Below are 111679 nucleotides of genomic sequence, written 5' to 3' on the forward strand. Positions count from 1 at the left end.
TGTGGATCGTGAAGATCGGCGGAAGCCTGAGCGCGAATCCGATGCTGCCCGCCTGGCTCGACCTGCTGGCCGAATGCGGCGGCGGCCGCGTGATCGTCGTCTGCGGTGGCGGCACCTTCGGCGACGAAGTGCGGCGCGCCCAGGCCCAGTGGCGTTTCAGCGACCTCAGCGCACACAACATGGCGATCCTCGCCATGGCGCAGACCGCCTACCTGATGCACGGGCTGAATCCCGCATTGCAACTCACGAGAACCAAATCGGACATCCAGCGTGTGCTGCACAAGGGGCAGACGGCGCTATGGCTGCCCTTCGAACTGCAACGGAACCGGTCGACCGCCCAGACGAACTGGGAGTTCACCTCCGACAGCATCGCGCTCGACCTCGCGCATCGCCTGAATGCGGAGCGCCTGGTGCTGGTCAAGTCGTGCGAGATCGACCCGAGGATGAGCCTGGCTCAACTCGGGGATGCGGGCGTCGTCGACCAGCGTTTCGGGACGCTGTCGGACGGTGCGGACTTTCCGATCGACATCGTCCACTTCAACGAGGTGGGCCGCGTTCGATCGCTCCTGCTGGGCCACGTCCGCTTCGACGATCAATGATGCGGCGCGCCGGATTCGACGCCGGCGCGTCCGTGCATCAGCGCGACCAGCGCGCGCAGGCGCTGGGGGTCGAGCGCCGAGCTTCGGTCGCCCACGCAGACTGCGGTGCGGAAGCCTGCGAAGTCGGGCGCGAGTGCGCGCAGCAGGGGTTCGTGCGCCATGCGCAGCGCGCCTGCCAGTCCGACCATCGTCCCGGCGGCGCGAGCGGTCGCGATGAACCGGCGCAGTTCGTCCATCCGCACCGCATCGAACAGGCTGCCCGCACGCTTGTCGTAGGTGTCGGCCATCACGCCGGCAAAGCCCGAGGCGCAGGCGTGTGCCACATCCGCCAGGTCCAGGCCCTTGTCCGCGATGAACACCGGCACGATGGGCCAGCCGCTCGCGGCCAGTGCGTCGAGCACCGACCGCGCCTGCGGCAAGCGCTCGATGCCGACCTTCACATAGTCCACGCCGCACGCACCGACCGCGTCGACGCACGCCGCGATGCGGCCCATCTCGTGCATCGGCACGTCGCCGATGGTGGCGCTGATGTCCAGGCCGCTGCCATGCCGGCGCAGCGCACCCGCGATCTCCTGGATGGCGGCGACCGGCAGGCCGCCCAAGGCGCCATGGCCCGGCTCCTTGAGGTCGATGAAGTCGGCTCCCCCGCCCGCCGCCAGCAAGGCTTCCTCGACACTCCTGACGCTCACGAGCAGTTTCATGACGATGGTCCCTGGGTGACATGGGCGATACCGGCCCGGTGGCGCCGTACGGCGTCGAGCAGCCAACCCCAGGCTTCGCGCTCCCCGGGGCCGGCCGTCTTGTCGATGGCGATCTGCAGATAGGCCATCTCGCTGTCCACCTTCTGCGGCGGCAGCATGTGCAGCCGGCTCACCAGCACCGCGCCCTCGATCACGGCCGCCTGCGCGCGGTTGAAGCCGGCGAAGCTCGAATGCACCGCCTCATGCACCCGCGCCATGTGAAGCACCGGGCGCTGTGCATCGTCGATACGCTCCTCCAGCCTCAACTCGACATGACTCAACGCGCACTCCAGCCGAACGCCCGCGGACTTCACCGCCGGCTGCGTCGGCCAGTCGCGGCGGCCGGTCACGCAGCCGGCGAAAACGCGGGTATCGGTCACGATGTTGAGCACCGCGCAATCGGTCGCGATGATGTTGTCGTACGTGGTCGAAGGCTTGAACGGCATCAGCACCACCTGCTCGCCGCGGTAGCGCACGCCCATCGGTGCGACATGCACCTTGCCGTCGGGTGCGACCGTGGTCACGACGGTTTCGAAGATCACATCGTTCATTTGAATGGCTCTTCGGTGGTCTTGCGCACGGACCTCGTGGTGCCCGGCGCGCACCACGCATCGGGGTCTTCGTCCGGGCGATCGGCCGCGCAGCCCCAGTCCAATGGCTGGTCCTGCACATAGCGCTTGCCGAGCTTGTGGGCGATCTCGGCATGCGCCAGCTCCACGCCCATGTAGAAGGCGTGCGCCGCATCGCCTTCGAGACCGAGTTGCGGCCACAGCTCGAACGCGCCCTGCCCCCGCCGCAGCCCGTCGCGGTTGTAGACGTGCAGGCCGCTCGCCGACACCTGCACGCGGAAGTTCGGATCACGCACCTGCGCGGCGGTGGCCGCGATCTCTTCCGGCGTGTCGAGGAACGGGCGCTTGGCGTGCACCGTCATCAGTGCATCGCTCAGGCCCTTGGGCAGCGTGCCGTGGTGGTGCGCCGCATGCATGATCCGGCGCGCCCAGTCGGCCTCCTTCACGGCGCGGCGGGCATGGTTGCTGACCTGCGTGGTCAAGACCGCGGCGACGTCGAGTTCGGCGCAGATGCCGAACATCAACGCGTTGATGCCGCTGGTGTCCGCCTCCGTCAGCTCGGTCAGGTTGCCGACGCCCATCATGATCGGCACCTCGGGAAAGCGCTCGCGCAGGCGGTGGTAGCGCACGATCGATCGGGTCAAGCCGAACGGGATCGGGTCGAGGATCGCATCGGCCAGGAACTCCCTGCCCCGCCGCTGCATGATCTCGACCGCCTCGTGCAACGACGCCTCGTCGCTCGGAACGCGGGGGATCAGGACGGGCGTGGACGCAACCTCGTCCGCCACCCACAGGGTGTCCAGCGTCAGGCTGAGCAGATAGTCGGCGCCTGCACGGCCGCCGCGCAGCAACTCGCCGGTATCGACCGAATCGACGCTGACCCGGTAGCCTCCGGCTTTCAGCGCCTCGACGCACTCCTCGAGATGGTCAAAGGGGGTCTCAGGCAGGCAGCCCAGATCGATGACGTTGGCCCCATCGGCGCGCAGGCGCCCGGCGCGCGCGACGACCTCCGGCACGCCCAGCCGAGGCGCGTCGACGATCTCGGCAAAGATCGCGACCTCGTACGCGTCCAGCGTGATCGCCTTGGCCGCACGATCGAAGAAGCGCGGCAGGTCCTTCACTTCCTCGGGGCCGCGCTGCACGGGGATACCGAAATGCAGCGACAGCGCATCCATGTCGCCGCGACAGCGCCCCGGCACGACGATGCGATCGACGCCCGTCGGCGGCGGCACCCGGCGGCGGATCATGTCCGCCGTCATCAGCCCCGCCACCTGCAGGCCCAGGTCCCGCACTTCCCAGGTGAAGGGCGCCGAATCGATGGCGGCCAGCACCCGCTCCAGACTCGGCTGCGCGAGGTGCCCGGTCAGGAAGAGGATGTGTTCCATGCGAGAGAGACTTCCTTCAGTCGGACATCGAGTGCGGCTTCGAGCTCTGCGGGCGAAGCGACCACCCGGCAGAAATCGATCTGGCGCAGGCGCTCCACGTTCGCCAGTTCGATGCCCCGTGGCCGCAGCGTGACCCAGTCGTGCGGCGAGCGGGTCACGACCACCGGCTCGGTATCGCATGCAAACACGATGCCCGGTATGCCCCGCTTGCCCGCCTGCGCGAACATGTTGGTAGGCAGCGAATCGCTGATGCCGCAGGCGCACTTGGCCACCGTGTTGCTGGTGGCCGGGGCGACGACGACGGTGTGATAGATGTCCTCGTACAGCATGCCCACGGGCACGCCGCTGGCCGTCTTGTCGCGAAAGATCCTGAAGCGCGTCTTCAGGTCGTCGAGATGCAGCCGGTAGATCTCCAGCACCTCCTCGCCGGCGGCCGAGAGGAACAGGTCGACCTTCGGCAGGCGCGCGGCCAGCGCCAGCGACTCGTCGAGAAAGTGACCGGAACCGGTCACGCACCAGGCAAAGCGCGAACGCAGCTCGCATTCTGGGGACAGCGCCTCGTCGCCGGGCGCGTCCTCGGCGGCGGCACTGCGCGCGGCGGCCTCAGGATTCTTGCTCGGGATGGGAAACCTCGATCTGGAGCTTGTGGATCTTGCGATAGAGGGTGTTGCGGCTGACATCCAGCGCCTTGGCGACGTTGCTCACGTTCCACCGGTGCTGTTCGAGCATCTGCAGCAGCAGTTGACGCTCGTTGGCCTGGATCAGGTTGAGCTTGGCGCAACCCGGTGCGTTGTCGCCGTGCGCGTCGCGTACCGATCCCGGCGCCGCGGCCGATGCCGCGGCCGGCGCCGTCGTGTCCACCCGCTCGCCGTTCATGCCGGACGCCGGTTGGAGGTTGACGGCCATCGCGGGCAGGTGGACGCGGGTGATCGGCTTGCCGTCGGCCAAGGCCGCCGCCGTGCGCAGCACGTGCCTCAGCTGGCGGATGTTGCCCGGCCAGGCGTGCGCCATGAGCAGGCGCTCGGCTTCGGGGCTCAGCGATGCATCGGGCCCGCCCTCTGCCGCCAGCAGGGCGCGAATCAGTTCGAGCCTGTCGCTGCGCTCGCGCAGCGGGGGCAATTGCACCTCGATGCCGGCGAGCCGGTAATACAGGTCTTCGCGGAACTTTCCCTCACGCACCAACGCCGGCAGATAGCGATGGCTGGCGCTGATCAACTGGAACTCGACCGCATGGCTTTCCTCGGTGCCCAGCGGTGTGACGCGGCGCTCGTCGAGCACGCGCAGGAGGCGCGATTGCAGCTCCAGCGGCATGTCCGCGATCTCATCGAGGAACAGCGTGCCCCCGTCCGCCTGCAGGACCTTGCCGCGGCGCCCGGAACGCTGGGCGCCGGTGAACGCACCGGCGCAATAGCCGAAGAGCTCGGATTCGATCAGGGCTTCAGGCAGGCTCGCGCAATTGATCGCCACGAAAGGGCCCGGGGCGCGCGGACTGCCGTCGTGCAGCGCACGAGCGAAGACCTCCTTGCCCGCGCCGGTTTCGCCGCAGACCAGCACCGGCGTCCCACGGGCGATCACCCGCCGGCCGATGGCCAACTGCTCCTCCAGCCGCGGATCCTCGAAGGTGCAAGCCGTTGCCCCGGCACGGACGGCGGCCGGCCGCGCCTTCGCGCGCGCCATCGGCGCCAACGACGAGCCGCCCGATGAGGACGATGACGACGAGATGGCCGACGACGAGCCGGCCATGGCATCCGCTGCCGAGGCCGGGCGCCGCGCGACCGCGAAGAAGCGCAGCGCGGCGTCGGTGCCGTAGGTCACGACCGGATGGAAGGACGACGATGCGCTGCGCTGCAGCATGTCGGCGAGCGAGGTCTGGAACAGGTCCTCGATGCGCCGCGAGCGGATCTGGTCCATCGACTGCAGGCCGAGCTGGAACATCGCGCTGCGATTGGCGGCAAGGATGCGGCCATCGTCGTCCACCGCCAGCTTGCCTTCATGCAGGGTGTAGACGAACTCCGGGCGGCTGTGGAAATGCAGCGGATGGGCGTTGCGGAACTGACGATCGATCAAGCGGTTCTCGATCATCCGCGCCGTCATGGACAGGAGCACCAGGAGGTGTTGCTGCATCAGGCTGGAGCGGCTCGTCACATCGAGCGCGGCGACGATGTTGCCGGTGGGGTCGAACACCGGGACGGCCGAACAGGTGAGCTGCGTGAACTGCGTGTAGAAGTGATCCTCGCGGCACACGGTCACCGGCCCGGCCGCCGCCAGGCAGGTGCCCATGCCGTTGGTGCCGGCCTCGGTCTCGCTCCAGATCCCGCCGGCACGCAGACCCAGCGGCCCGACTTCGGCGGCGAACTCCGGGGACGACACCATGTGCAGGATCACGCCGTCCGTGTCGGTCAACAGCACGGCCATCTCGCTGTCGGCCAGTTGCTGGTAGAGCGTGGTCATCTCGTAGCGCGCGGACTCGATCACCGCGGCATGGCGCTCGCGCCGCTCCTCGAGCGGTCCGCGACCGATCACGTTCGGATCGTGCGGCTTGTCCGGTCGCAGGTGGTAGTCGTTGAGGCAGCGGATCCAGGAACTCGTCACCACGTCGGTGATCTGGTCCTGAAGCCCGCCGCGCACGATGTCCAGCACACGATCCGCATGAGGATCGGCCGGCTTCTCGCCTTTTCGAAGGGTCAGCGCCATCGATGTCTCCATGTGTGGCCGGCCCGCGGGATGCGCAGTGCCTGGACCCACTGTGTGTATGGCCCGCATTTTGCAGCTTGAGTTGCACTGCGCGCAAAGGATACTTTTGCGCGCAGCACGCCGCCAGACACGAGCCACCCACGAAAGAACACGGTGACTGCCAGCCTTCCACTGCCGGGCTCCACGCCCTGGATCGCCCCGCCCTCGTTGGCGGATGTGCCCGCGCTCGACGTGATCTTCATCGAGGGTTTCGTCGGCGATACGGTCATCGGCATCCATGAGACGGAGTTGCACCGCGCGCAGCCGCTCGTCATCGACGTGCATGCAGGGCTGGCCCGCGCACGCGCCTGCGACACGGATCGCATCGCCGACACCATCGACTACGGCGCGGTCTGCGAGCGCCTGCGCGGCCTCATGGCGGACCACAAGCTGCAGTTGCTGGAGGCTTTCGCCGAGACCATCGCCGAGATCGTGATCCGCGAGTTCGGGGCAGCATGGGTTCGCGTCAAGGTCGCCAAGCCAAGGAAGTTCGGCGACGTGACGGCCGTTGGCGTGCAGATAGAGCGCCGCGCGCCGCCCGCCGAGACGCAACACGCCCACCCAGGCGCAGTCCTGCGCCTGATCGGTTCAGGCATGGTGCCGGAATAAGGCACACCCCCAGGTTCGCCCACTTCGTGTGGCCGCCCAACCCTTGCAGGGGCAACACCGGCGGGCCGGCGAAGCCGGTTCCGCGGTGTTCCTGGCATTCGGGTGCTGCCGCCGTTCAGCTGTGCGCGGCGAAGGGGTGGCTGGCGCTGCCCTTCTTGGCGACGACTTCGGCGGCAGTCGGCGAACCCGATACCGCACGCTGGATCGATTCCTTGACGGCCTGATAGTTGTAGTCCTGGATCTTCGTGTCGTCGTCGGCCAGCCAGTGGATGAAGACGCCGCAGCAGATGAACAGATTGTCGGCCTCATCCTTGGGTATCGTGCCGTCTTCGACGCAGTCCGCCACCGCCATCGCAACCGCACGTTGGGCCGGCCCGAACATCTGCACGGCCTGCTTGGCTCCCTTGATGGTGACCTTGTTGAAGAGCACGGTCGCGGGCTTGGTCAGCAGGTTGGGTGCCACCACGGCCAGCAGGCAGGTGAAGCCGTCCTTCTGATTGGTGAGAGCGTTCGCGAAGGCTGTTTCGGCAGGGCTGCCGCGCGGCCCGATGATCAGATCGATGTGAGCGACCTCGTTGCCCTCACCGACGAGTGACTCGCCGACCATCATGCGATCAATTTTTGCCATGGTTATTAGTCTCCTGAGTGCGTTCTGGGGCCATAGGGGACACTGGCCTGATGGCCAGCGCAAGTGGTCAGGTATCACGATCCGTGCCACCCGGCCCGGGCGGCCCGGCGGCGGACGGCGACGGGCTCCTCAGGCCCGCGATCAGCAACGCGGCCACCGTCAAATCGGCCGTGGTCCCCGGGTTGATGTGATCGGCCTTGAGCGAGGCGTCCCAGGCTGCGAAATCGGGATCGCCATCGAGCCCGCCATGACAGCGCTGGCGCACCCGCCATCCCTGCGCCGCAGTCATGACAATGTGTGCCACGGCCTCGCCATGAATTCGAACAATGTGTGAATCCGGAACGCTGCTGAGCAGCGCCAGGTAGAGCCGCTGGACCGCCGCGACGGTGCCGGCGTCCGGCGCCCCGGTCACCGGGGCAGCCATCAACGAGAACCTGGTCCCGAGCGTCGGCAGCCCCAGCTCGAACAGTTCGCCGTAGCCATCGCGGTACTGGCGCGCGATGCTGTCGCGATGTGCGGCGAGCGCCATCGCCGTGCGCAGGTCGACACTCGGCGCGTGCCTGACGTCCTGCGCCGGCGCAGCGCCCAGGCCACCCGGGCGGGCTCGTGCGATCGCGCGGAAGGCCGCCTGGGCATCGGCGAGGTCGAGCTCGCCCAGTACGATTTCGATGGCTCCCTGCAAGGCTTCCGGCGCACTGGCGTCGGGCCGCAACTCCACAGCCCGGGCGATGGGCGCGCACAGCAGCACGATGCCCAGATTGGTGTTGCAGTTGGCGACGGCCCAGGCTGCATCCACCGATGCTTCGATCCGCTCGCCCACCGATGCTCCCCGCTCGAAGAGCGGTCCGGCCACGGCCCCTGCGCTCGCGATGAAGTCATCGGCCGTCATCGCGTGCCCTGCCGATGCCCGGCTGACGTTGCCAGGCTTGCGCACGGCGACGTCGAGCTCGCAGGCGCGCAGGAAGCAGGCCTTGGCCCGCTCGGTCGCGCACTGGCGCATTTCTGTGACAGGCATGTTCATGCGCGGCGTGGCAGCTTCGGCTGCATGCCTGCGTCGGAGTCCGCGAGCTTGCGATCGAGCAAGTCGTCGACGATGCGGCGGGCGATGTCGAAGCCGGTCACGCGCTGCAAGCCCTGCCACGCCGCGACGCCGTTGACTTCGATCACCTGGATGCCGCGCTTCGAGCCCGACTTCGTGCGAGGCGCCGAGGGCATCAGGTCCACGCCCGCGTAGTCCATGCCGAGTGCGAGCGAGGCGCCTTCCGCCAGTTCGGCAAGCTCGGGCGTCAGTTCCGCAGGCTCGCAGCGTGCGCCTTGCGCGACGTTGTGGATCCAGTGGCCGCTCACCCGGCGCATGGCGGTCACGGCCCGCCCGCCGACGACCAGCACCCGCCAGTCGAAGCCGGGTGTCGTCATCGCCGGAACGAAGCGCTGCAAATAGGCGAGCGATCCGTAGGTGGCCTCGATGTTCGGCAGTGGATGGTGAACGCCATCCACCTGGCCCACCAGCTGCAAGCCCCTTCCCTGCGAGCCGAACAGCGGCTTGAGCACCAGCGCGTGGCCGGCAGCGCCCTCACGGATCGCGATGCGCTGCGCCTGCGCGAGCGATTCCGTGGCCCAGGTCGGCGGCGTGGGGATGCGCGCCGCGTGCAGCAGCAAGCTGGTCATCGACTTGTCGACGCTGCGCTCGATCGCGCGGGCGTCGTTGTAGACGGGCACGCCGAGTTCGCGCAGCGCATGCAGCACGCCGAGCCGCTTGGTGACCTGCTCGAAGGTCCCGCTCGCGATGCCGCGCACCAACGCCGCGTCCGGCAGATCGCGGCCGAACCCGGGGATGACCAGGCCATGCCAGGCCGCCGTCGTGTCGATGCGGCAGTCCGCCAGGTCGATGCATCGACCGACACAGCCCCGCGCCCGCAGCGCAGCCTGGAGCCGGCGCGTGTGCCAGCCCGTCTCGTCCGTCATGATGGCCACGGAAAGACCTTGGAGGCCGGGCATCACGCCTCCTTCCGCCACAGGCCCAGCAGCAACGACATGTCCAGGCCGCCGGCGTGCCAGGTGTTGCCGCTGTCGAGATTGCTGACCCACACCTCGGCGGGCGCGAACAACGCACCGTCGATCTTGTAGAAGTCGAATTCGGCCGCCTTGAAGATGTCGGCGAAGGAGCGGCCGTAGTCGCTGGAGTTGCCCGACGGCAACCGCGTTGCCAGTTCACGCGCGGCCGCGTCGTCGCCGCGCACGGCGAGGTGTACACGGCCGCCGTACAGGATCGCATCGTTGGTTCGTCCCATGGCTTCCACGCCGTCGCGGCTCGGCGCGGGCAATGGCGCCGTGCCCGCGCCGCCGACGATGTTGCCGAGGTCGAAGCCCAGCTGGTGCGCCTTGTGCAGCGCCACCTCCAACACGCGCGCCACCACTTGCGTGGTGCCGGCGAGGCTGGTCGTCGGCGTGAGGACCAGCGTCAGCCCTTTCGCGCTCAAGTGGCAGTCGCGCAGCAGCTTGTCGATGATCACCTGGGGCGGCGGGCGGTCGACCTCCAGCACGAGCACTCCCGCATCCGCGCGGTCGCGGTAGCCGAGTTCGTCGAAGAGGGTCTCCTTGGTCGCCAGCGCGCGCGCCGGGCCTGAGCCGAGCGAGAAGAACTTCTTGCCGCCCGTCTCCTCTTTGCTGGCCCCAAGGCTCCACCCTGCGTACTGGCTGCCCAGGCAGGCCAGTACCGGCTGCGCGCTGTGCACCTCGATCCAACTCGGCCAGCCTTCCAGTCCGTCGGGGCGCAAGGTGACCTGGCCGAGGCCACCCATGCAGATCTCGCCCACCAGCAGGCCTGCCGCAACGCTGCCGACTACGGCGATGCCCGCATCGACGATGCAAGGACCGGCTTCCCCGCCTTGGACCCGCACATCGAGGGCGTCGGCCGTGGCGAGCAGTCGCTCGACCAGCGGCCGGGCGAGCGCGTTCACGCTGAGTGTCGATGTGGCCAGGGGGAGCGCCGCGGTGCCGGTCATCCGAACGTCTCCAGGGATCGGTGGACCGCCTCGCGGCCGCGCCGCAGCAACTCGCGGACGTGCCCGGCGCTCGCACCGCGGGCACTCACGCTGCAGAGGGGATCGCCAGCCGCGAAGCCCGCGGCTGCCATCGGCAGGTCGTGGCAGCCCGGCCGTGCGGCAAGGTGTTGCACGGTGGATTCGTCCAGCCAAAGCTGGCGCGGCGCAAAGACGACTTCGGTGCCGCGAACCGGACCCTCCACGAGGTCGTTCGCCATCCGGGCAGGCCATTGCGTGAGTTCGCCCTGGAGACAGGCTCGCACATGCGCAGCCACCACGCCGTGACCGTAGAGCACCATGCTGGCCGGCGGACGAGGGTTGACTTCGAGCATCTCGGCGGCATCCCCATCGCGCATGAAGTCCAGACTGCCCAGACCGCGCAGCGAAAAGGCGGCCACCAGCCCGCGCAGCGCCGCCGTGACCCTGGCCCCCAACTCGATCGGCAGAGGCACCGGCCCCACCGCGCCGCAAAACACGAAGGGCCGTCCCGCCACCGGCCGCACGATGAGCTCGTTGAAGCCGAGCACCAAAGCATCGCGCCCATTGGCGATGAATGTCGCCGACATGGGCCTGCCCGAGGACTCGCGCTGGAAGTAGTGATGGGTGCCCAGACCCTCGGACGCCGCCCCGCCCCGCTGGGACACGGCCGGGCGGATGTGCCAGCCGCCACAGCCATGCGCGTCCTTGACGAGCCAGCCGCGTGCATCATCGGGCGCCGTCATCCGCACGGCCGGGTGCGGGATCCCTCGTGCATCGAGGAACCCGAAGAAGGCCCTCGGCTCCCGCACGCGCCGCATGGCGTCGGCCTGTGTTCCGATCAACGGCAGCAGCGCCGCGCCGCTCTCCAGCAGATCGGGCCGGCCCTCGAAGCCGGAGCCGGCAATCCACCCGATCACGCAGCGCCGCTGTGCGAGCGTCTCCAGCGCATGCAGCAATAGCGCGCCATCGATGCGCAAGCCCGCCGGATCGCCGATCGAATGCCACTCGGCGCAGGCACGGCGAGTGTCCGCATCGCCGAACAGATCGAGCGCCACGACTTCGAAGCCGTCGGCGACGGCCGATTCAGCCAACATTCGCGCGGAGATCGAAACAACGGCAAGCGCTGTCATGGCGGGCGGCTGGATCAATCAAGTCGCCTTTTCGGCAATGAAGGCGCGGGCGGTGGCAAACGCCTCGGGGAAGCTCAGCACCACCGGCGCCTCGGCCTCGTGCATCTGAACGAGCAGCCGTTGCTGGGTCTGGTACTTGACGTTCCCGATCGCCAACGCACCGATGCCCACCGCCGCGCTGCCGGGCAGCGTCTTGGCGTTGTCCATGACGCCGACCCCCGCAATGCCCTCCGGCGCGACCGCGTTGACGTCGGCGGCGACCCGGAGGCGCGTGGCCGAGGCCAGCGTCTCGGCCGACACGGCCTGGACACCGGCCGGCGCACAGGCGAGCAGCACGTCGGCGTCAGCGATCGATGCGCGCACTGCGGCCTGATCTCCACTGGATACGCTCGCCAGCTCGACGCCGAATCGCTTGCCTGTTTCCCGCGCAACGGCCCCGGCCGCGTCGGCGCCGCCGCGACTGGACAGAAAGACCTGGGCACCGGCCTGTGCGGCGATCACCCCCGCAATGCGGCCTACCGGTCCCGTGCCGCCGATGACGACGACGCGCTGGCCATCCAGGCCCTTGGCGTGGTGAGTGGACAGCGCAACCTCGACGCATGCCACCATCGCGGCCGCTGTCGTGTAGGCGCCGCTGGGATCGGCCATCAGCGACACGACGAAGGGCTTGAACATCGCACCTTTCGCGCGCTCGAGCATGTCGGCGGCCTCCAGGGGATCGCGCCCGCCGATGAAGATGCCAGTCCGCAGCAGGCCCTTCGGACTGCGCGAGAAGATCGTGTCCTGCGTGAGGCCTGCGACAGCGTCCGCGCCGACCTCGCAGTACGGCACGATGACCTGGTAGCCGGCGTCGGCCGCCATGTTGATGTCGAACGGGCTCATCTGCCGGCCCGGTGTGAACATGTGGAGGATGTAGGGACGTTCCATGTGAACCCTGCGTTGATCAAAGCGTCGAGGCGAGCGGGGGCGAGAGACGCCGGTCCAGCAGCGTGGCCCCGCTGTTGCGACCGGACACGACGCGCAGCGCCAACGACGGGCCAACGACGTTGGCGGCCAGCATGGCGTCGATCGCGGCTTCCGCCCGGACCTGCGACGGGAAGATCGCAAAGCCGGTCGGGCCCCAGGAACTCTGGCCGATGGCGGCGATGTGCTCCGTGTGCTGCTCCAGGACCCAGCCGAGCAAGCGACCCACCGCTTCGCTCGCGAAATGCCGTCCCCCCTGCGCGGGCGCGAAGTGCTCGCCCAGCACCTGCTGGATGCGCGTGACACCTGAGGCAAAGGGCGCGAAGTCGGTGGAGGCGGCGCCCGGCAGCACGCGCATCAGTACCTGGTGGCAGATGTCGGCGGCGAGCGCCCGAGGCAATGGCGGCAGGCCGGCGATACGCTGCTTCTCCTCGTCACCCGACAAGCCCTTCTGCGCGCTGTCCTGCACGATGAGCACACGCCAGGCCTCGGGCAACGGAATGCGCGACAACACCGCTGCGGGTGCGCCATTCGCACCCGGGCCACCATCGACGATCAGGCCCCCATGATCGAAGCCCGCAATGCCGATGCCGGACCGCAGCCCACGTCCGAGCCATTGCGCCAGCGTGGATGTGGGAACGCCGAACCCGTGCCACAACGCGAAAGCCCGCCCGATCGCCAGCGCCAACTGCGTGCCCGACCCGAATCCTGCATGCGCGGGCAATACCTGCTGCAGCCGCAGATGCAGCGGATCGCGGCGGCCGGTGTGGGCTTGCAGCACACGCAGGCAGGCAGCGGCGCGCTCGATCTCAGCCTGCGCGGCCGGTCCGTTCGCGGTGACCTGGTCGGAGCGAGAGGCGCTGATCTCGACCTCCGTTTCGAAGCCGCCAACCACGAGTCCGACGCTGCCGAAGCAACGGCCCAGCGAACCGGCAGGGTCGAGAAAACCCAGGTGCAGGCGCGCAGGCGCGCGCAGCGCCACGGTCGCCGGGTGGTCGACGAAGCTCGCTTCGGGAAAATTTCGAGGCCGATCCATCGTGCATCCGGGGGTTTTGACAGTCCGTGGTCGTACAGGGCTTGCAAAGCAAGGTCTGTTCCGCTGAGGTCTCTCCAAGGACCCCGCCCTGACCTGTATCGAGTTGAGGACACTGTGTCACCACGCAGCCTCCCCGGCGCCCGGACGAACGGTCAGTCGTACTTCAGGTACTTGAAGCGCGGATCGTCCGGGGTGCCTTCGAGCGGCGACCCATCCACGGCGCCGGGCTGCCACATCACGACTTCCTCGATCTTCTTCGCGAGTTCGAAGTCCTTCTCGGTGATGCCCTTGGCGGCGTGGTTCATCAGTTTCACCGTGACGAAGGCGTACGACACAGTGAGATCCGGGTGATGCCAGGCAGCCTCCGCGAGGTGCCCCACCGTGTTGACGACCATCAGCGTCCCCTTCCAGCCGCTGGTCTTGAACTTGCGTCGGATCCACCCGTCCTCGAAGTACCACTTCGGCAACTCTTCGGCGAGCCGCGCGGTGGTCTCTTCGGGGGTGAACACCTCGGATGCAGACTGCTTGCGCCATTTGGTCATGTCGGCCCCTTGCAAAGTGGCGATCATCGAATGCTATGGCGCCATCGGCCGCTGCGCTCGTCGACCTTGCGGATAGCCGCGACGCCAAGAGAGGAGTCCCCATGACCCGCATCCAACGTCTTGCGATCGCCACCCTGTACAGGATGGCCGCGCTGCTGGCGGCTGTCGGCGCCATGAATGCCACCGCGGCCGAGCTTTCCCTGGATCAGGTCAGGGACGCGCTCAGGAACGCCTCGCCAGCCAAGCCCGCCGACCTGTCCGGCAAGGACCTCTCGGACCTCGACCTGAGCAAGCTCGACTTTCGCAATGCCAACCTGCGCGGCGTCAGCTTGTTCGGCAGCAAGCTGGTGCTGTCGGACTTCCGCGGCGCGATGCTGGAGGGCGCCAACCTGAACGGCGCATGGTTGATGGGCACCGACTTCACCGGGGCCAACCTGACGCGTGCGAGCCTTCTCTCGGTTGTCATCCTGGGTGGCGAGGTCAAGAAGATGCCCGTCTTCAAGGGCGCCAACATGAGCGGCATCAAGATGATCGCGGACCTGCCGGGTGCCGACCTCTCCGGAGCGAACTTCAGCAACGCCGTCGTCGGGGTCAACATCAAGAACCAGGGGATGGGCCAGATGCGGACCGATCTTGCCGGCGCCAACCTGGCGGGCGCAACGCTGGCGGGCGCCGACTTCAACCGGTCGTTGATGGCCTTCTGCAACCTGCGGGGCGGCAATCTGCGCGGCGCCAACTTCTTTCGCGTCAAGCTCGCAGGCGCCGATCTCACAGGCGCCGACGTGACCGGTGCCGACTTCACCGAAGCCGATCTCGATGGCACGGTCTTTCGCGATGCGAAGGGCTTCGCCGAGGCCAAGGGGCTCGACCGCGCCTCGAACCTCGACAGGATCGTTCGCTGAACGCTCCGGTTGCACCCTGCGGCAGCGTCCACAATCGACGTCCGACGATCAATCCACGGAGGCTGCATGGATCTTCAACTGACCGGAAAGCATGTGCTGGTGACGGGCGGCAGCCGAGGCATCGGCCTGGCCTGCGCGCGCGCTTTCCTGCGCGAAGGCGCGCGGGTGAGCCTGGCCGGACGCACGCCGGCCCACCTCGACACCGCTGCCGCGCAAATGCTTGCCGAAGGCCACTCGGTCGGCGGCTACAGCGCAGACCTGAGCGACGCGCGTGCCGCACTGCACATGCTCGACGCCGTGCAGGCCGAGTCGGGTCCGATCGACATCCTCGTCAACTCCGCCGGGGCGGCGCGCCGCACCCCCTTCGACGAACTGCAGCCGCAGAACTGGCACGACGCCATGCAAGCCAAGTTCTTCAGCTACATCCACGTGATGGACCCGCTCATCAAGCGCATGGGCGAGCGGGGTTCGGGTGCCATCGTGAACATCATCGGCATGGGCGGCAAGGTGGCGTCACCGACCCATCTCGCCGGCGGAGCCGCCAATGCGGCGCTGATGCTGGCCACTGCCGGCCTCGCGGCCGCATACGGCCCGCGCGGCGTTCGCGTGAACGCGGTGAACCCTGCGATGACGCTGACCGATCGCATGGCCGAAGGCATCGCGGCCGATGCGCGTCTGCGCAAAGTGAGCGAGGAAGAGGTCCTCCGCGACGCGGAAGCGCGCATGCCCCTGGGGCGCCTTGCAAAGCCGGAAGACATCGCCAACGCGGTCGTCTTTCTGGCCTCGCCGATCGCCTGCTACATCTCGGGCGCCATCGTCTCGATGGATGGCGCGGCCGTGCCGATGGTGGTTTGAGCCCACCTGCCCGGTTCAACTGGCCGGGAACTGTTCCGGCATCGGCTCCGCGGGTTCGGAAGGCGAATCCTCCTTCGCCACCTTGTCGCGGCCGAGCTCCTCGATCATCTTCTCGCCGACTTCATCCTTGCCATCCGAGGGAATCGATTCCTCGAAGGCGATCTCGGGTTCTTCGTTGATCAGGGACTCCCTGTTGGAAGAGTCTGAGCGCGTGCTGTCGGTCATGCTGGGCTCCATGCAAAACCCCAGCCTTGCACTCGAAGCCCCCCCCGGCAACCCGGGCAAACTCGCCAACAGCTGTCGGCCGGCGCTGACGGTGCCACAGGCACCGTAGAATCCTGCTCCCGCACTCACTGCCCGTAGCTCAGTTGGATAGAGCACCTGCCTTCTAAGCAGGTTGTCGGGGGTTCGATCCCCTCCGGGCAGGCCAGTCGTCGAAGCATCGGCACAGGCGGCGCAAGGCGGCGCGGTGCTCAAGACCCCAACCGGAAGAAAAATGAAGCCTACTCCCGAGCAGAAGGTCTTGCGCATAGGCATCCTGGGGTGCGCGAACATCGCAAGACAGTTCACCCGTGATGTCGCGTCCAGCACCATGGTGCGCGTGGCCGCGGCGGCCAGTCGGAACGAAGAGACCGCGGCCGCATTCGCGAGGGCCAACGGGATCGGCCGTCACCACGGGAGCTACGAGGCCTTGCTCGCAGACCCGGATGTCGATGTGATCTACCTCCCGCTGCCCAACAGCCTGCACGCCGAATGGGCGATCAAGGCGGCGGAGGCCGGCAAGCACGTGCTGTGCGAAAAGCCGCTGGCTTTGGGGGTGGACGAAGCCAAGGCCATGTTCGATGCGGCGCGGCGTCACAAGGTGATGTTGCTCGAGGCCTATCCCTACTATTTCCAGCCGCAGACCGGCGCGATGCTCCAGCTCCTTCGAGATGGCGCGATCGGCAGCGTGCAATCCGTGCAAGCCTGCTTCGGATTTCGATTGGCCAATCCGCAGGCCAATATCCGCATGAAGCCCGAGCTCGGCGGGGGCGCCCTGCTGGACGCCGGCAGTTATGCGCTGAGTCTGATCCGACTCGTCATGGGATGCGCGCCCGTGCGCGTCCAGGCTCACGCGACCTGGGCGGAGAGCGGCGTGGACATCAGCATGATGGCGACCTTGCACTATGCCGACGGCAGGCGCGCGCAGCTGTCGTGTGCCATGGATGTCGCCAACATGCGAGGCGCCACCGTCGCGGGAACCGACGGCACGCTCGAAACCGAATTCCTGAATCACACGAGCGCGACTGCCGCCGGCGACGCGTTCGGGTATCTGCCCAGCCAATTGCGCGTACGCCGTGGCACGGCCAACACGATCCCGTTCGAAGACATTCGATCAGGCGTCGGCAGCGGGTTTCGGTTTGCGGCCGAAGCCTTTGCGGACGTCGTGGGCCGCCTGGATTTCGACGCCATCGAGCGAGCCGCCATGGCAAGCATCGACAACGCAGCGACGCTCGAGGCCTTGCTCGAGAGCGCTCGGGGCAACAAGGCAGTTGAGGTGCGCTGCGAGGAATGACGCTCTCCAGCGCCGCGACCGCCCGGACGTCCGTTCGAGCGCCCTCAGCACGAAATTAGGGTTTACCCTATAATCGGGGCAACACACTCATTCTGGAGTTCCCCATGTTCACGGTTTTTCTCTGCGTGGTTGCCCTCGCTGGCGTCGTTGCTTCCGGTTATGTGACCTCGAAAAAGCTGGACGAGCTTCGCTGACAGACAGATCCCAGTTGTCTCCTCCATCGTTCCTTCGATGGATTGGCCCCCGCGCAGCGATGCGAGGGGGCTTTTTTACGTGGGAGGGCTATTGCTTCAGCGCGAAAGGCCCCTCCCCGCCCAGTTGCTCCTGGAGGAACCCGACGCAAACGCGTACCTTGGCCGAGTGGCTCAGGCGCACGGTGCTCGCCGCCCAGATGTCAGCGGGCTGCGTGTACGCCGACAGGATGGGAATCAGGCGTCCCCCGGCCAGGTCGTCATGCAAGTCCCAGGTCGTTTGCAGCAGGATGCCGTGGCCGTCGTTGCCCCACCCACGGATGATTTCCGAGTTGTTGGATGACATCCGCCCGGTAACCTTGATTTTCTCGACGCCGTTCGGGCCCGTCAGCCGCCACACGCCGAACGCCTGATTGCGGTCACGCAGGACCAGGCAATCGTGCTGGCTGAGTTCGGCCATGCTGCCCGGCGTGCCTCGACGTTCGAGGTAGCCGGGCGCCGCGCAAAGGACCCGGGTGCTAGGTGCGATGCGATGAGCCACCAGGTGCGGCTCATCGACTTCGCCGACACGGATGTCGAGATCGATGTTCTCGCTGACCAGATCGACGCGCCGGTCCACGGCGTCGAGCGTGATGTCGAGCGCCGGATAACGCTTCGCCAGCAACGACAGGGCTGGCGCGATGTGCTTGCGCCCCAGGCGAAAACTGGTCGTGACCCGGAGCGTGCCGTGCGGATCGAGCCGCCCACCTGCGACCGTCTCGCCCATGTGATCGACGCCCTGGAAGATCTGCTGCGCCGAAGCGTAGACGCGCTCGCCGTCGTCAGTCACCGTCACGCGCCGCGCGGCGCGATGAAAGAGCGTCACGCCAAGCGACTTCTCCAGGATCGCAATCCGTTTGCTGACGTAGGCCGGAGAGGTGCCCAATTCGGTTGCAGTTGCAGCAAAGCTGGCCTTGCGAGCAGCCAGGCAGAACACACGCAAGTCGTCGAGCTGGAAGTTGAGATTCACGATTCGTGAATCATAGAGCCACATTTCGGCCGTTGTTGACGAGTTCTGTTTTCCTTAAATTCGCCTCATCGGACACCCCGCTGCACAAGACAGGAGACCACACATGGCACGCCCCATTTCGCTCGCCGCCCTCACCGTCCTCGAACTCACGCCTCCCGAGATGGTGATGTGCGCCGCCGAAGCCGGTTTCAGCCATGTCGGCATTCGACTGTTGCCCGCGACGCCGACCGAGCCCCAGTACGACATCGTGGGCGACACGCCGATGCTGCGCGAGGTCGAGGCCCGTCTCGCCGACACCGGCGTCAAGGTGCTCGATGCCGAGATCTTCCGCATGAAGCCCGAACTCAAGGTGGCCGACTACGAAGCGGTGATCGCTACCGCTGCCCGGCTCGGCGCCAGCGAATTGCTCGTGGCCGGCAACGACCCCGATGACGCAAGGCAGATCGAATCGTTCGCCGCCTTCTGCGAACTGGCGGACAGCTACGGCCTGGGCGCCATGCTCGAGTTCATGCCCTGGACCGAAGCGAAGGACCTGAGGCAAGCAGCGCGGATCGTCGAGCGCTGCGGACGCGAGAACGCGGGCGTTCTGATCGATCCGTTCCACTTCAGTCGTTCACGCAGCAGCATCGAGGACATCGCATCGATCCCGGCATCGCGGCTGCGCTACATGCAGTTCTGCGACGTGCCGGCCGAGATTCCGCCGACGATGGAAGCCATCCTCGACCAGGCCCGCGCCGAGCGCCTTTTTCCCGGCGAGGGCGGCGTCGACCTGGCCGGCCTGCTGCGCGCCGTGCCCCCCGACATTCCGCTGAGCCTCGAAGTGCCGACGCACACCCTGGCGCGCACCGTCGGCGCGACCGAGCGCGCACGCCGCGCGATGGCCGCAACGATGCGTGTGCTTGCGCAGCTCGAAGCTTGATGGACGCCACGATGTCCTCCATGAAGAGCCAAGTGCGCAGCATCGACTGCGACCTGCTTGTCGTCGGCTCCGGCGCCTCCGGCCTCGCGGCTGCAGTCACGGCCGCCTGGCACGGCCTCAAGGTCGTCGTCGTTGAAAAGGCGCCCGTGTTCGGCGGCGCTACCGCCTGGTCCGGTGGATGGATGTGGGCACCGGGCAATCCGCTCGCCAGGCGCGCGGGCATCCATGAGGACCCGCAGCAGCCGCGCACGTACCTGAAGAACGAATTGGGCGATCGATATGACGCGGAAAGGATCGATGCCTTTCTCGACAACGCGCCCGGGATGGTCTCGTTCTTCGAGCAGAACACGGCGCTCCAGTTCGTCGATGGCAATGCGATTCCGGATGTGCACGGCAAGGTGGCCGGCGCCGGAACCGAGGGCCACCAGGTGATCGCAGCGCCGTACGACGCCAGGGAGTTGGGTGCATTGAACACACGCCTGCGAAAGACGATGCGTGAGACGTCGTTCCTGGGCATGCCGATCATGGCGGGCTCGGATCTCGGCGCCTTCCTCAGCATGACGCGCTCACCGAGATCGTTCATTCACGTGACGAAGCGCTTCCTGCGTCACCTGCGCGATCTGGCAGTTCACGGGCGCGCGATGCACCTCGTCAACGGTGTCGCGCTGACCGGGCGCCTGGCCAAGTCCGCCGACGACCTCGCAGTGCAGATGATCGAGTCGGCGCCGGCGAAACGCTTGATACGCGAGAACGGCGTCGTGCGCGGCGCCATCGTCTCGACGCCCGAGGGCGACATCGAGATCCGTGCGGCGAAGGGTGTCGTCCTTGCGGCGGGTGGCTTTCCGAACGACGTGGCTCGTCGAAGGGAACTGTTTCCAAGGACGCCCACCGGCGATGAGCATCTCGCACTTCCGCCCGAAAGCTGCTCGGGTGACGGCATCACACTGGGCGAATCGGCAGGCGGCGCGCTGGACACCCGTGTCGCGTCGCCGGCAGCCTGGGCCCCGGTGTCCAGGGTGCACCACGCCGACGGCACCATCGGCCACTTCCCGCACATCATCGAGCGCGGCAAGCCCGGGCTGATCGGCGTGTTGTCCAATGGCAAGCGCTTCGTCAACGAAGCCGACGGCTACTACGACTATGTGGCCGCGATGGTGGCGCAGGCACCCCAGGGTGAGGAAGTTCATTCATGGCTCGTCTGCGACCACCGCTTCCAGCGGCTGTACGGGCTGGGCTATGCGCGCCCGTTCCCGATTCCCGTGGGGCGCTTCGTACGCAATGGCTACCTGAAGCGTGGCGACACCATCGAAGCACTCGCGACGGCATGCGGCATTCCAGCGGCGGCGCTCGCGGCAACCGTCAAGCGCTTCAACGAGCACGCCCGCCAAGGCAAGGACCCGGATTTCGGACGCGGCTCCACGCCGTACAACCGCAAGATGGGCGATCCCTTGCACAAGGGCCCCAACCCGTGCGTCGCGCCGATCGAGCAAGGCCCCTTCTACGCCGTGAAGGTACTGCCCGGCAGTTTCGGCACCTTTGCCGGCCTGAAGACGAACGGGAATGCGCAGGTGCTGGGCGCAGACGGCCGGCCGATTGCAGGCCTCTACGCAGTCGGCACCGACATGGCCAGCGTGATGGGCGGGTTCTACCCCTCGGGCGGCATCAACCTCGGCCCGGCCATGACCTTCGGCTTCATCGCGGGTCGCCACGCCGCAGGCGCATCGGATGCCGCGAGCGTGGACCGCAATACGGGCCCTTCCCGCAATCCTGAAGTCGCGCCAGGCAGCGACCTTCAGATGACGATGCGCCGAGACAGCTTGTAGATCTGCTTCTTGCTCGTCAGGTAAAACCTGAATCTGCCCTTGTTCAACAGATGACGCCACACCAAACGGCCGGCGATCGCTTCCGGCATGTTGCGCTGTTGCAAGATGGAAAGGCAGTCTTCAACCAACCAGTGAAAGCGCACTTCAGGAGAATAGTATTTCTCCCATTCTTTCCGTGCCTGCAAGCCGAGTTCTGCCGCTCTCGGCAGCTTGCTTTCCAGGATCTCGCCGAGTCGCGGGATGTCGGCTTCAGCCACGGTAATACTGCACGCGGGCCAATCGACACGCTGGGGATAGATCCACTCATCCGCAATGATGACCGGGCACCGTCCCATGCGCATTGCTTCGTACAGTCGAATACTGCCGGGCCCCCTTCCGCGTGGACAGAGCGCAAAAGCCGCGGAAGCCATGATGTCGGCGTAGTGTGGCCAGAAACCCCGCTGCTTCTCCTCCGGCGACATATAGAGCATCTGTTGCGCGAAGTCGGAAGTGTCTTCAATGAGGACCCTGTCGGATGCGACTTGCTTGAGTTGCACCCGGACCGGGTGGTTGACCAGCGAGCCGACGAAGCAGGCTAGATAGCGATATTCCTCAGGCGGTGGGCGAAAGTCTATATACGGGTTTTCGTCCAATCGCAAATAGTATCCAGTCCGGGTCCGACCCTCGTTGTGGAGGTCTTTCCGCAAAGATGCATACAACCCGGGCAGGAAAGGGAGGGTGTGATCTCCCACATCGAAAATGAAAGTCTTCTCGCGGTACTTCTTCACCCAAGGGTGATTCCGAACCCACTCGGAAAAAAGACCTTCGGCCCCCAGTTCGGCAAAAACAATCAGGTCAGCCTGTTCGGGATCATCGGTCAACGTGTGGGTTCCAAATGGATCGGACGCCGCGCTCTGAGCGAACAGCATCTGCGCTCCCTGCATGAATTTGCCGTCATGTGGATCGTCAGGATCAACTGGTTCACGACCCGGAAAATGCGGGTCTAAGGTGACGGAATGCAGCAATACCTTGGCCATCGAGCCTCCTTCAGGCGGCAAATATCACGGGACTTCTCTTCCAAGACTATCGCATGGAAGCCGGAAATGGTCATAGTTTTGACCTGATTGGCGTCGAGGCACCGCAGACTGTCATCCAGCCGGCCGAGCATTGCCTTCTCCAATACAAACGGCACCCGAAGGTGCCGCTTGCTGCCTGCAGATGGAACGCATGGTGCGGTGCTGTTCGTCTGGTCACTGGCGTGCCACGAGGGCGATGCAAACGCCCGGTCGCGCCGGGCGCGCAAGACGATATTAGTCCCAGTCGCTGGATCAGGCGCGCCGCGTCAGTTCGACGAGGGTCGAGCGAATGTCCTTCTTCAACACTTTGCCCACCTTGGAACGAGGCAGATCCGGCCAGATCTCGACCTGTTTGGGCGCCTTGACGCTGCCGATCCGCGCCTTCACGAAAGCCTGTATCTCCTGCGCGGTCCTGTCGATGTCGTTGCTCCGACCCGCGTGCAACTGCACGACCGCGACGACGCGCTCCCCCCACTTGTCGTCCGGCAGGCCAATCACCGCGCTGTCCTGCACGTCCGGGTGCTGCATCAGCGCCTGCTCGACCTCGACCGAGTAGACATTGAAACCTCCCGTGATGATCATGTCCTTCGCCCTGTCGACGATGTACAGGAAACCGTCGGCGTCGAGCCGCCCGATATCGCCGGTGTGATGCCAGCCGTGGCGCCCTGCCGCTTCGGTGGCTGCGGGGTCCTTGTAGTAGCCCATCATCACCAGCGAGCCGCGAATCACGATCTCGCCGGTTTCACCGATCGGCAGCAAGGCGCCGTCGGCATTCATCGTCGCCACCTGCACCAGGGGCCCGGGGCGCCCAGCGGATGCGAGCCGGCCGCGCGCGACCGATCCGTCGGCGTTGAAGTGATCGCGCGGCGGCATCATCGAGATCATCATCGGCGCCTCGGTCTGGCCGAAGAGTTGCGCCATGACGGGGCCGACCTTTTCGAGGGCCTCTTCGAGCCGGGATGCCGAGATGGGCGCCGCACCGTACCAGAAGCACTGCAGCGAATCGAGTCGGGTCGAAGCCAGGCGCTCATGCCGCAGCAGCATGTAGATCAGCGTCGGCGGCAGGAAAGTGTGCGTCACGCGGTGCCGCTCGATCAGCCCGAGGAACTCCCCCAGGTCGGGCGCGGGCATGATCACGACGCGCCCGCCGAGCGCCATCACCGGCAGGCACAGCACGCCGGCCGCGTGCGTCAACGGGGCCAGCGCCAGGTAGGTCGGACGGCCGTCGAACGGGTAGCCCATCAAGGTCAGCGCAGACATCGTCTCGAGGTTCCGGCCCGACAACATGACGCCCTTCGGTTGGCCCGTCGTGCCTCCCGTGCCGGCGATCATCGCGAGGTCATCCGGCGGCTCCACTTCAAGAGCCTCGTCGCTCACCCCGTCGACCCACTGCGCCCACGAGGGCGCATAAGACTGGGGCGCGTCGAGGCAGACCAGCGTCTTGAGCTTCGGGCATGCACCGCGAATCTGTTCGACCATCGCCGCGTACTTGCTGTGGAAGATCAGGCAGGCGCAGTCGAACGCGTCGAGCACGAAGCGGTTCTCGTTCGCCTCGTTGCGCGGATTGATGGGGCACCAGACCGCACCCGCACGTGAGATGCCGAACACGCAGGCGAAGGCGATCGCATCGTTGCTGGCGAGCACCGCGACCTTGTCGCCGGGGCCGATGCCGGACCGCTGCAGCGCGCGCCCCACCCGATGACTGATCCCCTGGACCTGGGCGTAGGACAGGTCTGCGTCGCCCATCGTGAAGCACGTCGCGCGCTCGCCCAGTTGGGCGCCCTTGTCGAGATAGTCGATCAGGCGCATGGCGGCGCGGGCGTGATCAACGCTGCACGGTCAGTACGGGCGCCTGCACCAGGCCGAAGCTGCGCAAGGCACCCAGCAACTCGTGATGCCCGAAGGCCTGGCAACCCGACGCGAAGCCCACGCGCCGCGGCGGCTGCTGCAGCAACGAAGCCGCGGCGTAGGCTTGCAGCATGCCGGTCTGCTTGTAGTTGCAGTTGCCGAAGATGACGCAGTGCGCGCGAGCCAGCGGCCCCGAGGCGTGCACCGAATCCACCGACTTGTTGATCCGCGGGTTCTCTCGCGGAGGCATGCTGCTCATGACACCAGCCGCCGTCTTGGCGAGCGCCGCGTAACGGTCGTCGGCATTCATGCCTTCGGTGGCCTTGACGGCGGCGGCAACGATCTGCGGAACACCGAGCATCAGCGGCTTGTTGAACACGCCGCCGAGCACCTTGACGTTGGAGACCCGCGGGTCCTTCTTGAACCACACCGGGTGCGAGGTGCCGCCCCATGGCAGCGCCAGCGCCGCCTCGTGCTGCCCCGGAATCGACAGGCTGTACAGGCCGGCGTCGGGCTGCCACTCGACGTAGCTGTTCTGCTCGAGGTAGTAGGCCTTGGCCATCGCCGCGTTGACGAGGATTGACTGCGTCGACGCGATCGTCGGGCTGCCGCCCCAGAACACGGCGATGTCGAGCGTGTCGAGGCCAGGCGTCTCCAGGCACAACTGCGCGGCAATCTCCCCGGTGGTGTACATCTGGGCGAGGCCTGGCGAAAGCAGCAGCCCGGCCGCGGCGAATCTGGCGCCGTACTCCTCGTCGAGCGTGATCAGCCAGTCCTGTTCTCCCGTGGTGTCGGTGTAGTGGCACTGGGCCGCAAGACACGCCTGAACGACCTCAGGGCCGAATTTCGCGAACGGGCCCACCGTGTTCAACACGACCGAGGAGCCCTTGAAAAGCTCCGTGAGCGCCTCGACCGTGTGGGGCACTTCGACCATCTCATAGCTGGCGGTCTCGATGCCCGGGACGTGAGACTTCATCGCGTCTTCGAGCTTTTCCTTGCTGCGGCCTGCCGCGATGAACGGCAGGTTGTATTCGCGCAGGTATTCGCAGATGAGTCGGCCGGTGTAACCGGACGCGCCATAGACCACCACGGGCTTCTTGCTCTTGCTCATCGTGTCGTCCTTTCACATGCCCATGCCGCCGTCTACCGGCAAGCCGGCACCGGTGATGAAGCGCGCAGCGTCCGAGCAGAGGAACACGACTGCATCGGCCATGTCGCCGACTTCACCCAGGCGCCCGGCGGGGGTCTGCTCGATGATCGAATTCACCGCCGCATCAGGCGATGCGAAGAGCCCGGCGGCGACCACGTCGCCCGCCAGCTTCATGCCCATCTCGGTGGGCACCAGGCCCGGGTAGATGCAGTTCACACGCACCCCGTACCCGAGCTTGCCGGCCTCCATCGCACCGACGCGGGTCAGGCGGTCGACCGCCGACTTGGTGGCCGAGTAGCCGGCGATCGCCGGGAAGGCAATGGTCGCCGCGACCGAAGAGATATTGACGACCGCGCCCCCTTTGCCCGCGGCACCCCGTGGGCGCATCGCGCGAAACGCGTGTTTCATGCCGAGGGCCGTGCCGACGATGTTGACGTCGAGCATGCGTCGCAGTTCGCCGGCGTCGATATCGGCCACCAGCGCGGTGATCTCGATGCCGGCGTTGTTGACGAGGATGTCGAAGCCGCCCAGCGTGTCAATGGTGGCCTGGACCGCGGCGTCCCAGTCCTCCTCCTTGGTGACGTCGAGTTGAACGAAGCCCACCTTGGCTCCGCCCGCCGAGAGCTTGCCGGCCGTTTCGCGACCGAGCGATGCGAGGACGTCGCCGATCATCACCGAAGCGCCGGCCGCGGCCAGCGCCTGCGCCATGCCTTCGCCGAGGCCGCGCGCCCCGCCCGTCACCAGGGCCTTGCGGCCGGACAAGTCGAACTTCTGCATGTTGTCTCCTGCATGTTTTGGACGATCGTCAAGGAACGCGCAGTGATGCTAGAAGTGGCCTTGACGACTGTCAAGATTTATCAGGACAGTTGTCAAGATGCACGGGTTTGCACTGATGAGTGGGCTCAAACGCCCACGGGGCTCTTTACAATCGGCGCATGTCGAAGATGCCCCGCCCCCCCGACGCCAAGTTCGCCGAGCGCCGCGCCGAACTCGGCGAAGCGGCGATGCAGACACTGGCCGAACTCGGCTACGCCCGCACCAGCCTGCGCGAGATCGCACAGAACTCCGCCTTCTCTCACGGCGTACTGCACTACTACTTCACCGACAAGCTCGACCTGATCCTGTGCAGCGTGCGCCAGTACAAGGCGCGCTGCGTGACCCGCTACGACGAGGTCACCGCCGAAGCGAGTTCATTCGACGAACTGCTGGAGGGGTTCACCGCCGGGCTGGCGGAGACCGTGCGCAAGGACGCGAACATGCATCGGCTGTGGTACGACCTGCGCGCGCAATCCCTGTTCGAGCCGGCATTCCGGGCCGATGTCGCCGAGATCGACAAGAGCCTGGAGCGGATGATCTGGCGAGTGCTGACCCGCTTTGCCGAACTCAGCGGCACGCCGGTGCGCGTTCCCAGCGGTGTCGCCTACGCGATGTTCGACGGCTTGTTCCAGCAATGCCTGATGAAGCACCTGGCGGGTGATCGCCGCGCCGTCGCCACGCTGCGATCGCAGGTGCGGTTGGTCGTCGGCCAACTGGTCGGGACGGTCGGGACCGTGGCCGGAGCACCGGTGCGTCAGTCCCGGCGCTCGCCGTCGGTGATCCCTGGTGCGACTCGACGCGGCGCAGCCGCAAGGCCCGCTGCCAGCGCGTCCCGATAGACCGAGGGTGCACTGCCCGTCGTCGCCTTGAAGAACCGGCTGAAGTAGCCGACATCGTCGAACCCGAGCCGCTCCGCCACATCCGCCACCGTCAGATCGAAGTGCGCGAGCATGCGCTTGGCTTCCAGCGCGACGCGCGCATGCAGCAGTTCCAACGCACTCGTACTGGTGGTCGCGCGGCATACGCGGCTCAGGTGATCCGCCGTCACACCCAGAGCGCGCGCATAGAAGCCCAGCGGTCGATGCTCGGCAAAATGCAGTTCGACCAACCCGCGATAGCGCTGCACGAGCGTATCGCGTGACGCCCGCAGCCGGCCGCTGCCGCTGATCGCTTCCTGGTGCCGCAGGAACCACAGTGCCAGCAGGATCACATGCGACTGAAGCGCCTCGGCCCGCCCGGCGCGCTGCGCCATGAACTCCTCGCCCAGCATCGCGAAGCGCTGCGCGCAATCGGCCAGGCCGGCGCCCAGGGCCGCTTCATCGAGGATCAGCTTCTGCGACAAGCGCTGCTGGATCGCGGGCGAATGCGCCGACAGCGACGCGAGCGCTTCACTCGGCACGGTCACTTGCGAGCCTGCGCTGTCGGGCTCGTACACGAAGCTGTGCACCACGCCCGGCGCCACCATGACCGCGGCCGGCGCCTTCAACACATGCCGCTCGCCATCGAGCATGCCGACCAGCCCGCCCTCGGTCAGCAACTGGAACTGGTGCAGGCCTTCGTGGCGATGTGCCGGAATCGTCCATTGGTGCTGGCTGGCACGAACGCGGATCGCCTCGAAGTACAAACTGTCCTCGGGCCCGAAGTGGCGGACTTCGCGGAACGGGACGACAAGAAGCGGCGTGGCGGGCATGGCGGTTCGATCGGGATGCCGGAAATCTACATGGCCCGGGCCTCTTCGTCCATGGCACGGACGCGGGGGACTGCCTAAGCTTCACCCACTACAAAACACCGGAGACAAACCATGTGGAATCGTCGTGAGGTGCTGCTGCGCAGCGCCGGGCTTTCGGCTCTTGCGACACTCGGCCTGCCGCGACTGGCGCTGGCCCAGCTCAACGGCAATGCAGCCATCGTGTCGGGCTTCCCGGCGGGCGGCATGGGCGACAACGTCGCGCGGCCGGTGGCCGAAAAGCTGCGCGGGCACTACGCGACCAGCCTGACGGTGGAAAGCCGCACCGGTGCGGGTGGCCGCATCGCGGTGGAGTACGTCAAGCGCGCCGCGCCGGACGGGCTGACCATCCTGCAGATCCCCAGTTCGCCGATGGTGCTGTACCCCCACACCTACAAGAAGCTCAACTACGACCCGCTGGTCGACTTCATTCCCGTGACCTCCACCGTCACCTATGCCTTCTCGTTCACGGCCGGCCCCGGCTTGCCGGCCGAGATCAAGACCGTTGCCGACTATGTGAAGTGGGCCAGGGCCAATCCCAAGCAGGCCACCTTCGGCGTGCCGGCGGCGGGTTCGGCGCTGCACTTCGCCGGGATGATGTTGCAGAAGGCTGCGGACATCGAGATGACCAGCGTGGCCTATCGCGGCGGCGCGCCACTGCTCAACGACGTGATGGGCGGCCAGGTGCCGGTGAGCTTCAACGTGGTGGGCGAGGTGATGCCGCATATCCGCTCGGGCAAGCTGCGCTCGCTCGGCGTGACCAGTGCACAGCGCTCGCCCTTCCTGCCCGAAGTGCCGACGCTCGTCGAGCAGGGCTACAAGGACATCGCGGTGCAGGAATGGCTGGGCTGGTTCCTGCCGGCAAAGACGCCCGAGGCCACCGTGCAGCGCCTCAACACGCTGGTACGCGAGGCCTTGCAGGCGCCTGATTTCATCGCCGCCCTGGCCACCTACGGGCTGGAGCCGGTGCACCAGTCGCCCGAGGAATTCGCACGCCGCGTCAAGGCGGACTACGACCGCTGGGGCCCGATCGTGCGCGCCACCGGTTTCACGGCGGAGGACTGAGCCCGTGCTTCGATTGACTGGCGCCCAGGCCCTGGTGCGCATCCTGGCGATGGAGCAGGTTCCGTTCGCCTTCGGCATCGTCGGCGGCAAGCTCGCCCCACTGATGCACGCGTTGTCGCAACAGCAAACGGTGCGCTTCGTCGGCGTGCGCCACGAGGCCACCGGTCCAATGATGGCAGCGGCGGTGCATGCCGGCTCCGGCCGCATGGCCGTTGCCATTGGCGAGATGGGGCCGGGCGGGCTCAACCTCGCGTCCGGCATGGGCGTCGCGCTCAACAACAACCTGCCGCTGCTGGCCATCACGACCAACCAGCACCGCGCCGCGGCCTATCCGCACAGCGGCATGTTCATGGACCTCGACACGCGGGCCGTGCTGGCGCCGCTGACCAAATGGAACGCCGTGGTCCACGACCCGAGGCGCATGCCGGAACTGGCACGGCGCGCGTTTCGCGAGGCGCTCTCGGGCCGGCCCGGGCCGGTGCATCTCGACGTGCCCCAGGACGTGCTGTCTGCCGTGGCCGAATTCGCAGACGACGAGTTCGATCTCACGCCGTCCCGCTACCGCGCCACAGCGCTGCCAAGGCCCTCGGCATCGACGGTCGAAGACGCGGCGCAGTTGCTTCGCCAGGCCAAGCGGCCGCTGGTCGTCGCCGGCGGCGGTGTCGTCACCAGCGGCGCGGTGGACCTCGTGCGCGAAATGGCGCGTCGCCTGGGCGCGCCGGTGGTGCCGACGCAGATGGCGCTCGGCGCGGCGGCGAGCGACGGCCCGCACTTCATCGGCCATGGCGGCCTGATCGCCGGCGACGCGGTTCGAGCGGCCTTCGACGGCGCCGATGTGGTGCTGAGCATCGGGTGCCGATACTCGTCCTGGATGTGGGACGACCGCGGCCCCTTCGCGCGGCGGCATCACCGCACCATCAACATCAACATCGATCCCTCTGCGCTCGGTCAACCCGCTCTGCATGAGGTCGCCATGCAGGCCGACGCCAGGCAGGCGCTGGAAGACCTGCTCGCCGCGCTGGACGACAAGCCCGCACCCGGCGCGGAAGCCGGATGGCTGGAGCGCGTCCGCGCGGTGCGTGCAGGCTACGAGTCCAGGCTCGCCGAGATGGCCAGCGAGACGACGGAACCGATGCATCCCGCAGCGCTCGCCAAGGCCATCGCGGATGCCCTCCCCGCCGATGCCCTCGCGGTGTTCGACGGCGGCCACACCACCTTCTGGAGCAACGACTTCACGCCGGTCAGCGAGGTGCGCACACGGTTGCACGAGCCCGGCATGAGCCACCTTGGCTTCGGCCTGCCCTACGCCATGGCCCTGCAGTTGCAACACCCTGCGCGGCCAGTGGTCCACATCACGGGCGACGGCTCCTTCGGCTTCACGCTGAACGAACTCGACACGGCAAGACGGGCCAGGCTGCCGGTGCTCACCATCGTTCACAACAACGCTTCGTGGGGCATCATCCGCGCCGGTCAGAAGTCGCAGCTGGACTTCGAGTTCGCCACCAGCCTGGAGGGCACGGACTACGCCGCCATCGCACACGGCTTCGGCTGCTTCGGCGAGGCGGTCACACGCGCGGAAGACGTGGCGCCCGCGATGGCCCGCGCGCTCGCATCGGGGCTGCCGGCGGTGCTGGACTGCCACACGCGTTTCGTACCGCACCCCGCGGGCCCCGCCTTCGGCAGCATGAACCGCTTCGGCTTCGACGCGTTGACGCGACCGGCGCCCGCAACCTGACAATCCATTCCCTACTCTTCACACGACCCGCACACCATGACCTCTCTCACACTCGACCAGGCCAACCAGATCATCGGCGCCGCCCTTGCCGCATCGAAGCAAGCCGGCTACCAGCCCATGGGGGTGGTGGTGCTCGACGACGCCGGGCATCTCAAGGCCTTCGCGCGCGAAGACGGCGCCAGCATGTTCCGTTTCGAAGTGGCGCAGGGCAAGGCCTGGGGCGCAGTCGGCATGGGCGTGTCGAGCCGCACGCTCGGCGAGCGCGCCAAGGGCAATCCGAACTTCTTCGTGTCGCTGGCGGCCACCTCGGGCGGCCGCTTCCTGCCGCAGACCGGCGCCGTGCTCATCAAGGATGCGCAGGGCGCGGTCCTCGGCGCGGTCGGCGCCAGTGGCGGCACCGGCGATGAAGACGAGGCCATCTGCATGGCCGGCGTCAAGGCGGCGGGATTCGTGCCCGGCTGAACGGCGTCGCAAGGCGGAGACTATTCGGGCAGCAAACCGATCTCCACGGCAATCAGCCCGAGACGGCGATGCTCCTCGCGCAGGAAGGCATCGAACTGCTGGGGCGACTGCGGCGGCGCCGCGATCGGCCCGATCGCGAGCAGCTTGTCGGCGAAGCCCGGGTTCGCGAGCATGCTGTTGATGCCCGCGTTCATTCGGGTGACGATGGCCGCGGGCGTGCCCGCCGGCGCGACGACCGCCAGCCATCCCACCATGTCGACGCCGGGCAAGGTCTCGGCCAGAGCGGGCACGTTGTCCCATCCCGCGATGCGCTTCGGCGAGGTCACCGCGAGCATGCGCAGCCGCCCCTGCCGCACCAGTTGCGCGGTCGACGCCACGTCCGCCACCAGCGCTTCCGAGTGGCCGCCCATGAGGTCCTGCACGCCAGTGCCGATCGAGCTGTAGGCCACCAGGTTGGCGCCGGCCTTGGCGCGTGCGTTGAACAGGCGCGCGATCATGCCGCCAAAGGTGCGCGGGCCTTCGTTGGCCAGCGACAGCTTGCCGGGCTCGGCCTTGCTTCGGGCGATGAGATCCGCGACCGACTTGATCGGTGAATCGGCGCTCACCAGCAGCGCGAACGGACTGTTCGCGACGAAGGCCACCGGCACGAAGTCCTTCAGCGGGTCGTAGGGCAGCGACCTGAACAGATAGCTGTTGGTCACCAGCGCGGCGGTCGTCGCAAAGTAGAAGGTGTAGCCGTCCGGCGCCGCCTGCTTGGCCGCCTGTGCGCCGATCACGTTCTGGCCGCCCGGCTTGTTGTCGATCACGAAGGGCTGGCCGATCGACTGCGCGAGCCCGTCGCCCAGCAGCCGCGCGATGTTGTCAGGGCCGGACCCCGCGGGCTGCGAGAGCACCACCTTGATGGGCTTGCTGGGCCACGGCTCCTGTGCGCACACCCATGCATGGGGCGCCAGCGCCGCCGCGGCGAGCGTCAGTTGAAAGCTTCTTCTGTTCATCACCTGGTCTCCGTTGTTTGAATGGATGAGCGTTCAGTCAGAAAGGCGGACCGCGAGCGCGTCCAGTTGCGCATTGAGTTCCGCGGCATTCGAGGCCACGCCGTACACGTAGCGGTCGGGCCGCACGATGGCAGCGCGGCAGCCGTGGCGGCGAAACCAGTCCGCAGCCACACCTTCGGTTTCGCGCAGTGCTTCACCGAGGCGCAGGCATGTCATGGAGGGCGCGCCGCTCGTCGGCGCCGCATCGATGGCGTCGAACGCCTCGTCGATCACCAGCCACCAGCCATTGCCGGCCAGCGTGTCGAAGCGCGCGCGCTCCCCGCCCCGCTCGATCCACGGCTGCGGAAAGATCGTGCCGTTGGCGCCATGCGGCAGGGGCGACAGCAATCCGGCCTCGAGCCCCGGAAGCACGTCCTGCCGCGGCATGTCGCGCACCACGCCGCCGCATTCGGCCAGCATGCGCGCGTCGCGCTCGCGCGCCTTGGCTTCGTCGCGCTCGCAGATCACTGCGCCGATCCCCTTGATGCGGCTGGTGAGCTGGCGCACGTGCTGCGCCCGCTCGATGCCGTAGCTGTCGAGCAATGCCTCGGCCGCCGCACCGCGCACCTCGCCGTGGCACACCGCCGCCAGCTTCCAGGCCAGGTTGGCGACGTCACGCACGCCCTGGCACATGCCCTGCCCCAGGAAGGGCGGCTGCTGGTGCGCCGCATCGCCGGCGACGAACACCCGGCCGCTGCGCCAGCGGTCGGCCACCAGCGCGTGAAAGCGGTAGCTCGCCTGGCGCCACAGCGCTCCATCCTCAGGCGACAGCCAGCGGGACAGCAGTTTCCACGTCTCGGCCGGCTCGACGACCTTCTGCGGGTCCTCTCCGGGCTTGAGCGAGATTTCCCAGCGCCGGTGGTTGCCCGGGCCGATCACCATCGTGCAGGGCCGGTCGGGCTCGCAGTACTGCACGCTGGTCGTGGGCAGCTTCGCCAGCCCGCGTTCGTTGGCCAGCACGTCCACCACGAGCCACGGCTCATCGAAGGACAGGTCTTCCAGCGCAATGCCCACCTGCTCGCGCACACGGCTCGACGCACCGTCGCACGCAACGACCCAGCGCGCACGCGTGCTGCCGTGCTCCCCGTCGTCGCGGCGCCAGTCGAGCGTGACCCCCTCCCCGTCCTGGTCCAGCGACGTCACCTGAGTGCCGAGCGCCACCGTGGCGTTGGGATGCCCCTGCACATGCGCGCGCAACGCGCCCTCGACCGGCGGTTGCGTGAAGACGTTCGACGGCGTGTAGCCCAGCGGGTACGGCGGCGCGACCATGGTCAGCCGCTTGATCAACTGGCCGTCCACGCCGAAATACTCCGAGGGCGTGAAGGGTTCCAGGTGCGGCGCTACCGCATCCATCACGCCGAGTTGCTGGAACACGCGAAGGATCTCGTGGTCCACCGCGATCGCACGCGGCTTGTCATACACCTCGCGCGACCGGTCGCAGACCCACACGCGCAAGCCCATGCCCGCGAGCAAGCCCGCCGCAACCGCCCCCGACGGGCCGAAGCCGACCACCGCGACGTCGAAGTCGACGCCGCGCTGCGTTGATGAAGCCATGCCTTCAGTCCTCGGCGCGGATCGGGTTCACGAGTGTGCCGATGCGCTCGATCTCGACCTCGAAGGTGTCGCCGGCCTTCATCCATACCGGGGGCGTGCGCGCCTGCCCCACGCCGGCCGGCGTGCCCATCACGATCACGTCGCCCGGCTCCAGCGTGAGCACGTCGCTCAGCAGGGAGATGGTCTCGGCAACGCCCCAGATCATGTCGGTGGTGTTGGCGCTCTGCATCACCTCACCGTTGAGGCGCCCCTGGATCTTCAGGCCGGCCGCCGCAGGCGGCAGCTCGTCGGCCGTGACCAGCACCGGCCCGAACCCGCCCGTGCCGTCGAAGTTCTTGCCGATGGTCCATTGCGGCGTGCGCTTCTGGTAGTCGCGCACCGACATGTCGTTGAAGCAGGTGTAGCCGAACACATAGCCCGGCGCATCCTCCTGCGACACATGGCGCGGAACGCGGCGGCCGATCACCAGCGCCAGCTCGGCCTCGTAGTCGAACTTGCCTGACACCCTGGGCAGGATGCCCGGCGCGCCGTGCGCCACCAGCGAGGTCGCGCCGCGGAAAAAGAACCATGGGTACTCGGGCTTTTCGCGCCCGCCTTCCTTGGCATGGTCGAAGTAGTTCAGGCCGAGGCAGATGATCTTGCCCGGCTCAGGCATCAGCGGCGCGAACTGCTGCCCGGCCAGCGGAAGGCGCGGCGCGGTCGATGCGATGGCGGCCTTGGCCGCGGCCACCAGATCGACGCCCGCCGCGAGTGCGGCGCGCAGATCCGGCGGCACTTGCGGCTGGGCCGATTGCAGGTCGATGAGCTGGTCGCCGTCGACCACGCCGAGGCGCGCGCCCCCGTCGTGCAGGAAGGTGGTGAGTTTCATGAATGCTCCGGAGTCGGGATGAAGAAAACCTGTCGCTGCGCCTCCTTGAGGCGCGCCGATGGCGGCTGCGAGATGCCCCACTGGTCGACGCGGCCCGGCGGCCACGTCCAGTCGGCCGGGCCGCCTGCCACGTAGCTGTCGTCGATCTGCTCGACCTCGGCCGTGTACTCGATCACTTCGCCGAAGGGGCCGATGAAGTAGTTGAAGGCGTTGTCGCCGGGGCCGTGCCGCCCGGGGCCCCACTCGATCGCGTGGCCGGCGTCCTTCATGCGCCCGCCGCCGCGCATCACCGACTCGAGGTCGGGCATCACGAAGGCGATGTGATTGAGAGCATCGTTGTCGGTGTCGCCCAGCGCCACGCTGTGGTGGTCTGCGTTGCAGTTGAGGAAGGCCATGATCCGCGTGCGATCGGCCAGCCGGAAGCCGAGGGCCTGTTCGAAGAAGGCTTGCGACGCGGCCACGTCGTGGCTGTTGAGCACCACGTGCGCGAGGCGCGTCGGCTGGTCCCTGGCCTCGTGCGCATCGGCGTGCAAGGCGTCGCCGTGCACCACCTGCAGCAGGCGGCCGTGTGGATCGCGCAACGTGAGTCCGATGCCGCCGCCGGGCTCTGCAATGGGCGCCAGCGCTCCGACGATCCGGCCGCCCGCGCGCACCGCCGCTTCGGCCACGGCCTGCAAAGCCTCGGCGCTGCGCGCACGCAAGGTCACATGCCGGATCGCGCACGCCGTGCCGCCGCGGTGCAGCGCCAGCAGATGATGGTCGGTGCCGGTCCCGCGCAGGTAGAGCGCATCGTCCGTACGCGCCGCGACCTTCAGGTGCCAGACGCGGGTATAGAAATCCTCGGCACGCACGAGGTCGGGCACGTCGAGCGCGACGCTGCGCAGGCCGCTGATCCAGGGTGAACTCATTCCTGCTCCTTCAATGCTTCGCCGACGCGAAGGCGCGCGCGAGAAAGCGCCGCGCATTGCCGTCGATCAAGTGGTCCGCCGCCTCGGCCCCGAAGCCGGCCGCTTCGATCCGCGCCAGCGGTGCGTGTTCGTGGAAATTGAACGGGTAGTCGGTGCCGACCATCAACTGCGTGCCACCGAACATTGCCGCCAGGTGCGCCAGCGTGGCGGCGTCGAACACCAGCGTGTCGTAGAAGAGGCGACGCGCCTGCTCGACCGGCGATGCCTGCACCTGTTCCTTGAGCGCCGGGAACACGCCCCACCCCTGCTGCAGGCGCGGCAGCAGCATCGCGAGCGTGCCGCCGCCGTGACTGAAGGCGATGCGCAACTTCGGCCGGCGCATCAACAGATTGCCGGTGATGACCGACGCGGCGGCCAGCCCGACATCGGTCGGATAGGCAAGCACCTGTTGCAGTGGGGCCGGGCCCACCAGCCGGTCCATGCCGGTCGGCTTGAGCGCATGCACGAACACTGCGGCATCGAGCGCCTCGCAAGCCTCGAAGAAGGGATCGAAGCGCGGGTCGCCGATGGGCGTGCCGTTGACGTTGCTGCCGATCTCGACACCCGCGAATCCGAGCGTCTCGACGGCATGCCGAAGCTCGGCGATGGCGAGGTCGGTGTCCTGCAGCGGCACGGCGCCCATCCCGATCAGCACACCGCCCGACTCCGCCACCATCGTCGAGATCTGCTCGTTGAGGTAGCGCAGAAGCTGTTGCGCATCGGCCGGCTCCATCCAGTACGACAGCAATTCCGGCATCGGCGAAATGGCCTGGTGCGCCAACCCCATCTCCGGCAGATCGGCCAGGCGACGCGTCACGCTCCAGCACTTCTCCGAGACTGTGCGGTAGTTGCTGCCGGCGATCATCACGTGGCGGTGGCACAGGCCCCCGGCATCGGGCGCCGCGGTGGTCGAGGGCCATTGCGCCGGCACCCTGTTGCCGAGGTACGCCGGAAATTCCGCCGGGACCATGTGCGCATGCACGTCGATGCCGCAGGCGCAGCGCAGGCGAGGTGTGCCTTCAGACATCCCCTGCACCCTGCCGAATCCGATGAACCATGTTGTCTCCTGTCAGCCGCATCGACCACGTCCACGGCCTGTTGGAGGCGAAGTCTAGGCACGGGCGGTCTATTGATGAAGTGGATTTGACGTATACATAGAATCCACCACATGGATATCAGGCAAGTCGACCTCAACCTTCTGGTGGCCTTCCACGCCATGTCGGAACACCGCAGCGTCACCCGCGCCGCGGAAGCCATCGGCCTGAGCCAGCCGGCCATGAGCGCGGCCGTGGCCCGGCTCCGGGTACTGTTCAACGACGCGTTGTTCGTGAAGACCGGTGCCGGCATGCAGCCGACTCCGCGGGCCGCCGAGCTGGATGGCGCGGTGCGGCGTGTCATCGAAACCATCAAGGCCGACATCCTGCCGGCGCCCGGCTTCGATCCGCTGCTGGCTGGCAAGGTGTTCACCCTCGTCACGCCGGACATCGCCGAAGTGCATTTCCTGCCGCGCATCCTGGCGGCCTTCGCCCAGGAGGCGCCGCATTGCGACCTGCGCACCTTCTCGATGCCGCGGCAGGCGGCGGCAGAGGCGCTGGAGACCGGTGCGGCCGAACTCGCCATCGGCTACCTGCCGGACCTGCAGAAGGCCGGCTTCTTCCTGCAGAAGCTGTTCCGCAACGACTATGTATGCATCGTGCGCGGCGACCATCCGACCATCGGCGAGCGTCTGACGCTCAAGACCTATCTGGCCGCCTCCCATGCGGTGGTGAGCCCCGACGGCCGCGAGCACCTGCTCGACCAGTTCCTGCAGCGCCGGGGATTGAAGCGGCGCGTGCTGGTCGGACTGTCGCACTTCATGAGCCTCCTGCCCATCATCGAGGCATCGGATCTGGTTGCGACCGTGCCGCGCGACCTGGCGAACATCTGCATGCGCTACGCCAGCATCCGCATCGTCGACCCGCCCTTCAAGGCGCCCGTGGTCGAAGTGCACCAGTTCTGGCACCGGCGTTTTCACCAGGACGCATCCAACATCTGGCTGCGCGGGCTGGTGCAGCGGCTGTTCGTTCCCTGATCGGGGGCTGCGCATCTTCGCGCCGCTTCGCTAGACTCCACGCGGTGTGCGCCTCTCGCGCATCCCCCCTGATCGCAGGAGCCAATGCCTTATGGCGGAGTCCCGGTCCCGGCCACTGTCGATGCACGCGCTGCGCGCCGATGCAGACCCGCGCGAGCCCTTCGAGCGGCTGGTGGACGCGGGCGTGCGGCTGAACGGGGTGCGCAGCGAAGGAGAGTTGCACGAATGCCTGGTCCGCGAGACAGCCGATCTCGGCGGCGCGCAGCGGGTGCTGCTGGTGCTCGACGCCGACGACGGCTTGCGGATTGCCGGCTCGACGCTGCCGCGCGGCGAGGATGCCGCCACCCTGCTGCGCGCCATCGAACCCTGGCTTGCCGAATCCCGCCGCACGCGCACGTCGAGCCTGCGGCATGGACCCGCCGGCGCCAAGCCGGCGGCGCAACGCTCCTGCCTGATCGCACCGCTGAAGGCGCAGGATGAACCGCTCGGCTTCCTCTATGCCGACATCGAGGGCGCCGTCGGGCGGTTCCATGACACCGACCGCGACCTGCTGGCCGCGCTGGCGAGCCAGGCCGCGGTGGCCTTGTCCAACATCCGCTCCCGCGACGACATGGAACGCCGGCTCGCCCAGCGCACTGCCGAACTCGCGCAGCGCGCCGGTGCGCTCACCCTCATCGACAGCATCCAGGAGGGCATCGCGGCCCGGCTGCCGTTCGACGCCATCATCCACATGGTGGGCGACAAGCTGCGCGAGGTGTTCGACTCCGGCGACGTCAACATCCTGTGGTGGGACGACAAGGCCAACCTCGTCCAGGCGCTGTACCGCTACGAGCACAACCTGCCGCTGCCCTTGCCGCCCGCACGCCCGGTGAGGCCGGGCGAAGTGCTGGAACAGATCCTCCATGACCGCCATGTGCGCGTAGCGAACACGCGCGAGGAGCAGACCCGGGCCGGCCTCCACCCGGCGCCCGGAACCGACTGGGCGCACTCGATCGCCGCCGTTCCCATCATCGGCAGCGACCGCGTCCTGGGCGCCATCGGGCTGCAGAACCACGAGCGCGAATACGCATTCGGGGCCGATGAGATCCAACTCCTCGAAACCGTGGCGGCCAGCATGGGCGTCGCGCTGGAGAACGCCCGATTGTTCGACGAAACACAGGAGACGCTGGCGCACCAGACCGCGACGGCCGAGGTGCTGCGGGTGATCGGCAGTTCCGTCGCCGACCCGGGCCCGGTGTTCGACAAGATCCTCGAATGCTGCGAACGGCTGTTCGACGTCAGTTCCTTCGCGCTGATGATGGTCGACGACGACGGCCGGCTCGCGCTCAAGCGCTGGATGATGACGCCCGCCGGCCGTGCGGCGATCGGCGAGGCCCGCGCCGCCCAGCTCCAGCCCGTGATGCAGGCGAGCTACCCGGCGGCGCCCGGCGACACCTCCGCCGAACTGGCGTTCCGCACCGGCGACCTGGTGGAATTCGCCGACGTCCTGAACGACGCCTCGGCACCGCCCGTGTTGCGCCGCAATGCCCTTCAGCTTGGAAGGAGCTTCGCGAACGTGGCTGCGCCGCTGATGTGGCAAGGCCGCGGCATCGGCCTGCTGAGCATGCAGCGCAGCGAGATCGGCCCTTTCCGCCGCAGCGAGCGGGCGTTGCTCAAGACCTTCGCCGACCAGGCAGTGATCGCGATCCAGAACGCGCGCCTCTTCAACGAGACGCAGGAGGCGCTGCACAAGGTCGAGGAACGCACCGCCGAGTTGAGCGAGTCGCTCGACTACCAGACCGCGATCAGCGATGTGCTGCGCGTCATCAGCGAGTCGCCGACCGACGTGACGCCGGTGTTCGAGGCCATCCTGGACTGCGCGACACGGCTGTTCGGCAGCCCGACCTCGGCCATCTTCAGCTACGACGGCCGGCTGGTTCACCTGGCCGCGACCCGCAACTGGTCCGAATCGGCGCTGGCGTCGGCACGCGCCATATGGCCGGCGCCCCCCACCCTGCAGCAACTGACCGGCCGCGTCATCCAGGAACGAAAGGCGCTCAGCATCCAGGACACGTGGTCGGAGCCGAACTACGACCGCCAGCTGGCGAATACCGGGAACTGGCGCCGGATCATTTCCGCGCCGATGCTCAAGGACGGAGAGCCGATCGGCGTGATCTCCACCGCCTGGCCGGAGCCGGGCGTGACGCCGCAACGCCAGATCGATCTGCTCAAGCTCTTCGCCGACCAGGCCGTGATCGCGATCGAGAACATGCGGCTCATCAACGAGACCCGCGAGGCGCTGGAGCGCCAGACCGCCACGTCCGAAGTGCTGAAGGTCATCAGCGGCTCGCCCACGGATGTTCAGCCGGTGCTCAATACGGTGGCCGAGCGCGCCGGCATCCTGTGCCGCGCCGAGGGCAGCCGGGTGTGGCTCGCGGTCGACGGCAAGCTGCGCGCGATGACGAGCTACGGCCCGGCGTACCAGGCCGGCGCGATGGGAGTGGAACTGCCGCTGCGCGCCGGGTCGATCGCGGGCCGCGCATTCCTGGAGCGCCGTTGCGTGCATGTCGAGGACGTGGTGCCCCTCATGGACACCGAATACCCGGACGTGCGCGAACTCCAGGCGCGCAACGGCTTTCGCACGGTGCTGGCCGTGCCGATGCTTCGCGACGGCCAATCGATCGGCGTGATCGCCCTGCTGCGCAACCAGGTGCGGCCTTTCGCGCCGGTGGAGATCGGCCTGGTGCAGACCTTCGCCGACCAGGCCGTGATGGCGATCGAGAACGTGCGGCTCATCAACGAGACCCGCGAGGCACTGGAGCAGCAGACCGCCATCGCCGAGATCCTGCGTGTCATCAGCAGTTCGCCGACAGAGACGCAACCGGTCTTCGATGCCATCGTTCAGGCCTGCCAGCGCTTGTTCGAAGGCCGCGCGGTCGCGTTCTGCATGCCGCGCGACGGCACGATCGAGACCGTGGCCTTTGCCGACGACGGCACGCGTGGCGAGCGCCAGGGCGGATTCCTGAATCCCTGGCCGCTCGATCGCGGCAGCGGCGCCGGTGCCTGCATGATCGATGCGCGCATCATCAATGTGGCGGACACGCAGGCGAGTACCGGGGAGTTCCCGCGCATGAAGGATCTCGCGGTGGCGCTGGGCTATCGCTCGGGCCTCTTCGTTCCGCTGATGAAGGAGCACAAGGCCATCGGATCGATCGTCGTCCTCCGGGACACGACAGGCGCCTTCAGCGACCAGGAAACCAAGCTCGCGCGCACCTTCGCCGACCAGGCCGTGATCGCCATCGAGAACACGCGCCAGTCCAACGAGACGCGCGAGGCGCTGGAGCAGCAGACCGCGACGTCGGAAGTGCTGCAGGTCATCAGCGGCTCCATGGAGGATGCGCAGCCCGTGTTCGAGAAGATCCTGGAGAGCTGCCAACGCCTGTTCTCCGGCCGCCAGATGGGCATCTCGCTGCTCGGGGCGGACGGACTGGTGCATCTGGGCGCCCACCGCGGGTCCGCGCGCGACATCCTGGAGCAGTTCTATCCCCGCCCCATGGACCGCCCGCCGCCCGGCGGCCTGTCCATGGGCGGCCCCGACGTCTTCCATGTTCCGGACGCGCTCGCCGAACCGCACGTCCCGCCGTTCATGCGCGAGATCGCCAGGATCATCGGCACCTACGCGATCATGATCGCGCCGCTCCTGTGGGAAGGCCGCTACATCGGCTCGATCCATGTCACGCGCCAGCCGCCCGGGCCGTTCGCCGACAAGGAAATCAGGCTGCTGAAGACCTTCGCGGACCAGGCCGTGATCGCGATCCAGAACGCCCGCCTGTTCAACGAGACGCGGGAAGCGCGCGCCGCGGCCGAAGCCGCCAACGACGCGAAGAGCGCCTTCCTGGCGATGATGAGCCACGAGATCCGCACGCCGATGAATGCGGTCATCGGCATGAGCGGCTTGCTGCTCGACACGACGCTCGACACCGAGCAGCAGGACTATGCCGCGACCATCCGCGATTCGGGCGATGCGCTGCTGACCATCATCAACGACATCCTCGACTACTCGAAGATCGAGGCCGGCCGGATGGACATCGAGCAGCACCCCTTCGACCTGCGCGACTGCGTGGAGTCGGCGCTCGACCTGGTCAGCACGCGCGCGACCGAAAAGAACCTCGATATCGCCTACGTCTTCGAGGGCGACGTGCCGCTCGCGGTGAACGGGGACCTCACACGGCTGCGGCAGATCCTGCTGAACCTGCTGAGCAACGCGGTGAAGTTCACCGAGACCGGGGAAGTCGTGCTGACGGTGAGCGCGGAGCCCGCCTCGGGCGCCAGGGCCGCGCTGACCTTCGCCGTGCGCGACACCGGCATCGGCCTGTCGGCGGAAGGCAAGGGCCGGCTGTTCCAGTCCTTCTCGCAGGCCGACTCCAGCACCACGCGCAAGTACGGCGGCACCGGCCTGGGCCTGGCCATCAGCAAGCGGCTCGCCGAACTGATGGGCGGGACGATGTGGGTCGAGAGCGATGGCCCCGGCACCGGCTCGACCTTCTTCTTCACCATCGAGGCGCCGATCGCACACCTGCCGCCGAGCGCCCGGCGCGAGTTCATCGGCGTGCAGTTGGAACTGAAGGGCAAGCGCGTGCTGGTCGTCGACGACAACGCCACCAACCGCCGCGTGCTTGCGCTGCAGACAGGCAAGTGGGGGATGGACCCGCGCCATACGGATTCGCCGGCCGAAGCGCTGCGTTGGCTCGACAGAGGCGAGCGCTTCGACGTTGCGATCCTGGACATGCACATGCCGGAGATGGACGGCGTCGATCTGGCGCGGCGCATCCGCGCGAACCATGCAGCGCTGCCGCTCGTGCTGTTCAGCTCGATGGGCCGGCGCGAAGCCGGCGACACCGCATCGCTGTTCAATGCCTACTTGTCGAAGCCCATCCACCAGTCGCAACTGTTCGACACGCTGGTGAGCCTGCTCGCGCACGACGCGCCCGCCAAGCCTGCAACCAGTGCCACGGCCAAGCCGCAGATCGACCCATCCATGGCCGCGCGCCATCCGCTGCGCATCCTGCTGGCCGAGGACAACGCGGTGAACCAGAAACTCGCGTTGCGCCTGCTGCAGCAGATGGGCTACCGCGCAGACCTGGCCTCCAACGGCATCGAGGCCGTCGAGTCGGTCCAGCGCCAGGCCTACGATGTGGTGCTGATGGACGTGCAGATGCCCGAGTTGGATGGGCTGGATGCGACCCGGCAGATCTGCACCTTGCTCGATGGGCCGCTGAGGCCGCGCATCGTGGCCATGACGGCCAATGCCATGCAAGGCGATCGGGAGATGTGCATGGAGGCCGGAATGGACGACTACCTGACCAAGCCGATTCGCGTCGACCGGCTGGTCGAAGCACTGAACAGCGTGCCCGCACGAAAGGACCGATGAGATGAGCACTGCCGGACCGCTCCAAACAAGGGTGGGAATCACATGAGCAATTCGACGGTAGACCTTGCGACGTTTTCGGAGTTGCAAGACGCTGCGGGCGCCGATTTCGTGAAGGAACTGGTGCAGACCTTTCTCGAAGAGGCACCCGCGATGCTTCAGGAACTCCGCGATGCACTCGCCGCGGGCGACGCCGACACCTTTCGCCGCGCTGCGCATTCGCTCAAGTCGAACAGCCTCACCTTCGGTGCCCTCACGCTCGGCGCCATGGCGCGCGAGCAGGAACTGGGCGGCCTCGCCGCCGCGCAGTCATCCGACGCGCTCGATGCGCTGGCGCAGGAGTACGACCGCGTCGCGACGGCCCTGCAGGAGCTGACCCATGGTTGACCTGCGCCACGCGCCAGCCCGGCTGCTGGTGGCGGACGACAACAAGGTCAACCGCCTGCTGATGACCCGCAGCCTCGAACTGCAAGGCCACAGCGTCCAGTGCGCCGAGAACGGCCGGATCGCCCTGGAGATGCTGCGGCGCGACGCCTTCGACCTGATGCTGCTCGACATGGAAATGCCCGAGATGACCGGCTTCGAGGTGCTCGAACACCTGACCGCCGACGTCAAGCTGCGCGACCTGCCGGTGATCGTCACCTCCTCGCTCGAAGGCGTGGCCGACATCGCGCGCTGCATCGAGTTGGGCGCCGAGGACTACCTGCACAAGCCGGTCAACGCCGTGCTGCTGAAGGCACGCATCGGCGCCAGCCTCGAGAAGAAGCGCCTGCGCGACCAGCAGAAGGAGATGGTGCGCCGCTTCGCGACCTCCGAGGTCGCGCAGGACCTGCAGCAGTCCGGCTTCGCGCTGGGCGGTCGCCGCGTCCACGCCACGGTGATGTTCTGCGACATCCGCGGCTTCACCTCGCTGGTCGAGTCGCAGCCGCCGGAAGAGACCATCGAACTGCTGAACACTTACTACACGCTGATGTTCGATGCGATCAACGGCCATGGCGGCGTTGTGAACCAGATGATCGGCGACGGGCTGATGGCGATCTTCGGAGCGCCGCTGCCGCTGCCCGACCATGGTGCTGCCGCGGTGCGCGCAGCGCTCGACATGGTCGAGATGGTCGACCTTTTGAACGTCGAACGCACGGCAGCGAAAAAGCCCGCGATCCGCATCGGCGTCGGCGTCGCCTCGGGCGAGATGGTGGCCGGCTATACCGGCACGCACCAGCGCGCGACCTACACCTGCATCGGCGACACGGTGAACCTTGCCGCGCGGCTGGAGGAACACACCAAGCTCGCGAAGCGGACGATCCTGATCGATCCGGCGACGCACCTGGCCCTCGATGGCCGTATCCCTGCGGACTCCCTGGGGCCGGCCTCGTTCAGGGGCAAGGCTGCACCGGTCGAGGTGTACGCGGTCGAGGCCGCGGCCGCAGCCAGCGCCTAGATCCGCGGCCCCGTGTCGCATAGGTGATAGCGGCTCCGGGTTACTCCGCAACGGCGCCCACACAGGCGCCCCCTACGCTCCGACCGCCGGCGCCGCGCTGTCCAGGCAGCGCGGCGCCGGTTCGTGTGTTCCCCGAGCTTGAAGTTCAACCACAAGAAATCCCGGAGACAAAACCCATGCAAAAGAATCGCGTCCAGCTCCTGGCGCTGGCAACCACTCTCAGCCTTGCCGCGTGCGGCGGTGGCGGCAACGGAGGGGCCTTCCTTCCGATCGCTGCTGCCCCGGCCCCTGCACCCGCACCCGCACCCGCGCCTGCGCCTGCGCCGGAAGAAAAGCGCGCGCAGGACGATCGCAGCTTCGCGCCTGCGGCCCCGGCCGACACCACCTTCGCCGCGCTGGCAGCCGATGCCGGCGATACGGTCGACAACGCCACGACCAGCCGCTGGGCGGGCGTGCTCGGCGGCGCGGCCTATCGCGTCGAGGTGCCGGCCAACTGGAACGGCAAGCTCGTGATGTACGCCCATGGCTACGCCGGCACGGGCAACGCGCTGGGCGTCAGCAATCCGTCGATCCGCCGTTACCTGATCCAGAACGGCTACGCCTGGGCTGCATCAAGCTACAGCAAGAACTACTACGACGTGCGCGTGGGCGTCGAGGACACCAACGCACTGGCCCTGGAGTTCAACAAGATCGCTGCCGCCGCCGGCCGCACGCTGGCGGCGCCGAGCAGGATCTACATCACCGGCCACTCGATGGGCGGCCACATCACGGCCGCGGCCATCGAGGACGAGGCCTTCGCCACGGCCAAGCACAAGGTCAAGTACAACGGCGCAGTGCCGATGTGCGGCGTGGTCGGCGACACCGAGCTGTTCGACTATTTCGCCGCCGCGCAAGTGACGGCGCAAGCCATGGCGGGCGTACCGAAGTACCCGTTCACAAGCTGGGCGGACATCGCGGCGCAGGTCACGGGAACCTTGTTCTCGAGCTTCCCTTCTGCCGCAGCCCCCGCAGCGGCCGTCACGCCCACGGCGACGGGCGCGAAATACGCATCGGTGGTCAAGAACCTCACGGGCGGCGAGCGGCCCTTGTTCAACCTGGGCTTTGCGAACGGCGGGACCTTCCCGCTGGTCTGGGGCGTGTTCGGCGGGGACGGCACGGTCAACGGCATCCTCAACAAGAGCGGCGTCGACACCAACCGATTCATCTACACCATCGACGGCGACGCGGCCGGTTCCGCCGCCCTCAACGCGGCCGCCCTCAAGCTCACCGCGGAGGCGGACGCCAATCGCGTGCGCACCGACGGGCTGCGCTGGATCCCCAAGGCCAATGGCGAGTTCAAGATCCCGGTCGTGACCCTGCACACGCTGGGCGACATGTACGTGCCCTTCAGCATGGAACAGATCTACCAGAAGCGCGTGGCCGCCAAGGGCAACAGCGCATGGCTGGTGCAGCGCGCGATCCGCGGCGCCTCGCATTGCGACTTCACCGTGGCGGAGCAGGTCACCGCCTTCGACGACATGATCAAGTGGGAGCGTGACGGCGTGGTGCCGAGCGGCGACGATGTCGTGACGCCGGCGACCGTGGCGCAGCCGAGCTACGGCTGCACCTACACGAAGAACGTCTTCGGTCCGGACGACCTCACGCAATCGACGAAGAGCCTGCGTGCCGCGATCGCGGCTACCACGCCTGCCTGCCCGTCCTGACCGGTCGACCTTTGCCGCACACACTCCGGTCATCCACGTAAGTGGCGTTGCGTGGCCGCCCGGATGGTGTGACTCCAGGCATTCGAGAGAATGGCGAGCCTTCCTCCTCCCTTGGAGGTCCGAATGCAACCCAGGCTCTCTTCCGCCCTCGGCATCGCGATGGCCTGCGCCTGTGCCTTCCCGCAGGGGCCGTCGCGTGCGCAGACCATCCCGGCGATGCAGGGCAAGAAGAAGTCGGAAAGCGTGACGCTGGGCGGAGGCCCGAAGTCCATCGACTTCAGGTTCTAGCCGGGACTACCAGGACGCCGGCAGCTTCTTCAGGATCACCATCCGCCCGTCGCGCTGGCCGACGTAGCCACCGGCAGTGAGTTCCTTCATCACCCGGTTGACCATCTCGCGAGAGGAGCCGACCCGGTCGGCAATGTCCTTTTGCGTCAGCTTGTGGCGCAGCACGCGCTCGTCTCCCACCGGTTCGGACAGCTCGGTCAGCACTCGCACCATGCGACCGTAGACGTCCTGCAGCGCGATGCTGCGCACCTGTTCGGTCAGCCGCCGCACCATGCGGATAAGCTTGCGGGTGAGGTGAAACGCGAAGTCGGGGCTTTCCGCGAGGAACTGGCGCAGTTCCGACCCCTGGACCACCCGGCAGGTGCACGCCTCGATGGCCTTGATCGACGCCGAACGCCTTTCGCCGTCGATGGACAACTCGCCGAAGTAGCCGCCGGGACCGTATTCGGTGAGCACCAGTTCGCGGCCGTCGTCCGAGCTGGCATAGACCTTCACCCGTCCGCTGAGCACGATGTAGAGCGAATCGGTCGTGTCCCCCTCGTTGATGAGGATCGCGTGGGCCGGAAACGAACGCGTGTGCCCGTGCGGCGCGATGGCGTCGAGCAGGGACTGCGGCAGGCGATCGTCAGGGCCGTCGACGGCGGAGCTCATCGAACGATTATGGGACGACACGGAAGGTTGTGACCCATGTCACTTGCGCACTGCGCACTGTTTCCTCGCGGAAACGACGGGCATTGAATAGATTCCGTCCTACAACCAGGGAAGAAACGATCCGACATTCCGCAACGTCCGAGCCCGCCATGAAGACCCCCCTCAAATGCTGCCCCATGCTGACCGCCCACAGCATCGGCATGCGCCTGATGGAGATCGGCCTCGCACAGGCCCGGGCCGGTGTGGCGCTCCTCGTCTTCGCGGTGGTGCTGCTGGGCATGCTGACGGGTTGCGCCAGCCTGCCGGACAACGCCCACCGGCCCGCCTCGCAGACGATCACGGACGTAGCCGACACCCGCCTGGCCGCCGTGGCGGCGGCTTCGATGCCCGCCGGCAACGCGCATCTCTCGGGCATGCGCCTGCTGCCTGCCGGCGACCAGGCCTTCGAGGCACGCATCGCGCTGGCCCGCGCCGCCGAGAAGTCGATCGACGCACAGTACTACCAGATCGCCGACGACACCTCGGGCCGGCAGTTCCTGCGCGAGCTCAGCGACGCCGCCGCCCGCGGCGTGCGCGTTCGCATCCTGCTGGATGACCTGCATGCCACCGGGGAGGACGCGCTGCTGGCCGGCCTCGCCGCCCGGCCCAACGTCGAGCTTCGCATGTTCAACCCGCTGCCCGCGCGCGACGGCAGCGTCCGCGCGCGCGTGCTGCTCTCGATGCACGAGTTCTCGCGCATCAACCGCCGCATGCACAACAAGCTGTTCATCGCGGACAACGCCTTTGCCATCAGCGGGGGCCGGAACATCGCAGACGAGTATTTCGGCCGCAGCGAGCCCGCCAACTTCATCGACATGGACCTCCTCTCCACGGGGCCGGTGGTGCCGGAGATGGCGGCCGTGTTCGACGCGTACTGGAACAGCCGGCACGCCTACCCGATCGGGAGGCTCGCCGGGCCGGACCTCGACATCGCGGCCGCACGGCTTCGTTTCGAGCAGTCCGTGCGTGACGCCGGAGCGGTGGCGATGCCGGTCGCGGCGCGCGATTCGCTGGGCCAGGGCAGCGTCGCCACGCAGTTGGACGATGGCCGCGTGGCGCTGCACATGGCGTCGGTGCGCGTGGTGGCCGATGCACCGCACAAGGCCGATGCGGACAACGAATCGCGAGCCGACGGCGTCGTCATGAACGGCAACCTGGACCTGCTGCAATCGGCGCGCTCGGAAGTGCTCGTGGCGTCGCCCTACTTCATCCCGGGCAGGCGCACGATGGAAGTCCTCCAGAAGGCTGCCGACAGCGACGTCAGCGTGTCCGTCATGACCAACTCCCTCGCGACGACGGACGAGCCGCTGGCGCACTTCGGCTACGCGCGCTACCGCGTGGCGCTGCTGAAGATGCGCGTCGCGCTCTACGAGCTGATGCCCGAGGACGAAGACGAGCGCGCATCCATCGCCGATGGTCCGCACGGCTCGCTCGGCCGCCTGCACGCCAAGCTGGCGGTGGTGGACCAGCGCTGGCTCTCCATCGGGTCGATGAACATGGACCGCCGCTCCGCGCATTCCAATACCGAGATGAGCCTCATCGTCGACAGCCTGGCGCTGGCCGGCCAGATCACGAGGCTCCTGCGCACCGAGCGGATGCCGCAGAGCTATCAGGTCCGCTACACGGATGACACGCGCCGGCGCCTGGAGTGGATCGAGCCGAACGGCTCGAACCCGGTCGTGTATGCCGGCGAGCCGGACTCGACCTGGGGCCGGCGGCTGCGGCTGTCGGTGCTGGCGAGCCTGGTCGACGAAGATCTTCTTTGATCCGGATCTGCGGCGCCGGCACTTCGATGGTGACCACGATCGGGCCGGGCACGCCGAACGCCTCCGCGCCGACATCGAGCTTGCCGAGGACTTGGCACGCGCCGCTGATCGTCTGGCCGTCGTGTCGATAGAAGACCGCCAAGTCGGGTCCGGGCGTCCAGCAGACCAGGTCGCCCACCTCGTACGAGCGGGTGTGCGTGCCGCGGCCCGAAATGGCGCCGGGGAGCGGGCCGAACTTCTCTCGCCTGAAGAGGTCGTGCATCGTGATCGTCAGCGGCAGCATGGCGATGAACTCGTGCGCCGTCGAGTTGTCTTCCAGGGTGGCCGGAAACACCCGGCCATTCAGTCTGAGATGAATCTTCATGAGGGACTTTCAGGTGCTCGCCCGGCCCAGTTGAAGCTCGCGCAGGCGCTTGACATCGCGTGCGGGAGGCAGGCCGAAGAAGCGGCTGTATTCGCGATTGAACTGTGACTGGCTCTCGTAGCCGACGCGATGGCCGGCGGTGGCGGCATCCACGTGCTCGCTGATCATGATGCGGCGCGACTCCTGCAGGCGCAGCTGCTTCTGGAACTGCAGCGGGCTCATCGCGGTGACGGCCTTGAAGTGCTGGTGCAGCGACGACACGCTCATGTGGACTTCGCCGGCCAGGTCCTCGACCCGGAGCGGCTCCTGGAAACGCTGCGACAGCATGCTGATGGCCTGGGCAATGCGCTGGCTGTGGCTGTCCACCACGGCCATCTGTGCCAGCCGCCAGCCATCGGCGGACCTCAGCAGGCGGTACAGGATCTCGCGGGTGATCAGCGGCGCCAGGGCCGGCACGTCCTCGGGCGAGTCCAGCAGCCTGACCAGCCGCAGCACGGGATCGAGCAGCGTCGTGGACAACTCGCCGGTGAAGATGCCACGCTGCGATGCACGCATCGGGAGCGTTTCGCCAAGCTGCAGGTCCAGCGCGAGGGCCGCGATGTCCTTGACGTCGAAGCTCAGCCGCAGGCCCAGGTACGGTGCCTCCGGCGACGCGTCGATCACTTGTCCCGACACGGGCAGGTTCTGCGACACCACCAGGTACTGGCTGCTGTCGTAGATATAGACCTCGTCGCCGAGAAGCACCCGCTTGCTGCCCTGTGCCAACAGGCAGAAGGCGGGTTCGTGGATCGCATGCACCGGATGCTGCATGTGCGACGCGCGGGCCAGGGCCAGGCGCGGAATCGCCGTCGGGTGGGCGCCGTCGGTGACGGTCATGCGGTCGATGACCGCGGCGAGTTCGGCCCGCATCACGGTGGTCTGCAGTTGATCGACGGGGCGGTCGCCGCGCAGTGCATGGGGGGTGGATGTCAGCATGGAGCCAAGCTTAGGCATCTCGCCGACGCTTGTCTCGGCTCCGGCGGGTCAGCCGGAGGATCGTGCAAAGATCTTCAACGATCCTGCAAGGGACGTGATCAGATGGTGACCAGGTCCACGATGCCGTACCCGATGATCGCCAGCAATCCGAGGATGCCGGCCATCATGAGCGGCGTTCCCCAGCGCGTCTCCCGTGCGGCAAAACCGAGGGTCATGACGCCCGCCGCGATGCAGGTCGTGATCGCGGCAGTCTGGAGCGTGAATTCAGGCATTCATCGATGCTACCCGCAAGGCGCCACGGCGCGGTCGCACCCGGGCCCCGCCGTGTGAAAAGAGCTTCGCGCAGGCATTCAGGCCCCTCACAATGCGGGCTCCGTCGCTGCAGCCCATGCCGTGCGCATCCTCCTCGTTTCCGACCTGCACTACACGCTGCCCCAACTCGACTGGGTGGTCCGCGTGGCGCCGTCCTTCGATCTCGTGGTGCTCGCCGGCGATCACCTCGACGTGAGTTCGCCGGTGTCGCTCGATGCGCAGTCGGTCGTCCTGCTGCGCTACTTCTCGCTGATGAATCCGGGCACGTCGCTCGTGCTGGCCTCAGGCAACCACGACCTGACGGGGCCGGACCGGCACGGTGAACGAGCGGCGCTGTGGCTGCCGGAGAGCCGCCGCACCGGGGTCTTCACGGACGGCGATTCGCTCACGGTCGGCGACACGCTGATCACGGTCTGCCCCTGGTGGGACGGCCCCGCCGGCCGGGCCGCCCTCGAAAGGCAACTGGCCGCGGATGCCGATCGACGCCCTGCCCGCTGGGTCTGGATCTATCACTGGCCCCCACTCGGTTCGCCCACTTGCTGGACCGGCAGGCGCCACTATGGTGACGCCGATGTCGCCGGCTGGATTGCCGCCTACCGCCCCGAATTGGTGCTGACCGGGCATGTGCACGAGCCGCCTTTCAAGCCCGCCGGCGCCTGGGCCGACCGCATCGGCCCCACCTGGGTGTTCAACGCCGGCAGGCAGATCGGGCCGGTGCCAGCGCACATCGTGATCGACCTCGCAGCGGACACCGCGTCATGGCGCTCGATGATGGGCGAGGAAGCCCTGGAGCTCGGCGCCGAAAGCGCGCCTGCGCGATCGGTCTTCTGAGCGTTCAGTAGTCGGGATTCGGCTCGCGCGCGGAGCCGGGGCGCGCTGACGGTCCCTGGCGGTGTGCCAACTGATCCAGCACTTCCGACACCATCGCCAGGCCGGGCGAATCGCCGTACTGGTGCTTGAGGTCGACCAGATAGGTCGTTGCGAAATCCAGGCGCTCCGCCAGGCCCGCGGCGATCCATCGCGTGATGGCCGGATCGCTCGCCAGCAGCGCGCGACCGTCGGCCGCGTAGCGAACGATGCTCGCTGCGCTCGCGACGACCGTCGCCGTGTAGGGTGAGTTCAGCAGGAGCGAGATTTCGCCGATCGCCGCACCCGGCCGACTGATCGACGTGATCGCCATGCCGGACTTGCTGATCTGCAGCGCGCCCGACACGAGGATCCACAGACCGTCGCCGGACTCGCCTTCGCGCACGAGCGTGTCCCCGACCGCCAATGTGAATTCAGGCAGGCCTGCGGTGCGTTGCAACAGTTCGTCCATGTTCGCCTCAAGGCCAGAGCGGCGACGCACGGTCGAGCGACGCCCTGTCCCATCGTCCGAGATCGGCAGCCGCGTCGTAGGTCGACTGAAGGAACAACAGGAGCGCGGCGTCCGGGTCCGGCGCAACGCGGACGGCCTCGTACGGCAGGATGAATTCGCGCATCTGCGGGTCGTACCGCGCGGCAGCCGGCTGGACTTCGCGGTCCGCATAGCCGGGCGGCTCCGGATACGCATAGGCGTAGAACGAAGCCTCGGCCACAGGACCTCCGCCCGGCCAGAAGCCGCAACTGCTGCACTCATGCGAGTAGGCCTCGACCATCACATGGTCCGGACAGTTGGGAACGCCGCCCGGATGGCGCGGCGCAGGCCGGCCCGAGAAGCGCGTGGCCGCCAGGTCGAAGGCGCCCCAGAAAAAGTGCGCCGGGCTCTGCTTGCCGCCGAAGCGCCCCCGGAAGCGCTTCAACACGCGATCGGCCTGGGCGACGATGCGCCACCACCGGTGCGCAGCGTCCGGATCGTAGGACGCGTGGGTCCGGTCCTCGGCGAAGGGAATGGCCGTCTCGACTTCCACCGGCGAGGGCATGAGCTTGGGCTCGACGCCCAGCGCCTGCAATGCCGCCTGGTACTCGGCAAACCAGTCGGCGACGGACTTGGGCGCAAGGGCGAAGCCGCGCTCCGCACCGTCGCTGCATTTCAGCGCCAGTGCATGCGAGATGAAGTCGAATTCGACAGAGAGGGTTCGGTCGCCGCAGGGCATTGGCGAGGTCGTCAGCCCGCGCGGCGTGACATAGAAAGCGACCTGCCACCAGTGGTTCTCCATCGGGGCCAGCGCAAGGCGCGTCTTGCCGACGATCTGCGTCCACATGTGCAGCGTGGCATAGGTGTCGCGCCATTCGGAGAGCGAAAGCGCGGGCCAGGCCGGGGGTGTCTGCGCTGCGTTCATGGCGTCGGGCCTTTCAGGCGTCTACTTCCTGTCGCGGTTCTGCGGCAGTTCCTTGACCGCCGCGAGCATCTTCTCGACGTGCTTGTCCGGATTGAGGTTCTGGTAGTGGGCCGCCACCGTTCCGTTGGGCGCGATCACATAGGAGATGCGGTTGGCGTAGTCCGGGCGCGTCTGCATCAGCGCGTCGAAGGACTGGCTGATGGACTTGGTCGTGTCGGAGGCGACCGGGAACTTGCCTTGGCACGCCTGGTTGGAGAACTTGGTCAGCGTCTCGATGTCATCGGTCGACACACCGATCACCGTGGTGCCCAGCGCGGCGAACTTGTCGACCGCCTCGGCGAATGCGTGAGCCTCGAGCGAACAGCCGACGGTGAAGGCAGCGGGGAAGAAATACAGGACGACCGGCCCCTTGGCCAAAGCCGCGGACAGGGAGTAGGTGAAGGGCTTGCCGGCGAGCGCGGCCGGCGCACTGAAGGCCGGCGCGGGCTGCCCGACGTCGAGCGCCGCACTGGCAGGCGCGGCGACGACGAAAGCAAGCGCCATGACTGTCGTTGCAACTGCGCTCCGTACCAATGACTTCATGTCCTGGGTCCCGATGGGTCGATAAGGTGCATGTTATTCCGAGGAGGTCGAGGGCGAGTACATCCCCGGACCGCCATCAGTGACGCCGAAGGAAGCCGCGGGCAGGCGCCAGCCACTCCACCTCACCGGCATCGAATCCGGAAGATGCATCGGCATCGCCGGTAAAGAGCATCTTTTCTTCCTCTAGCAGGAAGCATGCGAGGGTGGGCCCCTGGCCAGCCTGCTGCAGCACGCGCAAGGTGCAGCCTCCCAGATCGATGCGCTCTCCATGCCGCAACGGCGAGCCCTGCGTTGCCAAGGTCCATCGCACCGGACCGGGCGCGGACGCCCGCAGCGCAGCCGCATGCGTCTCGTCATCCTGGCCCGCGTCGATCAGCGCCCACTCGTTGCGGGTCCCGCCGACGAAGTAACAGTTGACCAGAGCATCGCCGCACAAGGCCGTGACGCGCAGCACACGAGGCGACAACTGCATCGCCAGACCCGAAGCGAGTTCGTACCTGCAATGCCCGAGGCCCTCGGGGTCGATGCGGGACAGTTCGTCATAGGCCGGCTCGCCCGGATTCACCGGCCGTCGGCCGCCCGGGCCGTCCGCGATGCGTGGCATGACGAGCGGAATCTCCCGTGCGCCGCGCGCGTAGCCCATGCACGCCTCGGCGGTCTCGAAGGTCGCGAGTTGCTCGAGAATGCGCCGCTGCACATTCATCAGCTTGAGCCCGCGCGAGGGGTCGATCGCGTCGGCCGGGCGCAGCCACATGTGCTCGACTGTTTCGCGTCCGTCCGGACAGGCACTCTGCCGCTGCGGCGCCAGCGCCACGAAGAAGCGGGTGTCGAAGCGACGCGGCATGCCCAGCGGCGTCAGCCAGTGGCTGAAGTAAGCGAGCCTGTCGGCGGCGAGACGCCATCCGCGGTCGGCGCACAGCTTGCGCAGTGCATCGCCGCCCTCTTCCACCGCCAGGCGCAGCGCCACGAGGTCCCGGGGCGCCATGTCATCGAGTTCCACTGGCCGGCCATCGGCATCGCGCGCGAAAAGCAACCCGGCCTCCTCGAAGCATTCGCGAACCGCCGCGACGTAATAGTCGAGGCCATTCGCGGGGATGCCCAGCCGAAAGGAAGCCGCCGCATCGTCGACGCCATCGCACAGCGGGTGAAGCGTCCGGTCCTGCGCATCGAGCGTGCCGCCGGGGAAGACGCTGGCGCCGCTGTTCTGGTCGGCCTCTTTCTCGGCCCGCCGAAGCATCAGCACCTCCATGCCGGAGGCGCCGTCGCGCAGGACGATCAGGGTCGCGGCGACGCGCACGGGGCGCGTCGTTGCGGGTGATGGGGATGGGATGGGCGTTGTCATGGGAGCGCCGCATGTTTTACCAGCAAGCGCCACCGCAAACCGTCGCGCTCACGACGCCGGCACCTCGTCAATTTTGGGGAGGCGGGCCCACGCAGGCTGCACCACACTTCCTATCCTCGACGGAGGTGTCGTGGTCAAGAAGATTCAGCTTAACGAAGAACAGTGGAAAACGCTCGAGGCCTTGCGCGAGGCCCATGCCCGGGGCTGCCCGACCGATTCGATCAAGGTCTCGGAGCGGCTCCGCTCGAACGGGCTGGTCGCGTCGGACCGGCACGGCTACAAGTTCCTGACCGAACAGGGCCTGCAGCGCCTGAGCCAGGGCCGCTGAGCACGCGGCCCACGGCATTCGCCGACCCTCAGTCCGCGAGACGCAAGCCCCTCTGATTGACGCTCTCGACGATCTCCCTCAGCGAATTGCGGCCCAGCCGCGAAAGTGCGAAGAGTTTCCTGGCGGGCACACGCGTGACGTCCCGAACCGTGTGAAGCTGATTCACGCGCAGGACGTTGGTCGTGCGAAGCGACAGTTCCAGGACGGCAATGTCAGCGTCCAGGACCGGGTCGGCGGCAGTTCGTGCGGTGGGGGGATTTGGGCGAAGATCCATGGCGAGACTCCTGAAAACGATGACTGGAACTTGCACAGTTCGTGCCATCGGGCCAGCGTCATGAAACGCGGGCGTTTCATTGGAGAACTCATCGGCATCGCCTGAAACCGGAACACTGCGATTGCCCGGGTATCAGACAACTGCATGTTTTTCATGCAGGGTTTTCCAGACCTTCGGGGCTGCCTGGAAAGTCGTGAATTCGCGCCTCGATGGCACGTATCGTGCACCGTCATGCCGATGCTTCCTTCCGCAGTCGACTCGCTCCGGCACCGGCTCCGTGAACTGGCCAGCCGGGCCCAGGCCTTCCGAGTGCTTCTCACCCTTGGAAGCCTGATCGCGATCTGCGGCCTGACAGGCCACCCGGAGGCGGTGACGCCGCTGTTCCTCGGCGCCATCGCGAGCGCGCTGGCCGAAACCGATGACAGCGGACGCGGCCGCTTCCGCGCCCAGATGGTCACGCTGGTGTGCTTTGCGGCGGCAGCGCTTGCCGTCGTGGCCTCGATCCAGGCGCCCTTCCTGTTCATCGCCGGGCTGGCGCTGGCGGCGTTCTGGCTGACGATGCTGGGCGCGGTCGAGGCCCGCTACAAGGCCATCGGCTACGCCACTCTGATCCTGGCGATGTACACCACCCTCGGCATCGAGAACCAGCCCGCCACCCAGGAAGTCCGCGAGCGCGAGGTTGTGCTCCTGATGCTCGGCGCGGCGTGGTATGGGGTGTTCTCCGTGGCGTGGAGCGCGGCCTTTCCGGCGCAGCCGGTGCAGGCAATTCTCGTGAGGCTGTTCTCGGTGCTCGGCCACTATGTGCGCTTCAAGGCATCGCTCTTCGAGCCGCTGCGCGGCATCGACATCGAGCGCAAGCGACTGTCGCTCGCGCAACTCAATGCGGAGGTGGTCAGCGAGCTCAACGCCGCCAAGGAAAGCATCTTCCGGCGAATCGGCAAGCGCGCGCCGACCGGCCGCATCGCGCGCTACCGGGGCCTCTACCTGATCGCCCAGGACGTGCACGAACGCGCCAGCTCGTCGCACGACGACTACAACGCGCTGGCCGACGCCTTCTTCCACAGCGATCTGCTCTACCGCTGTCAGCGCGTGCTGGATCTTCAGGGCCAGGCGTGCCTGCGGCTCGCGCAATCGATCGCGCGGCGGGAGCCCTTCGCCGTCGACAACGCGACGGTGCAGGCGCTGGCGGACCTGCGCAGCGCGATCGACTACGAGCATGCGCATGCACGCGATCCGCGACGCCAGGCCTTGCTAGCTTCCATCGAGGCCCTGGCGCGCAACCTGGCGCAGCTCGACGGCCAACTCGCCGGCGCGAGCCAGCCCTCTGCCAAGGCGGGGCGCGACGACATGGGTCTGTTCGATCGCTCGCCGCGCTCGTGGCGCGATGCGGTCGACCGCGTCCGGCGCCAGCTCAGCCCCAAGTCGGCCCTGTTCCGCCACGCGCTGCGGCTGGCCATCGCGCTCGTGGCCGGCTGGGGGATCATGCGGCTGATCCACCCCGTGCAAGGCTACTGGATTCTCCTCACCACCCTCTTCGTCTGCCAGCAGACGTGGGGCGACACCGTCTCCCGAATGGGCCAGCGCATGGCGGGCACGGCGGCCGGAGTCGTCGCCGGCTGGGCCTTGCTGGACCTGTTTCCCCAGCATCTGATCCAGTCGCTGCTTGCCGTGGCCGCGGGGGTGCTCTTCTTCGCGACGCGCACGACGCGCTATCTGCTCGCCACCGCCTGCATGACCGTCCTCGTGTTGATGTGCTTCAACCTGGTGGGTGACGGCGGCGTGCTGATCGTGCCACGGCTGATCGACACCGCCATCGGTAGCGTCATCGCGGGGCTCGCGATGCTGCTGGTGCTGCCTCACTGGCAGGCGCGGCGCTTCAGCGACCTGGCCGCCACGGCGATGCGCAACCACGGCAGCTACCTGCGAGAGATTGCCGGGCAATACCGGTCGGGTGCACGCGACGACCTGGCGTACCGGTTGGCCCGGCGCAATGCCCATAACGCCGATGCCGCGCTCGCCGCCGCGGTGTCGGAGATGTTTCGCGAGCCCGGTTTCGTGCGCCCGCGCGCGGGGGTCGCCCTGCGATTCCTGATCCAGTCGCACACGCTGCTGAGCTATCTCTCGGCGCTCGGTGCGCACCGCACGGCGCTGCAGGACCCAGCGGATGCCCATGCGATGCGCGCTGCGGCGGAAGGCGCCGCAGCGATGCTCGACGCGCTGGCCGAAGGGCTGGACAGGGCCGCCGTGCACCCCGCGGAAGCGGACGCCAGGCTTGCCGCGCTCGATGCGATCGCGCCTTCGCGCGACGCCGAGGGCGAGATCGACCACGACGTGCATCTCGTTCGCACGGAACTCGCGCTCATCGGGTTGCAGATCGAGGCGCTTCGCGGATTCGCGCGCAAGTGGCTGCAACTCGAGGAGGACGCGCCCTCAGCCTCCGTCCCGGCGACGCAACTCCGGCTGCCCGAGCCTTTCGCCGATGAAGTCAAGGAAGCAGGTGATCCGCGCCGATAGCTGCGTGTTGCGGTAATACACCGCGCTGATCGGCTGGCGCACTTCCACCGTCTCCCGTGCCAGCACCTGCACCAGGTCACCGCGCAACGTGTCGGCAGCCGTCATGTAGTCGGCGAGGCAAACGATGCCCGCGCCCTCCAAGGCCAGTTGGCGCAGCGTCTCGCCGCTCGATGCCGTGAGCGCCGGCGCGATGGGCCACTCGTCGCCGTGTTCGCCGCGCAATGGCCAGCGATTGAGCGATTCCGGCTGCGTGAAACCCAGCAAGGTGTGACGTTCCAGACTCTCCACGCTTCCCGGGCGGCCCTGCGCTGCGAGATACGCCGGACTGGCCAGCACGCGCAGGCGGCTGGTCGCGATCGGGCGTGCATGCAGCGTCGAATCACGCAACTCGCCGATGCGGATCGCGACGTCGGTCCGCCGCTCGAGGAGGTCGATGTTGAGGTCGTCCGTGTCGAGCTCCAGGCTGATCTGCGGGTAGGCCTGCCGGAACTCCGCCACCAGCGGCACGATGGCATGCAGCATGAAAGGCGATGCGGCATTCACTCGCAGCCGTCCCGCCGGCTGCTGCCGGCGCGCGGCCATCTGCTCCTCGGCCTCGTCGATCGAGGCCAGGATGGCACGGGCGTGTGCCAGGAAGGCATGCCCCTCCTCGGTGAGTTCGAGCCGGCGCGTGGTGCGGCGCAGCAGCGTGGTTTCGAGCTTGCGTTCGAGTCGCCCGAGCGCCCGGCTGACGCCCGAGACGGTCTGGCCCAGCCGCTCGGCGGCTGCCGTGATAGAGGCCCCGTCGACTACGGCGGTGAAGGCTTGCAGTTCCTCGACAGTGGTTTTCATGTTCGGGTCGACGCGCTGATTGTTGACTAGAAGTCAACTATATTGTGCGAAGAACACTGTTTTTCTGCAAAGGACAACGCGCGACACTTCCTCCCAGATTCACCCATCCAAAGCACATTCATGACCAGCATTCCTCAATTCGGCCTCGGCACCTTCCGCCTCACGGGCCAGGCGGCCGTCGACTCGGTCAAGACGGCGCTCGATCTTGGCTACCGCCTGGTCGACACCGCACAGATCTACGGCAACGAGGCCGATGTCGGCCAGGCCATTGCCGAGAGCGGGGTGCCGCGCGACGCCCTGTTCCTGACCACCAAGATCTGGACGGCCAACTACGCCAGGGGCCTGCTCATCCCCAGCCTGAAGGACAGCCTGACCAAGCTGCGCACCGACCACGCGGACCTGACGCTGATCCACTGGCCCTCGCCGGGCAATGCGGTCCCGGTCGCTGAGTTCATGGGCGCGCTGGCGGAAGCCAAGGCGCAGGGCCTCACGAAGCGGATCGGGGTCTCGAACTTCACCGTCGACCTGATGCGCCAGGCGATCGCCGCCGTCGGCGCCGGCGAAATCGCGACCAACCAGATCGAACTGCACCCCTACCTCCAGAACCGCAAGGTCGTCGACTTTGCAAGGAGCCAAGGAATCCCGATCACTTCATATATGACACTGGGCTACGGCGCGGTGCTGAAGGACCCCGTGATCCAGGACATCGCAGCGGCCCACAAGGCGACGCCGGCCCAAATCAGCCTGGCGTGGGCGATGCAACTCGGCCACGCGGTGATCCCCTCATCGACCCGTCGGGCGAATCTGGAAACCAACATGAGGGCGCAGCAACTTCACCTTACCGACCAGGAGATGGCGCGGATGGCCTCACTGGAGCGCAACGGACGCATCACCAGCCCCGAGGGTTTGGCTCCCGTCTGGGACTGAGCGGCTCAACCGGGACCGACGACCAACTGGTTGTCGACCGTCGTGACGCCGTTGACCGTCCTGGCGATGTCGCCGGCCCGCGCCTTGGCGGCCGCGTTCGGTGCCGGCCCCGCCAGCCGCACCGTTCCGCCCCTGGTTTCGACATCGATACGGGTCGCGCTCAGTTCGGCATCCTTGGCGAGCGCGGAAGAGACCGCCAGCGTGATCGCCGCATCATCCGTGGTTGAAACCACCGCCGTGCCCATGTTCTTCAAAGCGTTCTTGACTGCGGCCGCGTCCTCCTTCACCTCGGGCGAAGTGACGTAGGCCCTGGTCTTGTCCCGCGCCACTTCGGCCAGCTCGGCGGCCTTTCGCGCGGCAGCGACCGCCGCCTGTTCGGTCTTGTCGGCGGCCGAATCGAGTTGCCTGTTGGCGGATTCGTTGCCGGCACGGTCGGTGCATGCGATCAGGGCAAGGGCGCAGAGCGCCGCCGTCAGCACCGTCCGTGTGTGCATCGGCGCTTCGACAGCCCGGTTCGATTGGCTCATCCGAGATCTCCTTCGGCCGGAAACCTTAGGCCTTTGCACCAAATCGGGGTGCCAGCGGCATCGGAAACCCGTGTAGGCCAACGGCGCGGCCAGGGCTGTCGGGAGGCACCTGCCCGCACGCCCAAACCGACCCCTCCAGCACCACTTCGCCAGATGAAAGCAGTTGAAATTGTGTTGCCGACGGTTACATGCAAATCTTTCAATTAGGCAAGAAGTTCGCCAAATAGTCGTCACCGTCTACAACTGATGTAACAGCGCCCTTGAGAACAAATACACATTAAGAAAGGATTTGAAAGAACGCTTGCCGCGTAGGAACCATCCCACGTACAAACCGTCATCTTTTAAAAACTTGAGGTTTTTTGTTTGAAATCAATAGATAAAAGTTCTCTACTGCTTCTTATTGCAGCGGGAACCTTGGCAGGTTGTGGGGGTGGGAGCAGCAACGACAGCGGCTTGGGTGCCGCTGGCTTGAACGCAAGCGCTGCAACCGTCGCTGGTTCGGATGTGAATGGCACGCTGGTCGCCGATTCGACCGAGGCCTCGGCAACGGGTACCAAATCGTCCGGCAAGTCCCAGAAGGTCACTCAACTCGCCAAAGAGGGCGAGATCTTCACAGTTCCGGTGTACACCGATGTGCGCTTCGGCAGCGGCACCAGCTGGAGAAGCTCCGGCATCCCCGCCAACATGGCAGTCATGTGCCACGTCGACATCTTCGGCAATCCCGGCGTGCCGGCTCCCCGCGTGTGCGTCACGGGCACTGACGATGCGGCCGCTCCGGCGCCTGCCCCGGCTCCCGCTCCCGCTCCCGCTCCGGCTCCGGCACCGGCACCTGCGCCCGCTCCGGCTCCGTCCGGTTACGTCCGCGTGGCGAACGAGGGTCAGATTTTCACCCTGCCCAAGTACACGGAAGTGCGCTTCGGCAGCGGCAACAACTGGAGAACCATGGGCGTCCCGGCCAACATGGGCGTCATGTGCCACGTCGACATCTTCGGCAATCCGGGCGTGCCCGCACCCCGAGTTTGCGAAGCGCCCGCGACGGCCGGCGCTCCGGCTCCGGCTCCCGCTCCGGCACCCGCACCGGCTCCGGCTCCGGCGCCTTCTCCGGCTCCGGCTCCGGCCCCGGCCCCGGCACCTGCACCCGCACCCGCGCCGACCCCGATCGTCGGCGACGTCGTCGACTCTTCCTTCAACGTGATCGCCAGTTCGTACCGCAACACGGCTGCGCAACTGAGCAAGGCGGACGGCATCGAGTACCGCTATGGCCCCAGCGCCGCCGCCTATGGCGTGGGCAACGGCGGCCTGCCGACGCTGTATGCGCGGGATGCCGCAACGCGGCTCGCGTCGCCGGCGCCCACCCATCCGTTCTACTGGCAGGTCGGTGGCCCGCCGTCCGCGAACCCGGGCGCCTACTCGACCAACCAGGCCAACATGGTCTTCGTGGCCGACAACCCGACGCAACGCATCGGGGTGGCTGACTTCCAGGTGTCGGGCTACATGTTCAACACCTTCGCGCAACTGCCGCAGCTGGGCTGGACGCGCGCCGCCGTCTCCGGTGGCGGCATCGACAGCATCAACGCGCTCAGCTACAAGGCCTCGGGCCTGGCGACGAGCGATCCGATCGCCGTGGGACGCTGCACGGGCCGCTCCGGTTTCTGCAACGAGAGCCTGGTGGCCTACCAGAACGGCGTGATCGCCACCGCGGGCAGCAACACGGCCACCAACCAGGCCTCGGTGAAACTGCCGGCCAACAAGGTGCCGACCGCGATCGCGATGACGAACCAGAGCGAATTCGCGCTGGTCACCGTCTGGGACACGACCGCGCTGAAGGGCCAGGTTGCCGTCATTGCGCTGGCTGGCCTGTGCGATGGCTGCGACCCGTACAACTCCTCGTCGCACACCGTCGGGAACGTCAAGTACGAGGCCTACTACAAGTGGTGGAACGAGTGGATGGCGCCCTACCCCGGCCTGCCGAACATGGGCAGCATCGTGTTCATGAAGATCCTCGGCTACATCGATCTGCCGGGCATGAATGCGCCGACCGAAATCGCGGCCACCACGGGTCTTGACCAGTTCCAGACGTTCAGTGGCGCGGACTTTGTCGGCTACGACAACACGCCGCTGTCGAGCAACTGGAGCAAGTTCGCCGGCTCTGGCGTGCATTCCGGCCGCTACGCCAAGGGCGGTGTGGCGGTGGTGATCTCCAAGTCGGAGCAGAAGGCCGCTTTCATCGACCTCAAGCCGCTCTTCAACCAGGTCAACGGCGTCTACTTCAGCGCCAACGTGACGCAGACGAGCAACCTGGGACAGGGCGACAGCCAATGGCCGTACACCTTCGCCAACACGCCGTCGCAGGTTCCGACGGTGGTGAAGACGGTGTCGCTGGGGGCCAAGCCGACGGCGGTGAAGACCACCATTTTCGGCAACCCGCAACGCGCCTGGATCGCGACGCAGGATGGCACGCTGCACATCTACAGCCTCGACGGCTATGCGCCAGGCGGCCGGGCGGCCTCGCCCGCTCCGACGGCGAGCGCCATTGCCGAGGTGGGCACCGTGACGGGCATCGGCCGCAATCCGACCTCGCTGGGTACCTCCAAGGGTGAGCCCAGTGCGAGCATCGAGCCGCTGAACCAGCAGATCCTGGTGGCGTCGCGCGGCGACCGCAAGGTCTCGTGGGTTCGCTTCGCCAGCAACGGCAACAGCGGCACGATCGTGCGGACCCTGCAGGACACGCGCCTGGTCGACCCGATCGCGGTGGAAGATGCGGACAACTTCGCCAACGCCGGCTACCTGACCAGCGTGGTCGACCATGCCGGCAAGGCGGTGCGCAACTACCGCTACGGACCGGTGATCTTCTCGGACGGCGGCGCATGTCCGCGGCCCAATGGCTGCGCGGTCACGCCGACCACGGCCGGTGGTGTCACGCACAACATCGAGTACGGCGGAGCGATGGACATGTCGGCCCACGGCAAGCCCTTCCAGATGACGACGACCAACGTCCCCTGACGCGCGCACTGCCATCGCGTATCGAAACGGCCCGCCTCGAGCGGGCCGTTTTTTTTGCACCGTGCAGAATCGCGGCATGAAAAGCAGACGTCTTGTTCTTGCGGCAGGCCTGGCGATCCTGGCCGCCCTTGCCGCCTACTGGTACTGGTCTCCGTTCATGGCCGTGCGGCAGTTGCAGACGGCAGCGCAGAACGGTGACGCCGACACCTTCAACGCCCATGTGGACTATCCCAAGGTGCGAGAGAGCCTGAAGGGCCAGTTCTCCGCCCTGGTGGCACAGAAGCTGGGCACGCAGGAGTCGAGCAATCCCTTTGCCTCGTTGGGAAGCCTGATCGGGCTGGGCGTGGTGAATCAGCTGGTGGACGCGATGGTGCGCCCCGAGACCGTCATGGCCGCCATGAAGAACGGGCACCTGGCCAAGTCCGGTCCTGTGCCTCCAACTGAAAACAGGGTGCCCCCGGCCGATGGAGAGACCCGGCCATCGAGCCCGCCGGCCCCTGAAAAGAAGGCCCGCTGGGTGATCGACCGCCAGGGCGCCAGCAAGATGACCGCCTACGCCGTGGACCCCGCCAAAACTGACGAGCCCAATTCGGAGCGCCTCGGACTGGTCTTCGAGCGCAGCGGATTCGTCGACTGGAAGCTCACCGAGATCCGGATGCCGGCATCGACTTTCAGGAAGTAATCAGTACTTGATCGTCACGCCGGCCTTGACGCCCGCGTTGTTCTTTCCGTCCGAGAAGGCGCCTGCGGAGTAGGAGCGCTTGCCGCCCGTGCTGGCGCCCAGGGAATACGTGGGGCGCTCCTTCGAGGTGTCGACGCCGCCGGACACGCCGCTTCCGTCAGGCCGTTCCACCCCCAGGGTCGCGCCCTTGGCATTGACCGCCGTCTCCGTCGGCGACAGGTTGGGATTGACGTAGACCGTTCCCTTCTCGTCGCTGTCCAGAGGCAGCTTCAGCTCCTCCGCGAAAACCCCGGCGTAACACGCGGCCGCACCCACGAAAGCAATGATGGCTTTGCTCATGGACATGAAGCGTAGGCAGCGCAGCTTCGCTGCCCGGTGAGCGCTGTCCGTCAAGCGTTGTAGGCGCTTTGCCCACCCCGGACTGGCATTCCGGGAAACGAAACTAAGATGCGCGATTCAGCGGCAGGTCTCGAGAAAGGATGGTTCATGGACGGATCTGCTTCGGACACCCTCTTCGCCGGCTCGATCCCCGAGCTCTACGACAACTCCCTCGTGCCGCTGATCTTCGAACCCTATGCCGAAGATCTCGCGAAACGCGCGGTCGCGCTCGCACCGTCACGCGTCCTGGAGACCGCCGCCGGCACCGGCGTGGTCACCCGCGCCCTGGCCCGCGCCTTGCCCGCCCATGTGGAGCTGGTGGCGACCGACCTGAACCAGCCCATGCTCGATCGCGCCGCGGCCGTCGGTACGCAGCGCCCGGTCACGTGGCAGCAGGCCGACGCCCTGCAATTGCCCTATGCCGACGCAAGCTTCGACCTCGTCGTCTGCCAGTTCGGAGTGATGTTCTTTCCGGACAAGGTGCGTGCCTTTTCCGAGGCCCGGCGCGTGCTGCGTCCCGGAGGCACCCTGTTGTTCAACGTGTGGGACTGCATCGAGGAGAACGAGTTCGCCGATGTCGTCACGCAGGCGCTCGGGGCGCTGTTTCCCGACGACCCGCCCCTTTTCATGGCCCGAACGCCCCACGGCTATTCCGACCGGATCGCGATCTCGCGCGACCTCGCAGGCGCGGGGTTCGCCGTCATACCCGCCTTCGAGACGATAGCGGCGCGAAGCCGCGCGGCGTCGGCGCGCGATGCGGCCACCGCCTATTGCCAGGGGACACCGCTGCGCAACGAGATCAAGGCTCGCGCGGGCGCCGACCTGCTTGCGGCGACGTCGGCATGCGCGGAAGCCATCGCCCAGCGATTCGGCGCCGGGCCGGTCGATGGAAAGATCCAGGCTCACATCGTCACGGTCGCGTACTGACAGGCGCCTGCGCAAGAAGGTGCTCCAGCATGCGGCGTGCATTCAACGGCAGCGCATCGACTTCGCGCACACAGGCCAGCAGGCAGCGCGCAGCCCACGCCTCCGCGATGGCGATGCGGCGGAAGTGCATCAACGAAGGTGATCGGTCCGCCGCCGCTCGCGGCACGATGCCCACGCCGATCCCCTGTCCGACCATGCGGCATACGGCTTCGAAGCTGCTCACGCGCACGCGATAGTTCAGCCTCTTTCCCAGCCGCCTGGCATGGAGCGCGACATGCTCCTGCAGCGGGCTTCCCTCCGCCAGCCCGATGAACCGGCCATCGACCACTTCGGCCAGTGCGACCCTTCGCCTGCGCGCCAGTGCATGGCCGCGCGGCACGATGAGCACAAGGTCGTCGCGTCGAAAGACAAAGCCCTGCAGGCCCTCGACGTCGACCGCGTCCGACACGATGCCGATGTCGCACAGCCCTGCGCGAACGGCATCGACGATGTCGGTGCTGCCCTGCTCTTCCAACTCCACCGACACGCGCGGATGCTGCGCCAGGAAGGAGCCGAGCGCCTCGGGCAGATGCTCCGTCATTGCAGAGGTGTTGCACAGCAGGCGGACGTGGCCCTGCAGGCCGCCGCCGTATTCGCCCAGTTCGCCGCGCAGGCGCTCCATCTGCTCCAGCACGAGCCGCGCGTGATGAACCAGCGTGTGCCCGGCCTCGGTCGGCCGCACGCCCTGCCTGGAGCGCAACAGCAGCGGCGTGCCGAGGTCGCCCTCCATGCCGAGCACGCGCTGGCTGGCCGATGCCAGGGTCATGTGCGTCTGCGCAGCGCCGTTGGTGATGGTGCCGGCATCGACGATGTGCACGAACAGCCGCAGATCGGTGAGGTCGAATCGCATGGCGACGACAGTAGCACGGCATCCTCAGGCTGGGACTGAGGCAAGGTACGCGACTTCCGCATTTTCGGACGTCGGCCTTTTCGCGAAACTGGGGCCCATGTCGAATACGGAGCTTGTCGCATTCTCGGGTCAAGGCATCGCGGTATGGGCCTTCGTCGCCGCAGTCTTCACGCTGGCGGGCACCGTCAAGGGCGTCATCGGCCTGGGGCTTCCCACGCTGTCGATGGCGCTGCTGGCGGTGTGGATGCCGCCCGCCGCTGCGGCTGCACTGCTGATCGTGCCCTCCCTCGTGACGAACGTCTGGCAGTTGCAGCCCTGGGCGACGCTGCGGCGGCTCACGCGCCGCCTCGGGCTCATGCAGGCCGGCATCGTCGCCGGCACGCTCGTGGGGGCGTGGTGCCTTGGCGCGCCCGCAGGCGCGGAGGCCTCGGTCGCGCTGGGCGTGTGCTTGATCTGCTATGCGACCTGGGGGCTGCTGGGACGGCCCCTCAAGATTCCAGCGTCGCATGAACGGTGGCTCGGCCCGCTCGCAGGCCTCGTGACGGGAGGCATCACCGCAGTGACCGGCGTGTTCGTGCTGCCCGCCGTGGTCTACCTGCAGTCGCTGGAGCTGTCGCGCGATGAATTGATCCAGGCGATGGGTCTTTCATTCACCACCTCGACCGTCGCCTTGGGCCTTGCCCTGGCCGGGCAGGACAGCTATTCAACGCCCCTGCTCGGCGCTTCTCTCGTCATGCTGGTCCCCGCGATCGCCGGGATGGCGCTCGGCCAGTGGGTGCGGATGCGGCTTCCGGTGCCTGTCTTCAGGCACTTCTTCTTCGCCGGCCTGGCGCTGCTGGGCGCCTACATGGTGCTGCGCGAACTCCGCCTCTGAAGCGTCGGCGCCTCACTGCTCGTCGCGCTGATCCCGTTCCCGGCTCGCTGAAGCATCGGCTGATTCAAGGTAAAGCGCCGGGTCGACCGCATTGCCGTTCTTGCGCAACTCGAAATGCAGCTTGACGCGGCTGGCCTCCGTGTCGCCCATGCGGGCAATCACCTGGCCCCGCTTGACGGATTGCCCTTCCTTCACAAGCAACTGGCTGTTGTGCGCGTAGGCGGTCACATAGGCTGAATCGTGCTTGATCATGACGAGTTGTCCATAACCGCGCGGTCCGACTGCCGAATAGACGACCTTGCCGTCGCGCGCGGCGCGCACGGGATCGCCCTTCGATCCAGCGAAGTCCACGCCCTTGTTGCCGCGTCCGTCGAAGCGTGCGATGACCGCCCCGCCCGCAGGCCGGAGGAAGGTGCGATCCGCCTTTGACACTGCTGTCGGCTGAGGCTCGGCTGGCTTGGCGCGGGAGTCGCTCTTTGCGGATTTCTTCGTTGTCGAGGCCTTCGTCGCGGTCTTCGGTTCGACCGGTGTGCCTGCCTTCGATGAAGCCGGCGTCGACGCCTTGGACGGGCCGGACGACGCCGGAGCCGGCTGGGTCGCGCAACCGACGAGCGCGATGGTCAGTGCACAGCAGGCAAGGCCCAGCGTTGCATGGCGAATGGGATGCGAGCCGGACGGCTGCCGATGCATGGATTCGGATGTTTTGGGTCGATGAAAACGCATGCCTCGACTGTATGCGGTCGCGCTCCCCCCGCACGCCTACTCGTACTTCCGGCCCGTGCGCATCAGCTCCGGCGTGCCGATGACCTCGTTCAGCGCGTCGAAGTCGAGCATCTGCGATCGCCACGGCTGCGTGGTGCGGTGCCGGTGAAGACTAGCGTAGTAGCCCTGCAGCGTGTGCACCACCGCGCGTGCGGTGCCGCCCGGGAAGATGGCGATTCGGAAGCCGTGGGCCTGCAACGCATCGGCGTCCTGTACCGGTGTCTTGCCGCCCTCGACCATGTTCGCGAGCAAGGGCACGCGGTGCGCGAAGCGGCGGCACGCCGCGTCCATCTGCTCGGGCGAACGCAGGGCCTCGATGAACAGCGCGTCCACGCCGCAGTCCAGATAGGCCTCCGCCCGGTCGAGCGCGGCATCGAGCCCTTCGACCGCGACGGCGTCTGTGCGCGCGAGGATCAGCGTTTCGTGCGACGTGCGCGCGTCCAGTGCGGCCTTGAGCTTGCCGACCATCTCGCGCCCCGGCACCACCGCCTTGCCGTCGAGGTGGCCGCATCGCTTGGGAAAGGTCTGGTCCTCGATCTGCACCATCGCCGCGCCGGCGCGCTCCAGGCCGCGCACAGTGCGCTGCGTGTTCAGCGCGTTGCCGAAGCCGGTGTCGGCATCGACGATCACCGGCAGGCTCACGCGCTCGGTGATGCGTGCGAGGGTGTCGGCCACTTCAGAGAAGGTGGTCAGGCCGATGTCCGACCGACCGAGGCGCGTGTACGCGATCGAAGCGCCGGACAGGTACAGCGCTTCGAATCCGGCCTGTTCGGCCACCAGCGCGCTCAGCGCGTCATAGACGCCCGGCGCCAGCACGATGTCGGTCGACGACAGGCGGGCCGTCAAAGTCTCATTGGGCATGGGGTGCCTTCATCGGATGGATCAGTGCGGCCGCCGTGCGGGCCGCGATGTAGCCGCCGGCCACCGCGCTCAACAGCCCGTTGCCCGAGAGATAGCCCCACACGGCATTGCCCGACACGCCGCCTGCCGCGCCACCGGCCGCGAGCAGGTTGGCGAAGGGCTTGCCGTCCTCTCGAAGAACGCGCATGTCGGAGTTGGTGTCGAGCCCGCCCTGCGTGTGGAACAGCGCACCCGTGACTTTCACGGCGAAGTACGGCGCATCCAGTCCGCGAGCGAACACGCGTCCATCGGCTTGCCGTGTGCCGTCGCGCAAGCCCTCCAGCGTGCGGCGCAGCTCCGCCTCTTCGCAACCGATGCACGCGGCCATGTCGGACACCGTGTCGCACTGGCGAAGCGCGCCGGCCGCCTCTGCCTCGCAGAAATCCGGAAAGCCCCGTGCCAGCGCGAGCAGCGGCGCATCGAACACATTCCACGCGATGCCGCCGGGTTGCGCCAGCACCTGCACGGCCGCCTCGGAGTAGCCCTGCGTCTCGTCGTGGAAACGCCGCCCTTCGCGGTTGATCTGCACACCGCCTTCCATCATCACGGCCCACGACATCAACGCCCCCTGCGGCGTGACCCAGGAGCCATGCCCCTGGTAGCCCCCCAGGTCGCGCAGGCGGGCACCCAGCGCCTCGCCCCAGAGGATGGCGCTGCCGTCGTTGCCGACGTGGCCGCCGAAGGCCGCGTCCGCCATGTCGGGCAACAGCGCACGCACCATCGCTGCGTTGCCCCCGAAGCCGTTGCAGGCCAAAAGCAGCGCATCGCATTCCAGCGTCTCGCGCTGGCCGTCCGGCCGCTCGTAGTCGATGCCGATCACACGATCCGCGGCGTCGAGCACCAGCGTGTCGACCACCGCCTGCGTCAACACCGGGATGCCCGCGGCCTCCACGGCTGCCTGAAGGCTTGCCATCAGGGCCGCACCCGTCTTCGGCGCCAGCGCATGCATGCGGCGGACGCTGTGGCCCGGGTAGAGAAAGCCGTCGAGAAGAATCCAATCCAGCCCATGCCGTGCCTGCAGCGTATCGAGCGCCGGCCCGATCGATGCGGCATACGCCGCTGCCAATGCCGGCGGCGCCCGCCCGTGTGCCTTGGTCTGGATATCGGCGGCGAAGCGCGCGGGGCTGTCGTCGGTCACGCCGTATGCGTGCTGCACGCGCGTGCCCGGTGCGGGGATGAAGCCCGAGGACAGCGCGGTCGAGCCGCCCGGCACGGCATCGCGTTCAAGCACCACGCACTCGACGCCAGCGTCGTTCAGCATCAGTGCGGCCGTGAGTCCGCACGCGCCGCCGCCGACGATCGCGACGCCCACGTGCACTTCGGCGTTCACGTGCGATGCCCGGCGGATCCCGCGCCGCAGCCCGTTCGCCTTCAGGGTTGTCGCTTTCGTCATGCCAGCGTCTCGATGAAGTCCTCGCAGTCCGTGACCTCGGCCACGTTCCGCATGTCGGCGAGCGATATCCGATGCCGTTCCTCGCCGAAGGCTGCACAGCCATCAGCCAGCACCAGCGTGCGGTAGTCGCGCATGTGCGCATCGCGCACCGTGCTGGCGACACCGCCGTTGGTGACGATGCCGCACACGGCTACCGTGTCGATGCCGGCGCGCCGCAGCACCCAGTCGAGCTGCGTGTTGAAGAAAGCCGAGTACGCGACCTTGCTGACCGCCACGTCGATCAGGCCCGCCAGTTCGTCGACGTTCGCCTGGCCCCAGCTTCCGGGCGCGAAGTCGCCCTTTGCCAGATAGGGCCGCAGCGCCTTGAGATGCGGCGACACCATCGGCTCGCCGGCCGCGTCCGGCCACAGCGTGAACTGGCTCGCGACCACCATGCCGCCGGCGCTCTTGAGCGCCCGCGCGACGGCGGCTGCGCGGGACGGCAGCAAGAGCGCGGGCGGATTGCTGTCGCCGCCGCGGGCATAGGCACCGTCGGAATGGAGAAAGTCGTTCTGCAGGTCGATGATGAGCAACGCCGTCCTGTGGCCCGCGGTGTGCACGCTGTTGCTCATGACAGCCTCACCAGCAAGTTGCCGTGGGGATCGACCTCGGCATGGAAACCCGGCTCCAGCCATACCGTCGTGTCCGCCTGCTCAAGGATCGCGGGTCCATCGATCCGCGTCGCGACCGGGAGTTCGAGACGCGCGTAGCGCATCGCTTCATGCCACCGCCGATCGTGGAACACGCGCTGCGTGCCGAGCGGTGCGATGCTGCCGGCACCTTCGGGCGCGAGCACGGCCAGGTCGAACTTCGGCCGCACGCCGATGCGTGCGTAGCGCAGATTCATGACGCGGATGGGGATGCCATCGAGCACCCTTCCGAATGCAGCCGTGTAGCTCGCCTCGAACGCGCTGCGGATGGAATCGCTTGTCAGCGGCGCGCCGTGTGCATTGGGCAGCAGTACCGGCAAGGTGTGCGTCTGGCCTGCATAGAGCATGTCGAGCGCGACGACTTCGCGCACCTCGTCGAAACGCACCCCCGATGAGTCCAGGCGCTGCTGGCAACTGGCGGCGAGTTCGTCGATGCGCCGCTGCAGGTCGGCCACGTCGAGATCGGTCAGCGGCCGGTTGAGGGTCTGCACCGCGTCGTGGCGCATGTCGGCGATCACGCAGCCGAGCGCGGAGGTCACGCCCGGATAGCGCGGAACGATACCCGTCGCCACGCCGACCTCGCGCATCATCGCGCACACATGCAGCGCGCCGCCGCCGCCGAAGGGCATGTAGGCGAAACGGCGCGGATCGTGGCCGCGCTCGATCGACACGAGGCGGATGGCGCCCGCCATGCGTGCATTGGCGACGGTCAGGATGGCCTCGGCCGCGGCATGCGCGTCCAGGCCGAGCGGCCGCGCCACGTGTTCCTCGATGGCCTGGCGCGACTTGTCCGCATCCAGCGCGGCGAGCAGTCCCCCACCCAAGGGCCGGTCGGCGGCGATGCGGCCGAGCAGCACGTTCGCGTCCGTCACGGTGGGCCGCATGTTGCCGCGTCCGTAGCACGCAGGCCCCGGCACGCTGCCGGCCGATTCGGGCCCGACCTGGAGCATGCCGCTCGCGTCCACCGAGGCGATCGAGCCCCCGCCCGCGCCGATGGTCTCGATCTGGATCATCGGCGAACGGATCACCATGCCGAACTCGATCGCGGTCTGCGCTGCCAGTGCGGCCTCGCCATTCGCGACCAGCGACACGTCGAAGGAGGTGCCGCCCATGTCACCCGTGATCGCGTTGGGAAAGCCCGCCGCGCGGGCGATGGCCGCGCAAGCGATCACGCCCGCCGCCGGACCCGACAGCGCGGTGCGCACCGGCAGCTCGCTCGCGGTCTGGCGCGACATCACGCCGCCGTTGCTCTGCACCACCAGCAGCTCGCCGTGGAAGCCCTGCCCGCGCAAGTCGGCTTCGAGCCGCTCGAGATAGCCACCCACCACGGGCTGCAACGCTGCGTTGAGCGTGGCCGTGGAGCAGCGCTCGAACTCGCGGATCTCGGGCAACACCTCGCTCGCGGACGTGACGTGCGTGTTGGGCCAGACCTCGCGCACCGCCGCGACTGCGAGCCGCTCGTTCTCGGCGTTGGCATAGGTGTTGATGAAGAACACGCACAACGCCTCGCAGCCCGCCGCCAGCAGCGCGCGCGCTTCGGCCCGCACCTGGTCGAGGTCCACCGGCGTGTGCAGCGTGCCGTCGGCCAGGACGCGCTCGTCCACCTCGCGGCGCAGGTTGCGCGGCACGACCGGGACGAAGCTGCCGCGCAGGCCCCAGGTCTGCGGCCGGTCGCGGCGGCGCATCTCCAACACGTCGCGAAAGCCGCGCGTAGTGATGATCCCGGTGCGTGCCACCTTGCGTTCGAGCAGCGCGTTGGTACCGACCGTGGTGCCGTGCACGATGGTCGCGATCGCCGCGGCAGAGTCCGCCACGCGTGCCACGCCGTTCATGAAGCCGCGCGCTTCCTCGCCGCGAGTGGACGGCACCTTGACGATGCGCGCCGTGCCGCTCGCCTCGTCGAGCACGAACAGGTCGGTGAAGGTGCCGCCGACGTCGACGCCCACGACAAGGGATTCGAGTGATTGACCAGCGGATGTCATGCGGCCGCCTTCTTCTTCGGGTCGGTGCCGGCCGTCACATAGCCCATGGCACGGTCCTGTTCCCGCTCCTTGGAATGGCGCTCTGCGGCGCTGCCCCAGCCCCCTCCGCCGGGGGTTTCGAGCCGCACACGTTCGCCGCGCGCCAGACGGATGCCACGCATCTTCGAGACCATCGGCGGTTCATGCCAGGCGCCGTCGTTCTCGTAGCGAAAGACATTGACCGCGCCCGCGCCGCCGCCCGCGATGCCCTTGGGCGGCGAGGTTCCGCGCTCGCCGAAGACGAACACCTCGGCGTCCTTCTCCAGCAGTTCGATTTCATAGACGGCGCCCAGCCCGCCGCGAAACTGCCCGTCGCCCCCTGAGTCGGCGCGCAGCGACCATTCGGTGAAGCGAACGGGATACGCGGCCTCGAGGATCTCGAGCGGCGGAATCGTGGCGGTGGAGATCGGTGCGTTGCCGTGCGAGAGACCGTCGCCGCCCGAGTGCCCGCCATGGCCGCCGCCGAAGAAGCTGAACATCACCCAGCGCTGGCCTTCGCGGCCCTTGTCGCTGCGGTGGCCCGCAATCGACAGCGCGTTGATGGTGCCGTAGGCCTGTGCGACCGCACGCGTCGGGTCGGCCTTGGCGGCGGCGCTGAAGATCACGTCGATCATGCGCAGGATGGTTTCGGTGTAGCCGCCGACAGGGCGCGGACGCTCGCAACTGATCACGAGCCGGTCGGGGATCTCGAAGTCGACCGCATCGAGCACGCCGGCATTGGCGGGCACGTCGGGAAACAGGTGCTTGAGCGCGACGTAGCAGGCGGCTACGGCCGTGGCGCGCGAGATGTTGACCGGGCCCGCGCACTGCGGCGAGGTGCGAGAGAAATCCAGTAGCAGGCGATCGCCGGCGACGGTCATGTCGAGCGCGATGATCAGCGGCTCGTTGGTGATGCCGTCGTTGTCGAGCACGTCCTCGAAGCTGTAGCGCCCGTCAGGGAGCGACGCGATGTGCGACCGCATCAGGCGCAGAGCCCGGCTGCGCAATTCGCCCAGCGCTTGCAGCACCAGGTCGTCGCCGTATTCGTCGAGCAGTCCATTCAACCGCCTCGCACCCAGTTCGAGCGCGGCCAACTGGCCGTTGAGGTCGCCCCAGAGGCTGTCGGGCAGCCGCGTGTTCGCCTGCAGGATGGCGAGCACGTCGGGATCGAGCACACCGTCGCGCACGATGCGCACGGGCGGAATCTGCACGGCCTCCTGCCAGCATTCGGTCGCGGCGGGGTTGTAGTTGCCGGGCACCGCGCCGCCGACGTCGTGCCAGTGCGCGGCAGATGCCATGTGGCAGTAGAGCTTGCCGCTGCGGAAGAAGGGCCGCACCAGCTTGAAGTCATTGGCGTGTGTGCCGCCGTCGTAGGGGTCGTTGCTGATCCAGATGTCGCCGTCGCGCATGCCGCCGCGGGGTTCGGCTGCCATCACGGTTGCGCGCACCGCGAAAGCCATGGCGCCCACGAACACCGGCAGGCCGGACTTGCCCTGGACCAGCGTGTCGCCGGTCGCAGCGTCGTAGAGGCCGTGGCAGGCATCGTGCGCCTCGGCAATGATGGGATTGAAGGCGCTGCGGTAGAGCGTCGCATCCATCTCGTCGGCCACCTGTTCGAGCCGGCCGCGCAGCACGGCCAGGGTGACGGCATCGATCGCGGTCCCGCTCGGGGTAGAAGGGTCAGGCATTGGTGGGTTCCTTGCCAGCGCGCTGGCGTAGCTGATTCATCAGGCCGCCGGCGCGGACCATGTCCATGAGAAAGACGGGCACCGACTCGCAAGCCAGGCGCATGCCATCGGGCGCAATCACCGCGGGGGTTGCGATGTCGATGGCGATGCGGTCGCCTTCGCCGAGCGCCTCGGCTTCGGCACAAGTCAACAGCAGCAAGCCCAGGTTGAACGCATTGCGGAAATACAGCCCGCCGAAGGCCGGCGCGATGACGGCGGCGATGCCCATCTTCACCAGCACGGCCGCCGCCTGCTCGCGCGAGGAGCCAATGCCGAAGTTCGGCCCCGCCACGATGACGTCGCCCGGACGCACCTCGTGCGCGAACTCGGGCCGGACGGCCTCGAGGCAGTGCTGCGCGATGCGGTCGATGCCGTGCTTCATCGCGTGGCCGGGAGCGAGCAAGTCGGTGTCGATGTCAGGGCCGAGGCGCCAGACGCGGTGCGTTGCCGGGACCGTCATGCGAGCACCTCGCGCGGATCGGTCACGCGGCCGCGCAATGCAGCGGCGGCCACGGTGTACGGCGAGCCCAGATACACCTGCGCGGTGGCCGAGCCCATGCGGCCCTTGAAGTTGCGCGCGGTGGTGGAGATGACGGTGATGCCGTCGCCCATCGGGTCGCCATAGCCCGAGCAGGCGCCGCACGCCGTGGGGAAGAGTTCGGCCCCGGCATCGATCAGCGCCTGCAGCACGCCCTCCTCGCGCGCCTGCTCCTGGTCTCGCAGGCTGGCCGGCGCGACGATCAAGCGCACGCCGCTGGCCACCTTGTGGCCGCGCAGCACCTGGGCGGCTGCCCGCAGGTCGTCGAGCTTGGCGCCGGTACACGCGCCGATGTAGGCAACGTCGACATGCGTACCGAGGCACTGGCTCACGCCATGCGCGTTGGCCGGGCTGTGCGGCGCCGCGACCTGGGGCTCCAGCGTGGCCGCGTCGAAAACATGGCGCGTGAAGTCTGCGTCGGTGTCGGTGAACCAGAGCGACATGTCGACCTCGGGCACCCCGGCATCCGCCAGGAAAGCGGCCGTGGTGGCGTCGGGCGCGATCAGTCCGGCCTGCGCGCCGAGCTCGGCGCTCATGTTCGACAGGGTCATGCGCTCCTGCATCGACAGCGCCACCACCCCCGGGCCGCAAAACTCGACCGCCTGGTAGCGGCCGCCGTTCATGCCGAAGCGGCCGATCATGTGCAGCATCATGTCCTTGGCGGTCAGGCCGGCCGGCAGCGCACCGTCCCACCACATCCGGATCGTCTCGGGCACGCGCAGCCAGATTTCGCCGGTGACCATCACGCCGAGCATCTCGGTGCTGCCGATGCCGAACATGTACGCCCCGAAGGCCCCGCCGGTCGGTGAATGCGAGTCGCCGCCCACGCACAGCATGCCGGGCCGGATGTGGCCGTGCTGCGGCACCACCACGTGGCAGATGCCCTGGCTGTCATAGACGTGCGGCAGCTGCTGGTCCCGCGCCCAGTCGCGGGCGATGCGGACGATTCGACGCGAGTCGTCGTCGCGCTCGGGCACGTAGTGGTCCATCACGAGCACGACGCGTGAGCGGTCCCAGATCTGCGCGCCCAGTTCCTCGAGCATCGGCTTCAGGCGCCGAGGACCGGAGGAGTCGTGGAACATCGCCATGTCGACCCGGCAGGTCACGATCTCGCCCACCGACACGCTGTCGCGCCCGCTCGCACGCGCGATCAGCTTCTGCGCCAGCGTCTGGGCCGGGTTGGTGCGGACGAGGGCCATGGCGGTCATTCCGGCTTGGCTCCCGAGAACCTCACGACCTGCGCCCATCGCTTGATCTCGGCCTGCACGAAGGCCGAGAACTCCTTCGGCGAATTGCCGACCGGAATGGCGCCCTCGGTCTCCAGCCGCTTCTGCATCTCGGGCTGCCGGATCGCTTGGCGTGCCGCATCGCTGATCTTTCGCGTCAGCTCCGGCGACATGCGGGCTGGACCGAAAAGGCCGAACCACGCGCTCGATTCATAACCCGGCAGCACCTCTGCGATGGCCTGCACGTCCGGGAACGCGGGCAACCGCTGGGCGGTCGTCACCCCCAGCGCCTTCAGCTTGCCGGCCTGGATATGGGCCTGCACGTTGCCCACGGCAGCGAACATGAGCTGCACCTGCCCTGCGAGCACGTCCTGCACCGCCGGTGCGGTGCCGCGATAGGGAATGTTCACGATATTGACCCCCGACTGCATCTTGAACGCTTCGCCCGCCATGTGCAGCGACGAGCCCACCGAGCCGATCGCGAAGTTGAGTTCTCCCGGCCTGGCCTTGGCGAGCGCGATCAGGTCGCGAATATGGGTGGCGGGCACTGACGGATGCGCGACGAGGATCGATGGCGAGGTCGCGACAGCGGTGAGTGCGGTGAAGTCCTTCACCGGGTCGAAGGGCAGCGAGGGGTAGAGGGTCGCGTTGATGGCATGGCTGGTGAAGCTCATCAGCAGTGTGTTGCCATCGGGCCCGGCCTTGGCGACCGCATCGGCAGCGATGTTGCCGCCCGCGCCGGGGCGGTTCTCGACGATCACCGTCCTTCCGAGGGCGGGGCTCATGCTGGCCGCGAGCGTGCGCGCCAGCGTGTCGGTGGAGCCGCCGGCCGGCGCACCGACCAGGATGCGCACGGGCGCCCCCATCTGCGCGCCGGCCCAGCCCGACAGCGCCGAGGCCACGGACGAAACGAGGATGTGACGGCGTTTCACGATGTCTCCTTTTCTTTTCAAGTCTCGAGGGCTCAAAGGCCCAGGTACGCGCGTCGCAGTTCGTCGCTGCCCAGCAGTTCCTGCGGCAGGCCGGAGAAGCGCACGCTGCCGTTCTCGAGCACGTAGGCGCGGTCGGCGACTTCCAGCGACTGGCCGACGTTCTGCTCCACCAGCAGCACCGCGAGTCCGCCGTCGCGCAACTGGCGGATCAGCGTGAACATCTCCTCGACCAGCAGCGGCGACAGGCCGAGCGAAGGCTCGTCGAGGATCAGCAGCACGGGTTCGGCCATCAGGCCGCGGCCGATGGCGAGCATCTGCTGCTCGCCGCCGCTCATGGTGCCGGCGTTCTGGCGGATGCGCTCCTTCAGCCGCGGGAAGATGCCGAACACCTTGTCGAGATTGGCCGCGCGGCGCTCCCGGGCGCGCGTGAAGGAGCCGAGCTCGAGGTTCTCCAGCACGCTGAGGTTGGGGAATACCTTGCGGCCTTCGGGCACCTGGATCAGGCCGGCCTTGACCACCTCACGGTAGTGCGCGCCGCTCAGGTCCTCGCCGTCGAAGCGCACCGTGCCGCTCCAGGAGGGGCACAGGCCGCAGACCATCTTGTTCAAGGTCGATTTCCCGGCGCCGTTGCTGCCCAGGAGCGCCACCATCTCGCCGGCGTGGACCTGCAGGTCCACGCCGCGCAGCACTTCGACCCGACCGTAGCCGCCGCGCAGCGCACGAATATCGAGCAATGCAGTCATGCCGGAACTCCCTGCGCCGCGCCGGCAGCGGCCTTGCGCAATCTTGCGGCCGTGCCATGGCCGAGATAGGCCTCGACCACCTTGTCGTTCGAGGTGACCTGCGCCGGATTGCCCTCGGCGATCAGTTGTCCCTGCGCCAGCACCCAGACGTGCTCGGCCAGGTGCATCACGGCCTGCATGACGTGCTCGATCATCAGCACGGTCACGCCGCCGTCGGCGATGCCGCGCACCACCGGCATCATCTCGGCGATCTCCTGCGGGTTGAGGCCCGCGAGCACTTCGTCGAGCAGCAGGAGGCGCGGCTCGGTCGCGAGTGCACGGGCCAGTTCCAGCCGCTTGCGCCCGGCCACCGTGAGGTCGGATGCCGGCTTGTCGAGCTGGGTCGCGAGGCCGACCCGCGCCGCCACTTCCTCCGCGCGCAGCAACGCGGCGCCGCGGCCCCGCACGTGCAGGTGCGCGCCGACTGCAATGTTCTCGCGCACCGTCTGCGCCGCGAAGGGCTTGACGATCTGGAAGGTGCGCGTCATGCCCAGCAGCGCGTTGCGATGCGGCTCCCGGCCGGTGATGTCCTGCCCGGCGAAGCGCACGGTGCCGGTGTCGGGCTTGAGAAAGCCGGACATCAGCGCGAACAGCGTCGTCTTGCCCGCGCCGTTGGGGCCGATCAGCGCGCTCAGGCTGCCTTCGTTGACGGCGAGGCTCACGTTCTGCACGGCCTTCAGTCCGCCAAAGGAGCGCGAGATGCAACTCAGCGCGAGAAGCGGCTCAGCCATGGCGCCCCCCCTTCCCTGCCCACCACTGGCGGACCGAGAGGCCCAGACCCGCGATGCCGCGAGGCAGGAAGATCACGATCAGCACCAGCACCACCCCATAGATCACCATGTTGATGCCCGGCAGTTCGCCAAACAGATTGCGCGTGAGATCCGACAGCACGTGCAGCACCGTCGCGCCCAGCAGCGGGCCCCACAGCGTGCCCATGCCGCCGACGATGGCCGCCACCAGCGCCTCGACCGAGGTGCCTGCGCCATAGGCGATGCCCGGATCGATGTACTGGAACACCTGCACGTAGAACGCGCCGGCCGCACCCATGAAGGCGCCCGAGATGCCGATCGCCGCCAGCTTGACGCGGAACGGGTTCACGCCGACGGCGCGCGCCGCATCCTCGTTGTCGCGCACCGCCTGCAGGTAGGCGCCGAAGCGGCCGTTGCGCAGCCACCAGGTCACGAGCAAGGCGGCCGTGACGAAGGCCAGCACGACCCACATGTAGCCGGCGCGCGAAGCGAACTGAAGATTGCCGGCGGATTCACGCAGCGGCACCATGAGCCCGACCCCGCCGCCCGTGAAGGGCACCGACAGCGCGACGATGCGGAACACCTCCGCAAACGCCAGCGTGACCAGTGCGAAGTACGAGCCCTTGAGCCCATAGCGAAAGGTGAGCGCGCCCACGAACAACCCGACGACCGCACTGCCCGCCACCGCCATCGGCAGCGCCACCCACGCATTGATGCCGCCCTGCAGTTGCGCGATGGCCTGGATGTACGCCCCCGTGCCGAAGAACAGCGCGTGGCCGAAGGAGAACTGCCCGCCGAAGCCGCCGAGGATGTTCCAGGCCTGCGCGATCAGCGTCGCGTACAAGGCCATCATCACGAAGTTGAGCGCCACGCCCGACGCGGTCGCGAGCGGCAGGCATGCCACCAGCACCGCGAAGACCGCGATGCCGCCCAGGTGCCGAAGCCCGCTGCCGGAAATCCTGCCCGCGCTCATGCCTTGGCTCCGAACATGCCTTCGGGCCGGAACAGCACGACGCCGATGAAGATCGCGAAGATGCCGATCTGCCCCAGCGACTCGCCCAGGTAGAGCCCGCCCAGCGACTCGACCACGCCCACCAGGAAGCCCCCGAGCAGTGCGCCCACGAAGCTGCCCATGCCGCCGAGCACCACGATGGTGAAGGCCACCAGCACGAAGCCGCCACCCACCTGCGGGTTCACGTAGTACGCGGGCAGCAGGAAGCAGGCCGCTGCACCGAGGCAGGCCAGGCCGATGCCGAAGCTCATTGCGTAGACGTGGTCGACGTCGATCCCCATGAGCTTGGCGCCCTCCTTCTCCTTGGCCACGGCGCGGATGGCGCGGCCCAGGTCGGTGCGGCCCATGATCCAGAACAATGCCGCCGACACCGCCAGCGCGCCCGCGAAGGCCACCAGCTTGGGCACGGCGATCATCGCCGGGCCAATGGCGACCGTGCTCAGCGAATAGGCGGTGTCGATGTTGCGCGTGTCGGACTTGAAGAAGAGCAGCGCGAGGTTCTCCATCACGATTGCGATGCCCAGCGTGGCGAGCAGGATGTTCTCGTCCTTGCCGTGGCCCGCGCGGTTGATCACGATGCGCTGCAAGCCGTAGCCCAGCGCGAACATGCCGGGGATCACGATGGGCAGCGCCAGGTAGGGGTCGATGCCCCAGCGCTCCTTGAGAAAGTACACCGCGTACAGCGCCAGCATCAGGCTGGCGCCATGCGCGAAGTTGATGATGTGCAGGACGCCGTAGATCAGCGTAAGTCCCAGCGCGATCAGCGCGTAGACCGCGCCGGTCGTCAGGCCGTTGAGCACCGACGGGAAAAGAATGCTGAAGTCGAACATCCTGCGTGCCTGTCCGGCTCAGGCGGCGCGCAGCGGGAAGACAGGCTCCACTTCTCGGAAGTCACGCGGGATGATCACCTTGATGTCGTTCTTCACGACCTGGGTCATCAGCGGCTGCGCGCCTTCGTTCTGGCCGTTGACGAACTTCGTCGGCCCGTACGGCATGATGTGATTCGAGAAGGTGCTCTTCTCCAGCGCATCGATGATGGCGGCGCGTTCGCTCGACTTCGCCCGCTCCAGCGCATCCGCCAGCAGCGCCATGGCCGTGTAGGTCATGAAGACCTCGTAGCTGAAGAACTGGCCCTTGGCCTCGACCCGCTTGCGCAGTTCCTGGGAGCGCTTGTCCTTCGGGTTGAACCAGTGGTTGCAGTCAATGATGCCGTTGGCCGCGTCAGGAAACTCCTTGACGAACTTGTAGCTCGACGCGGCGCCACCCAGCACCGAGAAGATGGCCTTGGGCTGCACCTTCTGCTGCTGCATCGTGCGCACCAGCAGCGCGTATTCGTTGTAGTAGTTGGCTGGGATCACGATGTCCGGGTTGATGGACTTCATGCGCAGCACGATGTTGTTGAAGTCGCGCGTGGGGTTCGCGTGCTTCACCACTTCCTTGACGTCGAAGCCGTAGCCCGGCAACTCGCGCGACAGCAGTTGTGCCGTGCCGGAGCCGAACAGCGACTCCTCGTGAATGATCATCACCGTCTTGGCGGGGTTGCCCGCGGCCTTGTTGAGCACGAGCAGGTTGGCCATCGCGACTTCGGTCGACTTCTTGTAGCCAGGGCCGAAGCGGAAGGTGTTCTTCAAGCCGCGCTCCACGATCTGGTCGGCCACGCCGACATCGACCACGTGCGGCAGGTTGTACTTGGCCGCCGCCTGCGTGGTCGCGAGGCAGATCGCAGAAGCGAAGGCGCCCACGATCGCCGAGACGCCGGCCTCGTTCATCTTCTCGACCTCGGCCGCGCCGGCCTGCGGCTGCGACTGCGCATCGCCCAGCAGGGCTTCGAGCTTGGCGCCGCCCATGGACTTGATGCCGCCCGCCTGGTTGATGTCGTCGATCGCCATCTGCGCGCCAAGCCGGCACTGCTGCCCCGAGTACGCGAGCGCACCGGTGACGGGATGCAGCACGCCGACCCGCACCGGCTTGGGCTGCGCGCCCCCGACCAGCGGAAAGGCGATCGACGTACCGATGACGGCGGTCTGCGACAGGAAGCGGCGGCGATTCTCCATGGGGACTCCTCGGGGGTTGCTATTGATCAGATGAACTGGGCGGAAAGCTCTTTGCTGACCCACACCTTGGCGTCGATGCCGCCCACGCGGGACAACTGCATCTCGTAGGCGTAGCGGTCCGGCCTGTACAAGCCGTGCAGCCATTGCACCGGGCGCTCGTTGGCGTCGTAGACCAGGCGCCGCACTGCCAGCAGCGCCGAGCCGACCGAAACGTCCAGGTGCTGCGCCAGCGTGGCATCGGCCAAGCGCGCGGTGATGGTCTGGTGCGCGCGGCCGACCTGCACGCCGGCTTCTTCTAGCAGCACGAGGATGGGCTTGCGGGCCAGTTCGCGCCGGCCGAACTTGTGGGCGACGTCGCCCGGGACGTAGGTGGTGATGTGGGAGAGCGGCCCTTCGCGGGTCGAGCGCACGCGCACGGCCTTCTGCACCGGGTCGCCCGGCTGCAGTTGCAGCGCGCTGGCGACGCTGGCCGATGCGGTGATGGTCTTCACGTCGATCACCTTGACCGAGGTGCGAAGGCCCATGCTCACGAGGTTTTCGAGCAGGCCGCCGAGATGGGCGCGCTGCACGCCGGGGGCGCCCTGCGCGATGGACGCCGCCATGGGCGCGCCGATGGGCCGGGTCCCGCGGCCAGGTTCCCGCGAGATCAGGCCATCGGCAGCCATTTTCTCGAGCGCGCGCCGTACGGTGACGCGGGCGACGCCGAACTCCTCCATCAGTGCGAATTCGCCGGGCAAGCCGTCGACGAAGCGCCCTTCAGCCAATTGCTCGCACAACAGCAGATAGATCTGGTGGTACTTCGGCAGCGGCATCTGGGACATGGGGACCGATGGTCACGGCGTTCGGTTGTCCCGTCAATAGGACATTTACGGCTGGGTTCTTGCGCCCCGCAATGGCGCGGAGGCGCCCCGTTCAGGGGCGCGCATCCATCGCGCTATTTGAGGGGGAATCGCCGGAGCATGCTGCGCCCGAGCGAGGTGATCTCGGTGACCGTGGCCGGCGGCTGCTCGTAGCCGTCCAGGGTCCGCACGGGCCTGGGAATCTCCGCCTTCACATGGCCGGCCAGGTTGAGCACGCGCACGGCGTCAACCTGCGAACCGCCGGTGACGGCGACGGGCAGCACCTGCGCTGCCAAGCGATGGAGTAGGTACATGGGCACCTCGGGAGTATGGCGCTCGCTGCCTTACGGCCTGCTTAAACTCGCCCGACCCACTTCGAGCCAGCCCATGCACATCCAGGAAGCCGTCGCCAGCCGCCATTCCATTCGAGCCTTCCTGCCGACGCCGGTCGATGGAGAGACGATCCGCAAGATCCTGACGATGGCGGCACGGGCGCCCTCGGGAGGCAACCTGCAGCCTTGGCATATCGACGTGCTCGCGGGCGACGCGCTTGCCAGTCTGAGGGCGACCATGCGCCAGCGCCTTGCCGACGGTGAGCCGGAGCCCGCCGAGTACGACATCTACCCGCCCAGCCTGCGGGCACCCTGGCGCGACCGCCGCTTCCAGGTCGGCGAGGCGATGTATGCACGCCTGGGCATCCCGCGTGACGACAAGGCGGCGCGCCGCCGCTGGTTCGCGAACAACTACGACTTCTTCGGTGCACCGATGGCGCTCTTCTGCTCCGTCGATCGCACGATGGGGCCGCCGCAGTGGTCGGACCTCGGCATGTACCTGCAGACGGTGATGCTGCTGCTGCGCGCGGAAGGCCTCGACAGTTGCCCGCAGGAGTGCTGGGCCGTGTACCCAACCACCGTCGGCAAGGCGATCGAGATGCCGGCCGAGCGCATGTTGTTCTGCGGCATGGCGATCGGCTACCGCGACGCGGAGCATCCGGTGAACGCGCTCGTGAGCGACCGGGCCCCGACGGAAGAGTGGCTGAACTTTCGCGGCGCCTGATGCCAGCGCCCGGCGCGCGGGCTACCGAGGATTGCCGAACTGCGGCGGACGCTTCTCGATGTTGGCGCGTACGGCCTCGGTCTGGTTCGCGCTCCCGATCAGCGCCTTCTGCTCGACCGACTCCGCCAGCAGCAGGTCTGCCGCGCTCTGCCCCATGGCCGCATTCAGCAGGCGCTTGCCGGCACGGATCGCATCGGGACTCTTCCGTGCGATCTCGCGCGCCATCTCCAGCGCCTCGGCCAACGGGTCGATCGCCAGGCGCGTGGCGAAGCCGATCGCCACAGCCTCCTCGCCCGAGAAAATCCGGCCTGTGAAGGTGAGTTCGCGCACCACGTCGTTGCGCGCCAGTTCGCGCATCAGGACCATGCCGGCCATGTCGGGCACCAGGCCCCATTTGATCTCCATCACGGACAGCTTCGTTCCGGGCGCGACGAGCCTGACGTCCGCACCCAGCGCCACCTGCAGTCCGCCGCCGAAGGCGACACCGTGGACCGCGGCGATCACCGGAACCGGCACTTCGCGCCACACCATTGCCACCTGCTGTGCGGCATTGGCGATGCCATGGGTACGTTCAAGCAGGTCCTTGCCGACCGAGCCCGAGCCGACCACCCCACCACCGCTGCCCTGCCCCATGCGCTCGAAGGACTGCATGTCGAGTCCCGCGCAGAACGCCTTGCCGCGCCCCGCAAGCACCACGGCGCGCACGCTGGCGTCGTTGCACAGGCGGGTGCCGGCGTCGATGAGGGCATCGAACATGGCGGGGTCCAGCGCGTTCATCTTGTCGGCGCGTGCGAGGTGGAGTTCGACCACGCCGTCGGCGTGGCGGATCGATTCGATGCGGTCGTTCATTGAGTGTCTCCAGGGCTTTCGGGCAAGTATCGATGCTCGGCGATGATCGCGCTGTCGCTTAGCCAACAACCACGATGCCACTTGCCCGCCGCCATTTCCTCCAGTCCGGTGCCGCTGCCGCGGTCGTTGCCTTCCTCGGCGAAGGGTGCGCCCTGCCCCGTGCCGTCGACGGTCGGCTCGGCTTCACCGCCGTGCCGGCCACGCTGCGCGACGCCGTCACGGTGCCTCCCGAATACGAGGCGCAGGTGCTCTACCCGTGGGGCACGCCGACCGGCATCGCCTCGTCCATGCCGGCCTTCGCGCCCGACGCCTCGAACAGCGCGGCCGACCAGGCGGTGCAGGCGGGCATGCACCACGACGGGATGCACTTCTTCGCGCTGGACGGGCGCACCGATCGCGGCCTGCTCGTGATGAACCACGAATACACCGACGAGCGCCTGCTCCACGCGGAAGGCTTGACGCCGTGGACCGAAGAGAAGACCCGCAAGTCGCTGCATGCGATGGGCGTGTCCGTGATCGAAGTCGAGCTGACGAGCGCCGGTTGGCGCCAGGTGTTGCCGTCCCGCTACGCCCGCCGCATTCATGGCACCACCGCGATGCGCATCGCCGGCCCGGCGGCCGGCACGCCGTTGATGCGCACGGCAGCCAACCCGGGCGGCGACCGCGTTTTCGGCACCTTCGCCAATTGCGCGATGGGCGTCACGCCCTGGGGCACCTACCTGAGCTGCGAGGAGAACTTCCATGGCTATTTCGGTGGCCCGAAGGAAGCCGCATCGCGCGCCACGCCGGCGCAACGCCGCTACGGCACGGTGAGCGGATCGCAGTGGCTGGACTACTGGCGCTTCGACGAACGCTTCGACCTCTCGCGGCATCCCAACGAGGCCCATCGCTTCGGCTGGGTGGTCGAGATCGATCCCTTCGATCCCGGCTCCACGCCCGTCAAGCGCACCGCCCTCGGTCGCAAGCGCCAGGAAAGCGCCACCTGCACGCGGACCCGGGACGGACGTCTTGCCGTGTACATGGGCGACGACTCCGCCTTCGAATACATCTACAAGTTCGTGAGCCGCGACAAGGTCCTCCCCGGAAGCGATGCTGCCGCCCGGGCAGCCAATCGCCACCTGCTCGACGAGGGGACCCTGTACGTCGCGCGCTACGACGCGGACGGCCGCGGCCAATGGCTCGAACTCAGGCATGGGCACCATGGCGTCGACACCGCCAGCGGCTTCGCGGACCAGGCCGAGGTGCTGGTCCACGCGCGCCTGGCCGGCGACATCGTCGGCGGCACGAAGATGGACCGGCCCGAATGGATCGCCGTCCACCCCGAAAGCGGCGAGGTCTACGTCACGCTCACCCACAACACCCGCCGCGGCGCGCCCGGCATGCCCGGTGCCGACGCGGCGAATCCGAGGGCGAACAATCTTTTCGGCGGCATCCTCCGCTGGCGCGAGGACGGGCAGGACGCCGCCAGCACCACCTTCGCCTGGGACCACTTCGCGCTGGCCGGCGACCCGAAATGGCCAGACGCCGGCGTGCGCTACCCGAGCGACGACGCCGACGCCTTCGGCAATCCCGACGGCCTGCGCTTCGACAGCGGCGGCCTGCTGTGGGTCCAGACCGACATGGCCGGCCCAGCCATCGGCAAGGGGCCGATGGCTGCGCTCGGCAACAACCAGATGCTCTGCGCCGACCCGGCAACCGGGCGCATCAAGCGCTTCCTGGTCGGCCCCAATGGCTGCGAGATCACCGGCTGCACGGTGACGCTGGATCGCCGGAGCCTGTTCGTCAACATCCAGCATCCGGGCGAGACACGCGAGGACGGCAGCGGCACGCCCAACAGCGCATGGCCGGACGGAGGCGCAGTCGGCAGCGCGCGCCCGCGATCCTCCACCGTGGCCGTGCGGCGACGCGATGGCGGTATCGTCGGAAGCTGATCAGGCCCACAAGGAGGAAGCATCCATGTCCATCCGCATCGTCCGCCTCGGCAGCGAGCGCGCCCCCGGCGAGGGTTTGCGCATCGGCACCGTGCGCCGTCCGCCGCGCGGCGTGCCCAAAGCCGAGTTCGCCTCGCGGAACTGGTACGACGTCTGGTACCCGAACCTCGCGCCGTCGGTGGAAACGATGAAGATGGCCCAGGACGCGCAGGCGTCCGGCGTCCCCGCCGAATGGACAGCTTTCGGCCGCAAGTACCGCAGCGAGATGGCCGAGGCCGACGCCAGCCGCAGCCTGGACCTGCTGGCGGCGCTGTCGCATCAGAGCGCGTTGTCTGTGGGCTGCTACTGCGAGGACGAATCGCGCTGCCACCGGTCCTTCCTGCGCGCGCTGCTGGCCGAACGCGGCGCGGACATCGTCGCGTGAGCGTCGCCTGGATCAGCGCATCGCCCGGGCGATGCCCTGCGCGGCGGTGCGCAGCTTGTCGAGTTGCTGCAACGCATCGGGCAAGGGCATGCGCACCGCAGGCGCCTGCAGTGCGACCGCGCAGCGCACCGGGCCGTGCGGCTCGTCGCGAACCGGGACCGCGACACACACGAGGCCTTCGATGAATTCCTCGGCGTCGACCGAATAGCCCTCGTGCTGGATGCGCTCGATCTCGGCCTCCAGTGCTTCCCGTGAGCACAGCGTGTGGTGCGTGTGGCGCTCGTAGCGGATGCCGTCGAGCAGCAGCTCGCGCTGGGCACGCGGCAGATGCGCCAGGAACAGCTTGCCGCTGGCCGAGCAATGCAGCGGCACGCGCGAGCCGGGTCCCAATTCCAGCCGCAGCGGAAACGCCGTCTCGACCCGGTCGAGGTAAATGACCTCGGCACCCGACAGCGCCGTGAGATTGCAGGTTTCGCCCACGTCCGCGACCAGTTGGCGCAGCACGGCATGGCGCACGCCAGTCGCGGTGCTTCCGCGCAGCACCGTTTCCGCGAACTGCATGAGCCGCGGCGTGGTCGCGTAGCGACGTCCGTCCCCGCCGCGCGCCAAAAGACCGCCGGCCTCCAGTTGCTGGAGCATCCGGTGCACCGATGGCTTGGGCTGGCCGCTGGTCCGCACGATCTCGACGAGCGTCTGAGGCTCGGGCGCAGCGACCACGTGCTCCAGCAAATGGAAGAGGCGCAGGCCGGGCGTCAAGGCCGAATCGGCGTCTTCCTGCAGTCCTGGAGTGGGATAATCCATAGGAAATCTCTGAAATCGAGACTAATAAGAGAATATTTTCGAGATTTTGCCGCGATTTCGCTAAGCTGCACACCCCAAACAAACGATTCCATGACTTTTCGTCTCGACAACCTCGTCATCACCGGCGCCTGCGGCGGCCTGGGCCGCGCCTTGGCGGCAGAGGCGCTGGCGCGCGGTGCGAAGGTTGCGCTGGTCGGGCTGGACACTGCGGCGCTCGACGCCCTGGCCACGTCGGCACCGGGGCGCACGGCGATCTACACGCCGGACGTGAGCGACGCGCCCGCGATGCAATCGATGGCGCAGGACTGGATGTCGCGCTTCGGCGTGCCCGACGCGGTGATCGCCAACGCGGGCGTGGCAGGCGGATTCGACACGGCCGAAGCCGCGGACCTGGCGGTGTTCCGCCGCATCCTCGAAATCAACCTGCTGGGCGTTGCCGCCACCTTCCAGCCCTTCGTCGCATCGATGTGCGTTCGCGGCCAGGGAACGCTCGCCGGCATCGCCAGTCTGGCCGGCCGGCGCGGATTGCCCGGCAATGGCGCCTACTGCGCGAGCAAGGGCGGCCTGATTCGCTATCTCGAAAGCCTGCGCGCCGAACTGCGCCCGAGCGGTGTGCACGTCTGCACCGTCAGTCCGGGCTACCTGCGAACGCCGCTGACGGCGGGCAACCGTTTCGCCATGCCCGGACTGATGGCGCCGGAAGACGCTGCCATCGCCATCCTTCATGCGCTCGCCCGAGGCCGCGAGCAACTCGTGCTGCCGCGCCGCCTCGGCTGGCTGTCGAATGTGCTCGGCCTGCTGCCGGCCGCGTGGCATGACGCCCTGCTGCTTCGGCAACCGCGCAAGCCGCGCGCCGGCGAACCGGGCGCCACGCCCATCCCCGGGCTGCCGGCGACGGAGGCCACCGGCCCCGGCCCCGACGCCCCCGCCCCCATCCCCGAAGCCGCCACGCGCTGAGCGGCGGTTCCCCCTGTGAGTCGGAGTTTCCTTTCGTGAGCCAACCTGTGCCTGCCCCCGTGCCTACCCATCAGCAGATCGCCCTGATCGGCGCCGGCCCCTCGGGGCTTGCCGGCGCCCGCAACCTCCAGAAGCTCGGCATCCCGTTCCAGGGCTTCGAGGCGTACGAAGACGTCGGAGGGTTGTGGAACATCGGCAATCCGCGCAGCACGGTGTACCAGTCGGCCCACCTGATCTCGTCCAAGCGGACGACGGAGTTCGCCGAGTTTCCGATGGCCGACGACGTGGCCGACTACCCGAGCCACGCCGAGTTGCGCCGCTATTTCAGCGACTTCGCGGATCATTTCGATCTGCGCCGGCACTTCCGCTTCGGCACGAAGGTGCTTCGCGTGGAGCCTGTGACGGAAACCGCTTCGACCCTGTGGCGGGTAAGCGTCGACGCCGGCGGCGGCCGCATCGAGACGGCCGACTACAAAGGCGTGGTCATCGCCAATGGCACCCTGTCCGAACCGAGCATGCCGCGTTTCGAGGGCCACTTCAACGGCGAGCTGCTGCACACCTCCGCCTACAAGCATGCGAACCTGTTCCAGGACAAGCGCGTGCTCGTGGTGGGCGCCGGCAACAGCGGCTGCGACATTGCGGTCGATGCCGTGCACTACGCGAAGAGCGTCGATCTCTCGGTGCGCCGCGGCTACTACTTCGTGCCCAAGTACATCTTCGGCAAGCCGGCCGACACGCTGGGCGGCAAGCGGCCGCTGCCGGCCTGGATCAAGCAGCGGCTCGACGCCAAGGTGCTGCAGTGGTTCACCGGCGACCCGGTGCGCTTCGGCTTCCCCAAGCCGGACTACCGCATGTACGAATCACACCCCGTCGTGAATTCGCTGGTGCTGCACCACATCGGCCATGGCGACATCGGGGTGCGCGCCGACATCGCGCGGCTCGACGGCGACACGGTGCACTTCAAGGACGGTTCCTCTCGCGACTACGACCTCATCCTGTGCGCGACGGGCTACAAGCTGCACTACCCCTTCATCGACCGTACCTGGCTCAACTGGCAGGGCATGGCACCGAAGCTCTACCTGAACATCTTCGCGCCGGGCTTCGACAACCTCGCGGTGCTCGGCATGATCGAGGCGAGCGGCATCGGCTGGCAGGGACGCTACGAGCAGGCGGAGCTGGTGGCGCGCTACTTCAAGGCCCAGTCCCAAGGTCGACCGCAGGCCGCCGCGCTCAAGGAAGCCAAGGCCGGGCCCACGCCCGATCTCTCCGGCGGCTACAAGTACCTGAAGCTGGAGCGCATGGCCTACTACGTCAACAAGGACAGCTACCGCCGCGCCATTCGTGACGCATCCGCCGCGCTCGCCTGAACAACGCAGCCACCGAGAAAACGTCTCATGCTCCCGCTTCCCGTCGACGAGGTGCGCCTCAATTTCAATCCGGCCTCGCTGGTCCTGCTCAATGCGGTGCTCGGTTTCCTGATGTTCGGCATCGCGCTGGACACGCGGGTCGAGGATTTCAAGCGCGTGATGCGAATGCCTTTGGCCATGGCGGTCGGCATTGCCGCGCAGTTCATCGTGCTGCCTGCCGTCACCTTCGGGCTCACGCTGGCGCTGCAGCCGGCGCCGAGCATTGCGCTGGGAATGATCCTCGTCGCGTGCTGCCCGCCGGGCAATGTGTCGAACATCCTCACGCACCGTGCGGGGGGCAATGTCGCGCTGTCGGTGTCGATGACGGCGATCTCGAACCTGATTTCGATCGTCGTGATGCCGCTCAACTTCGCCTTCTGGGGCGGCATTCATCCGACGGCGGCGCCGTTGCTCAAGACGATCGCGCTCAATCCGGGCGAGATGGTGATGCACATCGTCGCGATCATCGGCGCGCCCTTCGTCATCGGGCTGGCCTTCTCGCACTACCTGCCGACGCTCACGAGCCGCATCAAGAAGCCGGCGCGCATCCTGAGCTTCGTCTGCCTGATCGGATTCATCCTGGCCGCGATCGCCGGCAACTGGCGCTACTTCCTCGACTACGTGGGACTCGTGCTGCTCGCCGTGGTGCTGCACGACGCCCTGGCCTTTGCCACCGGCTATGCCTGCGCGACGGCCACCGGCCTGGCGGAGTACGACAGGCGCGCGGTCAGCTTCGAGGTCGGCGTCCGCAACGCGGGGCTCGGGCTGGTGCTGATCTTCAGTTTCTTCGGCGGCCTCGGCGGCATGGCGGTCGTCGCCGGCGTCTGGGGCTTCTGGGACATCGTCGCGGGCCTCGGGCTCGCCGCATGGTGGGCGCGTCGCCCGCTTTCTTCAACGGCTGCCCGATCGGCCTGAATCATGGATGTTTTCCTGCCCTTGGCGGCACGCCGGGTGCTCGTCACCGGCGCCGACGGTTTTCTCGGCCGCACGGTGGTGGCCGCTCTGGGCCAGTTGCCCGATCTCGATTGCGTAGTCGCGTTGGACGTCCGTGACGTGCCCGCCACCCGCCGCGTCCCCGGGGTGACCTATGCCGTGCAGGACGTGCGCGCGCCGGAACTGCGCGCCACGCTGGCCGAGCACGCCATCGACTCGGTCGTGCACCTCGCCTCCATCGTGACGCCGGGGCCGGGCAGCACGCGCGACTTCGAATATTCGGTCGACGTCCTCGGCACGCGCAACGTGCTGGAGGCCTGCGTGGCGCAAGGCGTGCAGCACATCGTGGTGTCGTCGAGCGGCGCGGCCTACGGCTACCACGCCGACAACCCGCCTTGGATCGACGAGAACGATGCCTTGCGCGGCAACCAGGCCTTTGCCTACGCACATCACAAGCGGCTCGTCGAGGAGATGCTCACGGACTACCGCGCTTCGCATCCCGCGCTGCGCCAGACGGTGCTGCGCATCGGCACCATTCTGGGCACCAACGTCCACAACCAGATCACCGCGCTCTTCGACAAGCCGCGCATCCTGGCGATCCGCGGAAGCGACAGCCCCTTCGTCTTCATCTGGGACGAGGACGTGACGGGATGCGTCGTGCACGCGATCACCACCGGCCGCGAAGGCTGCTTCAACGTTGCCGGCGATGGCGCTTTGACGCTCTCGCAGATCGCCGCGATCCTTCGCAAGCCGATGCTGGTACTGCCGGCATCGCTCCTGAGGCTGGCGCTCGCGATCGGTTCGCGCCTGGGTGTCAGCCGCTACGGGCCCGAGCAGCTCGACTTCCTTCGCTACCGGCCGGTGCTGTCCAACGCCCGCCTGAAGTCGGAGTTCGGCTACGTGCCGCGCAAGACCAGCCTCGAAGCCTTCCTCGCCTTCAAGGCGGCGCGCTGCGGCCGTGTTTCGCGACCCGGCCAGGTTTCCGCATGACAGCGCCGACCAGCCTCAGCCGAGCCGACTTCGGCCGCGCCATGGGCGTGGTGCTGATCTGGGGCCTGAACTTCGTCGTGATGAAGCTGGGCCTGCGCGACTTGAGCCCCATGCTGCTCGGCGCCCTGCGCTTCGCTGCGGCCGCCTTGCCGTTGATCCTCTTCGTGCGCCGGCCGGCGCTGCCCTGGCGCTTTCTCGCGGCCTACGGGCTCGCACAGGGGCTGGGGCAATTCGGCCTGCTCTTCCTTGGATTGCAGTTGGGCATGACGGCTGGCATGGCCTCGGTCGTGATGCAGACCCAGGCCTTCTTCACCCTGCTGCTGGCGGCGCCGCTTCTGGGCGAGCGGGCGCGCCCGAGCCAATGGCTCGGCCTCTCCGTGGCGCTCGCAGGACTGGTCGTGATCGCCATGGCGCACGGCGACGGGCCGGGGCAGATGACGCTGATCGGCTTCGTACTCACGCTGTCGGCCGCCTTCATGTGGGCCTCGTCCAACATCGTGGTGCGCTTCGCGGTGCGTACCGCGCCGGGGTACGACCCCTTCGGGTTCATCGTGTGGAGCAGCCTCTTTCCGATCCTGCCCTTCGCCCTGCTTGCCCTGGCGCTGGACGGCCCCGCAACGGTGATGCATCAACTCGCCGGGCTGGATCTGGGGGCCGTGCTGGCCGTGCTCTTCCTCGCGTGGTTCGCCACGCTGCTTGCCTACACGCTGTGGACTCGCCTGCTGCAGCGGCATCCCGCGGGTCGCGTCGTGCCCTTCTCGCTGCTCGTGCCGGTCGTCGGGCTGGCCGCGGCGGCCGTGTGCTTCGGCGAGCGGCCGAGCCCGGCGCAGTGGCTCGGCACCGCGGCGGTGCTGCTCGGGCTGGTGATCAACCAGGGCCTGGCGACGCGCGCGCTGACGTGGATGCGGGCGCCGCAGCGCGCCTGAGGCCTTCGCGAGGCGCTAGCGCTGCGCCTTGTCCTTCTGGTTCTGTGCCTCGATGCGTTCGCGCGCGGCCAGCCAGTCCGCGTCGCTCCACTGTCGCAACTCGTAGAAGTTGCCGCCGGTCGCGAGCGCGCTGCCGCCGTCCATCATGATGCTCTGGCCCGTGAGCCAGTCGCACTGGCCGCGCGCCATCAGGAAGGCCGCGAGGTTCTGCAACTCGCTCATCATTCCGGTGCGCGCCATCGGGTTCAACGCCTTGCTGCGCGCGCCGGGCTCCTCGCCGGGGTTCAGGCGCTTGCTCATGCCTTCGGTCGGAATCTCGCCGGGACCGACAGCGTTGAGCCGGATGCCATAGCGCGCCCACTCGACCGCGAGCGACTTGGTCATCACCTCGATGCCCGCCTTGCTCATGGCGGAAGGCACCACGTACGGACTGCCGTTGTCGACCCAGGTCACGATGATGCTCATCACGCTCCGATACGGGTCACCGGCCTTCCACTTGCCCTCCTTGGCCTCGGCCACCCAGCGCTTGCCGACCGCCTGCGTGACGTAGAAGCTGCCGTGGAAGACGATGTTCGCCACCGCATCGAAGGCTCGCGGCGACAAGGCCTCGGTGGGTGAGACGAAGTTGCCCGCCGCGTTGTTGATGAGCCCCGTCAGCCCGCCCGACTGCCAGAGGCTTTCGACCATTTCGTCTACCGCCTGCGCATTGCGGATATCGACACCGAAGGTGTCGATGCGTCGCCCGGGAAACTGCTTGCGCCATTCGGCTGCGGTGTCGTCGCAGACACTTTGCCGGCGCCCGCAGATCGCGACGTCGGCGCCCAGGCCGAGGAAGCGCTCGGACATCGCGCGGCCGAGGCCGGTGCCGCCGCCCGTCACGAGGATGCGCTGGCCGGCCATGAGATCGGTTTGGAACATGAGGGGTCTCCTTGTCTTCGGTGTGGAACAGGCTCTGCAGGCCGCATCGTAGAGCGCCGGGCGCAAGCCGGTAAGCTCCCGATGTGACACCGACAAGGATCCGCCCCATGCCGAACTCCGCCCCTTCCGCTTCCGCCGCCTCCTTCGAGCCGCTGGCCGGCGTGCGCGTGCTCAGCCTCGCGCTCAACCTGCCCGGACCTGCCGCGCTGATGCGCTGCCGGGCCATGGGGGCCGCGTGCACCAAGCTCGAGCCGCCCACGGGCGACCCGATGAGCCACTACAACCCCACCGCCTACGGCGCGCTGCACGAGGGCGTGAAGGTCGAGGTCGCCGACCTCAAGACCGAGGCCGGGCAGCAGCATCTGCATCGCCTGCTCCAGGAAACCGAGGTCCTGCTGACCTCCTTCCGCCCGTCGGCACTCGCCAAGCTGGGGCTGGACCGGGACGCGCTGCAGGCACGCCATCCGAAGCTGTCGCAGGTCGCGATCGTCGGCGCGCCGGGCGAGCGCGCCGAGGAGCCAGGCCACGACCTCACCTACCTTGCCGAAAGCGGCCTGGTTCCCGGGACCGCGCTGCCGCCCACGCTGTATGCCGACATGGGCGGCGCGCTGCTCGCGAGCGAGGCGGTGCTGAAAGCGGCGCTGCATTCGGCCAAGGCCGACACCTGCGGCATCTACCTCGAGGTGGCGCTCAATGCCGCCGCCGACTGGCTGGCGCTGCCGAGAACCTGGGGCCTGACGACGCCCACGGGCGCGGTCGGCGGCGCCCACGCCGGCTACCGCGTCTACCCATGTGTCGATGGCCGAGTCGCCGTCGCCGCCCTGGAGCCTCACTTCGCGACTCGCCTGTGCGAAGCGGCCGGATTTGCGTCGGCAAGCATGTTCGCGTCCGGCACGCACGAGGCAATCGCCCGCTGGATCGGCACGCGCACACGCGCCCAGCTCGACGCCATGGCGCGCGAGCGCGATGTGCCCCTGCTCACCCTCGAAGCCTGACGAACGGGCAAGCGCACGGCCAAGGTCGGTGGCCGTTTGCACGCCTTGCGTGCGAACACCCGACCACCTACGCGGTTCCCCGTACGCGCCTCAGTGGCAGCACCTAGTGGCGCTGGGACTCGCCTTGATTGTGGCAATCCCGGGCGATTCCTACGATGATTCGACACTCAGGAGTTGCCATGAAACGCGTTGCGTGCCTTGCCCTCGTTCTTTCCTGCCTCGTCGCGGCCTGTGCGACGGGGCCCAAGGGAGGCGCGACGGGAGACGGCAACTCGATCATGCCGACGCTGACCCCGGCGCAGGCCGCCTCGAAGAAGGCGAGCATCCTCGCCATGCGCGACCGGACGCTCGCCCAGCTGTACGCGCAGAAGCCCGAGGCACGGGAAGAAGTCCGCCTGGCTGCCGGCTACGCGGTCTTCGATTCGACCCAGTACAACGTGGTGATGCTGGTCGAGTCGAACGGCACGGGCGTGCTGTTCGAGAACGGCAACGCGACGCCGACGTACATGATCGAGGCCAGGGCCGGCACCGGGCCGGGCGTCGGCTACAAGGATTTCCGCCAGGTGATCATCTTCAAGAGCAAGGACGTCCTGGACCAGTTCCGCAGGGCGGGCGCTGACGTCTCGGCCTCCGCCGACGCCACGATGAAGGTCAGGCCCGGCGGTTCGTCCGTGTCGCTCGCCACGTCCTTCGATCCATTCATCACGACCTATAACTTCACCGACGCAGGAATGCTGCTCCAGGCCAACTGGGGCGGGTCTGCTTTCCTGCCCTACGCGCAACTCAACCAGCCGTAAGGAGACTGTCTTGAAGGCACAGCCACCCCTGGCGTCCGCGACACGCGTGCCCCCCCGCGCCGCCAAGGAGCAGCGCGCCGACATGATGCGCCTCGTCATGAGCCTGGTCAGGCCCTATTCCGGCTGGCTCGTGATCGTCTTCGTCGCGATGATGGTGGAGATCCTGATGAGCCTCGCGGCACCCTGGCCGCTGAAACTGGTGCTCGACGACGCGCTCGGCACCCACCATCTGCCGCGCTGGCTGGAATGGGCGCACAACCTCGGCATCGGCCGCCACACGCTCGGCGTGGCACTGTTCGCGGGTATCGCCACCGTCATGATCGCGGTGATCGGCGGCATCGCGACCTACATCGACAACTACTACACCGCCAGCATCGGCCAATGGGTGGCGAACGACCTGCGCATTCGCATCTACGAGCACCTGCATCGGCTGTCACTCGCGTTCTACGACGGCGCCAAGACCGGCACCCTGATGTCGACCATCACGAGCGACGTGGCGACAGTGCAGAACTTCGCGTCGTCATCGACGCTCGGCATCATCGTGGACGTTGTCACGATCGTCTTCATGCTCGGGCTGATGGTCTGGCTGGACTGGGACTTCACGCTGATCGCGGTCGCCGTCATGCCCTTCCTCCTGATCTTCATCTTCCGCTTCAAGCAGGTGGTCAAGGAGGTTACCCGCGATGTACGGGCGCGGCAAAGCGAGATCGTAGCCGTCGTGCAGGAAGGCCTGGGCCAGGTGCGCGCCGTGAAGGCCTTCGGCCGCCAGGACCTCGAGGTGTCGCACATGGAAGCCGCGAGCCATGCAAGCACCGAGGCCGCCTTGCGGGCGCGGCGGGTCAAGTCCCTGCTGTCGCCTGTCGTCGCGGTCGTCGTCGCGCTGTGCACCGGCATCGTCCTCTGGAAGGGCACTGCCCTCATCGTCTCCGGCGCGATGACTGCCGGCGCCTTGACGGTGTACCTCGCCTACCTCAGCAAGTTCTTCAAGCCGGTGAAGGATCTCGCCGGCATGGCAAGCACCATCGCTCAGACCACCGTGGCGCTGGAGCGCATCCAGAAGATCCTGGGCGCCGACGAGATCATCCGCGACCGCCCGGACGCGATCGACCCCGGACGTGCCAAGGGAGAGATCACCTTCGAGCACGTGGCCTTCGGCTACGGCCACGAGCCTCCGGTCCTGCGCGACGTGAGCTTCACCATCCGGCCCGGCCAGGTCGTCGGCATCGTCGGGCCGACCGGCAGCGGCAAGTCGACCGTGGTGAGCCTGATGCCGCGCTTCTACGACCCCACCGGGGGCCGCGTCCTGCTCGATGGAACGGACATCAGCCGATGCAAGCTGGCAGCGGTGCGTTCGCAGATCGGATTCGTGCTGCAGGAGACCGTCCTGTTCCGGGGCAGCATCGGCGAGAACATCGCCTACGGGAAGCCGGGGGCAAGCCAGGAGGAAATCGTCGCTGCGGCCCGGCTCGCGAACGCCGACGAATTCATCAGCCGCATGCCTCACGGGTACGACTCGCAGGTCGGCGAACGCGGCGACACGCTCTCGGGCGGCCAGAGGCAGCGCATCGGCATCGCGCGCGCCATCATTCGCAACAGCCCGATCATGATCCTCGATGAGCCGACCGCGGCGCTCGACACCGAATCCGAACGCCTCGTGATCGAGGGCCTGGAGCGGCTGATGCAGGGGCGCACTGTCATCATGATCGCCCACCGCCTCAGCACCCTGCGCAATGCGGACAAGATCATCGTGCTGAAGGACGGCATCGTCGTCGAGGAAGGCACGAACGACGAGTTGGTCGCACTCGGCGGCGTGTATGCCGATCTGCACAGGATCCAGTACGAAACCCAGCCGGCCGCCGTGGCCGAATCTTCCGAATCTGCGTGAGGCCGCCATGTCGCACCACCTGATCGTCCTGCCCGACGACACCGCCCAGCCCATCCTCGACGCGATCAACGGGGCGAAGAGCGCGTTGAACATCCGGATGTTCCTTTTCACCGATGAAGCGCTGCTCAAGGCCGTCATTGCCGCGAAGCAGCGCGGCGTGAAGGTGCGCGTGATGCTGAATCCGGCACGCCGGAGCGGCGAGAGCGAGAACGAGGAATCGCGCAAGACGCTGGAGGCCGCCGGCGTGGAGGTGCGCGACAGCAATCCGAAGTTCGACCTCACCCACCAGAAGTCCATGGTCGTCGATGGCCAGATAGGGTTCGTCGAGTCGCTGAACTGGGAGCCGAAGGATCTCACCGAGACCCGTGACTACGCCATCGTCACCACGCACAAGCTCGAAACCCAGCAGATGGTCGATTGCTTCGATGCCGACTGGGAGCACGAGGACTTCAGTCCGCATCCCGAGTCGCGCCTGCTCTGGTGCCCGGACAACGGCCGTCCCCGCATGGCCGCCTTCATCGATGCGGCCAAGCACTCGCTGTGGGTGCAGAACGAGCGCTACCAGGACACGGTGATCATCGAACGACTGGTGCGCGCGGCCAGTCGTGGCGTAAAGATCCACATCCTCGCGAAGCCGCCCCATTCGCTCAAGGCGGAGAAACTCATCGAGGGCGTCGGCGGCCTGCGCATCCTGCAGGACGTCGGTGCCAAGGTGCACACGATGAAGCACCTGAAGCTGCACGCCAAGATGATGCTGGCGGATGGCAAGCACGCGATCGTAGGGTCGATCAACCTGGCGCCGGGCAGCTTCGACGGCCGACGCGAACTCGCGATCGAAACCGACCATGCCGCGACGATCAAGCGCCTGGAGAAGATCGCGCGCTCGGACTGGGAGCTGTCGCACCGGCTCGACCTGAGCGACGAGGGGCTGCTGAAGGACCTCCAGAAGCGCGAGCTCAGTCCGGACAAGCTGGTGCTCGACGGCAGCGCGCCTGCAGGCAAGAAGCACAAGGACAAGGGTTAGGGAAGGCTCTGGCCGGGGAATCCCCCTGATGCCGAACGCAACCTTTACCAGGGCGTTGGCAAGGAAGCTGCTGGCCGCGGCGGCATGCGTGTCGCTTTCGTCGACGGTGCTGGCGCGCAGCGCCGCGGAATACGCGATTCGCTGGGACCCCGCCGAAAGCGGGCCCCGGAGCATCGCGGAGGTCCAGGCCGCGTTGAAGCTGCCGGGAGCGGGCAAGCAGAAGCGGTTCGAGGTCCGCTATTTCGTCGTCACGCCGCCTCCCGGGACACCTCAGGACGCCAGCGTCATCGCCCGCGAACGCTCGACCGGCGGGAAGACCGAGTCGATGTACAAGCTGCGCAGCCCCACCCCGCTCGCCGCCACCGGGCCCCAAGCGCAGTGGCAATGCCCCTTCGCGCGCAAGACCCGACCCAAGAGCAAGGACGAAGTGGATATCGGCTGGACTGCCGAGGGGGTGCCGAGGAAGAACTATTCGCTCAGTTGCGATGCCGATGGCTTCCTCAAGGCGCTTCTCCCTGCGCGCTTCGAGGCCAGGCCGGTCGGCTGCGCCAACGACGTCCTGCGCCAGGAAGTCGACCACATCACCATCGAACGCTGGCACCTCCCAGGGGACAGGATGGCCTTCGAAGTGTCCTGGAAGGCGAGCGACTCGGACGCCGACCTTGAGCAGTTCACCAGGCGGGTCGTTCGCCCGCTCCGGGAGGCGGGTGCGAAGGCCCTCCAGGAAAGCAAGACCGGCCTGGGCAGCCACTGCTAGCCATCCTGCGCCAGGACGACAACCGACAGCCCGTGCCGCTTCAATCCGCTCGCTGGATCGTCTCCCCCTTCAAGGGGCCCATGTCGCGGATGTTGAAGCGGTGCCGCTTCCAGCCTGCGAACGTGCGGCGCCAGTTCAGCAGCGACACGAAGTAGTACACCACCTTGAACATGAAGAGCGAGCGCCGATAGGCCGGCCCGTGGTGGATGTCCGCCGCCAGCAGCGACATCAGGCCCTGCTTGACGTTGAAGGCGTTGTTCGGATGCATGAACATGTCGCGGATCGTCGGGTTGGTCACCCGGTAGATGAACCACGAGTAGTCGCGCGGGCCCACCCGCATGCGCTGCTCGAGCGCGACGCGTGCGGGTGCGAGTTCGTCCGGACGGTCGAGGGCGGTGGCCACCAGCTTCGCGCCGTCGAAGGCGCTCTGCATCGCCAGGAACACGCCGGAGGAGAACATCGGGTCGATGAAGGTGTAGGCGTCGCCCACCATGAGGTAGCGCTCGCCGGTGGCGTGCGTGCTGGAATACGAGAAGTTGCCCGTGGCGTGAACCATGTCGTCGACCAGCGTGGCGTCCTTCAGCCGGTCCTTCAGCTCCGGGCACAGCGCGATGGTGTCGTAGAAGTACTCCTTCAGCGGCTTGTCGCGCGCCTTGAGGTAGTAGGCCCAGCAGACCGCGCCGACGCTGGTCGTCCCGTCGGCCAGCGGGATGAACCAGAACCAGCCGTGCTCGAACCAGCAGATGCTGATGTTGCCCTCGCGCCGGCCCTCCAGCCGACGCGCATTGCGGAAGTGGCCGAACAGCGCGGTGCTGTTGTGGTCGGGGTTCTTCTGCTTGCACCTGAACTTGTTGGCCAGCAAGGTGTCGCGCCCGCTGGCGTCGACCACGAAGCGCGCGCGCCATTCGCGCACCGCGCCGTCATCGAGCTGCGCGCGAACGTTGGCCCCTTCGGCATCGAAATCCACTTGCCGAACCTTTGCGCCTTCCAGCGTCAGTGCGCCCTTTTCCTCCGCGTTGCGGAACAGCAGCATGTCCAGTTCGGAGCGGCGCACCTGCCAGGCGGAATCCTTCGATGGATCCCAGCCTTCGGAAAAGTCCACGTAGCTGCAGTAGTCGAGGTCCGGCGGCACGAACTCGATGCCGAACTTCGGCATCCCGATCTTCGCGACCTGCTCGCGCACGCCCAGCTTCTCGAACAGTTCGACATTGCCGGGCAGCAGCGACTCGCCGATATGGAAGCGTGGGTGATGGTCCTTTTCGAGCAGCACGACCCTGCGGCCTTCCTGCGCGAGCAATGTCGCGATCGTGGAGCCGGCCGGCCCGCCGCCGATCACCAGAACATCGCACTCCTGCCTTTTGTCCATGAAGGAACTCTCTTTCGAATCGAAGGGGCGGCGCGAATGTCGCCGCCGTTGAAGGATGCCCCGGACGAGCCGGGGATCTAGGTACGCTTGACCCGGTCGACGGGTTCGGGATTCTGCCGGCCGATCAGCGACAGCAGAGGTCCGGTCGCGGCCGTCGTGACCAGCGCCATCACCAGAAGCATTGTGAACAGCTCGGCGCCGATCAGTCCGGCGTCAAGGCCGACCTTGATGACGATGAGCTCCATGAGCCCGCGCGAATTCATGAGCGCGCCGGTCGCCAGGCTTTCACGCCATCCGTAGCCGCACACGCGCGCGCCGGCTGCGCCGCCGATGATCTTGCCCGCGCACGCCACCAGCAGGATCAGGCCGAGCGCGCCCAGTCCCGCATTGGCGAACGCACCGGACGAAGTGCCCAGGCCTGCCAGCGCGAAGAAGATCGGCATCAGCACGACGATCGACAGCGGCTCGATCCGGTCTTCGAGCGCGCGCAGCAGGCGGTCGTCGCGCGGCAGCGCGATGCCAAACAGGAAAGCGCCGAACACCGCATGCAGGTGCAGCCATTCGGTAAGCATCGCGCAGACGAACAGGCCGACGAGCAGCGCGGCCAGCACCATCGGCGAAGGCACGCCGTCGGGCGCATGCCGGCGAAGGTGCCTGGCCAGCAGCGGCTTCACGATCAGGAAAACCACAGACACCAGCACCACCAGCCCCAGTGCGATGCGCACGAAGCCATGCAGGCCGGCGCCGGCGCTCGCCAACGCGACGACCAGTGCCAGCAGCACCCATGCCAGGGCGTCCACCACACCCGCGGCGCCCAAGGACAACTGGCCGACACGCGTGCGGGTCATGTGGCGGTCCTTCAGGATGCGCGCCAGGACCGGAAAGGCCGTGATCGACAACGCCACGCCCAGGAACAGCGCGAACGGCCAGAAGGCCACGCCCTGCGGTGCGAGCGACGGATGCAGCACCGGCGCGATCGCCACCCCCAGCGCCATCGGCAGCACCATGCTCGATAGCCCGACCCAGCCCGCGGCCCTGAGCTGGGTGCCCATGCCGCTGGGCGCGCGAAGCTCGGCGCCGACGATGAACATGAACAGCACCACGCCCATCGTCGCCAGCGAGGACAGGCCCGGCAGCGACGCCGGCGGGAAGAGCTGGGCGTGCCACTGCGGGAACAGTGCGCCGAGCACCACCGGCCCGAGCAGGATGCCGGCGGCCATCTCGCCGATCACCATCGGTTGACCGACCGCGCGCAGCGCAAGGCCACAGACGCGCGCGGTAACGAGGATGACGGTGAGTTGCAGGAAAAGAAGGGTCAGGGACATTGCCGGTACGTCGCGGAACCATCGCGCGAACACCAAAAGCTTCGGGAATTTCGCCAGAGCGTATCAGTTTGCACCAGTGGGCAGCCCGCGCATCCCGGGGCCGCGCGGCCGTTGCGCCGCTCAGCCGAAGCCGCTGCGCCCCAGCACCCGCACCCCGGGTCCGACGATCAACGCTTCTCCCATCGCAACGGATTCCCCGGTGAACGCGCCGATGTTGACCTGGTGGGTGACCCAGACCTCGAAGGCCCCCATCGGAATGCGCGCCAACGCGTCCAGCATGGCCTGTCTGCGAGCGTCGGAATCGGCTGCGCCGCCGAAGGTCGAGTCGAGCGGCGACCAGTGCGTGTGGCTGCCGAAAGCAAGGTCCGCCGTATCCCTGCAGCGACACCACGCGCTGGTTCGCACTTCGGAGGGCTTGAGCCCCCGCCGCCTGAACCATTCACCCGCTGCCCGCGCCTGCGTGCGCCCTTCCTCGCTCAGATTTCGCTGACTGCTGCACACGCCGAGCCTGAAGCCCGGCGGGTCGCCCACACCAGGCGTGGTCTGCGCATGGCGCCAGAGCACCGCGCAGCGCCCGCTTCGAAGCTGCGCGGCCAGCACGTCGTCCGCAGGTTGCGCGCGGACGCCGACGGCGGCGAAGGCCAGCACAGCGAAGCCTCGCCGAGTGACGATTGTCATGGCGCTTCTCCTCGAGCAGTGGGAGCATCGTCCAAGGAGGAACGCCGCTCCTGCATGCGCCCCAGCGCTGCCGACAGCACGAGCCATGCGAAGACGACCGGGACGGCGCACAGCGCGATGGCGCCAACCTTGAGTCCTGCGGCGTGCAGCACGTCGTAGACCCAGCCATAGAGCGCGTCGGAGCCCCGGTAGACGACGACATCGATCAGGTTCTTCGCCTTGTATTTCTCCTCTCGGCCCACGACGGTGAAGAAGACCTGCCGCGCCGGGTTGGCGATGGCGAAGTTCATCCACCGCTGGGCGACCTGGAACACGACGATCACCGCCAGGCTTGGCGTCATGGCCAGCACGAGAAAGCCGACCACGTACACCGCTGGCAGCGCACCCGCCGCCAAGCCGGTGCCGAAGCGCTGGAGGAACCGGCCGGTAGCAAACACCTGCGTCGCCAGTGTGAGCAGCCCCACGGCCAGGTCGATGCTCGCGAAGACCCGCGTTTGCGCACCGGCGCCCTGCACGGTGGCCGACACCACGTTCGCCTGCGCGAAGTAGAGCATCGTCGCGCCAAAGGACAGCAGGCTCACCCATGCGGCGACGCCGAGCAGGTACGGTGAGCGAAGCACACCCCACAAGCCGGCGAAGGCGCTGCCGCCCACGCGCAATTCGTCTTGCCGGCGGGCCGAATTCACGCCCGCGCTGCACTCCAGCCGATGCGCGCAGAACACCGCGAGTTCCAGGAACACGATGGCCGCGATCAGCAGGTTATGCGGCCCGAGCGGCACCGAGAGCGCGATGGTGATCGTGGGCCCCAGCAGCGCGCCCGCCGTCCCGCCCGCGCCGATGAAGCCGAACAGGCGCTTGCCCTGCTCGCTCGTGAAGAGGTCGGCCATGAACGACCAGAACACCGCGACCGCGAACAGGTTGAAGACACTGACCCACACGAAGAACACGCGCGCCACGATCACCGGCTCGATGCCGAGCGCCAGCAGCACCCAGAACACCGCGAGGTTGATGACGAAGAAGTGGTAGACGATGGGAATGAACCTGGCGCGCGGCAGCCGCGCCACGAGCATGCCGTAGAGGGGCTGCGCGACCAGCAGCGTCACGAAGGTCGCGGTGAAGAGCCACGGCAGCGCCCGCGTGCCGCCCGCGATGCCCATCTGGTCGCGCAGCGGGCGCAGCACGTAGTAGCCTGCCAGGAGCGCGAAGAAGTACCCGAAGGACCAGAGCGCCGCCGCCAGTTCCTGCGGCGTCGCGGGAACCGCCCGCCGCAACCAGCGCTCGGCCGCCGTCATGGCGCCAGCGAAAGCTTCTGCCTGAGCTCTGCGGCGCTCACCGACTGGCCGTAGCCCGGCCCGCCTCGCTGGAATCGCCGTGCGTCGGCCAGCTTGCCGACCACCACGGGATCGAACCCTGCATCGCGCACGAGCTCCGCCGCGACCTTGACGGCATCGGGGTCGTCGCCGGCGATGGGAATTGCGAGTCTCGGCGCAGGCCGGTTCGCTTCGCGCGCGAAGATCGCGTACGACATGGTGTTGAAGGCCCGCACCAGCCGCGCACCTGCCAGGTATTTCTGCGAGACGACGCCGACGCCTTCCTGCTCGACCTCGTCGGCCACGCTGCCGTCGCGCGATGCCACGGCGTTGCAGGCATCGAGCAGAACCTTGCCCTTGAGCGCGCTGCCGAAATCCCTGCCGATCTGCGGCAGTGCACCATAGGGCACCGCAATGAAGAGCGCGTCGCCGAAAGCGATGGCCTGCGCCACGGTGCCGGCGCTCGCCAGCGGCCCCAGCCCCGCAACCATGTCCTTGAGTTCCTCGGGGTGGCGCGACGAGAACATCACCGGATGGCCGGCCTTGACCCACAGCCCGCCGATCGTGCCGCCGATGCGGCCGGCGCCGATCACGCCGATGCGCGAACCGGCAGGCGCCTGCGCCAGCGCGCGATCCGGCTTGAGCGCTGCGAGAACGCCCCATGCGCCACTCGCCAGGAGCAAGCTGCGGCGGGTGCGGGCGAGGGATGGATGTTGCGGCATCGAAACCTCCTGCGGTCGGCGAAACGGGCAATCATCTGCCCGCACCTTTCCCCGCGCAAGCACCGGCCGGCAGCGCTCAAAGCTTGATACCGGCGCCCTTCACCGTCGGGGCGAGAACGCCCACCTGCTCCTTCACGATGCTCTCGAAGCGCGCCGTGCTTTCCGGCTTGGCGACGATGCCCAGCTCGATCAGCTTCTTCTGCACCTCCGGCATGACGAGCGCCTCGTTGCATGCAGCGTTGAGCTTCACCACCATGTCCGGCGGCAGCCTGGCCGGGCCGCTGAGGCCGAAGAAGTTCTCCAGCACCAGCTTGGGCTGGCCCACTTCGACGATGGTCGGCACCTCCGGCATGAGCGGCGAACGCGTGGATCCCGTCACGGCGAGCGGCACGAGTTGGCCGCTCTTGAAGAAAGGCACGTAAGCCGTGATGACGTCGATGCCAACGGGGATCACGTTGGCGATCAGGTCGGTCGTCATCGGTGCGCCGCCGCGGTATGGCACGTGCACGAGGTTGGCGCCGGTCACCTTGCGGATCAGCTCGCCGTGGATGTGGCCGATCGATCCGGGTCCACCGGAACCGAAGTCCAGCCGGCCGTCCTTGCGGGCCCGCGCGTCCAGCTCGGCATACGTGGTGATACCCGAGGGCTTGCTCGCCATGATCACCAGCGGTGCCGAGCCCAGGGAGGCGATATGCGTGAAGGCCGTCACCGGGTCGTAGGGCTGCTTCTCGAGCGTGAACGGGCCCAGCGCGATCGGCGTGGTGTTCGACAGCATGAAGGTGTAGCCATCCGGCGGCGCCGCAGCCACCAGAGCGCCGCCGATGGTGCCGCCCGCACCCGGCTTGTTGTCGACCACGACCGCCTGACCGAGCTTCCTGGTCAGTTGCTCGCCCATCACGCGGGCGAGGATGTCGCTCGATCCGCCCGCAGGAAAGGTCACGATGATCTTGATCGGCTTGTCCGGCCACTGGGCAAAGGCCGGCAAGGCGAGCGCGGCGCCGCCGGCGGCCAGCAACTGGAGCGCGCCGCGGCGCGTGGGGTGGTAGGTGGTGGTCATGGTGTCCTGCAGCAAAAGGGATGCCCGAACTTTAGGAACGCCAACATGGCACGCCAATCGCTAGTCCGCAATCAGCGGCATAGCAAAGCTCTGCCCCGGAGCCCGCCGGCGACTGTCGCCGGTGCGCCGAGGCACCAAAGCTGTGCAGCGACCGCCCATGTCACGCTCCAACGACCCATTCGACACCTATTTGCTGCGCGTGTTCAACATGCTGATGAGCGAACGCAGCGTCTCGCGGGCGGCCACGCGCCTGAACCAGTCGCAACCTGCGGTCAGCGCCGCCTTGAAGCGATTGCGGGATATCTTCGACGACCCGCTGCTCATCAAGGACAAGCAACGCATGGTGCCGACCGAGCGCGCGCTGCAGCTCGAAGCGTCGGTGCGCACCGTGCTCGGCGAAATCGACGGGCTGCTGTCGCCGGGGGACGTCTTCATCCCCGCGACCACCCGGCAGACTTTTCGCATCGGAACGCCCGACTACCTCGCGCCGCCGCTGATGGCTGCCGTTGTCCACTACTTGCGCACGACGGCACCGGGCGCGCGGATGCTGATGCAGGCGCTCGGCCCGGACTACGACTTCGACGCCGCTCTCGCCGAAGGCGAACTCGACGTGGTGATCGGCAACTGGCCGCAGCCGCCCGAGCACCTGCGCACCACCTTGCTGCTGGAAGACGAGGTCGTCTGCCTGGTCGACCGTGACCATCCGGGCGCCAACGGCCTGAGGGTCGCCGACTACCTGGCAGGCAACCACGTCGTGCCCCAGCTCTACAGCACGCTGCAGCGCGGCGTGGTCGAAACCCACCTGGCGGCCCAGCGCCTGGCGCGCACGCCGACGGTGACCGTGCCCTACTTCTCGATGGCACCGCACCTGCTGCCGGGCACCGACCTGATCTTCACGACCAGCCGGCATTTCGCGCAGCATTTCGCGGCGATGCTGCCGCTGGCCGTCGTGCCGTCGCCGATCGACTTCCCTCCGATGCGCTTCTACCAGCTCTGGCATGGTCGCAACCAGCAGGCGCCGGGGCACATCTGGTTCCGTTCGCTGCTGTCGGCGGTGATGCGCACGGCGGGGGCGACCCGCCATCTGCGGGTGTCGGCGCCGGCTTTGCAGGAGTTGCGCCAGTTCGCCTGACGACCACGGGTGGCGTGCGCCGCCAAGGGCTTTTGAATCACAATGCCGGTCTCCCACGCCCGGCTTTTGCCCCATGCCCGAGGTCCCACCCCGCCCGCTGCTGAAACCCGAGCACATCGCGATGATCGACAAAGGCGTGTCGACCATCGTCTCGTCGCGCAATGCGGCGCTGCGGCCCAGCCTGATGCGTGCGATGGGCGCGAGCATCTCGCCGGACGGCACCGAGATCACGGTCTTCCTCGCGCGCGGCCAGGCGCGCCAGCTCCTGCAGGACATCGCCGCGACGGGCAACGTGGCCGTGGTGTTCAGCGAGCCGCTGAGCCACCGCACCGTGCAGGTCAAGGCGCGAACCGCTGAACTGCGCACGGCCGACGAAGGGGATCTGCCGGTGCTGCGCCGCTACCTGGCGTCGATGGAATACGAACTCGGCCTCGTCGGCTGCGACGTGCCCTTCGTGCGAACGATCCTCTCGTTCCGGCTCGCCGAGCTGGTGGCGGTGCGCCTCCACCCTGACGAGGCCTTCGACCAGACGCCCGGGCCCAAGGCCGGCAGCGCGCTGCCCGGGTCGACCGCATCGCCTGCATCGGCGCCCCTATGACCCCTGCGTCCCCGCCTCTCTCGCTGCACGCGATCCGCGCCTGCTTCGAAGGCGCGATCCCGGCCATCATGTCCACCTGCTCGGAGGATGGAACGCCGAACGTCGCCTACATCTCGCAGGTCAACTACGTGGACGAACGTCACGTGGCGCTGTCGTTCCAGTTCTTCAACAAGACCCGGCAGAACATCCTTGCCAATCCCTACAGCAGCGTGCTGCTGATCGATCCGGCCAGCGCCGGCTACTACCGGCTGCACCTGCGCTATTTGCGCACGGAGACCAGCGGCCCGCTGTTCGAAAGCATGAAGGCGCAGCTGGCCGGCATCGCCTCGTACTCGGGCATGGCCGCCGTGTTCCGGCTGCTGGGCTCCGATGTGTACGAAGTAGAGGCCATCGAGAGCGTGGAAGGTGATCGCCTGCCGCCGCAGCCGCCCCGATTCGGCCTGCTGGCCGGCGTGCGGCGTTCGGCCGAACGCCTCGCCGCCTGCGGGGCGACGGACGAGCTGCTGCAGACCGTACTGGCGGTGCTGAACGACCACCTGGACGTGCGCCACGCCATGGTGCTGATGCTGGACTCCGCCACGAAGCGCCTCTACACGGTGGCAAGTTGCGGGTATGCGACATCCGGCGTCGGATCGGAGATTGAAATCGGACACGGCGTGATCGGCGTGGCCGCGCGGGAGCGCACGCCTGTGCGCATCAGTCACATGACGAATGCGGCAAGCTACAGCCACGCCGTGCGCAGCAGCATGCGAGAGACCGAGCCCGGACTCGTGCTCGATACCGAGATCTGCTTTCCGGGGCTGCCCGAGCCGCACAGCCAACTCGCCGTGCCCATCGTTTCAAGCGGCCGGCTGCTGGGAGCGCTCTTCGTCGAGAGCCCGCAGGACATGCGCTTCGGCTTCGAGGACGAAGACGCGCTGGTTGCCATCGCCGGGCACCTGGGCGCGGCGCTGGAGTTGCTTCGCACCGCGGACGAACCTTCGGCGCCTGCTGAGGAGGCCCGCCCGGCCCATGTGCCGTCGACCACCGGCGCGCCGGTGCCCGTGCGCCACTACCTCGCGAACAACAGTGTCTTCATCGGCGACAGCTACCTGATCAAGGGCGTGGCGGGCGCCATCCTCGGCAAGCTGCTGCGCGAGTTCTCGGAACAGGGCCGCAGCGAGTTCACCAATCGCGAACTTCGGCTCGACCCCGCCATACGGTTGCCGGATCTCTCGGACAACCTTGAGGCAAGACTGGTGCTGTTGCAGCGCCGGCTGTTGGAGAACTGCCCGCATATCCGTATCGAGAAGACCGGCCGTGGCCGCTTCCGGCTGCGGATGGAACGGCCGGTCGCGCTGACCGAGATCGCAAGCTAGCGGTTCATGCCCGCACGACACCCGGCGCGGCGGGCAGCTTGAGGCTCGCGCTGAGCTTGGCCCATTCGCGTTCGCTCAGGTGGGGACGCACCACGTCGAGCGCAGCAGCGAACGCCGGCGCGGGCGCATGGGCCTGCATGTCGCCCAGCATCGCGGCGCGCTCGGCAGGATTCATGAAAGGCACCATCCAGCGCACGACGAACATCATCTCGTGCGGCGGGATGGAAGCGACCAGCGCGTTGTGGATCTCGATGAGTTCGGCGTCGGTGTAGCGCGCCCAGAGCACCGCGTTGTGCGCCGTCTCCTCGACGTGCATGTGCTCGAAGTTGTGCGCAATGAAGAGCGAGAGCGCCCGGTACAGCGCGAGCGCGCCGGCCGCACGCGCCTCTTCGCCGCATTGCAGCAGCGCCGTGGTCTGGTTCGCCAGCGCTGCAATCGCTTCTGCATGCTCCGCATGCTCATGCGCGATCTGGCCGCTGGCACCGGGCGCACGGGCCTCCATGGCGGTGTGCACGAATTCGTTTTCATGTTGCAGGTGCGAGCGGCAGAACTCCAGCAGTTCCAACACGCGCTGCGTAACCTGGGCGAGTTCCAGCGAATCGTCCACGTCCATTCGGCCGAGTGCGAGCAGGCTGTCTGCCATGAGTGCGCGCAGCGCCTTGTGGATGCCGGCGTACATGTCGATGCGGGGTCCCGCGGCCTCCGCAACCTGGCGCATTTCGCGCTGATCGATGTTCATTGGGGGTGTCCTTCTTGGGGTCCAGCGGAAAGCGCACCGTGCACCTCCTGCTGGGAAAGAAGTCTAGGAATCCGTGCCTTGTCGCGCCGCTAAGAATTGCTTAAGCAATCCCTCAAGGAACCTTAAAAATGCCGGATGGCGGGCCCGGACGCCCGTCACGCTACGATATCGCCTGAATTTTCTGGGGCGATATCCATGTTTGGCTTGTTCAAGTCAAAGCAGCCGACGCCGGGGCGCGGCTTGTATCTGGTCAATGTGAAGGTGGCACGCGGCTCCAACACCCGCATGCCGAGGTCCCTGGCGGGGGCCTACGTGTCGGCTTATGTCACGGCGAACAACGACGAAGCGGCGACGACGCTTGCCGTGACCCGGTTGACCGCACAGGGCTATGAGTTCCTGGACACCCAGGGCCCCATTACCCGGCTCGACCATCGCCAGTGGTCCGCGCATGTCGCGCAGTCGTGGCCCGAGTTCATCGACGAACTGCCCAAGCAGAATGAGATCGCCGAGGGCCTGCAAGGCGAGATGGTCTTCTTCGGTCCGTTCGTAGGCTACGAGCGGGCGCAACGGGTCGATCAGCCTGTTGCGCCTCGGTAGCGCCAGAACTTGTAGCCATGCAGGTCACGCACTTGCACGTAGTCTTTCAGCAGGAATGCCCTGAGTTCCCCGAACAGTTCCGGCTGTCCGTCGCACTTCGACCTGGACAGGCCGCATGAATCGGGCGCTTCGACGATGTACAGCGGCTTGTTGCCCAGCGCGTCCGCCTGGTATTTCGCGTACGTGTCCTTGAACCCGTAGAGCGCCGGGTAGTAGTAGGTGATGCTCGTCGCGGAGCGCCTGCCGGCAGCGGCCAGCAGCCAGGTTTCCGCGCCGTGGACCAGCACGAGATCGGAAGGCTTGGTGTTGGCCTGCAGATAGTCGACGAGTTCGCTTGCCGGCGAGCCCGCGACGCCGGTCCCCTGCTTCAACGAGGCCAGCAAGGCGAACGCCGGAGGCGCCAGCGCGACCACGAAGGCAGGAACCACGAGCACCGCCCATTTCGCGTTCTTCCTCACGCCGGACAGGAAACCGCCCGGGCCGCTCCCCAGGTTGAGCAATCCCACGAGCACCAGGACGAGCGCCGGGGTCGCGAGCGACGCGTAGTGCAAGTACCCCCTTCCCGAGGCCATCTGCGACAGCAACTCGACGCAGAAGATCGTGAACATGAGCCAATGGAAGGAGTTCTTCTTTCCCTTGGGAACCTGCGTATTCGACAGGAAGACAGCGCCCCCCATCAGCAGGCAGCCGAGACCCAGGGGTGAAAGGAAAACGGCCTGCGACAGCGTGTACACGGACACGACCCGTGCCATCAGACTCGCGCCCCGCGAGTACGCAAAATTGAACGACCAGTACTGGTCGACAAAGGCGCTCATCGCGCCCTTCTGGTAGAGCCAGAACAGGACCGGCAGCGCGATGACGGCGTATGAAACGCCCATCAGGACGATCGACCTCAAGCGATGCCGGGTGCCGAAGACGACCAGGTAGAGGGCCAGCAAGCCGAGGCCCATCCCGTTGTTGAGCCGCGTCAGCATCGCGACGGCCATCGCCACGCCGAGCGAGATGCAGAGCCAGTCCAGCAGACCCAACCTGTTCGATACCGTCTCGTCGCAGAGGTAGACGAAGGCCAGCGAATAGGTCACGAGGATGAAGGGAATCAGCCACGATTCCGTCAGGTTCCCCAATTCGAAGGTCGCGCAGTAGGTCAGCACGAACAGGGTCGCGGCGAGCAGGACCGCGAAGGTCGGCAGCAGCCTTCTCCAGAGGGACATCGATACCGCCAGCCCTCCGAACAGAAGCAGCCCTTCGAGGAGGACGGTGCCCTTGACGCTGCCCGTGAGAAGGTATCCCAGCGCATTGACGATGTAGAGCAGCGGGCCCTTGTGATCCCACGAATCGACGTAGGGTATGCCCCCGCTGTTCATGATCATGCCGGTGTACACGAAGACACCGGAATCCCGCCCGATGGGCAGTGTTCGCAGCAGGAGCCCATAGGGCACCAGGACGAGGACTGCCGCACCCAGGAGGGTGGCAATGCTCCAGGTCGCTGCAACTCTCTCTGAACTCTGGGGGCGGCAGCTCATGGTGGTTCAGCCGTTCTTCGCGGCGAGCGTCAAGCGCTCGCCGATGCTCTTGCCGGCCCGGATGGCGTAGTTGGTGCCTCGGTCTTCCGGGTAGATCTGGGCCATCGAGCAGACGTGGAAACCGCTCTTGGGGCCGTCCTCACCCGGAATCAGGCTGCTGTAGTTCTTCTCGACCACCGGCTGCGACCAGCGGGCGCG

109 protein-coding genes, 1 tRNA gene and 1 pseudogene (3 of these 111 running past the window's edge) are annotated in these 111679 nt (G+C 67.5%); 45 read left to right on the top strand and 66 right to left on the bottom strand.

Annotated features, from left to right (window positions below; all coding sequences use genetic code 11):
• On the top strand, positions 1-12 hold the final stretch of the coding sequence (locus QTH97_RS01060) for a hydantoinase/oxoprolinase family protein (RefSeq protein ID WP_286566124.1). 1110 nt of this gene lie to the left of the window's left edge; 12 of the gene's 1122 nt are visible here — the last part of the coding sequence; its start codon lies beyond the left edge, outside the window; it ends in the stop codon at positions 10-12.
• A protein-coding gene (locus QTH97_RS01065; RefSeq protein ID WP_286566125.1) for an amino acid kinase family protein crosses the window boundary here: on the top strand, positions 1-599 show its 3' portion. It extends 1 nt beyond the left edge of the window; 599 of the gene's 600 nt are visible here — the last part of the coding sequence; the start codon is cut by the window's left edge — 2 of its three bases fall inside, at positions 1-2; the stop codon is at positions 597-599. Before QTH97_RS01060 ends, QTH97_RS01065 begins: the two co-directional genes overlap by 13 nt.
• Here QTH97_RS01065 and QTH97_RS01070 read toward each other — a convergent pair.
• The 5 genes from QTH97_RS01070 to QTH97_RS01090 are packed head-to-tail and all read right to left on the bottom strand — an operon-like array spanning position 593 to position 5987.
• Positions 593-1300, bottom strand: a complete 708-nt coding sequence (locus tag QTH97_RS01070; protein ID WP_286566126.1) for a (5-formylfuran-3-yl)methyl phosphate synthase — start codon at positions 1298-1300, stop codon at positions 593-595. The two genes, QTH97_RS01065 and QTH97_RS01070, sit on opposite strands and share 7 nt — an antisense overlap.
• On the bottom strand, positions 1297-1890 hold the full coding sequence (locus QTH97_RS01075; protein WP_286566127.1) for a DUF447 domain-containing protein: 594 nt from the start codon (positions 1888-1890) through the stop codon (positions 1297-1299). The genes QTH97_RS01070 and QTH97_RS01075 overlap by 4 nt, the downstream gene beginning before the upstream one ends.
• Positions 1887-3293, bottom strand: a complete 1407-nt coding sequence (locus QTH97_RS01080) for a DUF6513 domain-containing protein (RefSeq protein ID WP_286566128.1) — start codon at positions 3291-3293, stop codon at positions 1887-1889. Before QTH97_RS01080 ends, QTH97_RS01075 begins: the two co-directional genes overlap by 4 nt.
• Entirely contained in the window at positions 3272-3973 is a 702-nt protein-coding gene (locus QTH97_RS01085; RefSeq protein WP_286566129.1) for a flavoprotein, read from the bottom strand. Before QTH97_RS01085 ends, QTH97_RS01080 begins: the two co-directional genes overlap by 22 nt.
• Entirely contained in the window at positions 3897-5987 is a 2091-nt protein-coding gene (locus tag QTH97_RS01090) for a sigma-54-dependent Fis family transcriptional regulator (protein WP_286566130.1), read from the bottom strand. The genes QTH97_RS01085 and QTH97_RS01090 overlap by 77 nt, the downstream gene beginning before the upstream one ends.
• A 153-nt stretch (positions 5988-6140) precedes the next feature.
• Here QTH97_RS01090 and QTH97_RS01095 point away from each other — a divergent pair, with 153 nt between their 5' ends.
• Positions 6141-6635 (top strand): dihydroneopterin aldolase, encoded by a 495-nt coding sequence (locus QTH97_RS01095; RefSeq protein WP_444813355.1) that lies wholly within the window; start codon positions 6141-6143, stop codon positions 6633-6635.
• A gap of 115 nt (positions 6636-6750) precedes the next feature.
• On the opposite strand, the gene fae is transcribed toward QTH97_RS01095, so the two are convergent.
• The 8 genes from fae to QTH97_RS01135 form a co-directional block, all read right to left on the bottom strand.
• A complete protein-coding gene (fae, locus tag QTH97_RS01100) occupies positions 6751-7263 on the bottom strand; it encodes a formaldehyde-activating enzyme (protein ID WP_286566131.1) in 513 nt (170 codons plus the stop codon).
• Between the two features lie 67 nt (positions 7264-7330).
• Positions 7331-8278 carry a triphosphoribosyl-dephospho-CoA synthase gene (locus QTH97_RS01105; protein WP_286566132.1) on the bottom strand — a complete coding sequence of 316 codons (948 nt, stop codon included), beginning with the start codon at positions 8276-8278 and terminating at the stop codon, positions 7331-7333.
• A 2-nt stretch (positions 8279-8280) separates the two neighbouring features.
• Positions 8281-9261 carry an ATP-grasp domain-containing protein gene (locus tag QTH97_RS01110; RefSeq protein ID WP_286566134.1) on the bottom strand — a complete coding sequence of 327 codons (981 nt, stop codon included), beginning with the start codon at positions 9259-9261 and terminating at the stop codon, positions 8281-8283.
• Positions 9261-10268 (bottom strand): methenyltetrahydromethanopterin cyclohydrolase, encoded by a 1008-nt coding sequence (gene mch / locus QTH97_RS01115; protein ID WP_286566135.1) that lies wholly within the window; start codon positions 10266-10268, stop codon positions 9261-9263. The genes QTH97_RS01110 and mch overlap by 1 nt, the downstream gene beginning before the upstream one ends.
• Complete coding sequence (locus QTH97_RS01120; protein WP_286566136.1) at positions 10265-11380, bottom strand: ATP-grasp domain-containing protein; 1116 nt, start codon at positions 11378-11380, stop codon at positions 10265-10267. Before QTH97_RS01120 ends, mch begins: the two co-directional genes overlap by 4 nt.
• A gap of 54 nt (positions 11381-11434) precedes the next feature.
• On the bottom strand, positions 11435-12343 hold the full coding sequence (locus tag QTH97_RS01125) for an NAD(P)-dependent methylenetetrahydromethanopterin dehydrogenase (protein ID WP_286566137.1): 909 nt from the start codon (positions 12341-12343) through the stop codon (positions 11435-11437).
• Positions 12344-12359: 16 nt separating this feature from the next.
• On the bottom strand, positions 12360-13415 hold the full coding sequence (locus QTH97_RS01130) for a beta-ribofuranosylaminobenzene 5'-phosphate synthase family protein (RefSeq protein ID WP_286566138.1): 1056 nt from the start codon (positions 13413-13415) through the stop codon (positions 12360-12362).
• A 152-nt stretch (positions 13416-13567) separates the two neighbouring features.
• A complete protein-coding gene (locus QTH97_RS01135) occupies positions 13568-13957 on the bottom strand; it encodes a 4a-hydroxytetrahydrobiopterin dehydratase (RefSeq protein ID WP_286566139.1) in 390 nt (129 codons plus the stop codon).
• Between the two features lie 101 nt (positions 13958-14058).
• Here QTH97_RS01135 and QTH97_RS01140 point away from each other — a divergent pair, with 101 nt between their 5' ends.
• Together QTH97_RS01140 and QTH97_RS01145 are read left to right on the top strand one after the other, a co-directional pair.
• Entirely contained in the window at positions 14059-14859 is an 801-nt protein-coding gene (locus QTH97_RS01140; RefSeq protein WP_286566140.1) for a pentapeptide repeat-containing protein, read from the top strand.
• A gap of 66 nt (positions 14860-14925) precedes the next feature.
• The gene (locus QTH97_RS01145; protein ID WP_286566141.1) at positions 14926-15714 is read left to right on the top strand and encodes an SDR family oxidoreductase; all 789 of its coding nucleotides are present in this window, start codon (positions 14926-14928) and stop codon (positions 15712-15714) included.
• Between the two features lie 15 nt (positions 15715-15729).
• On the opposite strand, the gene QTH97_RS01150 is transcribed toward QTH97_RS01145, so the two are convergent.
• Positions 15730-15939 (bottom strand): hypothetical protein, encoded by a 210-nt coding sequence (locus tag QTH97_RS01150; RefSeq protein WP_286566142.1) that lies wholly within the window; start codon positions 15937-15939, stop codon positions 15730-15732.
• Positions 15940-16067: 128 nt separating this feature from the next.
• Between QTH97_RS01150 and QTH97_RS01155 the strand changes: the two genes are divergently transcribed.
• Positions 16068-16144 (top strand) — tRNA-Arg (locus QTH97_RS01155).
• Between the two features lie 66 nt (positions 16145-16210).
• The gene (locus QTH97_RS01160; protein WP_286566143.1) at positions 16211-17269 is read left to right on the top strand and encodes a Gfo/Idh/MocA family protein; all 1059 of its coding nucleotides are present in this window, start codon (positions 16211-16213) and stop codon (positions 17267-17269) included.
• A 282-nt stretch (positions 17270-17551) separates the two neighbouring features.
• On the opposite strand, the gene QTH97_RS01165 is transcribed toward QTH97_RS01160, so the two are convergent.
• Positions 17552-18469, bottom strand: coding sequence for a LysR family transcriptional regulator (locus tag QTH97_RS01165; RefSeq protein ID WP_353655615.1), 918 nt, complete (start codon positions 18467-18469; stop codon positions 17552-17554).
• A 103-nt stretch (positions 18470-18572) separates the two neighbouring features.
• Here QTH97_RS01165 and QTH97_RS01170 point away from each other — a divergent pair, with 103 nt between their 5' ends.
• The gene (locus tag QTH97_RS01170; protein WP_286566145.1) at positions 18573-19388 is read left to right on the top strand and encodes a sugar phosphate isomerase/epimerase family protein; all 816 of its coding nucleotides are present in this window, start codon (positions 18573-18575) and stop codon (positions 19386-19388) included.
• A 20-nt stretch (positions 19389-19408) separates the two neighbouring features.
• The gene (locus QTH97_RS01175) at positions 19409-21211 is read left to right on the top strand and encodes an FAD-dependent oxidoreductase (RefSeq protein ID WP_286566146.1); all 1803 of its coding nucleotides are present in this window, start codon (positions 19409-19411) and stop codon (positions 21209-21211) included.
• Here the strand turns inward: QTH97_RS01175 and QTH97_RS01180 are convergent.
• The 4 genes from QTH97_RS01180 to QTH97_RS01195 form a co-directional block, all read right to left on the bottom strand.
• The gene (locus tag QTH97_RS01180; RefSeq protein WP_286566147.1) at positions 21181-22227 is read right to left on the bottom strand and encodes an exostosin domain-containing protein; all 1047 of its coding nucleotides are present in this window, start codon (positions 22225-22227) and stop codon (positions 21181-21183) included. The genes QTH97_RS01175 and QTH97_RS01180 overlap by 31 nt on opposite strands.
• Positions 22228-22518: 291 nt before the next feature.
• Positions 22519-24075: an AMP-binding protein gene (locus QTH97_RS01185; RefSeq protein WP_286566148.1), complete on the bottom strand. Its 1557-nt coding sequence runs from the start codon at positions 24073-24075 to the stop codon at positions 22519-22521.
• 16 nt (positions 24076-24091) lie between these two features.
• On the bottom strand, positions 24092-25225 hold the full coding sequence (locus QTH97_RS01190) for a DUF5938 domain-containing protein (RefSeq protein ID WP_286566149.1): 1134 nt from the start codon (positions 25223-25225) through the stop codon (positions 24092-24094).
• A gap of 12 nt (positions 25226-25237) precedes the next feature.
• Positions 25238-26041 (bottom strand): SDR family NAD(P)-dependent oxidoreductase, encoded by an 804-nt coding sequence (locus tag QTH97_RS01195; protein WP_286566150.1) that lies wholly within the window; start codon positions 26039-26041, stop codon positions 25238-25240.
• Between the two features lie 158 nt (positions 26042-26199).
• On the opposite strand from QTH97_RS01195, the gene QTH97_RS01200 reads away from it, so the two are divergent.
• Positions 26200-26919 (top strand): TetR/AcrR family transcriptional regulator, encoded by a 720-nt coding sequence (locus QTH97_RS01200; RefSeq protein WP_286566151.1) that lies wholly within the window; start codon positions 26200-26202, stop codon positions 26917-26919.
• Here the strand turns inward: QTH97_RS01200 and QTH97_RS01205 are convergent.
• Positions 26835-27770, bottom strand: a complete 936-nt coding sequence (locus QTH97_RS01205) for a helix-turn-helix domain-containing protein (RefSeq protein ID WP_286566152.1) — start codon at positions 27768-27770, stop codon at positions 26835-26837. The two genes, QTH97_RS01200 and QTH97_RS01205, sit on opposite strands and share 85 nt — an antisense overlap.
• A gap of 111 nt (positions 27771-27881) precedes the next feature.
• On the opposite strand from QTH97_RS01205, the gene QTH97_RS01210 reads away from it, so the two are divergent.
• Genes QTH97_RS01210 through QTH97_RS01220 form a run of 3 tightly spaced genes read left to right on the top strand, consistent with a single transcriptional unit; the run spans position 27882 to position 31068 of the window.
• Positions 27882-28871, top strand: coding sequence for a Bug family tripartite tricarboxylate transporter substrate binding protein (locus QTH97_RS01210; protein ID WP_286566153.1), 990 nt, complete (start codon positions 27882-27884; stop codon positions 28869-28871).
• A 4-nt stretch (positions 28872-28875) separates the two neighbouring features.
• Positions 28876-30606 (top strand): thiamine pyrophosphate-binding protein, encoded by a 1731-nt coding sequence (locus tag QTH97_RS01215; RefSeq protein WP_286566155.1) that lies wholly within the window; start codon positions 28876-28878, stop codon positions 30604-30606.
• Positions 30607-30642: 36 nt separating this feature from the next.
• On the top strand, positions 30643-31068 hold the full coding sequence (locus QTH97_RS01220; RefSeq protein ID WP_286566157.1) for a GlcG/HbpS family heme-binding protein: 426 nt from the start codon (positions 30643-30645) through the stop codon (positions 31066-31068).
• Between the two features lie 20 nt (positions 31069-31088).
• Here the strand turns inward: QTH97_RS01220 and QTH97_RS01225 are convergent, their stop codons facing one another.
• The 5 genes from QTH97_RS01225 to QTH97_RS01245 are packed head-to-tail and all read right to left on the bottom strand — an operon-like array spanning position 31089 to position 36498.
• A complete protein-coding gene (locus QTH97_RS01225) occupies positions 31089-32063 on the bottom strand; it encodes a Bug family tripartite tricarboxylate transporter substrate binding protein (RefSeq protein ID WP_286566158.1) in 975 nt (324 codons plus the stop codon).
• Between the two features lie 33 nt (positions 32064-32096).
• Positions 32097-33656 carry a bifunctional 3-(3-hydroxy-phenyl)propionate/3-hydroxycinnamic acid hydroxylase gene (locus QTH97_RS01230; protein WP_286566159.1) on the bottom strand — a complete coding sequence of 520 codons (1560 nt, stop codon included), beginning with the start codon at positions 33654-33656 and terminating at the stop codon, positions 32097-32099.
• Positions 33657-33660: 4 nt separating this feature from the next.
• A complete protein-coding gene (locus QTH97_RS01235; RefSeq protein ID WP_286566160.1) occupies positions 33661-34524 on the bottom strand; it encodes a fumarylacetoacetate hydrolase family protein in 864 nt (287 codons plus the stop codon).
• Positions 34521-35432: a VOC family protein gene (locus tag QTH97_RS01240; RefSeq protein ID WP_286566161.1), complete on the bottom strand. Its 912-nt coding sequence runs from the start codon at positions 35430-35432 to the stop codon at positions 34521-34523. Before QTH97_RS01240 ends, QTH97_RS01235 begins: the two co-directional genes overlap by 4 nt.
• A gap of 10 nt (positions 35433-35442) precedes the next feature.
• On the bottom strand, positions 35443-36498 hold the full coding sequence (locus QTH97_RS01245) for an amidohydrolase family protein (RefSeq protein ID WP_286566162.1): 1056 nt from the start codon (positions 36496-36498) through the stop codon (positions 35443-35445).
• A gap of 141 nt (positions 36499-36639) precedes the next feature.
• On the opposite strand from QTH97_RS01245, the gene QTH97_RS01250 reads away from it, so the two are divergent.
• The 6 genes from QTH97_RS01250 to QTH97_RS01275 all read left to right on the top strand — a co-directional run bounded on the left by QTH97_RS01250 (position 36640) and on the right by QTH97_RS01275 (position 46378).
• Positions 36640-37542 (top strand): LysR family transcriptional regulator, encoded by a 903-nt coding sequence (locus QTH97_RS01250; RefSeq protein WP_286566163.1) that lies wholly within the window; start codon positions 36640-36642, stop codon positions 37540-37542.
• 91 nt (positions 37543-37633) lie between these two features.
• Positions 37634-42952: a GAF domain-containing protein gene (locus QTH97_RS01255; protein WP_286566164.1), complete on the top strand. Its 5319-nt coding sequence runs from the start codon at positions 37634-37636 to the stop codon at positions 42950-42952.
• Between the two features lie 42 nt (positions 42953-42994).
• Positions 42995-43336, top strand: coding sequence for an Hpt domain-containing protein (locus tag QTH97_RS01260; protein ID WP_286566165.1), 342 nt, complete (start codon positions 42995-42997; stop codon positions 43334-43336).
• A complete protein-coding gene (locus tag QTH97_RS01265) occupies positions 43329-44387 on the top strand; it encodes an adenylate/guanylate cyclase domain-containing protein (protein ID WP_286566166.1) in 1059 nt (352 codons plus the stop codon). Before QTH97_RS01260 ends, QTH97_RS01265 begins: the two co-directional genes overlap by 8 nt.
• A gap of 176 nt (positions 44388-44563) precedes the next feature.
• Complete coding sequence (locus QTH97_RS01270; protein WP_286566167.1) at positions 44564-46090, top strand: alpha/beta hydrolase family protein; 1527 nt, start codon at positions 44564-44566, stop codon at positions 46088-46090.
• 123 nt (positions 46091-46213) lie between these two features.
• Positions 46214-46378, top strand: a complete 165-nt coding sequence (locus tag QTH97_RS01275) for a hypothetical protein (RefSeq protein ID WP_286566168.1) — start codon at positions 46214-46216, stop codon at positions 46376-46378.
• Between the two features lie 6 nt (positions 46379-46384).
• Here the strand turns inward: QTH97_RS01275 and QTH97_RS01280 are convergent, their stop codons facing one another.
• Positions 46385-47029, bottom strand: a complete 645-nt coding sequence (locus tag QTH97_RS01280) for a Crp/Fnr family transcriptional regulator (RefSeq protein WP_286566169.1) — start codon at positions 47027-47029, stop codon at positions 46385-46387.
• 149 nt (positions 47030-47178) lie between these two features.
• Between QTH97_RS01280 and QTH97_RS01285 the strand changes: the two genes are divergently transcribed.
• Entirely contained in the window at positions 47179-48834 is a 1656-nt protein-coding gene (locus QTH97_RS01285) for a phospholipase D-like domain-containing protein (RefSeq protein WP_286566170.1), read from the top strand.
• A 34-nt stretch (positions 48835-48868) separates the two neighbouring features.
• Here QTH97_RS01285 and QTH97_RS36950 read toward each other — a convergent pair.
• From QTH97_RS36950 to QTH97_RS01295, 3 genes and pseudogenes are all read right to left on the bottom strand, one after another.
• Positions 48869-49198, bottom strand: a pseudogene (locus QTH97_RS36950) (cyclophilin-like fold protein); the annotation flags it as partial.
• A 9-nt stretch (positions 49199-49207) separates the two neighbouring features.
• Positions 49208-50173, bottom strand: a complete 966-nt coding sequence (locus QTH97_RS01290) for an AraC family transcriptional regulator (RefSeq protein WP_286566171.1) — start codon at positions 50171-50173, stop codon at positions 49208-49210.
• Positions 50174-50271: 98 nt separating this feature from the next.
• Positions 50272-50445, bottom strand: a complete 174-nt coding sequence (locus QTH97_RS01295) for a hypothetical protein (RefSeq protein ID WP_286566172.1) — start codon at positions 50443-50445, stop codon at positions 50272-50274.
• Positions 50446-50566: 121 nt separating this feature from the next.
• Between QTH97_RS01295 and QTH97_RS01300 the strand changes: the two genes are divergently transcribed.
• On the top strand, positions 50567-51316 hold the full coding sequence (locus tag QTH97_RS01300; protein WP_286566173.1) for a metallophosphoesterase family protein: 750 nt from the start codon (positions 50567-50569) through the stop codon (positions 51314-51316).
• 4 nt (positions 51317-51320) lie between these two features.
• Here QTH97_RS01300 and QTH97_RS01305 read toward each other — a convergent pair whose 3' ends face one another.
• From QTH97_RS01305 to QTH97_RS01320, 4 genes are all read right to left on the bottom strand, one after another.
• Positions 51321-51803: a Crp/Fnr family transcriptional regulator gene (locus tag QTH97_RS01305; RefSeq protein ID WP_286566174.1), complete on the bottom strand. Its 483-nt coding sequence runs from the start codon at positions 51801-51803 to the stop codon at positions 51321-51323.
• Positions 51804-51810: 7 nt separating this feature from the next.
• Positions 51811-52746 (bottom strand): DUF5996 family protein, encoded by a 936-nt coding sequence (locus QTH97_RS01310; RefSeq protein ID WP_286566175.1) that lies wholly within the window; start codon positions 52744-52746, stop codon positions 51811-51813.
• Between the two features lie 21 nt (positions 52747-52767).
• Positions 52768-53289 carry a peroxiredoxin gene (locus QTH97_RS01315; protein WP_286566176.1) on the bottom strand — a complete coding sequence of 174 codons (522 nt, stop codon included), beginning with the start codon at positions 53287-53289 and terminating at the stop codon, positions 52768-52770.
• Between the two features lie 115 nt (positions 53290-53404).
• Positions 53405-54670, bottom strand: coding sequence for an NUDIX domain-containing protein (locus QTH97_RS01320; protein WP_286566177.1), 1266 nt, complete (start codon positions 54668-54670; stop codon positions 53405-53407).
• Between the two features lie 130 nt (positions 54671-54800).
• Here QTH97_RS01320 and QTH97_RS01325 point away from each other — a divergent pair, with 130 nt between their 5' ends.
• Positions 54801-54998 carry a hypothetical protein gene (locus QTH97_RS01325; RefSeq protein ID WP_286566178.1) on the top strand — a complete coding sequence of 66 codons (198 nt, stop codon included), beginning with the start codon at positions 54801-54803 and terminating at the stop codon, positions 54996-54998.
• 28 nt (positions 54999-55026) lie between these two features.
• Here QTH97_RS01325 and QTH97_RS01330 read toward each other — a convergent pair whose 3' ends face one another.
• Complete coding sequence (locus tag QTH97_RS01330; protein ID WP_286566180.1) at positions 55027-55272, bottom strand: DNA-directed RNA polymerase subunit alpha C-terminal domain-containing protein; 246 nt, start codon at positions 55270-55272, stop codon at positions 55027-55029.
• 309 nt (positions 55273-55581) lie between these two features.
• Here QTH97_RS01330 and yccS point away from each other — a divergent pair, with 309 nt between their 5' ends.
• A complete protein-coding gene (gene yccS / locus QTH97_RS01335; protein ID WP_286566181.1) occupies positions 55582-57786 on the top strand; it encodes a YccS family putative transporter in 2205 nt (734 codons plus the stop codon).
• Here yccS and QTH97_RS01340 read toward each other — a convergent pair.
• Positions 57703-58617, bottom strand: coding sequence for a LysR substrate-binding domain-containing protein (locus QTH97_RS01340; RefSeq protein ID WP_286566182.1), 915 nt, complete (start codon positions 58615-58617; stop codon positions 57703-57705). The genes yccS and QTH97_RS01340 overlap by 84 nt on opposite strands.
• Before the next feature lie 120 nt (positions 58618-58737).
• Here QTH97_RS01340 and dkgB point away from each other — a divergent pair, with 120 nt between their 5' ends.
• Positions 58738-59544 carry a 2,5-didehydrogluconate reductase DkgB gene (gene dkgB / locus QTH97_RS01345; protein WP_286566183.1) on the top strand — a complete coding sequence of 269 codons (807 nt, stop codon included), beginning with the start codon at positions 58738-58740 and terminating at the stop codon, positions 59542-59544.
• A gap of 5 nt (positions 59545-59549) precedes the next feature.
• Here the strand turns inward: dkgB and QTH97_RS01350 are convergent, their stop codons facing one another.
• Positions 59550-60071: a BON domain-containing protein gene (locus tag QTH97_RS01350; protein WP_286566184.1), complete on the bottom strand. Its 522-nt coding sequence runs from the start codon at positions 60069-60071 to the stop codon at positions 59550-59552.
• A gap of 468 nt (positions 60072-60539) precedes the next feature.
• Here QTH97_RS01350 and QTH97_RS01355 point away from each other — a divergent pair, with 468 nt between their 5' ends.
• Positions 60540-63074 carry a hypothetical protein gene (locus QTH97_RS01355; RefSeq protein ID WP_286566185.1) on the top strand — a complete coding sequence of 845 codons (2535 nt, stop codon included), beginning with the start codon at positions 60540-60542 and terminating at the stop codon, positions 63072-63074.
• Between the two features lie 76 nt (positions 63075-63150).
• Positions 63151-63756: a DUF2939 domain-containing protein gene (locus QTH97_RS01360; RefSeq protein ID WP_286566186.1), complete on the top strand. Its 606-nt coding sequence runs from the start codon at positions 63151-63153 to the stop codon at positions 63754-63756.
• Here the strand turns inward: QTH97_RS01360 and QTH97_RS01365 are convergent, their stop codons facing one another.
• A complete protein-coding gene (locus QTH97_RS01365) occupies positions 63757-64095 on the bottom strand; it encodes a hypothetical protein (RefSeq protein WP_286566187.1) in 339 nt (112 codons plus the stop codon).
• A 147-nt stretch (positions 64096-64242) separates the two neighbouring features.
• On the opposite strand from QTH97_RS01365, the gene QTH97_RS01370 reads away from it, so the two are divergent.
• Positions 64243-65061 carry a class I SAM-dependent methyltransferase gene (locus tag QTH97_RS01370; protein ID WP_286566188.1) on the top strand — a complete coding sequence of 273 codons (819 nt, stop codon included), beginning with the start codon at positions 64243-64245 and terminating at the stop codon, positions 65059-65061.
• On the opposite strand, the gene QTH97_RS01375 is transcribed toward QTH97_RS01370, so the two are convergent.
• Entirely contained in the window at positions 65045-65950 is a 906-nt protein-coding gene (locus QTH97_RS01375; RefSeq protein ID WP_286566189.1) for a LysR family transcriptional regulator, read from the bottom strand. The genes QTH97_RS01370 and QTH97_RS01375 overlap by 17 nt on opposite strands.
• A 97-nt stretch (positions 65951-66047) precedes the next feature.
• On the opposite strand from QTH97_RS01375, the gene QTH97_RS01380 reads away from it, so the two are divergent.
• Positions 66048-66824 carry a sulfite exporter TauE/SafE family protein gene (locus QTH97_RS01380; RefSeq protein ID WP_286566190.1) on the top strand — a complete coding sequence of 259 codons (777 nt, stop codon included), beginning with the start codon at positions 66048-66050 and terminating at the stop codon, positions 66822-66824.
• 12 nt (positions 66825-66836) lie between these two features.
• Here the strand turns inward: QTH97_RS01380 and QTH97_RS01385 are convergent, their stop codons facing one another.
• The 16 genes from QTH97_RS01385 to QTH97_RS01460 all read right to left on the bottom strand — a co-directional run bounded on the left by QTH97_RS01385 (position 66837) and on the right by QTH97_RS01460 (position 82741).
• Entirely contained in the window at positions 66837-67256 is a 420-nt protein-coding gene (locus QTH97_RS01385; RefSeq protein ID WP_286566191.1) for a M23 family metallopeptidase, read from the bottom strand.
• Positions 67257-67583: 327 nt separating this feature from the next.
• Positions 67584-68447, bottom strand: coding sequence for an isocitrate lyase/PEP mutase family protein (locus tag QTH97_RS01390; RefSeq protein WP_286566192.1), 864 nt, complete (start codon positions 68445-68447; stop codon positions 67584-67586).
• On the bottom strand, positions 68437-69879 hold the full coding sequence (locus tag QTH97_RS01395) for an FAD-dependent oxidoreductase (RefSeq protein ID WP_286566193.1): 1443 nt from the start codon (positions 69877-69879) through the stop codon (positions 68437-68439). The genes QTH97_RS01390 and QTH97_RS01395 overlap by 11 nt, the downstream gene beginning before the upstream one ends.
• Positions 69876-70490, bottom strand: a complete 615-nt coding sequence (locus tag QTH97_RS01400) for a cysteine hydrolase family protein (RefSeq protein WP_286566194.1) — start codon at positions 70488-70490, stop codon at positions 69876-69878. The genes QTH97_RS01395 and QTH97_RS01400 overlap by 4 nt, the downstream gene beginning before the upstream one ends.
• Entirely contained in the window at positions 70487-72550 is a 2064-nt protein-coding gene (locus QTH97_RS01405; RefSeq protein ID WP_286566195.1) for a hydantoinase/oxoprolinase family protein, read from the bottom strand. The genes QTH97_RS01400 and QTH97_RS01405 overlap by 4 nt, the downstream gene beginning before the upstream one ends.
• Positions 72547-74256 (bottom strand): hydantoinase B/oxoprolinase family protein, encoded by a 1710-nt coding sequence (locus QTH97_RS01410; RefSeq protein ID WP_286566196.1) that lies wholly within the window; start codon positions 74254-74256, stop codon positions 72547-72549. Before QTH97_RS01410 ends, QTH97_RS01405 begins: the two co-directional genes overlap by 4 nt.
• A complete protein-coding gene (locus QTH97_RS01415) occupies positions 74249-74755 on the bottom strand; it encodes a LeuD/DmdB family oxidoreductase small subunit (RefSeq protein ID WP_286566197.1) in 507 nt (168 codons plus the stop codon). Before QTH97_RS01415 ends, QTH97_RS01410 begins: the two co-directional genes overlap by 8 nt.
• Complete coding sequence (locus QTH97_RS01420) at positions 74752-76041, bottom strand: 3-isopropylmalate dehydratase large subunit (protein ID WP_286566198.1); 1290 nt, start codon at positions 76039-76041, stop codon at positions 74752-74754. Before QTH97_RS01420 ends, QTH97_RS01415 begins: the two co-directional genes overlap by 4 nt.
• Entirely contained in the window at positions 76038-76991 is a 954-nt protein-coding gene (locus QTH97_RS01425; protein ID WP_286566199.1) for a tripartite tricarboxylate transporter substrate binding protein, read from the bottom strand. The genes QTH97_RS01420 and QTH97_RS01425 overlap by 4 nt, the downstream gene beginning before the upstream one ends.
• 32 nt (positions 76992-77023) lie before the next feature.
• Positions 77024-77734 carry an ABC transporter ATP-binding protein gene (locus tag QTH97_RS01430; protein ID WP_286566200.1) on the bottom strand — a complete coding sequence of 237 codons (711 nt, stop codon included), beginning with the start codon at positions 77732-77734 and terminating at the stop codon, positions 77024-77026.
• The gene (locus QTH97_RS01435) at positions 77731-78504 is read right to left on the bottom strand and encodes an ABC transporter ATP-binding protein (RefSeq protein WP_286566201.1); all 774 of its coding nucleotides are present in this window, start codon (positions 78502-78504) and stop codon (positions 77731-77733) included. The genes QTH97_RS01430 and QTH97_RS01435 overlap by 4 nt, the downstream gene beginning before the upstream one ends.
• Complete coding sequence (locus QTH97_RS01440; protein WP_286566202.1) at positions 78497-79495, bottom strand: branched-chain amino acid ABC transporter permease; 999 nt, start codon at positions 79493-79495, stop codon at positions 78497-78499. Before QTH97_RS01440 ends, QTH97_RS01435 begins: the two co-directional genes overlap by 8 nt.
• Positions 79492-80364, bottom strand: coding sequence for a branched-chain amino acid ABC transporter permease (locus QTH97_RS01445; protein ID WP_286566203.1), 873 nt, complete (start codon positions 80362-80364; stop codon positions 79492-79494). Before QTH97_RS01445 ends, QTH97_RS01440 begins: the two co-directional genes overlap by 4 nt.
• Positions 80365-80382: 18 nt before the next feature.
• Positions 80383-81588, bottom strand: a complete 1206-nt coding sequence (locus tag QTH97_RS01450; RefSeq protein WP_286566204.1) for an ABC transporter substrate-binding protein — start codon at positions 81586-81588, stop codon at positions 80383-80385.
• Between the two features lie 26 nt (positions 81589-81614).
• Positions 81615-82409 (bottom strand): GntR family transcriptional regulator, encoded by a 795-nt coding sequence (locus QTH97_RS01455; protein WP_286566205.1) that lies wholly within the window; start codon positions 82407-82409, stop codon positions 81615-81617.
• 113 nt (positions 82410-82522) lie between these two features.
• Entirely contained in the window at positions 82523-82741 is a 219-nt protein-coding gene (locus tag QTH97_RS01460; RefSeq protein ID WP_286566206.1) for a hypothetical protein, read from the bottom strand.
• Between the two features lie 73 nt (positions 82742-82814).
• Between QTH97_RS01460 and QTH97_RS01465 the strand changes: the two genes are divergently transcribed.
• Positions 82815-83483, top strand: coding sequence for a nitroreductase (locus QTH97_RS01465; protein ID WP_286567063.1), 669 nt, complete (start codon positions 82815-82817; stop codon positions 83481-83483).
• Between the two features lie 21 nt (positions 83484-83504).
• Here the strand turns inward: QTH97_RS01465 and QTH97_RS01470 are convergent, their stop codons facing one another.
• The gene (locus tag QTH97_RS01470) at positions 83505-84332 is read right to left on the bottom strand and encodes a crotonase/enoyl-CoA hydratase family protein (protein WP_286566207.1); all 828 of its coding nucleotides are present in this window, start codon (positions 84330-84332) and stop codon (positions 83505-83507) included.
• A gap of 74 nt (positions 84333-84406) precedes the next feature.
• Between QTH97_RS01470 and QTH97_RS01475 the strand changes: the two genes are divergently transcribed.
• Together QTH97_RS01475 and QTH97_RS01480 are read left to right on the top strand one after the other, a co-directional pair.
• Positions 84407-86263 (top strand): PhoX family protein, encoded by a 1857-nt coding sequence (locus QTH97_RS01475; RefSeq protein WP_286566208.1) that lies wholly within the window; start codon positions 84407-84409, stop codon positions 86261-86263.
• 25 nt (positions 86264-86288) lie between these two features.
• Positions 86289-86687, top strand: coding sequence for a DUF488 domain-containing protein (locus QTH97_RS01480; RefSeq protein ID WP_286566209.1), 399 nt, complete (start codon positions 86289-86291; stop codon positions 86685-86687).
• A gap of 12 nt (positions 86688-86699) precedes the next feature.
• Here the strand turns inward: QTH97_RS01480 and QTH97_RS01485 are convergent, their stop codons facing one another.
• Positions 86700-87488 carry an IclR family transcriptional regulator gene (locus QTH97_RS01485; RefSeq protein WP_286566210.1) on the bottom strand — a complete coding sequence of 263 codons (789 nt, stop codon included), beginning with the start codon at positions 87486-87488 and terminating at the stop codon, positions 86700-86702.
• A gap of 90 nt (positions 87489-87578) precedes the next feature.
• Between QTH97_RS01485 and QTH97_RS01490 the strand changes: the two genes are divergently transcribed.
• Genes QTH97_RS01490 through QTH97_RS01510 form a run of 5 tightly spaced genes read left to right on the top strand, consistent with a single transcriptional unit; the run spans position 87579 to position 92700 of the window.
• Positions 87579-88445 (top strand): SDR family oxidoreductase, encoded by an 867-nt coding sequence (locus QTH97_RS01490; RefSeq protein WP_286566211.1) that lies wholly within the window; start codon positions 87579-87581, stop codon positions 88443-88445.
• 35 nt (positions 88446-88480) lie between these two features.
• Entirely contained in the window at positions 88481-89812 is a 1332-nt protein-coding gene (locus QTH97_RS01495) for a flavin-containing monooxygenase (RefSeq protein ID WP_286566213.1), read from the top strand.
• A gap of 27 nt (positions 89813-89839) precedes the next feature.
• Positions 89840-90766 (top strand): bile acid:sodium symporter family protein, encoded by a 927-nt coding sequence (locus QTH97_RS01500; protein WP_286566214.1) that lies wholly within the window; start codon positions 89840-89842, stop codon positions 90764-90766.
• Between the two features lie 3 nt (positions 90767-90769).
• Complete coding sequence (locus QTH97_RS01505; RefSeq protein ID WP_286566215.1) at positions 90770-91774, top strand: SDR family oxidoreductase; 1005 nt, start codon at positions 90770-90772, stop codon at positions 91772-91774.
• The gene (locus QTH97_RS01510) at positions 91771-92700 is read left to right on the top strand and encodes an EamA family transporter (protein ID WP_286566216.1); all 930 of its coding nucleotides are present in this window, start codon (positions 91771-91773) and stop codon (positions 92698-92700) included. Before QTH97_RS01505 ends, QTH97_RS01510 begins: the two co-directional genes overlap by 4 nt.
• 15 nt (positions 92701-92715) lie before the next feature.
• On the opposite strand, the gene QTH97_RS01515 is transcribed toward QTH97_RS01510, so the two are convergent.
• Complete coding sequence (locus tag QTH97_RS01515) at positions 92716-93618, bottom strand: SDR family oxidoreductase (protein ID WP_286566217.1); 903 nt, start codon at positions 93616-93618, stop codon at positions 92716-92718.
• A gap of 107 nt (positions 93619-93725) precedes the next feature.
• On the opposite strand from QTH97_RS01515, the gene QTH97_RS01520 reads away from it, so the two are divergent.
• The 5 genes from QTH97_RS01520 (at position 93726) to QTH97_RS01540 (ending at position 99076) form a co-directional block, all read left to right on the top strand.
• Complete coding sequence (locus tag QTH97_RS01520) at positions 93726-94613, top strand: CoA transferase (RefSeq protein ID WP_286566218.1); 888 nt, start codon at positions 93726-93728, stop codon at positions 94611-94613.
• A gap of 179 nt (positions 94614-94792) precedes the next feature.
• Positions 94793-95410, top strand: a complete 618-nt coding sequence (locus QTH97_RS01525) for a lipid-binding SYLF domain-containing protein (RefSeq protein WP_286566219.1) — start codon at positions 94793-94795, stop codon at positions 95408-95410.
• Between the two features lie 10 nt (positions 95411-95420).
• Positions 95421-97295, top strand: coding sequence for an ABC transporter ATP-binding protein (locus QTH97_RS01530; protein WP_286566220.1), 1875 nt, complete (start codon positions 95421-95423; stop codon positions 97293-97295).
• A gap of 7 nt (positions 97296-97302) precedes the next feature.
• A complete protein-coding gene (locus tag QTH97_RS01535; RefSeq protein ID WP_286566221.1) occupies positions 97303-98319 on the top strand; it encodes a phospholipase D-like domain-containing protein in 1017 nt (338 codons plus the stop codon).
• 28 nt (positions 98320-98347) lie between these two features.
• A complete protein-coding gene (locus QTH97_RS01540; RefSeq protein ID WP_286566222.1) occupies positions 98348-99076 on the top strand; it encodes a hypothetical protein in 729 nt (242 codons plus the stop codon).
• A gap of 40 nt (positions 99077-99116) precedes the next feature.
• On the opposite strand, the gene QTH97_RS01545 is transcribed toward QTH97_RS01540, so the two are convergent.
• From QTH97_RS01545 to QTH97_RS01570, 6 genes are all read right to left on the bottom strand, one after another.
• Complete coding sequence (locus QTH97_RS01545; protein ID WP_286566223.1) at positions 99117-100442, bottom strand: NAD(P)/FAD-dependent oxidoreductase; 1326 nt, start codon at positions 100440-100442, stop codon at positions 99117-99119.
• Positions 100443-100519: 77 nt separating this feature from the next.
• Positions 100520-101767: a cation:proton antiporter gene (locus QTH97_RS01550; RefSeq protein WP_286566224.1), complete on the bottom strand. Its 1248-nt coding sequence runs from the start codon at positions 101765-101767 to the stop codon at positions 100520-100522.
• Between the two features lie 120 nt (positions 101768-101887).
• Positions 101888-102445: a histidine phosphatase family protein gene (locus QTH97_RS01555; RefSeq protein WP_286566225.1), complete on the bottom strand. Its 558-nt coding sequence runs from the start codon at positions 102443-102445 to the stop codon at positions 101888-101890.
• Complete coding sequence (locus QTH97_RS01560) at positions 102442-103737, bottom strand: NTP/NDP exchange transporter (protein ID WP_286566226.1); 1296 nt, start codon at positions 103735-103737, stop codon at positions 102442-102444. Before QTH97_RS01560 ends, QTH97_RS01555 begins: the two co-directional genes overlap by 4 nt.
• A complete protein-coding gene (locus QTH97_RS01565; RefSeq protein WP_286566227.1) occupies positions 103734-104477 on the bottom strand; it encodes an NADPH-dependent F420 reductase in 744 nt (247 codons plus the stop codon). The genes QTH97_RS01560 and QTH97_RS01565 overlap by 4 nt, the downstream gene beginning before the upstream one ends.
• Positions 104478-104553: 76 nt before the next feature.
• The gene (locus QTH97_RS01570) at positions 104554-105534 is read right to left on the bottom strand and encodes a Bug family tripartite tricarboxylate transporter substrate binding protein (protein WP_286566229.1); all 981 of its coding nucleotides are present in this window, start codon (positions 105532-105534) and stop codon (positions 104554-104556) included.
• A 157-nt stretch (positions 105535-105691) separates the two neighbouring features.
• Between QTH97_RS01570 and QTH97_RS01575 the strand changes: the two genes are divergently transcribed.
• The 3 genes from QTH97_RS01575 to QTH97_RS01585 all read left to right on the top strand — a co-directional run bounded on the left by QTH97_RS01575 (position 105692) and on the right by QTH97_RS01585 (position 108622).
• Entirely contained in the window at positions 105692-106666 is a 975-nt protein-coding gene (locus QTH97_RS01575) for a LysR family transcriptional regulator (RefSeq protein ID WP_286566230.1), read from the top strand.
• Positions 106667-106739: 73 nt separating this feature from the next.
• A complete protein-coding gene (locus QTH97_RS01580) occupies positions 106740-107264 on the top strand; it encodes a hypothetical protein (protein WP_286566231.1) in 525 nt (174 codons plus the stop codon).
• A complete protein-coding gene (locus tag QTH97_RS01585) occupies positions 107261-108622 on the top strand; it encodes a GAF domain-containing protein (protein WP_286566232.1) in 1362 nt (453 codons plus the stop codon). The genes QTH97_RS01580 and QTH97_RS01585 overlap by 4 nt, the downstream gene beginning before the upstream one ends.
• A gap of 4 nt (positions 108623-108626) precedes the next feature.
• Here the strand turns inward: QTH97_RS01585 and QTH97_RS01590 are convergent, their stop codons facing one another.
• Complete coding sequence (locus tag QTH97_RS01590) at positions 108627-109361, bottom strand: hemerythrin domain-containing protein (RefSeq protein ID WP_286566233.1); 735 nt, start codon at positions 109359-109361, stop codon at positions 108627-108629.
• 195 nt (positions 109362-109556) lie between these two features.
• Here QTH97_RS01590 and QTH97_RS01595 point away from each other — a divergent pair, with 195 nt between their 5' ends.
• Positions 109557-109958, top strand: a complete 402-nt coding sequence (locus QTH97_RS01595; protein ID WP_286566234.1) for a hypothetical protein — start codon at positions 109557-109559, stop codon at positions 109956-109958.
• On the opposite strand, the gene QTH97_RS01600 is transcribed toward QTH97_RS01595, so the two are convergent.
• Both QTH97_RS01600 and QTH97_RS01605 read right to left on the bottom strand, forming a co-directional pair.
• Positions 109937-111481 (bottom strand): glycosyltransferase family protein, encoded by a 1545-nt coding sequence (locus QTH97_RS01600; RefSeq protein WP_286566235.1) that lies wholly within the window; start codon positions 111479-111481, stop codon positions 109937-109939. The two genes, QTH97_RS01595 and QTH97_RS01600, sit on opposite strands and share 22 nt — an antisense overlap.
• Positions 111482-111487: 6 nt before the next feature.
• A protein-coding gene (locus tag QTH97_RS01605) for an NAD(P)/FAD-dependent oxidoreductase (RefSeq protein WP_286566236.1) crosses the window boundary here: on the bottom strand, positions 111488-111679 show its 3' portion. Its footprint extends 1134 nt past the window's final position; the window shows 192 of its 1326 coding nt (coding positions 1135-1326); its start codon lies off the right edge, out of view; the stop codon is at positions 111488-111490.

The sequence above is a fragment of the Variovorax gracilis genome (assembly GCF_030317115.1).
GTDB classification, from domain to species: Bacteria; Pseudomonadota; Gammaproteobacteria; order Burkholderiales; family Burkholderiaceae_C; genus Variovorax; species Variovorax gracilis.

Coding starts and splice junctions, on each gene's coding strand:
- QTH97_RS01210 (WP_286566153.1), top strand. CDS start 27,882: ATGTGGAATCGTCGTGAGGTGCTGCTGCGCAGCGCCGGGCTTTCGGCT.
- QTH97_RS01240 (WP_286566161.1), bottom strand. CDS start 35,432: ATGAGTTCACCCTGGATCAGCGGCCTGCGCAGCGTCGCGCTCGACGTG.
- QTH97_RS01250 (WP_286566163.1), top strand. CDS start 36,640: ATGGATATCAGGCAAGTCGACCTCAACCTTCTGGTGGCCTTCCACGCC.
- QTH97_RS01565 (WP_286566227.1), bottom strand. CDS start 104,477: ATGCCGCAACATCCATCCCTCGCCCGCACCCGCCGCAGCTTGCTCCTG.
- QTH97_RS01465 (WP_286567063.1), top strand. CDS start 82,815: ATGCACATCCAGGAAGCCGTCGCCAGCCGCCATTCCATTCGAGCCTTC.
- QTH97_RS01070 (WP_286566126.1), bottom strand. CDS start 1,300: ATGAAACTGCTCGTGAGCGTCAGGAGTGTCGAGGAAGCCTTGCTGGCG.
- QTH97_RS01350 (WP_286566184.1), bottom strand. CDS start 60,071: ATGAGCCAATCGAACCGGGCTGTCGAAGCGCCGATGCACACACGGACG.
- QTH97_RS01310 (WP_286566175.1), bottom strand. CDS start 52,746: ATGAACGCAGCGCAGACACCCCCGGCCTGGCCCGCGCTTTCGCTCTCC.
- QTH97_RS01075 (WP_286566127.1), bottom strand. CDS start 1,890: ATGAACGATGTGATCTTCGAAACCGTCGTGACCACGGTCGCACCCGAC.
- QTH97_RS01265 (WP_286566166.1), top strand. CDS start 43,329: ATGGTTGACCTGCGCCACGCGCCAGCCCGGCTGCTGGTGGCGGACGAC.
- QTH97_RS01535 (WP_286566221.1), top strand. CDS start 97,303: ATGTCGCACCACCTGATCGTCCTGCCCGACGACACCGCCCAGCCCATC.
- QTH97_RS01340 (WP_286566182.1), bottom strand. CDS start 58,617: ATGAAAACCACTGTCGAGGAACTGCAAGCCTTCACCGCCGTAGTCGAC.
- QTH97_RS01315 (WP_286566176.1), bottom strand. CDS start 53,289: ATGGCGCTTGCTTTCGTCGTCGCCGCGCCTGCCAGTGCGGCGCTCGAC.
- QTH97_RS01440 (WP_286566202.1), bottom strand. CDS start 79,495: ATGAGCGCGGGCAGGATTTCCGGCAGCGGGCTTCGGCACCTGGGCGGC.
- QTH97_RS01595 (WP_286566234.1), top strand. CDS start 109,557: ATGTTTGGCTTGTTCAAGTCAAAGCAGCCGACGCCGGGGCGCGGCTTG.
- QTH97_RS01395 (WP_286566193.1), bottom strand. CDS start 69,879: ATGACGAAAGCGACAACCCTGAAGGCGAACGGGCTGCGGCGCGGGATC.
- QTH97_RS01485 (WP_286566210.1), bottom strand. CDS start 87,488: ATGGATTATCCCACTCCAGGACTGCAGGAAGACGCCGATTCGGCCTTG.
- QTH97_RS01585 (WP_286566232.1), top strand. CDS start 107,261: ATGACCCCTGCGTCCCCGCCTCTCTCGCTGCACGCGATCCGCGCCTGC.
- QTH97_RS01570 (WP_286566229.1), bottom strand. CDS start 105,534: ATGACCACCACCTACCACCCCACGCGCCGCGGCGCGCTCCAGTTGCTG.
- QTH97_RS01170 (WP_286566145.1), top strand. CDS start 18,573: ATGGCACGCCCCATTTCGCTCGCCGCCCTCACCGTCCTCGAACTCACG.
- QTH97_RS01195 (WP_286566150.1), bottom strand. CDS start 26,041: ATGCAGAAGTTCGACTTGTCCGGCCGCAAGGCCCTGGTGACGGGCGGG.
- QTH97_RS01280 (WP_286566169.1), bottom strand. CDS start 47,029: ATGAGCTCCGCCGTCGACGGCCCTGACGATCGCCTGCCGCAGTCCCTG.
- QTH97_RS01180 (WP_286566147.1), bottom strand. CDS start 22,227: ATGGCCAAGGTATTGCTGCATTCCGTCACCTTAGACCCGCATTTTCCG.
- QTH97_RS01420 (WP_286566198.1), bottom strand. CDS start 76,041: ATGACCGCCATGGCCCTCGTCCGCACCAACCCGGCCCAGACGCTGGCG.
- QTH97_RS01140 (WP_286566140.1), top strand. CDS start 14,059: ATGACCCGCATCCAACGTCTTGCGATCGCCACCCTGTACAGGATGGCC.
- QTH97_RS01455 (WP_286566205.1), bottom strand. CDS start 82,409: ATGTCCCAGATGCCGCTGCCGAAGTACCACCAGATCTATCTGCTGTTG.
- QTH97_RS01185 (WP_286566148.1), bottom strand. CDS start 24,075: ATGCGCCTGATCGACTATCTCGACAAGGGCGCCCAACTGGGCGAGCGC.
- QTH97_RS01270 (WP_286566167.1), top strand. CDS start 44,564: ATGCAAAAGAATCGCGTCCAGCTCCTGGCGCTGGCAACCACTCTCAGC.
- QTH97_RS01370 (WP_286566188.1), top strand. CDS start 64,243: ATGGACGGATCTGCTTCGGACACCCTCTTCGCCGGCTCGATCCCCGAG.
- QTH97_RS01600 (WP_286566235.1), bottom strand. CDS start 111,481: ATGAGCTGCCGCCCCCAGAGTTCAGAGAGAGTTGCAGCGACCTGGAGC.
- QTH97_RS01480 (WP_286566209.1), top strand. CDS start 86,289: ATGTCCATCCGCATCGTCCGCCTCGGCAGCGAGCGCGCCCCCGGCGAG.
- QTH97_RS01150 (WP_286566142.1), bottom strand. CDS start 15,939: ATGACCGACAGCACGCGCTCAGACTCTTCCAACAGGGAGTCCCTGATC.
- QTH97_RS01525 (WP_286566219.1), top strand. CDS start 94,793: ATGAAACGCGTTGCGTGCCTTGCCCTCGTTCTTTCCTGCCTCGTCGCG.
- QTH97_RS01135 (WP_286566139.1), bottom strand. CDS start 13,957: ATGACCAAATGGCGCAAGCAGTCTGCATCCGAGGTGTTCACCCCCGAA.
- QTH97_RS01380 (WP_286566190.1), top strand. CDS start 66,048: ATGTCGAATACGGAGCTTGTCGCATTCTCGGGTCAAGGCATCGCGGTA.
- QTH97_RS01375 (WP_286566189.1), bottom strand. CDS start 65,950: ATGCGATTCGACCTCACCGATCTGCGGCTGTTCGTGCACATCGTCGAT.
- QTH97_RS01445 (WP_286566203.1), bottom strand. CDS start 80,364: ATGTTCGACTTCAGCATTCTTTTCCCGTCGGTGCTCAACGGCCTGACG.
- QTH97_RS01390 (WP_286566192.1), bottom strand. CDS start 68,447: ATGCCCAATGAGACTTTGACGGCCCGCCTGTCGTCGACCGACATCGTG.
- QTH97_RS01470 (WP_286566207.1), bottom strand. CDS start 84,332: ATGAACGACCGCATCGAATCGATCCGCCACGCCGACGGCGTGGTCGAA.
- QTH97_RS01510 (WP_286566216.1), top strand. CDS start 91,771: ATGACAGCGCCGACCAGCCTCAGCCGAGCCGACTTCGGCCGCGCCATG.
- dkgB (WP_286566183.1), top strand. CDS start 58,738: ATGACCAGCATTCCTCAATTCGGCCTCGGCACCTTCCGCCTCACGGGC.
- QTH97_RS01550 (WP_286566224.1), bottom strand. CDS start 101,767: ATGTCCCTGACCCTTCTTTTCCTGCAACTCACCGTCATCCTCGTTACC.
- QTH97_RS01085 (WP_286566129.1), bottom strand. CDS start 3,973: ATGTCAGCCGCAACACCCTCTATCGCAAGATCCACAAGCTCCAGATCG.
- QTH97_RS01090 (WP_286566130.1), bottom strand. CDS start 5,987: ATGGCGCTGACCCTTCGAAAAGGCGAGAAGCCGGCCGATCCTCATGCG.
- QTH97_RS01320 (WP_286566177.1), bottom strand. CDS start 54,670: ATGACAACGCCCATCCCATCCCCATCACCCGCAACGACGCGCCCCGTG.
- QTH97_RS01560 (WP_286566226.1), bottom strand. CDS start 103,737: ATGACGGCGGCCGAGCGCTGGTTGCGGCGGGCGGTTCCCGCGACGCCG.
- QTH97_RS01360 (WP_286566186.1), top strand. CDS start 63,151: ATGAAAAGCAGACGTCTTGTTCTTGCGGCAGGCCTGGCGATCCTGGCC.
- QTH97_RS01475 (WP_286566208.1), top strand. CDS start 84,407: ATGCCACTTGCCCGCCGCCATTTCCTCCAGTCCGGTGCCGCTGCCGCG.
- QTH97_RS01225 (WP_286566158.1), bottom strand. CDS start 32,063: ATGAACAGAAGAAGCTTTCAACTGACGCTCGCCGCGGCGGCGCTGGCG.
- QTH97_RS01190 (WP_286566149.1), bottom strand. CDS start 25,225: ATGAGCAAGAGCAAGAAGCCCGTGGTGGTCTATGGCGCGTCCGGTTAC.
- QTH97_RS01275 (WP_286566168.1), top strand. CDS start 46,214: ATGCAACCCAGGCTCTCTTCCGCCCTCGGCATCGCGATGGCCTGCGCC.
- QTH97_RS01545 (WP_286566223.1), bottom strand. CDS start 100,442: ATGGACAAAAGGCAGGAGTGCGATGTTCTGGTGATCGGCGGCGGGCCG.
- QTH97_RS01365 (WP_286566187.1), bottom strand. CDS start 64,095: ATGAGCAAAGCCATCATTGCTTTCGTGGGTGCGGCCGCGTGTTACGCC.
- QTH97_RS01460 (WP_286566206.1), bottom strand. CDS start 82,741: ATGTACCTACTCCATCGCTTGGCAGCGCAGGTGCTGCCCGTCGCCGTC.
- QTH97_RS01160 (WP_286566143.1), top strand. CDS start 16,211: ATGAAGCCTACTCCCGAGCAGAAGGTCTTGCGCATAGGCATCCTGGGG.
- QTH97_RS01450 (WP_286566204.1), bottom strand. CDS start 81,588: ATGGAGAATCGCCGCCGCTTCCTGTCGCAGACCGCCGTCATCGGTACG.
- QTH97_RS01175 (WP_286566146.1), top strand. CDS start 19,409: ATGAAGAGCCAAGTGCGCAGCATCGACTGCGACCTGCTTGTCGTCGGC.
- QTH97_RS01295 (WP_286566172.1), bottom strand. CDS start 50,445: ATGCCTGAATTCACGCTCCAGACTGCCGCGATCACGACCTGCATCGCG.
- QTH97_RS01290 (WP_286566171.1), bottom strand. CDS start 50,173: ATGCTGACATCCACCCCCCATGCACTGCGCGGCGACCGCCCCGTCGAT.
- QTH97_RS01405 (WP_286566195.1), bottom strand. CDS start 72,550: ATGACATCCGCTGGTCAATCACTCGAATCCCTTGTCGTGGGCGTCGAC.
- QTH97_RS01505 (WP_286566215.1), top strand. CDS start 90,770: ATGGATGTTTTCCTGCCCTTGGCGGCACGCCGGGTGCTCGTCACCGGC.
- QTH97_RS01120 (WP_286566136.1), bottom strand. CDS start 11,380: ATGTTGGCTGAATCGGCCGTCGCCGACGGCTTCGAAGTCGTGGCGCTC.
- QTH97_RS01490 (WP_286566211.1), top strand. CDS start 87,579: ATGACTTTTCGTCTCGACAACCTCGTCATCACCGGCGCCTGCGGCGGC.
- fae (WP_286566131.1), bottom strand. CDS start 7,263: ATGGCAAAAATTGATCGCATGATGGTCGGCGAGTCACTCGTCGGTGAG.
- QTH97_RS01555 (WP_286566225.1), bottom strand. CDS start 102,445: ATGACAATCGTCACTCGGCGAGGCTTCGCTGTGCTGGCCTTCGCCGCC.
- QTH97_RS01260 (WP_286566165.1), top strand. CDS start 42,995: ATGAGCAATTCGACGGTAGACCTTGCGACGTTTTCGGAGTTGCAAGAC.
- QTH97_RS01430 (WP_286566200.1), bottom strand. CDS start 77,734: ATGACTGCATTGCTCGATATTCGTGCGCTGCGCGGCGGCTACGGTCGG.
- QTH97_RS01500 (WP_286566214.1), top strand. CDS start 89,840: ATGCTCCCGCTTCCCGTCGACGAGGTGCGCCTCAATTTCAATCCGGCC.
- QTH97_RS01105 (WP_286566132.1), bottom strand. CDS start 8,278: ATGCCTGTCACAGAAATGCGCCAGTGCGCGACCGAGCGGGCCAAGGCC.
- QTH97_RS01580 (WP_286566231.1), top strand. CDS start 106,740: ATGCCCGAGGTCCCACCCCGCCCGCTGCTGAAACCCGAGCACATCGCG.
- QTH97_RS01200 (WP_286566151.1), top strand. CDS start 26,200: ATGTCGAAGATGCCCCGCCCCCCCGACGCCAAGTTCGCCGAGCGCCGC.
- QTH97_RS01435 (WP_286566201.1), bottom strand. CDS start 78,504: ATGGCTGAGCCGCTTCTCGCGCTGAGTTGCATCTCGCGCTCCTTTGGC.
- QTH97_RS01520 (WP_286566218.1), top strand. CDS start 93,726: ATGCCGAACTCCGCCCCTTCCGCTTCCGCCGCCTCCTTCGAGCCGCTG.
- QTH97_RS01125 (WP_286566137.1), bottom strand. CDS start 12,343: ATGGAACGTCCCTACATCCTCCACATGTTCACACCGGGCCGGCAGATG.
- QTH97_RS01080 (WP_286566128.1), bottom strand. CDS start 3,293: ATGGAACACATCCTCTTCCTGACCGGGCACCTCGCGCAGCCGAGTCTG.
- QTH97_RS01305 (WP_286566174.1), bottom strand. CDS start 51,803: ATGGACGAACTGTTGCAACGCACCGCAGGCCTGCCTGAATTCACATTG.
- QTH97_RS01515 (WP_286566217.1), bottom strand. CDS start 93,618: ATGTTCCAAACCGATCTCATGGCCGGCCAGCGCATCCTCGTGACGGGC.
- QTH97_RS01205 (WP_286566152.1), bottom strand. CDS start 27,770: ATGCCCGCCACGCCGCTTCTTGTCGTCCCGTTCCGCGAAGTCCGCCAC.
- mch (WP_286566135.1), bottom strand. CDS start 10,268: ATGACCGGCACCGCGGCGCTCCCCCTGGCCACATCGACACTCAGCGTG.
- QTH97_RS01230 (WP_286566159.1), bottom strand. CDS start 33,656: ATGGCTTCATCAACGCAGCGCGGCGTCGACTTCGACGTCGCGGTGGTC.
- QTH97_RS01130 (WP_286566138.1), bottom strand. CDS start 13,415: ATGGATCGGCCTCGAAATTTTCCCGAAGCGAGCTTCGTCGACCACCCG.
- QTH97_RS01285 (WP_286566170.1), top strand. CDS start 47,179: ATGAAGACCCCCCTCAAATGCTGCCCCATGCTGACCGCCCACAGCATC.
- QTH97_RS01415 (WP_286566197.1), bottom strand. CDS start 74,755: ATGACGGTCCCGGCAACGCACCGCGTCTGGCGCCTCGGCCCTGACATC.
- QTH97_RS01400 (WP_286566194.1), bottom strand. CDS start 70,490: ATGAGCAACAGCGTGCACACCGCGGGCCACAGGACGGCGTTGCTCATC.
- QTH97_RS01235 (WP_286566160.1), bottom strand. CDS start 34,524: ATGAAACTCACCACCTTCCTGCACGACGGGGGCGCGCGCCTCGGCGTG.
- QTH97_RS01145 (WP_286566141.1), top strand. CDS start 14,926: ATGGATCTTCAACTGACCGGAAAGCATGTGCTGGTGACGGGCGGCAGC.
- QTH97_RS01110 (WP_286566134.1), bottom strand. CDS start 9,261: ATGCCCGGCCTCCAAGGTCTTTCCGTGGCCATCATGACGGACGAGACG.
- QTH97_RS01410 (WP_286566196.1), bottom strand. CDS start 74,256: ATGCCTGACCCTTCTACCCCGAGCGGGACCGCGATCGATGCCGTCACC.
- QTH97_RS01575 (WP_286566230.1), top strand. CDS start 105,692: ATGTCACGCTCCAACGACCCATTCGACACCTATTTGCTGCGCGTGTTC.
- QTH97_RS01330 (WP_286566180.1), bottom strand. CDS start 55,272: ATGGATCTTCGCCCAAATCCCCCCACCGCACGAACTGCCGCCGACCCG.
- QTH97_RS01255 (WP_286566164.1), top strand. CDS start 37,634: ATGGCGGAGTCCCGGTCCCGGCCACTGTCGATGCACGCGCTGCGCGCC.
- QTH97_RS01540 (WP_286566222.1), top strand. CDS start 98,348: ATGCCGAACGCAACCTTTACCAGGGCGTTGGCAAGGAAGCTGCTGGCC.
- QTH97_RS01590 (WP_286566233.1), bottom strand. CDS start 109,361: ATGAACATCGATCAGCGCGAAATGCGCCAGGTTGCGGAGGCCGCGGGA.
- QTH97_RS01245 (WP_286566162.1), bottom strand. CDS start 36,498: ATGTCTGAAGGCACACCTCGCCTGCGCTGCGCCTGCGGCATCGACGTG.
- QTH97_RS01220 (WP_286566157.1), top strand. CDS start 30,643: ATGACCTCTCTCACACTCGACCAGGCCAACCAGATCATCGGCGCCGCC.